The organism is Paraburkholderia sp. GW821-FHT02A12 (assembly GCF_059422005.1).
The window spans coordinates 4,361,376-4,476,718 of sequence record NZ_JBWKWA010000001.1; the positions used below are offsets into that span (position 1 = coordinate 4,361,376).

The window sequence follows — 115,343 nt, forward strand, 5'->3', positions numbered from 1 at the left end:
ATCCAGTTCGCTGCCGCGCAACCCTTCGTGCAGCTTCAGCACTTCCTTGATCTGATAGCCGACCGTGTAGCTCGGATTCAGACTGGTGAGCGCGTCCTGGAACACCATCGCGATGTCTTTGCCGATGATCTTGCGGCGTTCCTTCGCCGACGCCTTCAACAGGTTTTTGCCGTTGAAGGTGACTTCGTCGGCGGTGACTTTGCCCGGCGCATCGATCAGGCCCATCAGCGCCATCATCGTCACGCTCTTGCCCGAGCCCGATTCGCCGACCACGCCGACTACTTCGCCCGGCGCGACATCGAGGTTGATCCGGTCGACCGCGGGCAGTCCGTTGAAGTTCACCGCCAGATTGCGGATGGTCAATAAGTTGCTGTCAGTACGCGCACGGTCGCCCGAAGCGAGCTGACCCGCCCCCGCCCCGAAGGAAGTCCCCTTGGGGGACTCGGGGGGCAGCGAATGAAGTGAGCGTGGGGGTTGTTCCATTCAGGCCATCCGTTTCAGTTTGGGATCGAGTGCGTCGCGCAGCCCGTCGCCGAGCAGATTGATCGCGAGCACCGAGATCAGGATGGACAGACCCGGCATCGTGACGATCCACCAGGCGCTGTCGATGTAATCGCGCGCCGAAGCGAGCATCGCGCCCCACTCCGCCGACGGCGGTTGCACGCCGAGGCCGAGGAAGCCGAGCGCCGCGGCATCGAGAATCGCCGACGAGAAGCCCAGGGTGGCTTGCACGATCAGCGGTGCGGTGCAGTTCGGCAGCACTTGCGAGAACATCAATCGCAGCGTGCCGGCGCCCGCGACGCGCGAAGCCGTCACATATTCCTTCTGCAGTTCGCCTTGCGCCGACGCACGCGTCAGGCGCACATAACCCGGCAACGCGACGATCGCGATTGCCAGCATCGTGTTGACGAGGCCCGGACCGATGATCGCGACCACCGCGACGGCGAGCAGCAGCGACGGCAACGCGAGCAGCACGTCCATGATGCGCATGATCGGCGTATCGGCCCATTTCTCGAAGAACGCCGCGACCAGACCGAGCACGATGCCCGGAATCAGCGCGAGCACCACCGAGACGAAGCCGATCCAGAACGACAGCCGCGCGCCGTACATCAGACGCGAGAGGATGTCGCGGCCCGCTTCGTCGGTGCCGAGAATGAACTTCCAGTTGCCGCCTTCGAGCCACGCGGGCGGAATCTTGACGAAGTCGCGATACTGCTCGATCGGGCTGTGCGGCGCGATCAACGGCGCGAAGATCGCGATGAAGATCAGCACCACCACGACGATGCCGGCGCCGACCGCGCCACGGTTACGCGAGAAGTTCGCCCAGAATTCGCGGGCGGCGATGGCCCGGCCACTCGGGGGAGTGACGGCCTGGGGGACGGTATTTTGAATGTCTGCCATTTTCGTTCATGCCTCCCGCAGAGCCGCCTCAAGGGAGGCATGCGCCCCCTCGGGGGGCAGCGAACGCAAGTGAGCGTGGGGGTTCATATTGTTACCTCGTATGGCGGATGCGGGGATTCAGCACGCCGTACAACAGATCGACGACGAGGTTCACCACGATCACCAAGGTGGCGATCATCAGGATACCGCCCTGCACCACCGGATAATCGCGCCGGCCGATCGCATCGATCAGCCACTTGCCGATTCCCGGCCACGAAAACAGCGTCTCGGTCAGCACCGCGCCCGCAAGCAGCGTGCCGACCTGCAAACCGATCACGGTCACCACCGGAATCAGCGCATTGCGCAACGCATGCACGACGATCACACGCCCGGGCGACAGACCCTTCGCGCGTGCGGTGCGGATGTAGTCTTCGCGCAGCACTTCGAGCATCGACGAACGCGTCATCCGCGCGACCACCGCCAGCGGAATCGTGCCGAGCACGATGGCCGGCAGGATCAGATGGCTCAGCGCGGATTTGAACGCGCCTTCGTCGGTGGACATCATCGCGTCGATCAGCATGAAGCCGGTCACGTGCGGAATGTCGTATTCGACCGCGATGCGGCCCGACACCGGCGTCCAGCCGAGCTTCACCGAGAACATCATGATGAGGATCAAGCCCCACCAGAAGATCGGCATCGAGTAGCCGGTCAGGGCCGTGCCCATCACGCTGTGATCGACCACCGTGCCGCGCCTGAGCGCCGCGAACACGCCCGCCGGCAAGCCGATGATCAGCGCGAACAGCATCGCGCAGAACGACAGTTCGACGGTGGCGGGAAAGCGTGCGAGGAATTCGCCCATCACGCTGGTGTTGGTGATGATCGAGGTGCCGAGGTCGCCGTGCAGCGCGCGGCCGATGTAGTGGATGTATTGAATCGGCAGCGGCTCGTCGAGCCCCAACCGGTGCATCGCCGCGGCATGCATGGCCGGATCGACGCCGCGCTCGCCCATCATCACTTCGATGGGGTCGCCCGGGATCAGGTGAATCAGCGCAAACGCGAGGATGGTGATGCCGATGAAAGTCGGTATCACCATGCCGACGCGGCGCAAAACGAAGCGGAACATGGTTTGTCCCTATGGTCTTGATGAAGAGAAAACGCAACCGGCGACAAGGGCTTGTGACCCCGGTCGCCGGACCATTTCGACCAGTTTTCTAACCGTGCGAAAAGCGTGCTGCGTGAGCTTTACGAATTACTTGACGCTGACGCCGTCGAAGCGCGCGTAGCCAAGCGGCTCGATACGCATGTCGACGACCTTCTTGCTGACAGGCTGATACACCGTCGAGTGGGCGATCGCCGAGAACGGCAGTTGCTGCGCGAAGATCTGCTGAGCCTGCATATAAGCCGTCGTGCGCGCACCCTGATCGGACGTGACGCGGCCCTTCTGGATCAGATCGTCGAACGGCTTGTAGCACCACTTCGAGAAGTTGTTGCCGTTCACCGCTTCACAACCGAGCAGCGTGCCGAGCCAGTTGTCCGGATCGCCGTTGTCGCCGGTCCAGCCGATCAGCATCGTGTCGTCTTCGCCTGCATGCGCACGCTTGATGTACTCGCCCCATTCATACGTGACGATCTTCGCCTTCACGCCGATCCTGGCCCAGTCGGCCTGGATCATTTCCGCCATCAGGCGGGCGTTCGGGTTGTACGCGCGCTGCACCGGCATGGCCCACAGCGTGAGGTCGAAACCGTTCGGGTAGCCGGCCTTCGCCAGCAGCGCCTTGGCCTTGTCCGTGTCGAAGGACGCGCTCTTCAGATTCTTGTCATATGACCATTGAGTCGGCGGCATCGGATTCGTCGCAGCCTGGCCCGCGCCCTGATACACCGATTCGATGATCGCCTTCTTGTTGATCGCCATGTCGAGCGCCTGACGCACTTCGAGCTTGTCGACCGGCTTGTGCGACACGTTGTACGCGAGGTAGCCGAGGTTGAAGCCCGGCTGCGACGGCATCGCGATGTTCGCTTCAGCCTTGAGCGGCGCGATGTCGGCCGGACGCGGATAGCTCATCACCTGGCATTCGTCGCGCTTGATCTTCTGCACGCGCACGCCGGCGTCCGGCGTGATCGAGAAGATCAGCTTTGAGATCTTCACCGTGTTCGGCTTCCAGTAATCCGGATTGCCGTCGAAGCGGATCGTCGCGTCCTTCGTATAGCTGCGGAAGATGAACGGACCCGTGCCGACCGGGAACTGGTTGATGTCGGCCGCCTTGCCGGCCTTCAGCAGTTGATCGCTGTATTCGCCCGACAGGATCGACGCGTATTCCATCGCCATATTCTGGATGAACGGCGCGTTGACTTCCTTCAGCGTGAACTTGACGGTGTACGGATCGACCTTGTCGACGCTGGTGATCAGCTTGTCGAGGCCCATGTCGGTGAAGTACGGGAACTGCACCGGGTACGCCTTGCGGAACGGCTGGTTCGTATCCAGCATGCGCTGGAACGTGAACACGACGTCGTCCGCATTGAATTCGCGCGTCGGCTTGAAGAACGACGTGGTCTGGAACTTCACGCCATGACGCAGATGGAACGTATAAGTCTTGCCGTCCGGGGACACGTCCCACTTTTCGGCGAGGCCCGGCTCGACGTTGGTGCCGCCACGCTCGAATTCCACGAGGCGGTTGTAGACGGTGAACGTATTAGCTGTGAAATCGGTGCCCGTGGTGTATTGGGCAGGATCGAAACCCGCGGGACTGCCTTCTGAGCAGTAGACCAGGGTTTTATTCGGAATCTCGGCGCGCGCGACACTTGCGCCCACCATCGATGCCGCTGCAGCAGCGACGAGCGTCGTAACACGCGCGGCGCGCAACAGATTGTTTTGCTTCATGTTTCCTCCAGGTTCGGGGCCGGCTCCCGCCGGCGTAGCGCGATATTACTTGAGCTTGGCTCACACCAACAAGCGGAGGAAATTCCCTCTGTTGACGATCGGAAACCATTCGGGCAGACAAAAAGCCGCACGCCGGCGCTGGCCGGAGCGTGCGGCTTCAGGGGGCGGGCTCGGTAAAAAACGGCCCGCTTACAGTCATTTCAGGCCGACGTTCATGAATTGGGTCGGGCCGAACGGGTCGATCTTGAAGCCGGTGACGTCCTTGCTGATCGGCTGATAGACCGTGGAATGGGCGATCGGCGTGAACGGGACCTGTTGTTTGAAGAGTTCCTGAGCCTCCGTATACGCCTTGGTGCGCTCGGGCAGATCCGTGGTGCTGCGGCCTTTTTTGATCAAGTCGTCGTAGGGCTTGTAGCACCATTTGGAGAAGTTGCTGCCGTTCACCGCATCGCAGCCGAGCAACACCCCTAACCAGTTGTCCGGGTCGCCGTAATCGCCGGTCCAGCCGATCAGCATCGCTTCATGCTCGCCGGAATGGCCGCGGCGAATGTATTCGCCCCATTCGTAGGTGGCGATCTTCACCTTGACGCCGATCTTCGCCCAGTCGGCTTGCAGCATTTCAGCCATCAGCCGGGCGTTCGGGTTATAGGGGCGCTGAACCGGCATCGCCCATAAGGTGAGATCGAAGCCGTCCGGATAGCCCGCCTGCTTGAGCAGCGCTTTCGCTTTGCCGACGTCGTATGGAGCGTCCTTCAGGTTCTTGTCGTAGCCCCATTGCGTCGGCGGCATGGGATTGGTTGCCGCCTGGCCGGCGCCCTGATACACCGAGTCGATAATCGCCTTCTTATTGATCGACATATCGAGCGCGCGACGCACCATCACATTGTCGAGCGGCTTTTTCGTGGTGTTGTAGGCGATATAGCCAAGGTTGAAACCGACCTGGCTCGGCATCGCCAGCGACGCGTCGGCTTTGACCGCCGGAATATCAGCGGGACGCGGATAAGCCATCACCTGGCATTCGCCGCGTTTGAGCTTTTGCAGCCGTACCGCGGGATCGACGGTAATCGCGAATATCAGTTTGCTGACTTTAACCACGCCCGGTTTCCAGTAATCCGGATTGCCGTCGAAGCGAATCGTGTCGTCCTTGGTATAGCTGCGGAAGATGAACGGGCCGGTGCCGACCGGAAATTGATTGATATCCGGCGCTTTACCCGCTTTCAATAACTGATCGCCGTATTCGGCCGACAAAATCGACGCGAACGGCATCGCAATCTGCTGCAGGAACGGCGCATCGACCTCCTTCAGCGTGAAACGCACCGTGTAGGGATCGAGCTTCTCGATCTTCGAAATATTCTTCGCGAGGCCGAGATCGGTGAAATACGGAAACGGCACCGAGTACGCCTTGCGGAACGGCTGCTCCGGATCGAGCATTCGCTGATAGGTGAAGACGACGTCGTCGGCATTGAATTCGCGCGTCGGCTTGAAGAACGACGTGGTCTGAAACTTCACGCCGTGGCGCAGATAGAACGTGTATTGCAATCCATCTTGCGACACGTCCCATTTCTCGGCGAGGCCCGGTTCGATATCCGTGCTGCCATGCACGAATTCCACGAGCCGGTTATAGACCGTGTACGAGCCGGCGCTGAATTCGACGCTGGTGGTGTATTGCGCGGTGTCGAAGCCTGCCGGGCTGCCCTCGGAGCAGAACACGAGTGTTTTGTCAGGCAGCGTGGCCGCTTGAACCGCAGCGGGTGAAAGGCCGGCGGCCAGAACCGCACAGGCGCTCAAAGCGGGAAGACAGGCATGGCGAACCGCAAACAGCAACTTGGATACTGTCATAACGTTCTCCGCACAGCAGCCACGTCAGCTGCACTTTGATCATAGACAGCACAAAAATCGGGTTCAATGCGGGCTTACGCGCCGCGAGCAAGATACCCACGGGCACCCGCCGTTGCAATGCAGCAACGGTTTTCACCGGGCGAAAAAAAACCGCGCGGCCGGATGAGCCGTGCGGTTTCCGTGCAACATGTCGGCGGTGCCGGCGGTATCAGACGCCCAGCTCAGACGCCCAGCCGTTCGCAGATCGCCTTGGTCGCCGCAGCGCCGTTCAGCGTGTAGAAATGCAGTCCCGGCACGTTCGCTGCGACCAGACGCCCGCACAGATCGGTCACCACATCCAGCCCGAACGCGCGAATCGACTCGCGATCGTCGCCGAAGCTTTCCAGACGGCGCGCGATCCAGCGCGGCACTTCCGCGCCGCACATCTCCGAGAAACGCATCAGCTGCGAAAAGTTCGTGATCGGCATGATGCCCGGCACGATCGGTACGTCGACGCCGAGCTTCTTCGCATCCTCGACGAAACGGAAGTATGCGTCCGCGTTGAAGAAATACTGCGTGATCGCGGAGTTGGCGCCGGCCTTCACCTTGCGGGCGAAGTTTTCCAGATCCTGACGCGGCGAGCGGGATTGCGGGTGGTACTCCGGATAGCCAGCCACCTCGATCCAGAACCAGTCGCCGAACTCGGCGCGGATAAAGCTCACCAGTTCCGACGCGTAGCGCAATTCGCCGACTTCGCCCATGCCGGACGGCAGATCGCCGCGCAGCGCGACGATATGGCGGATGCCATGCGCGCGGTACTCGTTGAGAATCGCGCGCAGGCTCTCTTTCGACGAGCCGATGCACGACAGGTGGGGCGCGGCTTCGAGCCCCTCCTTCGCCATCTCGACGACGGTATCGAGCGTGCCCTGTTGCGTCGAGCCGCCCGCGCCGAACGTGACGGACACGAACTTGGGCTTGAGCGCCACGAGCTGCGCACGCGTGGCGCGCAGCTTGTCGACGCCTTCCTGCGTCTTCGGCGGGAAGAATTCGAATGAAAGTTCGATCGGGTTCATGATTCAGTAGATCAACCGATACTGCGGTTGCCGAAAATAAGCGCGGACAGCAGCCACGAAACGATGCTGTACAGAATCGAGCCGAAGAACGCCGACCAGAAACCCGACACTTCGAAGCCCTTCAGCAGCGACGCGCACAGCCAGAAACACAGCGCATTGACCACCAGAATGAAGAGTCCGAGCGTGAGAATCGTCACGGGCAGCGTCAACAGGATCAGCACCGGCCGCAAGATCGTATTGATCAACCCGAGCACCACCGCGACGATCAATGCGGTGCCGAAACTGCGGATATGAATCGACGGAACGAGGTAGGTGATGATCAGGAGCGCGAGCGCGTTGATCAGCCAGGTCAGCAGCACGGTCATGTAGAGCTCCTTGTAGGCTAGTGTCCGTTCAACGAAAAGAGACGGGCATGGCGAACAGAGCGGCGCCTGGTGCGCCGCCCTGTCGTCAAACCGTCATGCTTTAAAACCGCCCGCGCGCTTAATAGCGGTAGTGGTTCGGCTTGAACGGACCGTTCTTGTCGACGCCGATGTAACCCGCCTGCGCGTCCGACAACACCGTCAGGTTCGCGCCGATGCGCGCCAGATGCAGGCGTGCAACTTTTTCGTCGAGATGCTTCGGCAGCACGTACACCTTGTTCCCGTACTGGTTGCCTTGCGTGAACAGTTCGATCTGAGCCAGCGTCTGGTTCGTGAACGAGTTCGACATCACGAACGACGGGTGGCCCGTTGCGCAACCCAGGTTCACGAGACGCCCTTCAGCCAGCAGGATCACGCGCTTGCCGTCCGGGAAAATGATGTGGTCGACTTGCGGCTTGATGTTGTCCCACTGGTACTGGCGGGTCGACGCCACGTCGATTTCCGAGTCGAAGTGACCGATGTTGCAGACGATCGCGTTGTGACGCATCGCCTTCATGTGATCGTGGTTGATCACGTGGTAGTTGCCGGTGGCCGTCACGAAGATGTCGGCCTTGTCGGCGGCGTATTCCATCGTCACGACGCGGTAGCCTTCCATCGCCGCCTGCAGCGCGCAGATCGGATCGATTTCGGTGACCCATACCGTCGCACCCAGACCGCGCAGCGATTGCGCGCAGCCCTTGCCCACGTCGCCGTAGCCTGCAACGACCGCGATCTTGCCCGCGATCATCACGTCGGTCGCGCGCTTGATGCCGTCGACCAGCGACTCACGGCAGCCGTACAGGTTGTCGAACTTCGACTTGGTGACCGAGTCGTTGACGTTGATCGCCGGGAACGGCAGACGGCCTTCCTTTTCCATCTGATACAGACGGTGCACGCCGGTCGTGGTTTCTTCGGTCACGCCCTTGATGTGCGCGAGGCGCGTCGAGTACCAGACCGGATCTGCGTCCAGATGACGGGCGATCGACTTATACAGTGCGACCTCTTCTTCATTGGTCGGCTTCGAGATCACCGAGCGGTCTTTCTCGGCCTTCGAGCCGAGGATCAGCAGCAACGTGGCGTCGCCGCCGTCGTCGAGGATCATGTTGGCGAATTCGCCGTTCGGCCATTCGAAGATGCGGTGCGAGAACTCCCAGTATTCGTCGAGCGACTCGCCCTTGAATGCGAACACCGGCGTGCCGGCCTTGGCGATGGCCGCAGCGGCGTGGTCCTGCGTCGAGAAAATGTTGCACGAGGCCCAGCGAACATCCGCGCCGAGCGCGGTCAGCGTCTCGATCAGCACGCCGGTCTGGATCGTCATGTGCAGCGAACCGGCGATGCGCGCGCCCTTCAGCGGCTGCTGCGCCTTGTACTCTTCACGCGTTTGCACGAGGCCGGGCATTTCCGTCTCGGCGATGTCGAGTTCCTTGCGGCCCCAGCCGGCAAGCGACATATCGGCAACGATGAAATCCTGGGAAGCTTGGGAATCGATAACTGCGGCGTTCATCACGCCCTCCTTTCTAAGAAATTGACTAGAAATTTGACGTGAGCGCGGTTCGATGCGGTGGATCGGAGCGCGATGCGCATCCGAACCCTCCGATTGAAGCCTTCGAGCCTGGCGGGCGGCCGGCGAATATGCTGATTCGCGGTACCCGTCGCAACGCTCCTCGAAGACGAACGGCGATTGTAGCAAATTGAGATGGCTACGGGGTGCGGATCGGGTTTGTGGAATTCGAGCGTGGGGTACGCCTCGGTGTCAGATCGGCAGCAGACCGAGCATCGGCGCAAGCAGCACCATCACCACGCCGGCGATCATCATCGTCAAACTGGCGACCACGCCTTCCTCGCTGCCGAGCTCACGCGCCTTCGCGGTGCCCACGCCATGCGCCGCCGCGCCGAACAACGCGCCACGCGCGAGCCGCGTACGCAGCGGCACGAGCCCCAGCACCAGTTCACCGAACAGCATCCCGCACACGCCTGTTGCGATCACGAACAGCGCGGTCAGGTCCTTCGGCGCATGAATCTTGTCGGAGACGGCAAGCGCAAACGGCGTCGACACCGAACGGGTCATCAGACTGCGTTGCAGTTCCGGCGAAAGATGCAGCAGCTTCGCCAGCATCAGCGAGCCGCCGACCGCGACCACGATGCCCACCGTCACGCCGACCGTCAGCGAGATCCAGTGCCGTTTGAGCAGCTCGCGGTATTCATAGATAGGCACGGCGAATGCGACCGTGGCGGGACCGAGCAGCCACATCAGCCAGCGTGTGTCCTGGAAGTAGACCGGATACGGAATATGCAGCAGCACGACGATCGCCGCGAGCACCGCCGGCACGGCGAGCAAGGGCGTGAGCCACGGCGACCTGAAGCGCGCGTATAGCGCCTTCGACGCGAAATACAACGCCACCGTCAGCACGAAACAGCCGGCCGCGATCAGACGCGACGCATCGTCGGCGAACAGGGACGAATAAAGCGCGTTCATGGGCGGGCTTCAGCGTGGCAGAGAGGTGGAAGAATAATCAGGCGCGGGCCGCATGCCGCGCGACCATCACGCGGCGCAGCGCCAGCCGGCGTTCGAGCCGTGCGGCCTGTTCGACCGCAAAGGCGACCGCGACCATCACCATCAAGGTGCCGGCGACCACCACCAGCGCGAGACGCCAGCCGTCCTCGCGAAACAGCCCGCCGTACTGCACCGCCGCAACCGCGGCCGGAATGAAGAACAGCAGCATGTCCGACAGCAGCCAGTCGGCGCCGGCCTTGATCCAGCGCGGCGCGATACCGCCGCAGAACAGCAGCGCGAGCAACGCGACCAGACCGAGCACGCCGCCCGGCACCGGCAAATGAAGCTGACGCACGACGAAATCGGCGACCAGCCAGAGGCCGGCAAGCGCACCGCTCTGCACGGCGATCCGCGCCACGCGCATCGCGCCGCTGGCGCGGCCGGCGTTCGCGAATCGGGAGAGAAGCTGCGTCGTCATGGCAATCCCTAGGTGACTTTTGATGAAAGTCAGTATAGGTTGCAACGCAACATAAATATAATGACTTACTACCATTCAAACCATTCCAATTTGGAATTTCGGAGTCCCAGATCGTGGAACTACGTGCGCTGCGCTATTTCGTCGAAGTGGTGCGTCAACAGAGCTTCACCGTCGCCGCCGAGCAGATGTTCGTGACGCAGCCGACCATCAGCAAGATGGTCAAGTCGCTGGAAGACGAGATCGGCTCGCCGCTGCTGCTGCGCGACGGGCGCCAGATGGTGCTGACCGATGCCGGCCGGATCGTCTATCAGCGCGGCCAGGACGTGCTGGCCGCTCACGCGCAGTTGCAGGCCGAGCTGAACGATCTCGACACGCTCGGCCGCGGCGAACTGACGATCGGCATTCCGCCGATGGGCGGCTCGCTCTTCACGCCCGCGATCGCCGCGTTCCGTCAGCGCTACCCGAAAATCGAACTGAAGCTGTTCGAGCAGGGTTCACGCGCGATCGAAGCGGCGCTGATCAACGGCGAGCTGGAGTTGGGCGGCGTGCTGCAACCGGTCGACCCCGAAAATATCGACGTTCTCCCGATGACGCGGCAATTGTTGTGGCTGGTCGCGCGCACCGGTTCGCGCTGGGACGATGTGCATGAGGTGCCGCTTGGCCAGCTGGCCAGCGAACCGTTCGTGTTCTATGGCGAAAGCCTTGCGCTCAATGATGTCGTTCTGAACGCGTGCCGCACGGCGGGGTTTGCGCCGACCATCGTCGGACGTAGCGGGCATTGGGACTTCATGGCGGCGCTGGTGCTGGCCGGGGTCGGCATTGCGCTGTTGCCGGCGCCGTATTGCCGGCGGCTCGACGCCGCGCAGTTTACCTGCCGGCCGGTCGTCGAGCCGGAAATTCCCTGGGAGATGGCGATAGGCTGGCGCCGCAACGGCTATCTGTCGCATGCAGCGCGCGCGTGGCTCGAGGTTGCCCGCGAGACGCTGCCGGGCCAGGCCGGCGACGATTTCATGCTGGGGCCGGGTATCGGCATGAGCGGAATCGCGGCGCCGCTTTCCAGATAAAAACATGCGGCTCGCCAGCGAGCAGCCGCCCGAGCCTGCACCGACGATGATGTAGTCGTATTGCATCCGCTCCTCCTAATGGGCCGCGTTGCCCGCGGACCCTGTCTCGTGCACACTTGTCTACGTGTGTTTTATCGGCATTGCAGGGAGCGTTGCGGCACCACGGCGAGTTCATGTCAGGGCGATCCCGCTAAACGAAAGCGCAGTTGCGACCCTATGATGAAAGACGCGCGAGCGCCCGCCAGGCTGCCCGCGCAAAGCATTCGAACACGGCGCCGGGCGCGCCGTCCCGTCAGCGTGCGGCACGACACGCAGTGATCAGACAGCACGGCGCAACGCAATGCAGCGCCGATCAGCGCCGGCGCGCATCCGGTGAACGGAGACAGCAGATGGAACCGCAAGAGCGCGGGCACGCCCGCGGCCACACACTCGGTCACACGCACGACGTGACAAATCAGGCGCCGCCGCTGGCGGACTACAACCTGTTTGCGAGCGACGCCGCTTTATCCGCCGCCCTCGAACGCGAAGGCGCCGCGTGGCATCGCGAGGCGCTGCTGCGCGACGGCGCCGCGCTCACCACGCCGGAAACGCTCGCGCTCGCGGAACTGGCCAACCGCCACACACCCGAACTGTTCACGCACAGCCCGCGCGGCGAACGCATCGACGCGCTGGAGTTTCATCCGTCGTGGCATACGCTGCTGTCGCTGCTGCGCCGCGAAGGTCTGCACGCGCTGCCGTTTTCCGACCCGCAGCGCGGCGCGATGGTCGCCCGTTGCGCCGGCTACTTCCTGCACGCGCAACTCGAATCCGGTTCGCTCTGCCCGTTGACGATGACCTTCGCGAGCATTCCGGTGTTGCAGCGCGAACCGGCCTTGTTCGGCACGCTGCGCGACAAGCTCTATACCCGCGAACACGATCCGCGCGACGTCCCGCTCGCGCAGAAAACCTCGGCGATGATCGGCATGGGCATGACCGAGAAGCAAGGCGGCTCCGACGTGCGCAGCAACCGGACACGCGCGTACGCCACGCACGGCAGCGGTCGCGGCGCCGAATACCGCCTCGTCGGCCACAAATGGTTTTTCTCCGCGCCGCAATGCGACGCGCATCTGGTGCTCGCCCGCACCGGCGATCACGAAGGCCTGTCGTGCTTCTTCGTGCCGCGCTTCGCGCCGGACGGCAGCAAGAACGCGGTGCAGATCCAGCGTCTGAAAGACAAGCTCGGCAACCGCTCGAACGCGAGCAGCGAAGTCGAGTTCTTCGACGCATTCGGCATCCTGATCGGTGACGAAGGCCGCGGCGTGCCGACCATCATCGAAATGGCGAACTACACGCGGCTCGATTGCGTGATCGGCAGCGCGGCGTTGATGCGCGCGGCGCTGGTGCAGGCGATCCATCACGCGCGGCATCGCAGCGCGTTCGGACGGCATCTCGCCGATCAGCCGCTGATGCGCAACGTGCTGGCCGATCTTGCTTTGGAGTCGGAAGCGGCGACTGTGCTGTTCATGCGTCTCGCGCGGGCTTTCGAAGAATCGGCCGATGCGGCTAACGCATCGCCCGCCGGGCGCGCGTGGCGGCGCATCGTCACGCCGGCGGCGAAGTATTGGGTCTGCAAGCGCGCACTCGAATTCACCGGCGAGGCGATGGAAGTCTGGGGCGGCAACGGCTACGTCGAGACGGCGCCGATGGCGCGTTTTTATCGCGAAGCCCCCGTGAATTCGATCTGGGAAGGTTCGGGCAACGTGATGTGCCTCGACGTGCTGCGCGCCATCGAACGCGAACCCGAAGCGGCGCAAGCGTTGTTCGCCGCGTGGCAAGCGGACGCGCAGAGCCACCCGGCGCTGGGCGCCGCGCTCGCCAGGCTCGCCGCCACGCTCAACGGACCGGCCGAACATCGCGAGACGTCCGCCCGGCGTATCGCGCAGCAAATCGTGCTGATCGCGCAGGCCAGCTTGCTGATCCAGCATGCGCCCGCCGAAGTCGCCGATGCCTTCATCGCCACCCGGCTCGCCGACGGCTGCGGCGAAAGCGGCCGCGTGTACGGCACGCTGCCGGCTACGTTCGACCACGCGGCGATCATCGAGCGAGCGTTTGCGGCTTGATTGTGGCTTGATTGTCGCTTGATTGCCGCTTGATCGCCGTCACCCAGGCGCCGGACGAAAGCGCGCTGATGCAGGAGGAAATCTTCGGACCGCTGCTGCCGATCGTCCCCTACGACACGCTCGACGACGCAATCGCGTGGATCAACGCGCGACCCCGTCCGCGCGCATCTCGCCGGAAACCTCGCCGGAAACGTCGCCGGAAACCTCGCCGGAAACTTCGGTGGCGACCACGTCGGTGACGTCCGGCTCCCTGGCGGCCCCGTCTTCGGGCTCATCCTCCGCGCCGCTTTCCAGCCGATGCAGCCACGCCAGCAATTCCGCCACCGCCTGGTAAAGCTGCGGCGGAATCCGCGTATCGAGGTCTACCTGCATCAGCAGCGACACCATCTCCGGCGCTTCATGCACGTAGAGGCCGGCTTCCTTGGCGCGCTGCACGATCATCTCGGCGACGAGGCCGTAGCCCTTGGCGATCACACGCGGCGCGGGTTCGCCGCCGTGCGCGTCATAGACGAGCGCTGCCGCGCTGCGGCGGTGTTTGCGGCTCATCGCATATCCCAATCGAAATCGTCGAGCGGCGCGGCCTCCGGCCGGATCGCGCGTGCGGCGCGGCGCGTAGTCGGCGCCGGTGAGGCCGCCGAGGCGGAGCGCGCATACGCCGAAGCCGCTGCCGCACCTGCCGCGCCTGCTGCGTTGGACGCCGCGGCAGGCGCGCCGCCGCCGATCTCGCGGATCGTCAGCCCGTTCAGTTCGATGCCCGCCGCCGCCAACCGCTGACGAAAGCTCTCGCCCTGCATCGCCAGCCGCGCCGCACCGCCGGGACTCGCCTGCACGCGCGCCACCAGCCGCGTGCCCGTCAGCGTCAATTCCGCATCGACGGTGCCGAGCGTCGGCAGCGACAGCGTCAGACGCGTGCGCCATGGCTGCTCGTCCTCGCTCGCCGTGCCGCCGCCGCTGCGGTTCCATTCGTCGCCGTCCTGCTCGATTGTCCAGTCGAGCTTGGCGCCCGGCCACGCTTCGCCGGTCCAGCGAAACTGCCCGGTCGCGAGCAGATCGAGTTGCTGACGCACCAAAGGAATCGTCGCCGGATGGACCTGAGCTCCCATCGATTGCGAGTTTTGCGACGGCGCGTTTTGCGACGGCGCGCCATCAGCCAAAGGCGCCGCGGCGTTATGCAAGCTCGAGTGCGCGGGCTGGCCGTTCAGATCCGAAAGAGAGTTGGCCAGCACTTCGCCAGCCACGAAACGCGCGGCCTGTGCCGTCTGGATCGCCGGCGTCGCGCGCGCGGCGGCGTTGCCGTCGGGCCCGCCGCTGGCCGCACCGTTGGCCGAGGCGCCCAACCCCTGGCGCTGCGCGGTATTCGCGCTTGGAGCCGGCTCGGCATCGCTCGCCCAGTCGAGCGGCAATTGCGCGGCAGCGGCCACTAGCCTGTTTTGCGCCTCGCCGGCCAGGGCGGCGGGCGAGCGCTGGCCCGCCAGCCATTGCGCGAGATGAGCTTCGTAGAACAAACCGCTGTCGCCGACCGTCTGTTCGAGTGCCGCCGCCAGCGCGGCGACCGGCACCTGCGCGGCGGCCACGTTCGCGGTGGACGTGGTCGCGGCTGCATTCGCAGGGGTGTTCGCAGCGGAAAACGCGGTATTGGGGGAAGCCGGGGAAAAAGTGTCGAACAGCGGCAAGCCGCCGATTCCGACATCGAGCGCCGGCGCGGCCGGCCAGATCGGCGTCTGGCCAAGCACGGCAGGCGTCGCGTCGCCGCCCGAGTGCACGATCGCGTTGAGCGTCAGCGCGACGGCGGACAGCGCGGTTTGTGCCGAAGCCGGCGGCGTGGCGGGCGCCGCTACGGGCGTCGCCGCCGACGGCGCGGTATCGACGCCCGCCGCACCGGTCTGCGTGGTGGCCGCCGAGCCCGGCGCAATATTGAGCAGACTGTCGACCCGGCTCGCGAGCAGCGAAGCGATGGCCGTGTCGATTCCGTTCATGCCGATTCCTTGGTCACATGGGCAGCGCGCTCAGGTACGATCCGGCGCGCCTGGGCAAATCCAATCCGATCCAGGCAAACCCGGCGCGCCCGGTCAAACTCAGCGCGCCCCGTACAGTTCCTTGAGCACGCAGGCCGACCGTCCGGCAAACAGGGCCGACAGATTGGCCATGCCCGGATTCGCCAGATCGCGAACCGCGGCGTCGTCGGCGAGGATCTGCCGGATCAGCGCGTATTTGCGCAGGCGCTCCGATTCGTCCAGCTTGACGCCGGTTTCCGCATCCCGCAGCGCATCCACCAGAATCCGGTACTCCTCCTGCAAGCGCACCAGATCGTTCCACAGGGCTCGCCGCGCCGCCGTCAACATGCGGTGGGAAATCGCTGCAATCGCCTCGTAGCGGGCGAAATATTCTGCGTTCGATGTCATCTCATGCTTTCCGCGGCCGGCTGTGCCGCCATCCGCGCGATCTCCGGGGCAATCCCGATCCAGGCTTCTTCCAGCGTCGCCAGCAGGCCATCGACCTCGACCAGCATCGCCTCGCTTTGTTTTATGTTGGCTTCGAGCAGCCGACGCGCCATATAGCTGTATAGCGCGTCCAACCGCTCTGCAATCTCGCCGCCCGCCTCCCGGTTGAGCGACTGCTGCAGCCCGCTTTCGACGATCTGAATCGCCTTGCCGATCGCTTCTCCGCGAGCCGGCACATTGCCTTGCTGCACATGCATGCGCGCTTGCGCGATCGCTTGCCGGGCGCCCTGATACAACATCACGATCAGACGATGCGGACTCGCGCCCATCACCCCCGTCTCGACGCCCACGCGTGCATACGCATTGGCTCCAGAGTGTCCTGGGGAAAACATCGGCGCTCCTCCTCTCTTGCACTGCGGTTGGTCATGGCAACCCATCCGTGCACGTTGCCGCGCGCCGAACTCTGCCTGTACCTGGTTATCGGATAGGCAGCGGGAAAGCTTTAGTCTGTTGTAAGGAGGATTAAGGGCTGATTGGAGCGGGCCACGTTGGTCGGGCCACATTGGTCGGCCCACGTCGGGCGGCCCGGTTGGCCACACGGTGTTCAGCGTTCAGGCAGGCAAGCGGGACAGCCTTGCCGCCCGGGCCGCGCTCACACCGACATCTGCATGATGTCGTTATAGGCCGACACCAGTTTGTTGCGCACCTGCAAGCCGAACTGGAAACCGACGTTGGCCTTCTGCATATCGACCATCACGTCGTTCAGCGACACGTTCGACGCGCCGAGTTCGAACGCCTGCGATTCGCCGACCGCCTTGGTCTGATCGCCGCTGATCTTGTCGAGCGACGCCTTCAGCGCCGAGGCGAAGCCGCCGGGCGTCGCCGCGCCGGACTGGCCGGCCGCCGGGTTGCTGCTGCCGGCCGCTTGCGCCGCCATCGACTGCATCTGTTGCAGCGCCGACGAGAGCGCGTTCACGGGCAAAGTCATGTTCTCTCCAGGGAATGACGACCGGCATGCCGAACCGCACCGATCTGAGCGAAAGCATAGCAGCGGGCCTTTAGGGAAAGCCCCGAAACTAGGGGGAAAACCCGGCTCTATTCAAGCAATCGGGTTGAGCGGCCCTGCGGATAATTTCAATGGTGAAAGTATCTGTCCGTGCGCCCGCCGACCCTCGGCGCGGCGAGGCGGCAGAACGCAAAGGCATCCCGGAGATACCCGACGCATGGATTCGTCAGCCAACTCTTTGATCAACCCCGACGCCCGCATGGGCCTCGCCGGCGCGCAGCCGGGCGCGGGCGCGTCCGGCGCCGGCCAGCCGGGCGGCGCGGCCGACCTCGGCGGCTTGGGGGGCAACCTTGGCGGCATGGGCGGCAACTTCGGCCAACGCCTGTCGGGCCTCGCGCAAATGCGCGGCAATCCGCGTGCGCCGCTGATTTTTGCTGTCGCGCTGCTGGTTGCGATCGTGGCGGGTCTGTTCCTGTGGTCGCGCGCGCCGGACTTTAAGGTGCTCTACAGCAACCTGTCGGACCGCGACGGCGGCGCGATCATCACCGCGCTCCAGCAGGCCAATATTCCCTACAAGTTTTCCGACGCCGGCGGCGCGATCCTCGTGCCCGCCGAGCAGGTGCATGAAATGCGCCTGCGTCTGGCTTCGCAAGGCCTGCCGAAGAGCGGCTCGGTCGGCTTCGAATTGATGGACAACCAGAAGTTCGGCATCAGCCAGTTCGCCGAGCAGATCAACTATCAGCGCGCACTGGAAGGCGAGCTGCAACGCACGATCGAATCGATTTCCTCGGTGAAGTCGGCGCGCGTGCATCTGGCGATTCCGAAGCCTTCCGTGTTCGTGCGCGACAAGGAAGCGCCCTCCGCGTCGGTGCTGGTCGACCTGTATCCGGGCCGCGCGCTCGACGAAGGCCAGGTGCTGGCGATTACCCATATGGTGTCGTCGGCGGTGCCGGATATGCCGGTGCGCGGCGTGACGATCCTCGACCAGGACGGCAACCTGCTGACGAACCCGTCCTCCGGCAGCGGTCTGGACGCCTCGCAGCTGAAGTATCGCCAGCAGATCGAACGCAACACGCAACAGCGCATCGACGCGATCCTCGCGCCGCTGTTCGGCGCCGGCAATGCGCATTCGCAGGTCAGCGCCGATATCGACTTCGCGCGTATCGAGCAGACCTCGGAAAACTACGGCCCGAACGGCAGCCCGCAACAAGCCGCGATCCGCAGCCAGCAATCGAGCAGCGCCACCGAAATGTCGCAGGCGGCCGCCTCGGGCGTGCCCGGCGCGCTGTCGAACCAGCCGCCGCAACCGGCTTCGGCGCCGGTCAATGCGCCGAACGGCGCGAGCGGCGTGACCACCACGCCGGTCAGCGACCGCAAGGATTCGACCACCAACTACGAACTCGACAAGACCGTGCGCCATCTGGAGCAGCCGATGGGCGGCATCAAGCGTCTGTCGGTGGCGGTGGTGGTCAACTATATGCGGGTGGTCGACGCCAAGGGCCACGCCACGATGCAGCCGGTCACCGCCGACAAGCTCACGCAGGTCAATCAGCTGGTGAAGGACGCGATGGGCTTCGACGCGTCGCGCGGCGACTCGGTCAACGTGGTCAACAGCGCGTTCACCGCCGACGTCGACCCGAACGCCGACCTGCCGTGGTGGCGCTCGCCGGACATGATCGCGCTCGCCAGGCAGATCGCGACCTACCTCGGGATCGGCGCCGTCGCCCTGTTCCTCTACTTCGTGATGGTGAAGCCGGCGCTGCGCCGCGCGTTCCCGCCGCCGGAGCCGGTCGCCGCCGCGGCGCTGCCGTCGCCGGACGAGCCGATCCTGCTGGACGGCATCCCGGCCGCCGAGCGCATGGCCGCCGGCACCGCCGCCGAAGCGGAAGCCGACTCCGAGCTGCTGATGCTGGAGAACGCCAAGCACAAATACGAACGGAACCTGGAATTCGCGCGCAACATCGCGCGCCAGGATCCGAAGATCGTTGCAACCGTCGTGAAAAACTGGGTGTCCGATGAGCGCTGAAGGCGTAATGAAGAGCGCGCTCCTGCTGATGTCGATCGGTGAGGAAGAAGCCGCGCAGGTGTTCAAGTTCCTCGGGCCGCGTGAGGTCCAGAAGATCGGCGTCGCGATGGCCGCGCTGAAGAACATCACGCGTGAACAGATCGACGAGGTCCTGCAGGAGTTCGTGCGCGAGGCCGAAAAGCATACGGCGCTGTCGCTCGATTCGAGCGACTACATCCGCTCGGTGCTGACCAAGGCGCTCGGCGACGACAAGGCCGGCGCGATCATCGACCGGATTTTGCAGGGCAGCGATACCAGCGGTATCGAGGGCCTCAAGTGGATGGACTCCGCAGCGGTGGCCGAGCTCATCAAGAACGAGCACCCGCAGATCATCGCGACGATCCTCGTGCACCTGGACCGCGATCAGGCGTCGGAAATCGTCGCGTGTTTCACCGAACGTCTGCGTAACGACGTGCTGTTGCGGATCGCGACGCTCGACGGCATCCAGCCGGCCGCGCTGCGCGAACTCGACGACGTGCTGACGGGCCTGCTGTCCGGCAGCGACAACCTCAAGCGCAGCCCGATGGGCGGCATCCGCACGGCGGCCGAGATTCTCAACTTCATGTCGAGCAACCATGAAGAAGGCGTCATCGAAAACGTCCGCCAGTACGACGCGGAACTCGCGCAAAAGATCATCGACCAGATGTTCGTGTTCGAGAACCTGCTCGATCTGGAAGACCGCGCGATCCAGCTGCTGCTGAAGGAAGTCGAGTCCGAGGCGCTGATCATTTCGCTGAAGGGCGCGCCGCCCGCGCTGCGCCAGAAGTTCCTGTCGAACATGTCGCAGCGCGCCGCCGAACTGCTCGCCGAAGACCTCGACGCGCGCGGTCCGGTGCGCGTCTCCGAAGTCGAGACGCAGCAGCGCCGCATCCTGCAGATCGTGCGCAATCTAGCGGAAAGCGGCCAGATCGTTCTAGGCGGCAAGGCGGAAGATGCGTATGTCTGATACGACCTCCAGGCGCAAGGACAGCCTCTCGGCCTACCAGCGCTGGGAGATGGCCTCGTTCGATCCGGTGCCGCCGGCGCCGCCCGAACCCGAAGTCGACGACGGCGCGTTCGAAGCCGAACTCGAACGTCTGCGCGAGTCCGCGCATGCGCAGGGCATTGCGTCGGGTCACGTGGCCGGACAGGCGCTCGGTTATCAGGCCGGTTACGAGCAAGGTCACGCGCAGGGTTTCGAGCAGGGCCAAAGCGAAGCGCGCGAAGAAGCCGCACGTCTCGCCGCGTTGGCCGCGACCTTCAAGGCGGCGCTCGACGGCACCGAGGGCGCGATCTCGGAGACGCTGGTCGCGTTGGCGCTGGACATCGCGCAACAGGTGGTGCGCCAGCACGTGCAGCACGATCCGACCGCACTCATTGCCGCCGCGCGTGAGGTGCTGGCCGCCGAGCCGACGCTGGTCGGCGCGCCGGCGCTGATCGTCAGTCCGGCCGACTTGCCGGTCGTCGAAGCCTATCTGATGGAAGAACTGCAAACGCGCGGCTGGACCGTGCGCACCGATGCGTCGATCGAACGCGGCGGCTGCCGCGCGCAGGCCGGCAGCGGCGAGGTGGATGCCGGCATCGAGACGCGCTGGGAGCGCGTCGCCGCGGCGCTTGGCAAGGTGAGCACATGGTGAAGCCGACGCTCGAAGAGATTCGCGCCAGCGATCTGACGCCGCTCGAACGCGAGCTCGCGCTGGCGTCGTTCGGCGCCGAGGCGCTGGCTCCTTACGATCCCGCCCTCGACACCAATCCGCACATGCAAGCCTGGCGCGGCCGGCTCGACGCGCTGCGCGCGCGCAACGCGATCGCCAGGCCGATGCGCGCCTGCGGGCGCCTGACGCGCGCCGCCGGTCTGGTGCTCGAAGCGGTTGGCCTGCGTCTGTCGGTGGGCGCCGAGGTGATGATCGAACTGCCGCCCGGCAGTTCGCTGCCGATGGCCGAAGCCGAAGTGGTCGGCTTCTCCGGCGACAAACTGTTTCTGATGCCGACCACCGAGGTGATCGGCCTCTTGCCCGGCGCGCGCGTTTATCCGCTCGAAAGCGCGCCGATCGCCGATCCGATGGCGGGCGCCAAGCGCCTGCCGGTCGGCTGGGAATTGCTCGGCCGCGTGCTCGATGCGTCGGGCCGGCCGCTCGACGGCCTCGGCCCGCTCGGCACGCACGCCGACGCGCCGCTGTCGGCGCCGGTCATCAACCCGCTGAACCGCGAGCCGATTCACAAGGTGCTCGACGTCGGCGTGCGCGCGATCAACGCGCTTCTGACCGTGGGCCGTGGCCAGCGCATGGGTCTGTTCGCCGGTTCGGGCGTCGGTAAATCGGTGTTGCTCGGAACGATGGCGCGTTACACCAGCGCCGAAGTGATCGTGATCGGCCTGATCGGCGAACGCGGCCGCGAAGTGAAGGAATTCATCGAACAGATTCTCGGCGAGGAAGGTCTGGCGCGCTCCGTCGTGATCGCCGCGCCGGCCGACGTCTCGCCGCTCTTGCGGATGCAGGCCGCGTCGTACTCGACCTCGCTTGCCGAATATTTCCGCGATCAGGGCAAGCACGTGCTGCTGCTGATGGATTCGCTGACCCGCTACGCGATGGCCCAGCGCGAAATCGCGCTGGCCGTGGGCGAGCCGCCCGCCACCAAGGGTTATCCGCCTTCGGTGTTCGCCAAGCTGCCGGCGCTCGTCGAGCGGACCGGCAACGGCCCGGCGGGCGGCGGCTCGATCACCGCGTTCTACACCGTGCTGACCGAAGGCGACGACCAGCAGGACCCGATCGCCGACTCCGCGCGCGCGATTCTCGACGGCCATATCGTGCTGTCGCGTTCGCTCGCCGAGGCCGGTCACTATCCGGCGATCGACATCGAAGCGTCGATTAGCCGGGCAATGACCGCGCTGATCGACGATAACCATCTCGACAAAACGCGTATGTTCAAGCAGATGCTGTCGCGCTATCAGCGCAATCGCGATCTGATCAACGTCGGCGCCTATTCGAGCGGGCGCGACGCGCTGCTCGACCGTGCGATTGCGCTGTATCCGCGGATGGAAGCATTTTTGCAGCAAGGTTTTCGCGAGTGCGCAAACTTTGAGCCGAGTATCGCGATGCTGGACGCGCTGTTTGCCCAAGGAAGCTGACCATGGCGAAACACTTTCCGATCAAGACGCTCATCGGCCTCGCCAAGGACGATGTGGACGCCGCCGCGCAGCGCCTCGGCCGTGCGCAGCGCGAGCGCGGCGAGGTGCAATCGCAGCTCGATTCGCTGGTGCAGTACCGCGACGAATATCACGCTCGCTTCACGGCGACCGCCCAGACCGGCATGCCCGCCGGCAACATGCGCAATTTCCAGGCGTTCATCGACACGCTCGACTCCGCCATCGAACAGCAGCGCAATCTGCTGGTGACGGCCAATGCGCGTGTCGAGGCCGCCAAGCCCGACTGGCAGCGCCAGAAGCAGAAACTCGGCTCGTACGAAGTGTTGCAGGCGCGCGGCGAGGCCGTCGAAGCGAGGCAAACGGCGCGGCGCGACCAGCGCGACGCCGACGAACACGCCGCCCGAATTCTGAGGATGCGCGCCGAGGGCGTCTGACGCGCCGCGCGCCGCCTCGACAGACCGAACACCCCGTTTTGACGGATTGACAGGATCATCTATGTCGGCACTCTCACCGATCGGCTCACTGCTCGGCTCCGCCAGCAGCACCTCCACCAGCGCGGCCATGGCCGCCGCGGCGAATGCCAAGCCGTTCTCGCAAACGCTTCAGCAAAGCATCGCCGCGCAAAACAGCGCGGCCGCGCAGAGCGCGAGCATGCCGGCGGCGGCGTCTTCGTCGGCTTCGTCCTCCTCGCCGTCCTCCTCCGCATCGCCGTCCTCATCCGCATCGTCGTCCTCATCCGCATCGTCGTCCTCATCCGCACCGTCTTCGCAGGCATCGTCGTCGAGCGTGCATGACGCGCCGCCCGCACCCGACGCCGCCTCGAAGAGCACCGACGGCACGGATGCCGGGAACGGCAGCAAGAACGACAGCAACGCAGCGAGCGCATCGTCGTCCAGTTTGTCCTCGTCGGGGGCGACGCAGCAGGCCGCGAACGACAAGCCTGCCGCGAACCCGACGAAATCCGGCAACCCGGCCACGCAGACCGACACCAGCATCGCCGCAGCCACCGCGGCGGCTGCGGTACAGGCGCAGGCTCAAGCTCTGGCCAACGCAAACGGCGCGGCTGCCCCGGCCGCCACCGACCCCGCTGCGGCATTGGCTGACGCGGCGGCTTCGCTGCCTGACGCGACGACGGGCACCACGACGGGCGGCACCCCCGGCAAAAAGACGAGTGCGACCGATGCGAAGTCGGCACAGGACGCATTGCAGGCGGCGTTGGCCGCGCTGTCGAGCGCCCAGGGCGCGGTGCCGGTGCCGGCTCAGGCGCTGGCGAGCGGCGCGGCGGCGAGCGCGTCGAGCGCCGCGAGCGGTTTGGCTGGCGATGCGACTGCCGGACTGAATGCGTCGGCGGGCGGCAAGACGCTCGCGGCCGGTTTGTTCGGCGACGGCAAGGGATCGAATGCGGCCAAAGCCACGCTGACGGCAGCCGCCACCATGGTGGCGGATCCATCGGCGGCGGCGAAGACGGCTGTTGACGCGTTGGCGTCAACGGCGGGCGGCGGCGCTCAGGCCGACAATCTGGCGTCCTTCAAGAGTGAAGCCGATGCGGCGGCGGCAGCTTTGGCCGCCACGCAGGCGGTGGCCGGCGCCGCGAGCACGACCGCGGCCGTGCAAACGACCGGAAACGCCGGCGCGGCCGAAGTGGCGAATGCATTGGCGCCGCAGGTCGGCACGACTGACTGGGAAGACGCGTTGAGTCAGAAGGTGGTGTTCTTGTCGAATGCGCATTCGCAGAGCGCCGAGCTGACTTTGAATCCGAAGGATTTGGGGCCGCTGCAGGTTGTGTTGCAGGTTGCCGATAACCATGCCCATGCGCTTTTTGTTTCTCAGCACCAGCAGGTGAGGGAAGCCGTCGAGGCGGCTTTGCCGAAATTGCGGGAGGCGATGGAGTCCAATGGGATTGGGCTTGGCAGCGCGAGCGTTAGTGACGGGTTTGGCCGGTCGGGGAGTGGGCAGCAGCAGAGTGCTGATTCTGGCCGGTCCGGTGGGAGGGCTACAGCTACAGCTGCTTTTGCCGGCGGCGCTGGGGAGTCTGTTGGGGCTGTCGTGGGGAATGTTGCCGTGCGGCGCTCTGTTGGGTTAGTGGATACGTTTGCTTGATTTTTTTTGCCTGCGCGGCGCTTCTTGTGTTTGTTTGCCTACGGCGTTGGTCTTGGCTTTTTTGCCTGTGCGGCGCTTCTTATGTCTGTTTGCCTGCGGCGTTGGTCTTGGCTTTTTGCCTGTGCTGCGCTTTCTGGTTGTGTTTTCCTACGGCAGTGCCTTTCGCTGTTCTGACTTCTTTGACCTTTCCTTGATTTGTTATTGGTTTATTAGCTTTCCCCCTGTGCGGGGGAGCACCTACTTTTCTTTGTCCCCCAAGGGGACTTCCTTCGGGGCGCCGGCCGCAAAGAAAAGTAGGCAAAAGAAAGCGGCTTCACACCGCAAGTACTAAGCGGGCACCTCTATGATCGACGGGGAGTGGAGGCCACCTGATCTGTGCCAGTGCACCTTCACGCCCTGGTGACAAGGCAGTCATCCACCCCTTCTCGCGCTGCGCGCTCGCCGGAAAGGTACTTCATCCAACCACCCACTACGTTTGGCGCCTGCGCTTTGCGCAGGGCGTAGCTCGCCAGTTCACGCGTGCGCGTGCCATTACGCCCGAGTTCTGCTCGGTAGTCCAGATCTGCACCCCGCCGAGGCGAAGCCGATGGCTCCTGCTCGCGCAAACGAAGCGGGAGGTTTGGGATGGACCTTGCCGGCGAGCGCGCAGCGCGAGAAGGGGTGGATGACTGCCTGGTCACAGGCGCTCATGGACCACGGTGTGGTCCGGCAGGTTTCCACTACCGGTGGTTGACCGAGGTGCCCGCTTCAGAATTAGCGGTTTGAGCCGCTTTCTTTTGCCTACTTTTCTTTGCGGCGGCAAAGAAAAGTAGGTGCTCCCCCGCACAGGGGGAAAGCTAATAAACCACAAAGAAAACAAGGAAAGGCCAAAGAAGTCAGAACAAGGAAAGGCCAACGCCGTAGGCAAACAGCACAAGGTGCAACGCTAATAGACCAATAACAAAATAGAAAGGCAAAAAACTCAGAACAAGCAAAGACACACCGCCGTAGGCAAAAAGAAACCAGCAAGACCGCCCTCCGCCTGAAAGGCAAAAACAAGAGATAGCCCGCATTAACCCTTCTTTTCGACCCATCGCGCCGCAGGCAAATCAACAACAATCACCATCACCAGCACTAACGGCAAGCAAAGCAAACCTCATGGCATCCACGACCGCAAACCAGCAAGCCGCGCCCGCCTCGCCGGGCCCGTTGAAGCGAATCATTCTGATCGCCCTCATTGCGATCCTCGCCGCAGGCGCCGCCGGCGCGGGTGTGTGGTTCTATATGTCCAAACGCAGCCCAGCCCCCGCGTCAGCGGAAACCGCCAGCGCGCCGGCGCCACTGGCGGCGCCGCTCTTCTTCCCGCTCGAATCGATGACGGTCAACCTGCAGTCGGACGACGGTCAGCAACACTTCCTGCGTATCGGCCTCACCCTCAAGCTGAACGACCCGAAAACCCAGCAGGAACTCACCGACCACATGCCGGAAGTGCGCAGCCGCATCCTGCTCGCGCTGTCGAACAAGCATCCCGACGAACTGGCGCCGCTCGAAGGCAAACGCGCCCTCGCCACCGAACTCCGGACGCTGATCGAACAGCCCACCGATAAGGGCGCCACGCCGATCCGCGTTCAGGACGTCCTGTTCACCGAATTCGTCGTGCAGTGACGTCCGCAGTGACGTTATTTCGCGCTGCCATCATCAACCGCCACGGGACGCACGAGGAATAAGGAATGGGCCACGAAGAGTTCATGTCCCAGGAGGAGGTCGATGCCCTCCTCAAGGGCGTAACCGGCGAGTCCGACTCGATCGCCGACCAGAGCGATCGTGCGGGCGTTCGCCCGTACAACATCGCGACGCAGGAACGCATCGTCCGCGGCCGGATGCCGGGCCTCGAAATCATCAACGATCGCTTCGCGCGTCTGTTGCGCGTCGGCATCTTCAACTTCATGCGGCGCTCGGCGGAAATCTCCGTCGGCCCGGTGAAGGTACAGAAATACAGCGAGTTCACCCGCAACCTGCCGATCCCGACCAACCTGAACCTGGTCCACGTGAAGCCGCTGCGCGGCACCTCGCTGTTCGTGTACGACCCGAACCTGGTGTTCTTCGTGGTCGACAACCTGTTCGGCGGCGACGGGCGCTTCCATACCCGTGTCGAAGGCCGCGATTTCACGCAGACCGAGCAGCGCATCATCATGAAGCTGCTCAATCTCACGTTCGAGCACTACGCGACGTCGTGGAAAAGCGTGCGCCCGCTGCAGTTCGAATACGTGCGCTCGGAAATGCATACGCAGTTCGCCAACGTCGCGACGCCGAACGAAATCGTCATCGTCACCCAGTTCTCGATCGAGTTCGGCACCACGGGCGGCACGCTGCACATCTGCATGCCGTATTCGATGATCGAACCGATCCGCGACATCCTGTCGTCGCCGATCCAGGGCGAGGCGCTCGAAGTCGACCGCCGCTGGGTCCGCGTGCTGTCGCAACAGGTGCAGGCCGCGGAAGTGGAACTGACCGCCGACCTCGCGCAGGTGCCGGTCACGTTCGAGCAGATCCTGAACATGCGCAAAGGCGATGTTCTGCCGATCAACATCCCCGAACACATCACGGCGAAGGTCGACGGTGTGCCGGTGATGGAATGCGGCTACGGAATTTTCAATGGTCAGTACGCGTTGCGGGTCCAGAAGATGATCAGCGCAGCCGACACGATGAAGGAAGGTGGATATGAGTGACCTGAAAGCAAAGCCCGAGATGGAATTGCCGGAAGCCGAACAGTTGGCTGCCGCGGAATCCGCCGAGGACGAAGCGGCGATGGCCGACTGGGCCAGCGCGCTCGCCGAGCAGAACGACAACACGGAAGTCAGCGCCACGACAGCCGGCGTGTTCCAACCGCTGTCGAAGGTCGAGCCGACCTCGACGCGCAACGACATCGACATGATCCTGGACATCCCCGTCCAGATGACCGTCGAACTCGGCCGCACCAAGATCGCGATCCGCAACCTGCTGCAACTCGCGCAAGGTTCGGTCGTGGAACTGGACGGCATGGCCGGCGAACCAATGGACGTGCTGGTCAACGGCTGCCTGATCGCACAGGGTGAAGTCGTGGTCGTCAACGACAAGTTCGGTATTCGTCTGACCGACATCATCACGCCGTCCGAACGCATCCGGAAGCTGAATCGATGAAATGCATTGCCGGTCGCGCCGTGCTGGATGCGTCGCGCAATGTTCCCGCTCGCGCGGGGCTCGCGGTGAGGGCCGTGACCGCTTCGGCGGCGCTGTTCGCGCTGACGTTCGTATCATCCGCCGCGCACGCGGCCGACATGAACGCGGTCAACAACGCCGCGAAAATCGCCTCGGGTGTCGGTGCAGGCACGGCCGTTCCGGCGCTCGGCGTCGGCGCGGTGTTGCAAACGATCGTCGGCCTGCTGGTCGTGATCGCTCTGGTATTCGGTTGTGCGTGGCTCGCGCGCCGCTTCGGCTGGCAGCCGGCGAAGCGCGGCGGTCTCGTGAAGACCATCGGCGGCGCTTCGCTCGGCGGCAAGGAGCGCGTCGCGGTGGTCGAGATCGGCGATACGTGGCTCGTGCTCGGCACGGCGCCCGGCAATGTGCGTCTGTTGCATACGATGCCGGCCGGTTCGGCCGCAATCGATCCGGTCGCAGGCACGCCACCCGCCGCTGCGGGTGAACGCGCATCCTTGCCCGGCACCTTCGGCCAACGCTTTCGCGACGCTTTGAAAGGCGAAATGGGCAAACGTTTCAACGCACTCAGCGACGCCAACGGTATCAACGGGCAAGGCAGCGGGGATCGGTAATGCAGTTCAGTCTTCAACCAGCGCGTGATGCGCAAGCCACACGCGTGTCGTCCGCCGCTTCGAAAATCGTCCCCGTGCTGCGCCGTTTCGCCCCTGTTGCATTGCCGGCGCTGATGCTCGCGCTGCCGACGCTGTCGTTCGCGCAAACCGCCGGCCTGCCGGCCTTCAACACGAGCCCCGGCCCGAACGGCGGCACGACCTACTCGCTGAGCGTGCAGACGATGCTGCTGCTCACGATGCTGTCGTTCCTGCCGGCGATGGTGTTGATGATGACGAGCTTCACGCGCATCATCATCGTGTTGTCGTTGTTGCGTCAGGCGCTCGGCACGACCACCACGCCGCCGAATCAGGTGCTGGTCGGCCTCGCGCTGTTTCTCACGCTGTTCGTGATGTCGCCGGTGCTCGACAAGGCCTATACCGAAGGCTACAAGCCGTTCTCCGACGGCTCGATGCCGATGGAGCAGGCGGTTTCGCGCGGCCTTGCGCCGTTCAAGACCTTCATGCTGCGCCAGACCCGCGAAAGCGATCTCGCCCTCTTCGCCCGCATCTCGCATGCCGCGCCGATGCAAGGTCCGGAAGACGTGCCGCTGTCGCTGCTGGTGCCGTCGTTCGTCACCAGCGAATTGAAAACCGGCTTCCAGATCGGCTTTACGATTTTCATCCCGTTCCTCATCATCGACATGGTGGTGGCGAGCGTGCTGATGTCGATGGGGATGATGATGGTGTCGCCCGCCACCATCTCGCTGCCGTTCAAGCTGATGCTGTTCGTGCTGGTCGACGGCTGGCAGTTGCTGCTCGGCTCGCTCGCGCAGAGCTTTGTTTGAGCCTCGTGCTGATTGGCTTCGCCGGGCATCGCTTGTCGGTATCGCTTGTCTGTATCGCTGATCGGCCTCGCACATCGGCCCCGCGTATCGATTTCGTCCAACCTTTCACACTTCCGGTCGAACCATCATGAATTCCGAATCCGTCATGACGCTGGCGCACCAGGCCATGTATGTCGGCCTGCTGCTCGCCGCACCGCTCCTGCTGGTCGCGCTGATTGTCGGTCTGGTGGTGAGCCTGTTCCAGGCCGCCACGCAGATCAACGAGACGACGCTCTCGTTCATTCCGAAACTGCTCGCGATTGCCGTCACGATGGTGATCGCCGGGCCGTGGATGCTGACGACCATGCTCGACTATCTGCGCCAGACGCTCACCAACATTCCGACGCTCGTCAACTGAGCGCCGCGCCGGCCCCCTCACCCTTCATCGCCGCCCGTACGCTCGCGCCGCCGCCATGTTTTCCGTCACCTACGCGCAACTGAACACCTGGCTCACGGCGTTCCTGTGGCCGTTCGTGCGAATCCTCGCGCTGACCGCCACAGCACCGGTGCTCGGCAACCGCTCGCTGCCGATCCGCGTAAAAATCGGCCTCGCGGCCTTCATCACGATCATCGTCGCGCCGACGCTCGGCGCGCTGCCGCAGGTCACGGTGTTTTCCGCCGAGGGCGTGTGGATCATCGTCAACCAGTTCCTGATCGGCATCGCGCTCGGCGTGACGATGCAGATCGTGTTTCAGGCGATCAGCGCCGCCGGCGACTTCGTCGGTCTGGGCATGGGCCTCGGCTTCGCGACGTTCTTCGATGCGCAGGCGAGCAGTTCGAGCCAGGTGCTGTCGAGCTACATGAACATCATCGCGATGCTGGTGTTTCTGGTGATCGACGGCCATCTGCAGATGATCAGCGCGCTGCTGGCCACGTTCCAGTCCGTGCCGGTGTCGGCGAACATCCTCGGTGCGCCCGGCTGGCGCACGCTGGCCAACTTCGGCAGCACGGTATTTTCGGCGGGCCTGCTGCTGTCGCTGCCGGTGGTCGCCGCGCTGCTGATCACCAACCTCGCGCTCGGCATTCTCAACCGCGCCGCGCCGCAAATCGGCGTGTTCCAGATCGGCTTTCCGCTGACCATGCTGATCGGCTTGCTGCTCCTGCAACTGATGATCCCCAACATGATTCCGTTCTTCACGCGTCTGTTCGACATCGGTATCGATCAGATGGGGCGCGTCGCGGCGGGGTTGAAGTAGCGCCCGGCTAGTTCAGGTACTGGAACAGCGACAGGTTCTGCACCTTCGCGAACGCCTGTTCCGCCGCTTGCAGCGAAGTCTGCATCATCGTGTACTTGCTGACCGTCTTGGTCAAGTCAGTCTGGGTCAGATCCGCCAGGCCGTTCGCCGTCTGCAGCGTGTTGGTCTGCGTGACCGTCTGCAACGCCTGCACTTCCTGCTCACGGCCGCCTACCGCGGCCTGGGCCGTCACGACGTTGTTCATCGTGTTTTCGAGCTGGGTCAAGCTGGTGACCATCGCGCTCTGGAAACTGGCGGTCGCGGCCGCGCCTGAAACCGGCGTTTGCAGCGTCGTGATCAACTGGCTCAGGTTGGCGAATACGTCCGTGCTGCCTTGCGTGGCCGGCGTCACGGTGAAACTGTCGCCCGCGTTCGGCGCGCCGGTGATCGTCACCGACTGGCCGCCGAGCGTGATCGCCGAGCCCGACGTGAAAGCCTGCGGCGTGCCCGTCGTGACCGTGCCGGTTGCCGGATCGGTCGAAGTCACCGTGTAGGTGGTCGCCGCGCCGGCGCCCGCGAAGGCGATCGAGTAGGTGTAGGCGTTAGTCGGGTCGGTCGGATTCGTCAGGCTGACGCCGCTAATCACGCCGGTGCCGCTGTTGCCCGCGGTCGCGGCCGGGACCGCGCTGGTGCCGATCGACGCCACGCTGCCAAAGATCGCGATGCCGTTGTCGGCGGTCTGAACGGTGTGCGAGTCGGTGATCTGCACGGCGCGCGTACCGGTGTCGCCCGAATAGGTCACGACGCCGGCGGAGTTGGTGGTGTACGGCTGCGCGGTGCTCTGATAGCCGGCAAACAGGTAGTTGCCCTGCGAGTCGGTCGAGTTGGCGAGCGTCATCAACTGGCTGCGCAGGCTTTGCAACTGCGTGGCGATCGAGCCGCGGTCGCCGTCGTTCAGCGAGCCGTCGCCGGCGCGCAGCACCAGCGTGTGAATGCTCTGCAGCACGGTGGTGACGCTGCCGAGCGTGGAGTCTTCCTGTTGCAGCGACGAGAGCGCGGTGCCCTGGTTGCTCGTGTACTGCGACAGGCTCGTCGCCGTCGAGCTCAACTGCACGGCCTGCGCTGCGCCGAGCGGATTGTCCGAGGGTGTGGAGAGGCTCACGCCGCTCGAAATCTCTGCGTACAACTGCGACAGCTGAGCTTGCTGATCGCTCATCGTCGCCACGTTCATGTTGAAGTACTGCGTGCTGGAGATGCGCATGTTCAACGCCTCACTGAATAATGCCGATCAACGTCTGGAACAGGGTCTGCGCGGTCTGGATGACTTTGCTGTTGGCCTGATAGAGCTGCTGATACTGAAGCAGATTGGCTGCTTCCTCGTTGATGTTCACGCCCGAAACCGACTGCTGCGCGGTGGTGATCTGCGTCACCAGCGAGGCCTGGGCCGTGCTCGAAGTCTGAATCTGATTGGTCTGGTTGCCGATCTGGTTGACGTAGTTCGCATACGCGCCCGTCAGCGTGACCGTGCCGCCCGCCATCACCTTCGCGGTGGACAGGTTCGACAGCGCCAGCGCATTGCGGCCGTCGTTGGTCGCGCCGGTGTTCGGGCCGATGGTGAACTTGTCGCCGGCAGCCGGCGTGCCGCTGATCGTCACCGACACGTTGTTCATCTGGCCGGCGGTCGCGTTGTTGATCGTGAGCGTGGCGCCCGTGGCCGACGAATACGGCACCACGGTCGCCGCGCTGGCGATCGGGTAGGTGGTCGACGGCGAGCCCGCCACCGTCACCGTCGAACCCACCGGGAAGCCGGTCAGACCCGTGCCGTTGTACGACAGCGTGGTGGTCGAGTTAGGCATCGTGTAGCGCGCCGACACTGTGCCTTGCGAGATCGTGCCGGTACCGGTGTTGGTCGACGCGGCCGCGCCCAGCACCGGCGCCGCGGCGGCGATCGCCGAAGCGGCCGTGGTCGCGGTGGCGAAGCTGTTCAGCGCGCCGCGGGTCGGTTCGACCGTGAACGAATCGCCCGGGTTCATCGTGCCGGTGGTCGAGAACTGCAGGCCGTTGATCGGCAGGGCCAGGCTGGTGGCCGAACCCACCACGCTGCCGGTCGAATTGTCGGTCAGCGTGTAAGCGGTGCCGTTGTAGGCGAGCGTGTAGTCGCCGGTGGTCGGCTGCGCGCCATTCGCGAACGACACGTTCAGCGACGCATTGCCGGTGTTCTGCGTGTTGGCGTAGACCGTCGGGCCGCCCACCGAGAACAGCGCGGCGCCTTGGCCGCCGCTCAGCGTCACGCCGAGCGCGTTCTGCGCGTTCACTTGCGAGGCGAAGCTCACGGCAATCGCGCCGAGTTGCGCTTCGCCCGGATCGAGCGTCTGGCTGCGGAACGCAAGCAGGCCGCCGAGCGTGCCGTCCGTGATCTTGCTGTCGGGCAGATTCTGCGGCGCGGCTGCCGGATTGGCGCCGGCCTGGCCGAGATACTGCACCGACAGTTCGCTGGTGTCGCCCGTCGAAGGCGCCGTGCCGAGGTTGTAGCTGTTGCCGCCGGAAACCAGCGGCTGGCCGTTGCCCATGAACACGCTGTAGCTGCCGTTAGACTGCACCACCTGAACGCCGACCAGTTGCGACAGATTCGACACCGCGAGGTCGCGCTGATCCAGCAGCTGATTCGGCGGCTGGCCTTGCGTGCTGGCCGCGGAGATCTGGCCGTTCAAGTTCGCGATCTGTTGCGTGTAGCTGTTGATCTGCGAAACGGTATTCGTGAGCTGCGTGTTGACGCTCTGACGCAGCGCGTCGTATTGCTGGCCCGCGGCGTTGATCTGGTTCGCGAGCGTCTGCGCGCCGCTCATCGCGGTCTGACGGGTGGCCAGGCTCGAAGCGTCGTTCGCGACGTTCTGCAAGCCGGTGAAATAGCTCGTGATCGCGGTCGCAATGCCCGCTGTCGGACTGCCGATCACGTTGTTGAGCTGCGAAATCATCGAGTTGTAGGCGGACAGCGAGCTGCTCGACGACTGCGCGTTGTTCAGCTCAGTGGTCAGATACTGGCTGTACTGACGCGTCACGGTCACGGTCGAAACGCCTTGCGGCAGATAGCCGGAGCCCGTGTACTGGCCGCCGGTTTCCGCGTAGACGGGCCGTTCGATCGTGTAGCCCGCCGTCGACGCGTTGCTGATGTTCTGGCCGGTTGTCGTGAGTCCCCACTGGGCTGCGTTCAGTCCACTGAGGCCAAGATTGATGAGGGTGCTGGACATGCGTCATCCTGAAGGGCGACACCGGACACATGCCGCCGCGTTACTTGAACATCCTGTTTAACGGCCCGCGCGGGGAAAAATTGAGGGCCATTCCCGTTGCTCAGCGCACCAGCGAGCGGCGCTTCATTTCGAGTTGCGTGATCAACCGCTGCAGCGTGTTTTCCGCGCTGCCGGGCAGCGTCAGAAAACGGAAGCCGAGCTGATAGCGCTGCGTGCCGTTCGGCAATGCGGTCGAACGATGCGACACCAGTTGCAGATCGAGCGACAGACGGCCGAGCGCGCCGAGCGACAGTTCGCAATCCTGCAGCCGGGTGCCCATCGGCAATTCGGCCACGCGTTCATCCGCGGTGCGCATGCCGACCCCGCCGAGCGACAGGTCGTTCACTTCGAAGCGGAACGTATCGCCTTCAGGCAGGCGGCCGCTGCAAGTATACGGATCGAGAATCGGCGCCCCGACGCGGAAATACTCGCGGCGCTGCACGTAGAACAGCACTTCGGGGAAGTCCGCCTCGAATGCGGGCAGTCCTTCAAAGCGGGTTTCGCGCGGCGTGCCCGTGGCGAATTCGACACGCACGCCGTCCGGCGACGCGTGGAACTGGCAAAGCGGCGCCGCCAGCAAACCTTTGTTCTGGTCCGACAGCGCGCCCCAATCGAAAGTGAAAGTGCGTCCGCGCACGTCGACGTCGAGCAGGCGCGTGACGAGCTGGCCGCCCGCATGTTGCACGGTGAGGAAATCGCCGCGATTGACGAGATTGCGCAACTGAACGCCGATCTCCAGCGGATTGCGACGGCCAAAGTCGTGAGCGCTTTCGTCTGGCGCGGCGTGCGGCTGGCCGGGGGCTTCGATCTGGCCGTTCGACTGGTTAGTATCCATGGGCTTGCCGGTATGCATGTTCGCGGGCGCGTGCCCAGGGCTCCTGCCAGGGCTTTCGCGCGGTCTTCATCGAGGCCGCGGCACGCGCATTCAACCGGACGTTACAACACTTTCCGGTATCGGGTCTAACTTGATTAGCGGCAGCGTCCGGTCAAAATTTAGGGGCCGGTAATTAAAATATTTGCCGCAAACGTTAAAACGCCGATCCACATCCAACGCAAGCCGGGCGCATCAATACGGGCAACGATCATTTAGACAACGGATACACCGTGAATCAGCCGCGAAACAAGACACGCGATACCTGGTATGGCGGCTCGGCCGACCACCCGCGCGGGTGATCGGCCTGTTCCGTCCTTTTATGCAGCTGGCCCCGTCGCGTGGATGGATTTTATGCTCAGGCCATTTTCTGCATGATCGACATCAGTTTTTTCGCGTAATGCGGATCGGTCGCGTAGCCCGCGCGCTGCATGCCGTTGGCAAAGCCGTTCACATCGTGCGAAGAATTGATGACCTGCGCATAACGCGGATTGCCTTTGAGCAGGTTCGCGTAATCGGTCATCGCTTCCTCGTACGAGTCGTACGCGCGGAATTTCTCGACGGTGCGCTGCGGCTTGCCGTTCACATATTCGGTCGTGACGGTCGAAACGGTCTTGCCGGTCCAGTCCTTGGACGCCTTGATGCCGAACACGTTGTGACTGCTCGAGCCGTCGGCCTTTCTGATCTCGCTCTTGCCCCAGCCCGATTCGAGCGCGGCCTGGCCGATGATGAAGCGCGCCGGAATGCCGGTTGCGGCGCTGGCGGCCTGGGCGGGCGCGGCCAGCTTGTCGACGAACGCGTCGATTTTCGGCGAGCTGCCGTCGCCTTTGAGCGGCGGGGTCAGCGAGCTGTTGGCCGAGTAGCCCTTGCCCATCGCCAGCTGCCCGTTGGCCTGCGCATTGCCGTACGCCTTGGCGAGCGCGTTCAGCGCGGCGGTCTGGCCTTCGTCGCCGCCGCTGCCGCCGCCGAGCGCATTGGCCATGCCGGCGAGGCCGCCCGCACCGCCTGCTGCGCCGCTCACCTGCATGCCCTGGTTGCGCATCATCTGCTTGAGCATCGCGTCGGCCACGCCGATGCCCTTCTGCGACATCTGCTGCGACAACTGCTGATCCATCATCGACGTAAAGGTGGCGCTGTCGTGCGAATCGAACGGGCTGTCCTGCGGCGTCGCATCGCGCATGCTCTTCAACATCATCTGCGTGAACACTGCGTCGAACTGCTGCGCGGCCATCTTCATGCCGGCCTGCGGCGAAGCCTTGGCCTGCGCACTCAGCTTGGCGAACCCCTGCACGTCGAGGGCAAAGCGCTGGGTCAGGTCGTTCGCCGCATTGGCGGAGTTGGTCGTATCCGAATTCATCTGCTGTCTTCCTTAGATGATTTCCAGGTCGGCGCGCAGAGCGCCCGCCGCTTTCATGGCCTGCAGGATCGACATCAGATCCGCGGGCGTCGCACCCAATGCATTGAGCGCCTTCACCACTTCGGCGAGGTTCGCACCGGCGGTCACGAGCTTCAGGGCGCCGTTGTCCTGCTTCATCTGAATCTGCGACTGCTGGGCCACCACCGTCTGGCCGTTCGAGAACGCGCCCGGCTGGCTCACCACCGGCTGCGTATTGATCACCACCGACAGATTGCCGTGCGCCACCGCGCAGTTCTGCAGCGTAACCATCTGGTTCATCACGATCGAGCCGGTGCGCGCGTTCAGGATCACCTTCGCGGCGGCTGGCGCCGGCTTCACGTCGAGATTCTGCAAGCGCGCCATGAAGGCGACCTGCTGTTCCGGATCGGCCGGCGCGCGCAGTTGAATCGTGCGGCCGTCGAGCGCCATGGCGGTGCCGCCGCCGAACGCGTTGTTGACCGCCGACACCACACGCTGCGTGGTGTCGTAATCCATGTCGTTCAGTTCGAGCTGCATGGTGCCCGCTTGCGACACCGAGGTCGGCACCGCGCGTTCGACGATCGCGCCGCCGGCGATGCGGCCCGCCGCCAGCGTGTTCACCTGCACCTTGCTGCCGTTCGCGCTCGCGCCGGCGCCGCCGACCGCGAGGTTGCCCTGGCCGAGCGCGTACACCTGGCCGTCGGCGCCCTTGAGCGGCGTGAGCAGCAGCGTGCCGCCGCGCAGGCTCTTGGCGTTGCCGAGCGACGACACGGTGACGTCGATCGCTTCGCCGGGACGCGCGAACGGCGGCAGCACCGCCGTCACCATCACCGCGGCAACGTTCTTCAGCTGGATGTTCGACAGCGACGATTGCGAGTTACTCGACCCGGCGGCCTGGTTGTTGATCGAGATGCCGAGGTTCGCCAGCATGTTGGCGAGTGTTTGCGTGGTGAACGGCGTTTGCGTGGTCTGGTCGCCTGTGCCGTCGAGGCCGACCACGAGACCGTAGCCGATCAGCGGGTTGTCGCGCACGCCCTGAATCTGCACGAGGTCCTTCAGACGCTCGGCATGGGCGGGCGTCGCCGCCGGCAGCGCCACGCAGGCGAGCGCGAAGAGAGCCAGCGCCCGGCCAGCGTGAACGAATCGCGCGAAGCGGCGGGAGCGGCCGGAGCGGAAAAAGGCGGTACGCATGATTACCACGGCGACACGTTGAGAAAGAAGCGCTGCAGCCAGCCCATGTTCTCGGCTTCGTCGATATAACCCTTCGCGGAGTATTCGATTTTCGCGTCGGCCACCTGGGTCGAGTACACGGCGTTCAGGTTCGAAATCGTGTTCGGATTCACAACGCCGGAAAAGCGCACGAACTCATTGCCCTGGTTGATCAGCATCTGTTTCTCGCCGCTCACCATCAGGTTGCCGTTCGGCAGCACGCCTGTCACCGTCACGGTGATCGTGCCATTGAACGTATTCGACGCGTTCGCGCCGCCGGTCGCCTGAAACTTGTTGCCGCCGGTCGCGTTCAGGTTGACCTTGCCGAAGAAGCCGCCGAGAAAGCCGGCGGTCGGCACGTCGAAGTTGGTGCTGCCGTTGCGGTTGGTCCCGGCGCCCGAGGACTTCGTCGCGTTGACGTTTTCCTGAATCACGATTGTCAGAATGTCGCCGACATTGCGCGGCCGCTGGTCTTCGAACAACGGCCGGCCGGCGTAACCCGGGTTGAAGATCGAGCCTGGCGATTGCGCCGCAGGCGGAATCGGCGGCATGGCCGTCATCGGCTGCTGGGTGATCGGTTGCTTCGGCACGAGGCCGCAGCCGCCCAGCGCTGCGAGCAGCGTGAGCTGCACGAGCGCCTGAGCCGTGCGCGAATGAACCGGATTACGAGTGAAGTGCGACATCTTGATTACCGCCTGTTAATTCCCAGCCGCTCAAACCTGCATCTGGCTGAGGGTCTGCAGCATCTGGTCGGAGGTCGTCACGGCCTTGCTGTTGATTTCATACGCGCGCTGCGTCTGGATCATGTTCACCAGCTCCTGCACCACGTTCACGTTCGAGGCTTCCACGTAACCCTGATTCAGCGTGCCGGCGCCGTTGAGGCCCGGTTGCGCGATGTTCGGCGCGCCCGACGACGCGGTTTCCGCGAACAGGTTTTCGCCCTTCGCATCCAGACCGGTCGGGTTGATGAAGGTGGCGATCTGCATCGAGCCGAGCTGCTGGCTGTTGCTCGAGCCGGCGACGGTGACCGACACCACGCCGTCGCTGCCGATCGTCAGCGAAGTGGCATTGGTCGGGATCGTGATCGCCGGAATCACCTGGTAGCCGCTCGAGGTGACGAGCTGGCCCTGCGCGTTGGTCTGGAACGAACCGTCGCGGGTGTAAGCGGTCGTGCCGTCGGGCATCTGCACCTGAAAGAAGCCCTGGCCGTTGATGGCGACGTCTTTCGAGTTGCCGGTTTGCTGCAGGTTGCCCTGGGTGTACAGACGCTCGGTGGCGACCTGTTGCACGCCGGTGCCGAGCTGGATGCCGGACGGCAGTTCGGTTTGCTGGGTCGAGTTCGCGCCGGGCTGGCGGATGGTCTGATACAGCAGGTCCTCGAACACCGCGCGCGAGCCCTTGAAGCCGTTGGTGCTGACGTTCGCGAGGTTGTTCGAGATCACGTCCATCTGCGCCTGTTGCGCATTCATGCCGGTAGCGGCGATGTAGAGCGAGCGATTCACAATTTTTCTCCTATGTCGATCGGAGTTAGCGCTTTAGCGCTTACTCCGATCCCATGCAACGCTGTCGATCGGAGTTAGCGCTTCAGCTGTCGACCAGAGTTCGCGTGTCGGCTGGAGTTAGCGCTTTAGCGCTTACTCCAGCCCCATAGCGCGTTACTCTGGTCCCATGCAAAGCACTTACTCCGGTCCCATGCAAGATGGTTGCCGTGTGGGGCAACCCGTTAGCTGAAACTGAGCAGCTGATTGGCGGACTGGTCGTTCTTGTCGGCGCTTTCCAGCAGCTTGGTCTGCATCTGGAACTGGCGTGCGTTGGTGATCATCGAGACCATCGCGCTGACCGGATTCACGTTGCTGCCTTCGAGCGAAGCCGGCGCCAGCGTGACGGCCGGGTCGGCGTCGGCGGGGTTGCCGTCGGCGGTGCGAAACAGGCCGTCGTTGCCGCGCGTCATGGTTTGCGGAGCCGGATTCACCAGTTTCAGCTGATCGACCGTCACCACCGCCGTGGGCGGATCGCCCGGCGTGAGCGCGGTCACGGTGCCGTCCTTGCCGATCGTGATCTGCGCACCCGGCGGCACCGACACCGGACCGCCGTTGCCGAGCACCGTCTGATTCATGGCGTTCACCAGCTGGCCGTTCTGGTCGATGTGCAGATTGCCGGCGCGCGTGTAAGCCTCGGTGCCGTCGGCGGTCTGCACCGCCAGCCAGCCCGGCCCCTCGACCGCGACGTCGAGCGGGTTGCCCGTCTGCTGGATCGGCCCGGGCGTGTAGTCCGCGCCCGGCGTCGACGACAGCACGAAAGTGCGCGTGGTGTTGTCGTTGATCGAACTGCCGTCGCCGAACGCCATCGGCACGGCGCGGAAAGTCGCAAGCTGCGCGCGAAAGCCGGTGGTCGAGGCATTCGCGAGGTTGTTCGCAACGATGGCCTGCTGTTCGAGCGCTTGTGTGCTGCCCGACATCGCGGTGTAGATCAGCCGATCCATGATGGGTCAGTCCCGGTCGCTTACAGGTTGATCAGGGTCTGGTCGACGGCCTGCTGGGTCTTGATCGTCTGCGCGTTCGCCTGATAGTTGCGTTGCGCGGTGATCAGATTCACCAGTTGGCTCGTCAGGTCGACGTTCGAGTTTTCCACCGCGCCGCCTTGCAGCGTGCCGTGGTTGGTCGAGCCCGGCACCGAAATCTGCGCGACACCCGATTGGGAGGTCTGCTGGAACTCGTTGTTACCGAGGTTCACGAGACCGTTCTGATTCGAGAAGTTCGCGAGTGCGACCTGGCCGAGCGCGGCGGTTTGCTGGTTCGAATAGTTGCCGGTCAGCGTGCCGTCCGCACCGATTGTGAAGCTCGTCAGCGTGCCGGCCGCGAAGCCGTCGGGCTGCAGCGAGTTCACGCCGTTCTTGCCGCCGTACTGCGTCGTGCCGCCGATGTTCAGCGTCAGGTTCTGCGGCGTCGACGAACCGTCGGTGTTCGGCACCGAGAAGTTGAAGACGAACGGCGTGGTGGTCGCGACACCGGCCGCGTCGGTCGTGCCGAGCAGCGTGCCCGACGAATTGAAGTTCGCGTGGCCGATCAGCGACGCCGTGCCGGTCGAGCTGCCCGCGTACACGTTCCACGTGCCGGCCGAGGTCTTGGCGAAATACATGTTGACCTGCTGCGAGCCGCCGAGCGAGTCGTAGACCGTCGTGCTGGTCGAGTAGTTATACGTCGTCGAGCTGTTCTGGTTGAACGCCACCGCGGTCGGCGCGATCGTGTAGCTGTCAGTGCCGGCGGCGGCCGGCACGCCGTTGAACGTGATGGTCTCGCCGTTGCCGAGCTGGATCGCGGTGCCGGCCGTGTACGTCGCGGCGGTGGTCGTCGTGCCGAGCGTGTTGTCGGTTACCGTGTAGGTCGTCGAGGTCGGGAAATTGACGGTGTAGTTGTCGTTGTTCGTGCCCGAAGCCGTGTTCGTGATGGTCGCGCCGGTGGTGGAGAGCGTGCCCGTACTGCTGACGGCCGTCACGGTCGGCGTGCCGAGCATCAGCGGATCCTGGGCGTTCAGGTTCAGGCCGGCTGCGATCTTGGTGGTCGCCTGCGGCGCGATGTTCGCGGTCGGCACCGAGAGCGGCACGGTTTGCGCGGTGTTGACGACGCCCGAGCTATTCGCGCCGTAGCCCATCAGTTGCAGGCCTTGCGCGTTGGTGATGAAGCCGTTCTTGTCGAGCTGGAACACGCCGTTACGCGAGTACACCAGCGAACCGTTGTTCGACAGCTGGAAGAAGCCATTGCCGTTGATCGCGACGTCGAGCGCCTGATTGGTGCTGGTGATCGTGCCTTGCGCGAACTGCTGCTGCACTTCGGCGAGCTTCGTGCCGATGCCGACCTGGTTGTTCACCGCGGTGGCCACCGAATTGGCGTACATATCCGCGAATTGCGCTGCGCCGCTCTTGAAGCCAACCGTATTCGCGTTGGCGATGTTGTTGCCGATCACGTCGAGATCGCTCGACGATGCCGCCAACCCGCTCAAACCTGTTTGGTAACCCATGACGGTCTCCGTATCTGGAAGGTCGTAACTGACTGAATCTGAATCAGAGGATGGCGGCGACGCTGGTCAGCCCCACGGTCGAACCGTTCGACAGCACGAGGCCCGGCGTGCCGTTGCTCTGCATGACGACGCTTTGCACCGTCGCGCCCGCGAGCGTCGTGGCCGTAGCCTGCTGGCCGTTGATCGTGCCGACCGCGCTGATCGTGTAGGTGCCGTCGGCGAGCGTGTTGCCGGCCGAGTCGGTCGGCGTCCAGCTCACCGGAATCGTGCCGGCCGACTGCTTGCCGAGGTCGACCGTGTTGACGATCGTGCCCGCCGAGTTTTTCACGACCACCTGCAGGTCGCCCACCGAATTGGCGAGCTGCACCCCGAACGAGCTGGCCTTGCCGCTCGCGACCGTCACCGAACTGCCCGGCGCGAGCACCGTCGAGCCGATCAGCAGCGCGGCTTGCGACTGCTGGCCGGCCGACAGTTGCGTCGACAACGAGGTGAGCGTCGTATTCAGCTGGCTGATGCCCGACACCGTGTTGATCTGCGCCAGCTGCGAGGTCATCTGCGAGCTGTCCATCGGATTGGTCGGGTCCTGGTTCTTCATCTGCGCGACCAGCAACTGCAGAAAGGTATTCTGCAGATCGGTCGCCGACGTGCCGCTCGTCGAACTGGTGGAGCTGGTCGAGCTCGAGGCACTCTTCGTGCCGTTCATCGTATCGAGCAGCGATTGCGACACGGTCGTGCCGCTGCCGCCGATGGTGGTGCTGGTGGTCAAGGAGTTCTCCTCAGGTTCCGATCGTGAGCGTTTTCAGCATCAGTGTCTTGGCGGTGTTCAGGGTCTCGACGTTGGCCTGGTACGAGCGCGAGGCCGAGATCATGTTGACCATTTCCTGCACCGGGTCGACATTGGGCAGCGTGACGTAACCGTCCGCGTTGGCGGCCGGGTTGCCCGGGTCGTAGGCGGTCTTCATCGGCGTCGGGTCGTCGACCACGCCGGTGACCTGCACGCCGCCCACCTGCTGGCCGGAGCCCGAGCGCGCGCCGCCGATCGGGTTCACTGCGAACACGACCTGCTTGGCCTTGTACGGCTGGCCGTCCGGGCCCGTCGTACTGTCCGCGTTGGCGAGATTGGACGCCGTCACGTTGAGCCGTTGCGACTGCGCCGACATCGCAGAGCCCGCAACACCGAAAATATTCATCAAAGATGGCATGTTTCCTTCCTCTTGCAGCCGAATTACGAACCCGACGTGATCGCCGCCAGCATCGTTTTGATCTGGCTCGACAGCACCGTCATGCCCGATTCGAAATGCAGCGTGTTGTCGGCGAACTGCACACGCTCGGCATCGATATCGACCGTGTTGCCGTCGAGCGCGGGTTGCGTCGGAATGCGGTATTGCAGATTGCCGTAGTCGTCGGGCGCGCCGCCGGTCGGCGTGAGTGTCGTCTTGCCGGACATGTGGCCCGGCGCGGTCGAGACCATCGACATGCCGCCCGTCACGCTGGCAGGCGGCGTCATCGCCAGCGTCGAAGCGTTCGACGCGCCCTGGCCAGCCCCGCCGCCGCTCTTCTTCAGCGCGCCCGCGAGCGACGAAGCGAAATCGACGTCGCGCGACTTGTACCCGGGGGTATCGGCGTTGGCGATATTCGAAGACAACAGCTCCTGGCGGTAAGCGCGTACGTCGAGCGCCTGGCGGCCAAAGGCGAATTCGGCATCGAGTTTGTCCAGCATAGAAATCTCCGGAGAACGTTCCCGAGGTTCCCGTGAGCGCCTCGCGTGAGGACTGCCTCGGCCGGGAAGACCTTTTTGCATGAGGTCCATCTTATGGGCCGAACGCAAGCGGCAATCGGACGAATAACCGGGAAAGGGGGCTTCTATTCAACGTTTGCCCAATGGAGGCGCTCACTAGAATGCAAGACGTACTGATGCATTCGATGGAGAAACGCGATGGACCTGCCCACTTTCGATCTGACGCACCGCGCACGCCGCGCGGCGGCGGCGCATCGCGTGGGAGCGGTTCGGCTTGCTGTGCGGGTTCTGGTGATCTCGGCGCTGTGCGTCACGGCCGGCGCCGTCTTGTTGCCGGGCGCCGCGCAGGCCGAAGATGCCGGCGGCCCGATCGTGATTCCCGGCCCCGGTGAGAAGAATCCGGCTGCGCTCGCCGATCTGGCCGAACACATGCAGGCGGCGCCTTCGAAACGCGCGGGCTCTGCCGCCACGCTGGCCGCGGCCACCGCGCAGTCGCTGACGCCGGGTCCGGTCGCACGCGACGCCGATCAATTCACGCGCGCCGCCAATGCGAGCGGCTCGATCGTCATTGCGGGCACGGGCGAAGCGCCTGCCGCGCCGGCGATGATCCGCACCAGCTTCAAGCCCGACGCGAACGGCGTCGTGACGATTCCCGCGCCGGTGAATGCCAATGCGGCCTCGGTCAATCCGGCGGACGGCTCTGCACGCGTCAATGTCGTGCCAGGTTCGCATCAGGTCGTGCCGATCGTGGTGACGCCGCCGCCGCTGAATGCCGCACGGCAAGCTGCGGCGGTACAGCCGGTGGCGGCCAATGCACCCGCGGCACCCGCGAGTTCACCCACGAATGGCGCTGCCGGCACATCCGCTGCGGCCGGCTTCGATACGCTCGCGTCGCGTGGCGAGCCACCGCAGCTAGGCGCGAGCGGCAAGCCGGTTGCGATGCCGGCAGCGCCCGCACGGGCATCAGCCCCAACAGCTGCGGCGATGCCGGCGCCGCCCACCATCATTCCCCGCACACCGCCGATGCGCCAGGTGGCGCCGGCCGTCGCGCAACAGAATCTGCGCGCCGCCGGGGTGACACAGCCCGCGACACAGCTGGTGACACAGCCCGTGGCTCAAGCCGCTCCGCTGCCCGGCCAGCAAGACCCTGAAGCGATCCGCAGCGCCGCCCTCGCCTTCCTGCAACAGCAATCCGCCGGCCTGCCCGGCAAGGTCGAAATCACCGTCGCACCGGCGTTTCCGCGCGGTCTCGCGGCCTGCACGATGCTCGAACCGTTCATGCCGAGCGGCGCGCGCCTGTGGGGCCGCATGACCGTCGGCGTGCGCTGCGCGGGCGAACGGCCGTGGACCCTCTACCTGCAGGCGCGCATCTCGCTGCGCGCCACCTACTACCTAGCCGCCCGTGCGATGTCGCCGGGCGAAGTGCTCACCGCCGCCGACCTCATCGCCCGCGACGGCGACCTGACCGGTTTGCCGCAGGCGATCGTCACGGACCCGTCGCAGGCGGTCGGCTCGGTCACGCTCACGCGCGTCGCCGGCGGCATGCCGCTGCGCCGCGACATGCTGAAAAGCGCGTCGGCAGTGTCGATCGGACAGACCGTGCGGGTGGTCGCGGCAGGCGTTGGCTTTGCGATTTCGGCCGAAGGCAGCGCGATGAACAACGCGTCGCCGGGTCAGCAGGTGCGGGTGAAGACGGCCAACGGCCAGATCATCTCCGGTGTCGTCAAGGACGGTTCGACGGTGGAGATTCAGTTGTGAAGCGGCTCGGCGGGATGCCGGCCGCCGTGGATTCAGCGACGATGGCGGGCTTCGCGGGCGTGATGCCCGCGCGGCTCGTGGGGCCGGATCGCCCCGAACGACAAGGCAAGACCTCGAGCGATTGCGCTAAAGTTTTGATCAACGGTTGCCGTTATCAGAATCAAATCGTTCAGGAAGCCAATCGTGAAAGTCGATTCCAAAACTCATTCGAATCTGCCGACGTTGAAAGACGCGCTGTCCCGCTCGCAGCAAAGCGACGCGACGGCCGCGACCAGCAACGCGCAGAGTGCGGGCACGGCCTCGCAGAGCACCACCAGCAGCGGTTCGGGCGACGCCAGCGTCAGCCTGTCGGGTCTGTCGCAGCACCTGCGCAGCCTCGCGGCGTCCGGTTCCGCCGATATCGACACAGCGCATGTCGAATCGATCAAGCAGGCCATCAAGGATGGTTCGCTGACGATCGATTCCGGCAAGATCGCCGACGGCGTGCTCAATACGGCGCGCGAACTGTTGCAAAGCAAAACCTCGTCGACCGGCAACTGATCGACGCATCGAAGTACGGTGAATTGCCGGGCGGCATTCGACAAACCCGGCTCGTGAATCACACGCGGGCCGTCGTGTTCAGCGAGTTGTTGACATGAAAGACGCCCTGCTTGCCACCCTGATTGAAGAATATTCGGCCGTCGAGGCCTTCGCCTCGATTCTGGCGCTCGAAACCAAGGCCTTGACCGCCTTGTCGCCGCTGGAACTGTTGCCGCCGATCATCGAGAAGAAAACCGAACTGATCGGCGTGCTCGCCAGGCTCGAAAGCGAGCGGGACGCGCAACTGGCCGAACTCGGCTTTCCGGCCGGCTGGCCCGGCATGGAACTCGTGGCCAGCACCGACGCGCGGCTCGCGACACACTGGTCGCTGCTGCAAAAAGCCGCCGATCGCGCGCGGCGCTTCAATACGAGTAACGGCGAGCTGATCCGCGTGCGGATGGACTACAACCAGCGTGCGCTGAAGGCGCTGCAAGTGGCCGTGCCGCAGAAGACCGGCTTCTACGGACCGGACGGACGGATGCCGGCGCGTCCCGCGGCGTAACGATTTTCCTCGGACTGGCGTTTCGGGCGCCGATCCGGCTGAGTAGATTGTGTTGAACGCCTACGCACAGGCGCGCGGCATGTCGCGTTCGGCGTTTCTCGCGCTGGCCGCGGAACATGAGATGGCGGATGCTTGAGGCGGCGTAGGCGAGTGTGCCGCCGGTCGAACATCAACCCTTCAAAACTCAAGTCGCCTCGGCATTCGCCCAGGCCATCTCCCGCAGCCGCGTGCGCAGGCGCGCCACCGCCTGGCTGTGCAGCTGGCACACGCGCGATTCGCTGACCTCCATCACCGCGCCGATTTCGCGCAGGTTCATGCCGCGTTCGTAGTACAGCGACATCAGCAGCTTCTCGCGCTCCGGCAGGCGGTCGATCGCCTCCACCAGCGCCGAACGCAGGCTGTCATCGAGCAGCGCCGAAAGCGGGTCCGAATGATCGACGCAGTAGCGGTCGAGAAACGGCTCATCGTCCGCGGAACGGTCGAAGTCCTCGTAGTAGATCAGCTGGCTGCCGTGCAGGTCCTGCAACATCGACTGATACTCGTCGAGCGGCATTTTCAGATGCTCGGCGATCTCAGTCTCGCTCGCCGAGCGGCCCAGGTTCTGTTCGACCTTGTGCACCGCGGTTTCGACTTCGCGCGAGGTGCGCCGCAAGCTGCGCGGCAGCCAGTCATTGCTGCGCAATTCGTCGAGCATCGCGCCGCGAATCCGCTGGCTGGCGTAGGTCTCGAACTGCGCGCCCTGGTCTTCCTTATAGCGGCTCGCCGCGTCCAGCAGTCCGATCATGCCGGCCTGAATCAGATCGTCGAGATCGACGCTCGCCGGCATCTTGGCGACGAGCTGCAAGCCGAGGCGACGCACGAGAGGTGCGTACTTCGTCAGAACGTCGGCTTGGGAAATCCTTCCCTGAGCGTTATACATCGTGCTCCCCTTGTCCCCGTGCCGCCTCTCAGGCGTGCCGCACAGACGGTTGGTCGGCGTGTTGCGCCGCTGTAACTGTCGCAGGCGCCACCCAGGGCGCTTGCGACGACATCGCTGGCCGCATCGGCCAGTACTGCAATTCAGCGGCAAGGTGCCGGAAGTCCCGCGCAGCCGGTGTCGACGGGAACGCATCGACGACACAACGCGACAACGCCAGGGCTCGCGCCATCCGCGCATCGGCGGCAATGCAACCGGCGTCTTCCAGCGCCACCGTCAGATAGCGCCCGGCCACGCCGGCCAGGTTTGCGAAAGCGGTATGCGCGTCGTCCACGCTCTGCACGTGGTTCACCAGCACGCGAAACTGCGCGGTGGCGTGCGCGTAGTGCAGACGCTTCATGCACGCGTACGTGTCGGTGATCGCCTGCGCGGCCACGCGCGTGACGATCATCACTTCGTGCGCCTGCATCGCGAGCGGCGACAAATGGCCTTGCGGATCGAGTTCCGCGTCGATCAGCACGATGTCGGCAGAGCCGTGCAGCACCACGCCGAACTGCGCGGCCGTATGGCCTTCGCGGTTCTGACGCGGAGCGGCCAGCATCGAGAAGCCGAGCGCGTGCCGTGCGGCGGCGGCGTCCAGCGTCATCTCGCCGCGCATCACGGCCGCAAAATTGCCCGCGCCGCGCACGCCGCCGAGCATCGCGCTCACTGACTTCTCGCCGAGGCATTCGTCGATCACCAGCACGTCCTTGCCCTGCTGCGCGAGCGCCGCGGCAAGGTTCACCACCGTCGTGGTACGGCCCATGCCCGCCGAGCCGCCCGTCACCGCGATCACCCGCGATCCGTTCTTCGCCAGCAACCGCCGCAGTCCTTCTGCCTGATCCGAGATGAATTTATCCAAAGCGGACCTCGTGCAGTTCTGCCGTCGACCGCGCGGAAAGTGCGGACAGCAACGCCGGAATATCGTCGTCGTGCGGCACGAACGGCGAGTTGTCGCGGGGAATGCAGAACGTGCTCTTGATCAGGAATTTCTTTGTCGCGACGTACAGGTTCTCCGGCACCTTCTGCCCGGTCGACACGTAATGCACCGGCAGCTTGTAGCGGATCACCGTGTCGAGCACGCCGCCGAGATTGGTGGCCTCGTCGAGCTTGGTCAGGATGCAGCCGGCGAGCGGCTGCTGATCCGGCGCGCGTTGGTACGCCTGCACGACTTCGTTGAGCGTGTCGCCGTGGCTCGTCGCATTCAGCAGCAACAGGCGCTGCACCGGCTGGCCGGCGCGGCACAGCATCGCGATCTGGTCGGACACGAGGCGGTCGCGCTGGCTCATGCCGATCGTGTCGATCAGCACGATGTGCTTGTTGCGCAATTCGGAGAGCGCGAGTTGCAGATCGGCGCTGTCTTTCACCGCGTGGACCGACACGCCGAGAATCTTGCCGAAGATGCGCAGTTGTTCGTGGCCGCCGATCCGGTAGCTGTCGGTGGTGAGCAACGCCACCTTGCTGGCGCCGAAACGCATCACGCAACGCGCGGCGAGCTTGGCGGTGGTGGTCGTCTTGCCGACGCCCGTCGGGCCCATCAGCGCGAAGACGCCGCCGCGCTCCATCAGCGCGTCTTCGTCTTCCATCACCGGCAGGTTCGATTCGAGCACCGAGCGGATCCACTCCATGCCGCCTTCCATGTCTTCGACGTTTTCCGGCAGGTTGTCGACCATCATCTGCACGAGCTGCGCGGAGAAACCGGCGGCGAACAGATGCTTGGTCAACGCGGCGCGCGCCGGGCTGCGACGCTGGCGATCGCCCCACAGCAGGCCGGCGAAGTGTTCTTCCATCATCCCGCGCATCGACGCGAGTTCGTTCATCACGGTTTCGTTGACGACCTGCTCCATGCGCGTCTTGATCGCTTCGGCGACCGCGGCGGAAGTACGGGTCTCGTCGCCGGCGGGCAGCGACGGCGCGATCTTTTGCGCGGCGCGGCGCGCCGCGATTTGCGCGGCCTCGCGCGCCCATTCGGGCGTCCCGGCGGTGTCGGGCGCGTTGCCGGCTTGCGCTGCGCCAGCCTGCGCTGCGGCCTTGCCGGGCTCGACCGTGGCGCCGAGGCCCTTGGCCATCGCGGCGGCAGGCGTCATCGCTGCGGAGCGCACGCTGTAGGCGCCTTGTTGTTGCTGTTGCTGCTCGGCGGCGATGCGGCGGGCGTGATCGATCAGCCAGGGATTCGATTCGGCCATCGTGCGCGGCGCTTCAGCGGCGGCTGACAGGGCAGCGGGTGCGGCCGGCACACCGGCGGCCTCGAGCAGATCGGCGCGGATGTCTTCGGTGAGACGGGTCGCCGCGGCGCGGGCGCTGGGCTGGTCGATGGCGATCGGCTGTGCCGCAGCAGGCATGGCCGGCGCCATCGACTGGGGTTTGGCAGCGCCCGGCAGCACGGCTTTCGGCACAACGGCGTTCTTCGGCGCCGCAACCGGCGCATCGCCGGCGGCGGTGTTCAAGGCGGCGTTCGAAGCGGTATTCGCGGCCATATTCTCAGCGCCGGCTTCCGGGCTGGCGCCGAACACCGATGCGAACACATCGGGCATGCCGCTCGCATACGGATTGGCCGGCATGGCGCGCGGCGCCATCAACGCAGGCTGTCCAGCCGTTGCATTCATCGGCGCGGTCTGCGGTGCACCTGCTCCGGCGCGCGGAGCCTTAGGCGCGATGGCTGCCAGGTCGCTGTCGGCCAGCGCGACGATTTCGACGCTGCCGTCGTCCATCGTGCGATTGGACAACACGACTGCATCCGGGCCCAGGGCTTCGCGCACGAGACGCAGAGCATCACGACTGGTAGCACCGGTAAATTTACGAATGTTCAAGCTGGACCCCCGATGAGGTAAACGGACTGACGGACCGGCAACACACCGCTTCCCATTGAGATCAATTATTGCGAAAGCCGTCGAGTGACGATCGGTGGATAAAGACGGGTAAAGGTGGGCAATTCGGGCGATGGACATGCGGCCCGTGCCATGCGAAAGCCGGTTTTAAACGGGCTTTTCGGGCCCGGCCGGGGGGCCGTTTTGCGCTCGGAGCGCGTACGCCGCAACCCGCGCACGGCAAGAAGAAACGCGAGCCGGAATGAAAACCGGCGCTCGAAGGAGCGCCGGCAGAAAGTATCGACCCGGCGAGCGGGGAAGCTTAACCGCGCCGTTCAACCATGCGCGCCGATCAGATTCACGACCTTGACGTTGCGCGTGTCTGGCACTTCCGCATACGACAGCACCTTCAGCTGCGGCAGGCTGCGGCGCAGGAAACGCGCGAGCATCGGCCGCAACGCGTGCTGCACCAGCAGCACCGGCGCGAGCCCGAGGTTTTGCTGACGCGTCATCGCCTTCTGCGTTTCGGTCATCAGCGTATGCGCGAGCCCGGGCTCGAGACCCGGATTGGCGCCGGTCGACAGCGCCTGCGACAACACCCGTTCCAGATTCGAATCGAGGCCCATCACCTGCATATCGCCGGCGCCCGGGAACCACTGCTGCGTGATCGCGCGGCCCAGCGCGAGGCGCACGGCGGCGGTGAGATCGTGCGCGTCGGTGAGCTTCGGTGTGTGTTCGGACAAAGCTTCGAGGATCGTGCGCATGTCGCGGATCGGCACGCCCTCTTCCAGCAGGTTTTGCAACACCTTTTGCAACGTGGTGAGCGGCAGGGTCTTCGGCACCAGATCGTCGACCAGCGACGGCGTATCTTTCTGCATCCGCTCGATCAGCGCCTGCACTTCGCGGCGGCCGAGCAGTTCGGACGCGTGCGTGACCACCAGATGATTCAGGTGCGTCGCCACCACGGTGCTCGAATCGACCACCGTGTAGCCGTACACCTGCGCCTGTTCGCGCAGATTCGTGTCGATCCAGATCGCCGGCAAACCGAACGCCGGGTCTTGCGTCGGCGTGCCCGGCAGCGCGGCGGAAACCTGCCCCGGATTGATCGCCAGCCATTGCCCCGGATACGCTTCGCCGACGCCGACTTCGACACCCTTCAGCGCGATCCGGTAGCCGTTCGGCCGCAATTCGAGGTTGTCGCGGATATGGATCACCGGCGGCAGGAAGCCGATTTCCTGCGCGAACTTCTTGCGGATGCTCTTGATCCGCTTGAGCAGTTCGCCGTCCGAGTTCTTGTCGACGAGCGGGATCAGCCGGTAGCCCACTTCGAGGCCGAGCGTGTCGATCATCGTCACGTCGTCCCAGCTGGCTTCTGTGTTTTCCACCGGAGTCATCGCGGCCGGCGCGACGTCGATCAGTGCGGTGCTGCTCTTGCGTTCCTCGGCGCGCTTTTTCATCGTGCGGCCGAGCTGGATCAGGCCGCCGCCGAGAATCAGAAACGCGAAGTGCGGCATGCCCGGAATCAGACCCATCAGCACGAGAATGCAGCCGGTGATCATCAGCACGCGCGGATTCGTGAAGAGCTGGCCGGTCAACTGCGTGCCGATGTCTTCGTTGGTGGCGACGCGCGAGACGATCACACCGGCCGCCGTCGAAATCACCAGCGACGGGATCTGCGCGACGAGGCCGTCACCGATGGTCAGCAGCGTGTAGGTCTTGCCTGCCGACGCGAAGTCCATCCCATGCTGCACCATCCCGACGATCAGGCCGCCCAGGATGTTGATCACCATGATCAGCAAGCCGGCGATCGCGTCGCCGCGCACGAACTTGCTCGCGCCGTCCATCGAACCGTAGAACTCGGCTTCCTGGGAGACTTCCAGGCGGCGCTTGCGGGCCTGATCTTCGTTGACGAGGCCGGCGTTCAGGTCGGCGTCGATCGCCATCTGCTTGCCGGGCATTGCGTCGAGCGTGAAGCGCGCGGACACTTCCGCGATCCGCCCCGCACCCTTGGTGATCACCATGAAGTTGATCACCATCAGGATGATGAAGACGACGATACCGACCGCGAAGTTGCCGCCCACGAGGAAGTGGCCGAACGACTCGATCACCTGGCCGGCGGCGTCGGGGCCGGTGTGGCCTTCGAGCAGCACGACCCGTGTGGACGCCACGTTCAGCGACAGGCGCAACAGCGTCGAGAACAGCAGCACGCTCGGGAAAGCCGCGAAGTCGAGCGGCTTCATCGTGTACATGCTGACGAGCAGCACCATCACCGACAGCGCGATGTTGAAGGTGAACAGCATATCCAGCAAAAACGGCGGCAACGGCAAGATCATCATGCCGAGGATCATGCAGATCAGCACCGGCCCGGCGAGGGCGCGCAAATTGGTGCTGCTCAAGGCATCGGGCCGTCGGGACAGGAATCCGGCGCGAGCGTTCATGCGGAGGCTCCTGGAGCGTCTTCGTTAGCGTTGTTGAGCGTGTCGGCGGCTTCCTGACCGGCTTCCTGATCCGACACGCCGCCCTTGTCGAGTTCCGCCGGCACGTCGAGTTCGGTCGGTGCGACCGGCGCGACGCCGCCTTCGGTGTTAAAGCGCCGCAACTGATACACCCACGCGAGCACCTCGGCGACCGCGCCGTACAGCGGGCCGGGAATCTCGCGGTCCAGTTCGACGTTGTGATACAGCGCGCGCGCCAGCGGCGGCGCTTCGAGCAGCGGCACATTGTTTTCCGCGGCGATTTCGCGAATCCGCGCGGCCACCAGGTTCACGCCCTTGGCGACCACCTTCGGCGCGCGCATCTCGCCGTCGGCGTATTGCAGCGCGACCGCGAAGTGCGTCGGGTTGGTCACCACCACGTCGGCCTTCGGCACCTGCGTCATCATGCGGCGGCGGGCAATCGCCCGCTGCTGCTGGCGAATCCGGCCTTTGATATGCGGATCGCCTTCGCTTTCGCGATGTTCGCGCTTCACTTCTTCCTTCGTCATGCGCAGTTTCTTGTGGAACTGCCACAGTTGATACGGCACATCCAGCGCCGCCACGACGAACATGCCCGCCACCGTCATGCCGCAGCACACGGCGATCAGATGCATGGCGTTGGCCAGCGCAATCTGCACGGGCTGGGTGGCCAGCGCGAGAATCTCCTCGCGGCGATGCCAGATCGCCGTGCCGCCGATGATGCCCACCACCAGGGTTTTCGCGAGCGACATGCCGAGCTGGATCGGCCCGTTGATCGAGAACATCTTGCCGAGGCCGGCGATCGGGTTGAGCCGGTCGAACTTGGGCTCGAACCCTTTTGCGGACAACTGCCAGCCGCCCAGCGCCATCGGCGCGAGCAAGGCGGCGAGGCCGGTCAACGCGAGAATCGGCAGCAACGCGTACAGCCCTTCGCGGCTCGCGGCGCCCGCGCCGATCATCATGCGGCGCGTTTCGAACACGCTGGCGTGATCGAACGTGAAGGCCGCGCGCAACATGCTCTGCAAATGCTCGCCGATGCTGCCGGACATGCCCCACACGCCGAAAAAGCCTGCCGCCAGCAGCGCAAACGTCGACAGCTCCCGCGAACGCACGATCTGCCCTTCCTCGCGCGCCTTCTGCAGGCGCCGGGGAGTGGCTGATTCGGTTTTTTCGAGGTCGCTGTCCTCTGCCACAAAAGCTCTCCAAACGGTCGAGGCGCGATGCCTGGTTCCAGTGAGAGCGATTATTCCCGTTGGGCGCAACCGACGATCGGCGGATAAGGGCAGGGAAAGGGGGGTATTTCGGGGGATGGGACAGGCGGTAGCGCGCCCGGGATTGCTTGCTGGAGAGGCGCGCGGGCGGCTCAGATGGGGCGGCGGACCCGCAGCGACAGCGCGGCGCAGGAGAACCGGCTGCGGGTGCCCGCGAGTACCCGGCCGGTTGTCACTCTTGCGTCATGGGCGTCATGCGTGTCAAAACGCGACGTAAGGCGCCTGGCCGCCGCTCGCCGTCTGATCGAGGCCGAAGTACACATGACGGCCATAGAAGAACGGCAAGCCGAGGTCGAAGCTGCTGCTGCCGCTGAGCTGCCCCCCGGCCAAGTCGTTGAACGCGTAGTTGCTGCGGTTGCTGAACAGGGTGGCCGCGCTCAGGATGCCGATACTGGCGGTCGTTTTCGCGCTGTTCTGCCCGACCAGGCTGATCGAGCGCGTTTGCGCCGACGACGGGCAGTAAAAGGGCGCGTAGGGGCTGCCGCATGGCGCGAGGGTACTGTCGGAGAAGAAGTAGCCGTTCGAGCCCGAGTCGAGAAACGCCTGCACCGTCGTGCCGTTGAAGACACTGTTGATCAGATCGCCGGAGGGATTGGTGGTGAAGGTCTGCGCGGCGCCCAGCGCATTGTTCGACTGCGTGCCGATACCGAACACCAGCGTGCCGGTCGCCGACGACGCTCCGGTATCCGCCACCGGCGGCATCTGCACGATCACGCCGTTGTTGTCGGTGGCGAAGTGGGCGACCGGATTGGCGATCTGCTGCGCTGGCGCGACTGCGGTGGGCGTGCAGGACGTGCCGCCCGGGCAGGCGAAGTAGTTGCTGTAGGAATCGTTGGGCGCCGTGCCGATACCGAGGATGCCGTTGGCGCCGAGATCGCTGGCCGTGTTTTCCGCCACGCCGGTGCAGCCGGTCGCCGGCACCGTGCCCGCCGCCATGTCGCCGACGATCTGCACCGGAATGCTCGTCGTGGTCGTCTCGCCGCCGATCGTCACGCTTGCGGTACGCACCGAGCCCCACATAAAGCCGTCGGCGAAATTCGCGCACTCGGCGAGCTGCGCGCCGCCTGTCACCGTGCTGACCGGCAAGGCGCCAAGCATGGACGAGTTCAGCACCGAGCTCACCACGCGCAAGCCGAACGAACCGGTGTCGACCTGAATCTTGTCGATGGTCTGGCAGGTGGTCGAGCCGGGCGCGCACACGGTCACGCTGACCGTGGGAATGTTGATGACGCCTTTCACGCCGAAGCCAACCGTAATCGGCACCGTATTCGCGGCATTCGCGGCGATCGGCTGCTGAGTCGGGCTCGCTGGCAGCGAGCCGCCGTTCAGCGTGGTCGACGAGTTGGAGCTCGAACTGGAACTGCCGCCGCCACCGCCGCAAGCGGCCAGAACCGACACCAGCGCCACGGCCGCGACGGCCTGGGTCCACGCCTTGAGCTTTATCGCAATATGCATGCTTCGCATCGTTCGTCCCCGCCCTTACTGGATGTCGGAACCGCTGACGCCGGCGGGCAGCGCCTGCGGCAACCACGCCTGACCGTTGAACGCGCCCATGTGGCCGCCGGAATGGACCACGAGGCTGCTCTGATCGACCGTCACCGGGCCGCGTCCGCCGCGCGCCGCGCGCACGGCCTTCACGCCGGCGACATATTGCGGAAAAAAGCTGCCGAGCAGATCGCTCAGATCCGGCATTTGCGGGCCGCGCCACGCGAGGCCGAACACCGAGCCGTCCGCCGCCAGGTATTCGCGCACGACCGTGCCGTTGCCAAGCGTGGTTTCACGCACGGTATAGGACGCAGAGGCGGTCGTGGAAGAAGCGGCGCCGGATGCGGAATGCATCACGCTCTGCGCAGCCGTTGCCGCGCTGCTGGCGGGCTGCACGGTGCGGGAAGAAACCGACGCGTCCGCAGGCGGAGTCATCGGCGCGCCGCCCAGTCCCGCATGAGCGGACTGCACGGCTAACAGCGAACAGGGCAAAACAAGCGCGGTAACCCACCCAGCGCGGCGTATACGACTCGACATGACGAAGCTCCTCCCGAGCGGCTGTTGCTCGGTCCGCACGCCGTGCGAACCGGCCACAAGTCTGCAGATCAAACGGCACCGTTACGGCCGCACGATGGAAGGGTTCCTCACCGTGTCGCCGCCCGGCGCCGTTGCGCGCCGGAAAGCCGTGCCGCTGTTTGAGGTCGTAGTATGCCTGCGGTTGCGTCCCGGTAGGAAGCGGGCCACGCGGGCGCGCGGCTTGCTACGTATACAGTTTTGGCCTGCCGCCCTGGACGGCCGATCCTGCGTCAGAAGCCAAGGCTCGCCAGCAGATCGTCGACCTGCGACTGGTCCTGCACCACGTCCGTTTTGCCTTCCGGATTGATCTGCGGACCGTTCAGCAGATGTTCGGGGCTGCCGGTCGACGACGGCTCGGCCGCCAGCGCCGCCGCGGTCGCCGCGAACTGCTCGCGCCGCTCGAGCGCGATGTTCTCGACCAGCACGCCGAGCAATTGCTGCTCGATCAGGTACACGACGTCCGTGATCTTCTTGATGACCTGGCCGGTCAGATCCTGGAAGTCCTGCGCCAGCATGATTTCCATCAGCTGCGAATTGGTCGCGGTGGTGGCTTCCGGCACGCCGCGCAGAAACGCGCGCGTGTCGTTCATCAGCGCGCGCACTTCCTCGCGCTCGATCGGCGCCGCGTACCACTTCTCCCAGCGCGCATCGAGCTCGCCCGCATCCGTCTGCAACTGCTCCTGGATCGGCTTGGCGACGTCGATCGAGGAGAGGACGCGCTCGGCGGCCTGCTCGGTCATGTTCGCGATGTACTTCAGACGGTCGCGAGCATCGGGTACGGCTTCCGCCGCGCGCTCGACATGCTTGTCGAGCCCCAGCTCACGCATCGAGTCGCGCAGCGTGCGCGTCAACTGGCCGATGCGGGCGAGGATGCGGTCGGACGCAAAGTCGCCGCTCTCGCTGCCCGCTTCGGCGCCTTGCGCGTTGGTCGGCAGATTCACATCAGCTCCCGGTCTTGGCCATCTTCTCGAGAATCTTGTTGAGCTTCTCGTCGAGCGTCGCGGCCGTGAACGGCTTGACGACATAGCCGCTCGCGCCGGCCTGGGCTGCCGCGATGATGTTTTCCTTCTTCGACTCGGCCGTCACCATCAGCACCGGCAGATGCGCGAGGCTGGCGTCGGCGCGGATTTCCTTGAGCATGGCCAGACCGTCGAGGTTCGGCATGTTCCAGTCGGAGATCACGAACTCATAGGCGCCGCTGCGCAAGCGCGCGAGACCGGCTGCGCCGTCTTCCGCTTCGTCGACGTTGCTGTAGCCCAGCTCTTTGAGCAGGTTGCGGACGATCCGGCGCATCGTCGGAAAATCGTCAACCACCAGAAACTTCATTCCCTTATCCATTTCATTCCCTTTGCTTGATCCATGATGCGGCGCATGTCCGCCTGTTCAACCTACTTGGCGCGCATCATACCCGCTGAACGCGATCGCCCATTGACGACAGACGCGCCATCACGCGCCGGCTCATTTCCGGCAGCGAGGCGATCTCGTCGGCGGCGCCCAGCGCGATGGCTTCGCGCGGCATGCCGAAGACGATACAGCTCGCTTCGTCCTGCGCAAGGGTATACGCCCCCGCCTTTTTCATGTCCAGCAGGCCGGCGGCGCCGTCGCGCCCCATCCCGGTTAGGATCACCCCGACCGCATTCTTGCCCGCGTGCTGCGCGGCCGAACGGAACAGCACGTCGACCGACGGACGATGCCGGTTCACCGGCGGCTCGTCAGAAAGATGCGCAATATAGTTCGCGCCGCTGCGGGCAAGCAACAGATGAGCGTGGCCGGGCGCGATATACGCATGTCCGGGCAGCACGCGTTCGCCGTGCTCTGCCTCTTTAACGGTAATCCGGCACAAACCATTAAGGCGTTGCGCAAAAGATTTTGTGAAACCCGGCGGCATGTGCTGCGCGATCAGCACGGCGGGTGCATCCGGCGGCAACGGCACCAGCACCTCGCGGATCGCTTCGGTGCCGCCCGTCGACGCGCCGACGATGATCAGCTTCTCGGTACTGAGCAGCGGATTGTTGAAGAGCGGCGCGGCGGCAGGCGCATGTGCGGCATGGGCCGCCGCATGCTGCGCCGGCGCGGCCTGGCGCACCCGCGCGCGGGCCGCGGCGCGAATCTTGTCGGCGAGCTTTTCCGAGTAGTCGAGCATGCCGTCGCGAATGCCGACCTTCGGCTTGGTGACGAAATCGACCGCACCCAGTTCCAGCGCGCGCAGCGTGATTTCGTTGCCGCGCTCGGTCAGCGACGACACCATCACGACCGGCATCGGCCGCAGACGCATCAGCTTCTCGAGGAAGTCGAGGCCGTCCATGCGCGGCATTTCGACGTCGAGCGTCAATACGTCCGGATTGTGTTGCTTGATGAGATCGCGCGCGACCAGCGGGTCGGGTGCGGTCGCCACGACGGTCATGTCCGGCTGGCCATTGATGATTTCCGTCATCAGGCTGCGGATCAGCGCCGAATCGTCGACGCACAATACTTTGATCTTTTGCACAGCGCTCACGCCTCCTCTGCGGTTCTGGCGTTGTTTGAATTAAGGGGGCGCGGGCTCGCGCCAAAGAGTTCGATGCGCGGCTTCACTACGCCCGCGGTCGCACCGCTTCCCGCGAATGCTGCGGGCTTGCCGGCGGAGTTGCCAGCGAAGTTGCCAGCGGGGTTGCCAGCAGCGCCGCCGGCATTCGAACCGAACAGTTCGACCTTCGGCCTTGCAGCGGCCGGTGTCGAGAACAGCTCGACCCGCTTGCGCGCCGCGGCGAGCCGCTCGGCGCGCGCTTCGGCGCTTTGCCGCACCAGCGCCTGTTCGCGCTCGGCGACGCCCGCTTCCTGCTGCAGGCGGAGTTTCTTCACCATCACCTGGCCGGTACGCGGCATGAAGGCGACTTTGCGCGGGTGCGAGCCCTGCAAGTCCTCGGCGACGATGCGGATCTTTTCGAGCGCCAGGTAACGGCGCACGAATTCCGAATTACGGTCGCCGATGTTCATCGTCGTCATGCCGGCCAACACCGCGCCGCCGCCGAACACCTTGGCTTCGAAGCGCTCGCGCCGGCCGCCCGCCTTGATGAGCTCGTTGATCAGCACTTCCATCGCGTACGCGCCATAGCGCATCGAATCCGAAGCGGCTTGCGCGACGTCGGCGCCGTCGTCAGGCAGCATGAAGTGATTCATGCCGCCGATGCCCGCCGTGCGGTCCTGGATGCAGGCCGCGACACACGAACCCAGCACGGTGACCAGCACCATGTCTTCGCTGGTCGTATAAAACTCGTTCGGCAACAGCTTCACGCCGGGGCGTTGGAAGTGGTTGTCGAAGTACAGATTGGTGGCGATCGGCAGGGCGCTGCTCATACCGTCACCCCGTTAGCCGGCGTACTGCTGGAATGGCTCGCCTGGCGAGACGGCGTGCGGACGGCGTCGCGCGTGAGTTCATAAACTGTCTGGCCGCGCAGCTTGAACGCCTGCGTCACATACGTGAAGTTTTCCGAGTGGCCGGCAAACAGCAGACCGCCCGATTTCATCAACGGCTCGAAGCGCGCGAGTACTTGCGCCTGGGTCGGCTTGTCGAAATAGATCATCACGTTGCGGCAGAAGATCGCGTCGAACTGCGAGCGCAGCTGGTAATCGCGGTCGGTCAGGTTCAGCTGCTCGAAGCGCACCATCGCGCGCACTTCAGGGCGCACCTTCACCATGCCGGCGTGCGCGCCGGTGCCTTTCAGGAAGAAGCGCTTGAGCCGCTCCGGCGACAGATGCTTGACCTGGTCGAACTGGTACATGCCGGCTTCGGCTTTTGCCAGCACTTGCGTGTCGATGTCGGTGGCGAGCACGCTCGCCTGGCGCGCGCCGCTGTCGCCGAGGGCTTCGATCAGCGTCATTGCGATCGAATACGGCTCTTCACCGGTCGATGCCGCCGAGCACCACACCGAAACCGGCTGCGACCGGCGCGGCACGAAGTCGGCGAGGATCGGAAAGTGATGCGCTTCGCGAAAGAATGCGGTCAGGTTGGTGGTCAGCGCGTTGGTGAACGCTTCCCATTCGGCCGGATCGTTTTCCGCTTCGAGCAGATCGAGATACTGCTTGAAGGTCTCGATGCCGCGCGCGCGCAGCCGGCGCGCCAGACGGCTGTACGCCATGTCGCGCTTGTGATCCGACAGCGAGATGCCCGCGCCGCGATGAATCAGTTCGCGGATACGGGCGAAATCCGCCGACGTGAATTCGAAATCCCGTCCTTGTTCGCCGGATCTGGCCGGGTCCGCCCGCTCGGGACGTGCCGGTTGCGGAGGTGCCGGTTGCGGACGTGCCGGTTGCGGACGTGCCGGTTGCGGAGGTGCCGGTTGCGGAGGTGCCGGTTGCGGACGTTGCTGTGCGCGCGTTGCCATCATCAAAGTTCCTGCCTGCGATACGAGCCATTCCGCTTTCCGCCCAAGGCGTTGCCTTTGGCGAACGGGATTGTGTTCGCGGGGTCGCGCCCGCCCGCGAGTTCCGCCCACCTGCAGTCGGCCCGCGACACGCTGTCCGAGCGTGCTTCGATGATTCGCCCCTCAGGGAGCGAGATGCCGAATGGCTGCATGTCTGCCTGCTGTTTCCTAGAACGTTTCCCAGTCCGCATCCGAGCCCGCCTTGGCCGCGCTTGCAGCGGCCGGGCGTGCTGCGGATTCGGACGCGGCCCGCGCCGTCTTCGGCTTGAGCGCCGGCTCGACGCGTGCGGCGCCTGCATCATGGGCGGCCGAAGCCTGCGCCGCGCTGCTGGGTGCCGGGTGCGCCGCCTGGTGTGCTGCCGGGTGCGCTGCCTGGCGTGCCGCCGGTTGTGGCGAAGCCTTGGCTGTCGGCGCCGCCTTGACACCCGCGCTACGCGCCGTGTGCGGACGCGCTGCCGCCGCTACGCTGTGAGTTGCCACGCGCGCCGGCCCGCCGGCCACTTTCCAGCCGTTCACCACGGCTTGCAGCTGACGCGTCTGGTCTTCGAGCGATGCCGCCGCAGCCGCCGCCTGTTCGACCAGTGCGGCGTTCTGCTGCGTGACTTCGTCCATCTGCACGACCGCGCGATTCACCTGTTCGATACCGCCCGACTGCTCTTCGGAAGCCGCGCTGATTTCGCCCATGATGTCGGTCACGCGGCGCACGGCCTGCACGATCTCGTCCATCGTGGTGCCGGCGCGGCCGACCAGCGCCGAGCCGCTTTGCACCTTGTCGACCGAGTCGCCGATTAGTTCCTTGATTTCCTTCGCGGCGCTGGCGCTGCGCTGCGCGAGGCTGCGCACTTCGCCCGCGACCACCGCGAAACCGCGGCCCTGTTCGCCTGCCCGCGCGGCTTCGACCGCCGCGTTCAGCGCGAGAATATTGGTCTGGAACGCAATCCCTTCGATCACGCCGATGATGTCGACGACCTTGTTCGAACTGGTCGCGATGCCCTGCATCGTCGTGACGACCTGGCTCACCACGTCGCCGCCGCGGGTCGCGATATCGGACGCGTTGACCGCCAGCTGGCTCGCCTGGCGCGCGTTCTCGGCGTTCTGCCGCACGGTGCCGGTCAGCTGCTCCATGCTCGACGCGGTTTCCTGCAACGAAGCGGCTTGCTGTTCGGTGCGCTGCGACAGATCGGTGTTGCCCATCGCGATTTCGCGCGCGCCGGTGTCGATCGATTCGGTACTGCTGTGAACCGCCTTCACCATCGTCGCCATGCTTTCCTGCATCCGCTTGATGCTGCTGAACAGCCGGCCGATTTCATTGCGGCTGAACACTTCGATCGTCTCGGACAGGTCGCCCGAAGCGATCCGTTCGAAGCAGGCGGTGGCGTCGGCGAGCGGCTGCACGATCAGGCCGCGCAGCGCGAAGCGGATGCCCACCACCAGCAGCAAGGCCAGCGCGGTGGTGGCGATGATCAGCGTCGTCATCAGCGAGATGTTCGATTGCGCGCCCGCCTGCTGGTCCATCGCGTGCTGCTGCAGTCCCTTGATGACGGCGGACGCGGCGATGTCGTACGCAACGAACAACGGGCTGATCTTCGTATCGGCAATCGCGTGATAGGCCGCCAGATCGTTCGCGCGCAACGCGGCGAACTCCGGATCCATGCCGTCGCGCATCAGCGTCGTGCGGCGCGTCGCCAGTTCGTCGAGCTGTGCCTGCTCGGCGCCGCTCTTGGGCGCGTCGAGATACGTCTGCCAGCTCTGGTTGCCCAGGCCGTACAGTTCCTGCGCACGATTGAGGACCTTCTTCGCCTGCTCGGTGTCGCCGGCGGTGCTCAACGAATTGAAGCGATCGAGCGATACGCGCGTGCGCAACAGGTACGCCGACGCCTCATCAAGCGCGTGAATCGCCACCAGATCGCCGCGCGCAATGCGATCGAGCGACTGGCTGGCGCGATTCAGCGCCGTCAGCCCGAGCGCGCCGACCACCACGGTCAGCGCAACCAGAATGATCCCCACCAGCGTCAGCGACGTGCGAATCGACAACCTGCTCAGCATCTCAATGCTCCCTTATTCCAGTCCCTCGTTCGCGCAGCAACCGCTTAGCCGGCGAGCGTTTCGATCAGTGCCATTTCACGGCTGGTCATCAGCTTCTCGATGTCCATCAGGATCAGCATGCGGCCGTCGACAGTGCCCAGACCCGTGAGATATTCGGTCGTCAGGGTGGCGCCGAATTCCGGCGCCGGCATGATCTGGTCGGTGGCGAGGGTCAGCACGTCCGACACGCCGTCCACCACCATCCCGACCACGCGATGCGCGACGTTCAGGATGATCACCACCGTCTGATGGTCGTACTCGACGCGGCCCAGATGGAACTTGATGCGCATGTCGACGATCGGCACGATGATGCCGCGCAGATTGATCACGCCCTTGATGAACTCAGGCGCATTGGCGATGCGCGTGACGTTGTCGTAGCCGCGGATTTCCTGCACCTTGAGGATGTCGATGCCGTACTCTTCGGCGCCGAGCGTGAAGACGAGGAATTCCTGACCGCCGGCGTCGGCCTGCTGCGCGTCGCGGCGGCCATTCGTACCGTTCGCGACGCTCGAATTGATGGATTGGACTTCTGCCACGTTAGCCCCCAAGCGGTTGGGATGAAATGCGTTGAGTAAGTGTTACGGGTGTCATGAATGTCACGCGAGGCTCATCGCGCCGTGCGCGTGGCGCGTCTCGCGGTTCAGCGCCGCCACGTCCACGATCAGCGCGACACTGCCGTCGCCGAGAATGGTCGCGGCGGAAATGCCATGCACCTTGCGATAGTTCGTTTCCAGATTCTTCACGACCACCTGCTGCTGGCCCACCAGCTCGTCGATCAGCATCGCAAAGCGGCGCCCTTCGGTTTGCATGATGGTGACGATGCCCTGGGTCGGCTCCCGCTTCGCGTCTTCGACCGAGAACACTTCGTGCAGCGCGACGAGCGGCAGATATTCGCCGCGCACGCGCACCACGCGTTCGCCGTTGGCCACCGTGTAGATGTCCTCGGCTTGCGGCTGCAGCGACTCCATCACGAAGTTCAGCGGCAGAATGAAGATCTCGTTGCCGACCTTCACCGACATGCCGTCGAGAATCGCCAGCGTGAGCGGCAAGACGATCCGCGTGGTGCTGCCCTTGCCCGCATGCGAGGTGATCTCGACGTGACCGCCCATCGACTGGATGTTGCGCTTCACCACGTCCATGCCGACGCCGCGGCCGGAGACGTCCGTGACCTGCTCCGCCGTCGAGAAGCCCGGCAGGAAGATCAGGTTCCAGACTTCGTCGTCGGTCATGCTTTCGCTGACCTGCATGCCCTGCTTGGCCGCCTTCGCGAGAATCTTGTCGCGGCGCAGACCGGCGCCGTCGTCGCTCACTTCGATGACGATGTTGCCGCCGTGATGCGCGGCCGAGAGCACCAGCTGGCCGGTTGAATCCTTGCCCGCCGCGCGCCGCGCTTCCATGGTTTCGATGCCGTGGTCGAGACTGTTGCGCACGAGGTGAGTCAACGGATCGATGATCCGTTCGATGAGGCTCTTGTCGAGTTCGGTCGCCTGACCGAAGGTGACGAGTTCGACCTCCTTGCCGAGTTTCGCCGCCAGATCGCGCACCAGACGCGGGAAGCGGCTGAACACGTAATCCATCGGCATCATGCGGATCGACATCACTGCTTCCTGCAGATCGCGCGCGTTGCGCTCGAGCTGCGCCATGCCGTTGAAGAGGCGATCGTGCAGGGCCGGGTCGAACGTGCTGGTGGTCTCGGCCAACATCGCCTGGGTGATCACCAGTTCGCCGACCAGGTTGATCAGCTGATCGACCTTTTCGACGCCGACGCGAATCGAACTGCCTTCCGCGCCGCCCGCTGCCGCGGCCGGACGCGCCTTGCGGTCCGGTTCGGCCGGAGCGGCTGCGGCGGGTGCCGGTGCGCTGCCCGCTGCCGGCGGCGCTGCTGCCGTGCTAACTGCTGCAGCGCTGGACGCTGCTGCAGCGCTGGCTGCCGCGGCATCCGCGCGCGGCGCCGGCGCGTCGAACAGACCGTGCGTGGCGGTGTTGGCGGACGCAGCGACGCTGGCCGCCGGTGCTGCCTGCTCCGCATGGACTGCCGCTACTGCCTGTACTGCTTGCGCCGGCGTCGACTGCCCAGCGTCCGGCGTTCCAGGTTCGCCTTGCTGGGTGTCGCCGGCCGGCGCGCTACCGCGGCCGATCGAGATCTGACTTTCGTCGATCACGAAACAGCACACGGCAATGATGTCGTCGGAGGTCACGTCGGTCGCGAGCCACAGCGTCAGATCGCCGCCGCTCTTGACCTGCCCGACAATGTTCCCCAGGTTGCCGAGCTCTTCGGCCAGCAATTCCTGGTCCTTCTCACCTACGCCCCGTAGCGTAATTTTCAGATGGGGGCCGGCGCCTTCGCTTGCCTCGCCTGCCACGCCGGTTCCCGCGGCTTGCCCGGTCTGCGCCGGTTCGCCGTCACTCCATTCACCCGCCGCCTGCACCGCCTGTTCGACCACGTGCTCCGGCGGGGTGCCGCCTTGTACTGCCTGCGCCGCCTGCGCCGCCACTGCTGCCGGCGCGCTGACGGCCGCCGGCGCCGCTTCAGCCGGAGCGCCGCCGAGGCGGCTTTCCGCGTGCAGCTGTTCGAGCTTCGCGCAAATCGCCTTGGCGACCGCCGCATCCGGTTCGGCGCTCGCGCGGTAATCGGCGAGCTGGCCCGACAACACGTCCTTGGTTTCGAGGAACGTGTCGATCATGTCCTTGCGCAGCACGAGTTCGTTATTGCGCGCGCGGTCGAGCAGCGATTCGAGAATGTGAGTGGTTTCCGTCAGCGCGGTAAAGCCGAACGTCGCCGCGCCGCCCTTGATCGAGTGCGCCGCGCGGAAAATCGCCGCGAGGTCTTCGGGGTCCGGGTGTGCGATATCCAGATTGAGCAGCAACTGCTCCATCTGCGCGAGCAGTTCGTCCGCTTCGTCGAAGAACGTCTGATAGAACTGAGTGATGTCGAGTGTCATGCCTGGTTCACCGCGAGAGTTCCTGTCTTGGCTTGGGCTGCCGTGCCGCCGCGTCGAGAGCTTCTATAACTTGTGTAAAGGTGGCGCTCATTTGCCGTTCATGCCTGGTCCGGCTCGGCCAGCACCGCCACCAGTTCGGTCAACATGTCGGGGTCGAGCGGCTTTTCGATCCAGCCGGTCGCCCCCGCAGCCCGTGCCGCCGCCTTGAACGGCTCGCCCGATTCCGTCGTCAGGACGAGGATCGGCGTGGCCTGGTAGGCCGGGTTGCCGCGCAGTTCGGCGATCAGATCGAGGCCGGTCTTGCCCGGCATGTGCTGGTCGGTCAGCACGAGGTCGAACGGCATGGCGAGCGCGTTTTCGAGCCCTTCGTCGCCGTCCGCCGCGAGCGTCACTTCATAGCCCGCCGACGTCAGCGTGGCGGCGAGAATTTGCCGCATCGATGCCGAATCGTCGATTGCCAGAATGTGCCTGATCATGAAAACCTCGCTGCACTTACGCTATGGATCGCCGGGCCGTCCGCGCCGCTCGGGCGCGTGAACCGGCCAGGCGATCGCTGTCTGTTACGGGGCCGCCGTTGCCGGCGCCTTCGGTGCAACCGTCACCGGTTGCGCAAGCTTTTGCAGCAGCGGCCTGGAGCCGGCTGCGTCGTCCGACAAGGTGGTCGTGGTGGAGTCGTCATGGTCAAGCGCCTCCTCCGACTTCCTGTTCAGCACGATGATGCTGATGCGGCGGTTCTCCGGATCCATCGGGTCCGCCTTGTTCAGGTTCTGCGTCGACGCGAGGCCCAGCACGCGCATCACCTTCTGTTCGTCCATGCCGCCGGCGATCAGCTCGCGGCGCGACGCATTGGCGCGGTCCGCGGACAGTTCCCAGTTGCTGTATCCCTTCTCGCCGCCGGCGTACTGCGCGGCGTCCGTGTGGCCCTGCACGATGATGCGGTTCGGCACGTCGTTCAGCGTGTGGCCGATTTCGCGCAGGATGTCGCGCATGTACGGTTCCACCTGGTCTTTCGCGGTCGCGAACATCGGCCGCTTCTGCGAGTCGACGATTTCGATGCGCAAGCCGGTCAGCGTCGAATCGATGCGGATCTGCTGCTTGAACTGGCGCAGCACCGGATTCGCCTCGATCGCGGCCATCAGCTTGACCTGCAAGTCGTGCAAGCGGACCTGCTCGCGCCGCTCCAGCTCGCCCTTCAACTGCTTCATCGAGTCTTCGTTGTTATGCGAGACGGTGCGCTCGGCGCGGCTGCTGGTGCCGTCCGTCGAGCGCGTCACGCCTTGCGCGTCGGTCGAGATGTCGCGACCGCCGCCCTTCAGAATGCTCGAATCCTCGGCGCTGCGATCGCCGCCCCACAGCGTGATCTTCAGCGGCTGGTTGAAGTAATCGGCGATGCCCTTCAACTGCACGGTGGACGCCGAACTCAGCAGCCACATCAGCAGGAAGAACGCCATCATCGCGGTCATGAAGTCCGCATACGCGAGCTTCCACGCGCCGCCATGGTGGCCCTTCTTGGCCGGTGCGGAGCGCTTGACGATAATGGCGCGGTCTTTGTCCTTGCTCATCGAATCGGTTCCCGGCGCCCGTTACTTGGCTTTCACGCGGCGCACGTGCTCTTCCAGTTCGGCGAACGACGGGCGTTCGGTCGAGAAGAGCACCTTGCGGCCGAATTCGACGGCGATTGCCGGCGCGTAGCCGTTCAGGCTCGCGAGAATCGTCACCTTGATGCACTGGAACATCTTGGTCGACTCGGTCACGCGCTGTTCGGCGACGCTCGCGAGCGGCCCGATCAGCCCGTACGAAAGCAGAATCCCGAGGAAGGTGCCGACCAGCGCCTGGGCGATCATCTCGCCGAGAACCGCGGGCGGCTTGTCAGCCGAGGCCATGGTGTGCACCACGCCCATCACCGCGGCGACGATCCCGAACGCCGGCATCGCGTCGCCGACCTTGGTCAGGGCGTGCGCCGGCGCTTCGCCTTCCTGGTGATGCGTCTCGATCTCCTCGTCCATCAGGCTTTCGATCTCGAACGCGTTCATGTTGCCGCCCACCATCAAACGCAGGTAGTCGGTCAGAAACTCGATGATGTGCTTGTCGGCGAGGATCTTCGGATATTGGGTGAAGATCGGGCTCTTCGACGGATCGTCGATATCGGCTTCCAGCGTCAGCGTGCCTTCCTTGCGCGCCTTGGCCAGCAGGACGTAGAGGAGCGCCATCAGCTCCATGTAGACGTCCTTGTTGTACTTCGCGCCCTTGAACAGGGTCGGAATGACGCGCACCGTCGCCTTGATGGTCTTCATCCCGTTGCCGAGAATGAACGCACCGAGACCGGCGCCGACGATCATCAGCACTTCGACGGGCTGCAACAGCGCGCCGAGATGGCCGCCTTCCAGCGCATAACCGCCGAAGACAGACAACAGCGTCACGAGTGTTCCCACGAAAATCAGCACTGCCGAGCCCTCACAAAGAAGCGACGGTGACCGTCGTTAATCTGGTTTACGGCAACGGAGCAGAAAACTTTGACGGAAAAGCGGCGTGTCGCGGCGGTGTAAACCAGAGGCGCGTCAAACCGGAGCGGCGCCGCGCGAGCGGGCTGCGAAACGCGCCGGGCGGCGCTACGCTTGCTGGGCGCGGGTCGGCGCCGGGTTGGCGCCAGGTTGACGGCCGGCGCGCCGCTTAAATCGCGAGGGCGGCCAGGCTCTCGCGGGCCCGGGCGTCGGCGAATTTCTTTGTCTTACCGGCGCGCGAGGGCGGCTGGCACAGCCCACAGACGAACGCGTGCTGCGGATCGTGCGCATGCGCGACGAAATGGCCGCCGCAACGGCAGCAGGGGGTCATTTGCAGCATCCTGGAGTCGAAAAAGCGCACCAGCGTCCAGGCGCGCGTGAGACTGAGCACGGGCTCATCGTCGTGCAACTGGACATGTTCCAGGTAGAGCCGGTAGCTCTTCACGATCGACTGGATCGTCAGGCAGCCGCCGTGGCCGGCCATGAAACGGTAGATGTTGTAGAACAGCGAGGAGTGAAAGTTCGGCTGCCAGGTCATGAACCAGTCGGTCGAAAACGGCAGCATGCCCTTGGGCGGCGACACCCCTTTCAGTTCCTTGTACAGCTTGATGAGCCGGTCGCGCGACAGACTGGTTTCTGCTTCCAGCAGTTGCAGGCGCGCGCCGAGTTCGATCAGCTCGATCGCCAGGGTGATTTCCCTGACTTCGAGCACCACGCTTTTATATGCCATCCGTTTGCTTGTCCCATGTCCTGATTGTTTTATTTGAGCTACAACCTGCCATCAGCCGAGTTGCTCGACTGGCTGGCTGGCCATCAGGATCGCGGAATGCGCCTGAGCCACGGCGCTGGATTTGCCTTTGTCGGCGAGAGCGGACAGAACCGCATGGTCATCGAAACGGAAACGGCACAACACCTGATTGGACGCCGCCAGCTTGACGGTCTGCGCCAACGACAGACTGGCGAGCACATCGGCTAACTGGTCCGAAATCCCCATGCGGAACATGCCCATCGGCTTGTCTTCGCGCAAAAGGCGCTGCGCGAGCAGGAGATAAGACAGGTTTACTTCTCTGATCTCATTGAGCATTTCGCTTGTCGCGCTCATGATTCCCCCGGGGTGTATCTGGCTGGTCAGGCCGTTGCGGAAACGTTTGCTCGAACGCGCGCACTTAAACCGCACGAATCGGCTCGTTTCTGGTCTTGCGAGCATTGTGTCGAAAGGGGGAGCGGACGAAAATCGGACAGACACCCTGTCTGTTTGACGGATTAATCCGTGATTGATGTAGGAATTTTTCCTACAAGAGGCCGGTCCGACAGGAAAAGGAGATGACGAAGAAGCGCGTACCTGGCAAATTTTGATGCGCTTTGGATGCTTTTTCGCCCGGTGTGAACCGAATGGTGAGTCAGCAAGGATGCATGGCTCGCACCGTGCAACGGTGAGAAAGAATTATAAGACGTTTTCACTTCTGTGCAACGCGCCTCGTGCAGGCGCCGCTTTCCAGCCCGCCGGACCCACTTCCGCCGCTCCCTGAAGCGTTTGTGAAGCGTTTGCTTACCCGGCCCGTCTCGCTTCCCGGCTATCGGGACAGCCATCCCGCCGACCTGTAACGCATCATGTTTCGCGCTGTAACAACCGCGGTAACAACATTAAGCGTTTGAAAAATAACTCGAATTGACGCGGTCAATCCCGATAATGTGCCTCAGGGATTACCCGATGCAGGTTCGGAGTCCCCCGGGCGGCGGCTTACCGCGCCCAACCGTCCGCCAGGCATTCGCTCCTCGCTCCATTCGAGCGCCGTCGTGCGAAGCCGTTCTGAATAGGAGAAAACGCATGCGAATCGCACAAATTGCGCCGTTGTACGAAGCCGTCCCGCCGAAACTTTACGGCGGCACCGAACGTGTCGTGTCTTACCTGACCGAAGCGCTGGTCGACCTCGGCCACGACGTGACGCTGTTCGCGAGCGGCGATTCGGTCACGTCCGCCAACCTCGACGCCTGCTGGCCGCGAGCGCTGCGCCTCGACCCCACGATTCGCGACGCGCTGGCGCCGCATGTCCTGATGATGGAAAAAGTGCGCAAGGTCGCGCATGAGTTCGACGTGCTGCATTTCCATCTCGACTACATGCCGTTCCCGCTGTTCACGACGATGGACACGCCGTTCGTGACCACGCTGCACGGCCGCCTGGACCTGCCGGAGCTTCAGCCGGTGTTCGACGCCTTCTCCCACGTGCCGGTGGTGTCGATTTCCGACTCGCAGCGCGTGCCGCTGCCGCAGGCGAACTGGCTGAACACGATCTATCACGGCCTGCCGGACCCGTTGCTCACGCCGCAAACGCACAAGAAGCCGGAATATCTGGCGTTCCTCGGCCGGATCTGTCCTGAGAAACGCGTCGATACAGCTATCAGGATCGCTGCGCAAAGCGGTCTGCCGCTGAAGATCGCCGCCAAGGTGGACAAGGTCGACCAGGAATACTTCAAGACGGAAATCGAGCCGCTGCTGTCGCAGGCGCACGTGGAATTCGTCGGCGAAATCAACGAGGCGCAGAAACCCGAGTTTCTTTCGGGCGCCAAGGCGCTGTTGTTCCCGATCGACTGGTCGGAGCCGTTCGGCCTCGTGATGATCGAATCGATGGCCTGCGGCACGCCGGTGATCGCGTTCAACCGCGGCTCGGTGCCGGAAGTGATCGACCACGGCGTGACCGGCTATATCGTCGAAGACGTGCAAGGCGCGGTAGCCGCGCTCCAACGTCTGGACGAGCTGTCGCGCACCGAGATCCGGGCGCAGTTCGAGCGCCGCTTCAGCTCGAAAACGATGGCGCAGAATTATGTCGACGGCTATTCGGCACTGATCGAAGCCACTCGCCGGCCGGTGCTGCGCCAGGTCGCAGTGGGCTGATTGACGCGCGATAGACGCGCTAAGCGGCTGAGACTCTTTTTGCGCTCCGCCGCTTAGGCCCGCTTCCATCGCGTTCCGATTGCAAGACTCCCATGTCTTTGATGAGTAAGATTGCCATGTGAATCGTTTGCGCGAGCGGATACGTCAGAGTTAACCCGCTTCTTCTACGGAAAAAGCCGCCCTCGAAGGCGGCTTTTTTAATGGCTGCGTGGATGCGCTTCCACACAGGAATTACCGCGAAGCCAATAAACGGCCAAGTGAAGCGCCAATCGACCTTCAACTGGCTTTCGAGACCACCCGTTCCTCGTTCAAGCCGCGCCGATCAAAAAGCGTTCGCGATTCTTGCCGGCGATCCACTTCGGCGGCTTGCCGCGTCCGCTCCACGTATTGCCCGACTTCGGGTCCTGATACTTGGCCGGCAACGGCGCCTTCTTGGGCGGGCGTCCGCGTTTGGCGGCGACCGCGAAGCCGAGGTCTTGCGCCGTTAGACCATATTCGGCGATCTTTTGGCGGATGTCGGCGACCACGTTGTCGATTTCAGTACGCCGGGCTTCTTCTGCTTGTGCCTGCAATTTGGCGATCTGCGCCTTGAGGTCTGCATATTGAGACATTTCGGTTCTCCCTTTTTCTAGAACTCATTCGCTCGCAGACTAACTGCAATTATAAAAATTCGCAATGGCCAATAATACCGATTTAGGCAGATATCCTCTGATAATTATTAAGCGTCGATGAATTGTTAAATGACGTCTTTATCTTGAAATAAAAGGTAAAGCTGACACACATTGACAATCCCTGACATTCGATTTGCCAGCCTTTGTCTAGAATTGCGCGCTCGAAGGTATGCATCTGTGCGTAGTCATGCATGCTGCCCAGAGCGTCAATCTTATTAGGATTACCAATCATGAAGCTGTCAAAGCGCCTCGCTGCCGAGCTGTTCGGCACCTTCTGGCTCGTGCTCGGGGGTTGCGGCAGCGCCGTCCTCGCCGCCAATTTCGCCGGCCCGGTCCACGGACTCGGCATCGGCTTCGTGGGCGTCTCGCTCGCATTTGGCCTGACCGTCCTGACGATGGCTTACGCGATCGGCCACATCTCCGGCTGCCACCTGAATCCGGCGGTGAGCGTCGGCCTGACCGTTGCCGGCCGCTTTCCGGCGCGCGATCTGATGCCTTACATCGTCGCGCAGGTAATCGGCGCGGTGCTGGGAGCGCTGGTGCTCTCCTTGATCGCATCCGGCAAGCCGGGCTTCGACCTCGTCGCGAGCGGTTTCGCCAGCAACGGCTATGGCGAACGCTCGCCGGGTCATTACTCGCTCGCCGCCGCGTTCATTTGCGAAGCGGTGATGACCGGCTTCTTCCTGTTCGTCATCCTCGGTGCAACCGATAAGCGCGCGCCGGCCGGTTTCGCGCCGATCGCCATCGGCCTTTGCCTCACGCTGATTCACCTGATCTCGATTCCGGTCACGAACACGTCGGTCAACCCGGCGCGCTCGACCGGCCCGGCTCTGCTCGTCGGCGGCGCGGCGCTGGATCAGTTGTGGATGTTCTGGGTCGCGCCGATCATTGGCGCAGTGATCGCAGGCGTACTGTATCCGCTGCTCGCCGAAAGCCCTCGCGCCGATTCGAAGGAATTGGCTCTCGATTGACAGGCGCGTGCGCTGATCATTGCAATGACGCGGGCGCTACGGCGCCCGTTCTGTTCTGGTGCGAATGAAGCGAGCCGCTCAGTGGCCGCGAACCGCCGCTGCTAGAATCGTGCGACTTTCCCCCAGGCTCGCACAGGTGCTACCGATGAACCGTTTCCGCGGATTCCTGCATGGCGTCGTACTTTCCGTCGGCGGCATGTGTATCAGCGCATTGGCGCCGCCCGCCGCGCACGCAGCCGACGGCAATAGGGAAACACTCGTGTTCGTACGCCACGGCGAGAAACCCGCGCAGGGCTTCGGCCAACTCGATTGCCAGGGGCTCAATCGTGCGCTTGCGCTGCCGGCGGTGATCGCGGCCAAGTTCGGCAAGCCCGACGCGATCTACGCCCCCGATCCCAGCCAGCAAAAGGACGACGGCGGTCATCCTTATTATTATGTTCGCCCCCTGGCGACCATCGAGCCGACCGCCATCCAGTTCCAGATGCCGGTGCAAACGCCGTACGGCTTCGCTCAGATCGACCAGCTCGGCGCGGCGCTCGTCAATCCCGCCAATCGCGACAAGCTGATTGTCGTGGCGTGGGAACACAAGCTGATCGTGAAGTTGCTGCGCCAGATGCTGAGCGCGCACGGCGGGAATGCCGCCGACGTCCCCGATTGGCAAAGCAACGACTTCGACAGTATTTATGTCGTCCGCCTCGACTGGCAAAACGGCACGCCGCGCGCCAGCTTCAAACATGACCGCGAGGGACTGGACGGCCGCGCCGCCGATTGTCCTTGTGCGGCGCTGCCGGGCGCGCCGTCGGCTGCCGCCGCGGGCACGTCCGCCGGCCCGTCCGCCGGCCCGTCCGCCGGCCCGTCCGCCGGCACGGCAGATTAATCGGGCAATACAGATGTAAGGCGCGATTACGAGCGCCGGAGGCTGGTTTGCGCCACGCCTCGCGGCGGGTCGGGACCGCGACTATTACCGCGGCGACTATCGACATGACCGTGGCGGCGACCGCAACGACCGCCGCTGGGGGGCTACGGGAGCCACGACGACCATGGCGACCATGGCGATCGTCGCGGCGGATGGCACGGCTAATCCGGCTAGCCGCAATGCACGGCGCTGGGTAGCGCGCAGGTCGCGCTGATGTAGCGATTGACTAGCCTCGGGCAGCCCGCAACACGGTCTTCAACCAAAGGCTCAACCGAACTGGCCCGCGTCCGCGAACTCGGATTCGGGCCGGTCCCGTTTCAGGACATCAGTTCGTCGTCGAGCGAGAAGAGTTTGCGCAGATGACGCGCGACGCCTGCTTCGAAGTTATTGCCGATTCGCGGCACGTTCGGCAAGCGCGTGATGAGGTCGGGATTGGCGTTGTTCATCATGAACGGATGGCCGGCTGTTTCCAGCAGGTCGATATCGTTCATGTTGTCGCCAAACGCCACGCAGCGCGACGCGCTGACGCCCAGGCGTTCGAGCACGACCTGCAAGGCGCGTCCTTTCGAGACGTTCGACGTCATCACTTCCAGGCAATCCGGCAGCGAATAGGTGACATAGAGTGCGTCGCCGAATTCGCGCGCCAGGTTTGCCGCGACCTGCGCGAGATCGGCGGGCTCACCGATATACAGGGCTTTGGCAATGTCCGTGCCGTCGTGCCCGGGCAGATCGGTCACCTCGTAGGTGAAGCCGGAATCCTGATGAAACTTCAGCAGGTCCGGCGCATCGCGGTCGATCAGCCACGCCTGGTCGGCGAACAGGTTGACGATCACGCGGCCATGCTCGCCGGCGATGTCCGGCTGCACCAGACGCTGCACGATGGCCGGAGGCAGATCGTCCGCATGGATCACCGTGTTGTCCGGCGCGTGGATACGTGCGCCGTTCGACGTAATCAGATAGGGGCTGATGCCCAGCAAGTCGCGAATGCCCGCCACGTCGCGGTAATGGCGGCCAGTGGCGATCACGAAGTGCAACCCATCGCGTTCCAGTTTGCGCACGGTGGCGATCGTGAACGGGTCCACCTGGTGATCGGCGTTGAGCAGCGTGCCGTCGAGGTCCGTGGCGATGACTTTATACATGGTGTGAACAGCCGGGCAGCGTCAAAGAACGCATTTTACCGTTGCCCGCCGCATCCGCTGGGCGCATGCCGGCCGGCCCGCTATTCCGTGCCGGCGATGCGCGCGGCTTCGCGTTGCGCCAGCTGCAATCCGCCGTGCGCCGAATCGGCCAGCGGCTCACGCAAGCGGGCCTGATAGACCTGCGGCACATACTCGCGCAACGCCGCGCCGAGGCCGCCGCACAGCGCGACCGGCAGGCTCGCCGAGGGATCGAGCGCCGCAATCATCTTGCCCACTTCCACGCCGGCCTCACCGAGCAAACGCGCCGCAAACGGATGCGCGCGATGCGCGATGACAATCGGCGCGAGCCGCGCATAGGCGGTCTGGTTCGCCTCGCAAAGCCACACGACGAGAGCGTCGCGGTCGTGCGCGCCGGTGTGTGTTAGAAGCGCCTGCGCCAGATCGTCGTAGGGCGCCCGTCCATCGAGCGCCTGCTGCGCGTACACAATGACCCGCAGGCCGAGCCAGGCGCCGCTCGCCTCGTCGCCCGACGGATAACCGTAGCCGCTGGCGATGCGGCATACGCCGTCGCCGTCGAGCGCGGCGGCCACGCTGCCGGTGCCGAGCGCGACGATCACGCCGTGCGCACCACCGTGCGCGCCGAGCAGCGTAGTGTAGGCATCGCTTTCAACGGCGAGTCCGGCCACCCCAGGCGCCAACGCGCGAAATGCCGCCAACCAGTCGCGATTATTCACGCCTGCGAGCCCGCAACCGAGCACACAACGCGACCAGTCCAGCGTCAGCCCAGCGCGTGCAAACGCTTCGCCGCAGCCCGCCTGAATGGCCTGCCATGCGCGTTCGACGCCAAGGCCCAAGCCTGACGGCCCACTCCCCGCTTGTGCCAGTTCGCGGCCTTGCGCGTCGCCGAGCACGACGCGCGTGCCGCTGCCGCCGCCGTCAATGCCGAGCAGAAAGAAATCTGTAGTCATTGAATCAAGTGAGTTCAGGTGGGGAATAACGCATAGCGTGGCAGGTCGGTTTCAATTCGGCAATCGGCCGAATGGCCAGCTTGCGGCGCGCACGCGTTCCGCTATGCTGGCAGGCGACATGACAACGCAGGAGCGCGACCGTGACACCGCGATGCAACTGGGTATCGAGCGAAGCGCTCGCACACTACCACGACACCGAATGGGGCGTGCCCTCGCGCGACGACCAGCATCTGTTCGAGATGCTGGTGCTGGAAGGCGCCCAGGCCGGCCTGTCGTGGTCGACGATTCTCAACAAGCGGGCCGGCTACCGCCGCGCATTCGCCGACTTCGACATCGACAAAGTAGCGCGCTTCACGCCCACGCATGTCGATGCGCTTGTGCTGGACGAAAGTATCGTGCGTCACCGCGGCAAGATCGAAGCTGCGATCAATAACGCACGCGCCGTGCAGCGGATTCAGGCCGAGTACGGCTCGCTTGCCAACTTCGTGTGGTCGTTCGTCGATCAGACGCCAATCCAGAACGATTGGGCGTCGTACAAGCAGGCGCCGGCATCGACGGAGGTCTCGGACGCGCTCAGCAAGGCGCTGAAGCGCTACGGCTGCAAATTCGTCGGCACGACGATCTGCTACGCGTTCATGCAGGCGGTCGGCATGGTCAACGATCACGAAACGAGTTGCATGTGCCGCGCGCGATGCGCGGTGCTCGGCAAGAAGGGACGCAATCGCAAAGCCGGCTGAGGCGGCAACGCACCGAGCAAACCCGTCACACCATAACGGGCCGTGCGCCCCGCCGCGCATCCAATCCGCGCCCCAAAAGCCAAACGGCGATGTGGCTTCTTTCGAAGCTCACACCGCCGTTTGGCCGTGCGGAAAAGCGTGCTTAGTGCAGCTTTTTCGGCAGCATCTGGCTGCGCAGGCGCTTGTGCAGGCGCTTCACAGCAGCAGCCTTCTTGCGCTTACGTGCCGTGGTCGGCTTTTCGTACGATTGGCGCTCACGCAGTTCAGCGATCAGGCCGTTCTTTTCGATTGCGCGACGAAAGCGGCGAATCGCCACTTCGAACGGCTCGTTTTCCTTCAGAAGAATCGTCGTCATGTAATTCCTAACTCAATCACTTGATACGGGTTAATTGCGTGGCGGGAAACCGCTCACGCGCCGGCCCTCCGGTCGTTTCGATTCATGGCCAGTAACAGGCAAACGCGGGAAGAACCCGGCCAAACCACGAATGAAACGAGAGGCAAAGCGGCCACGGAGGCCGGAAAAGAGAGGTGGAGAGTTCACCGCGGAACGCGGACAGACGTAATGCAAATGCCGCGTCTGCTGCCGTTTCGCCAACCTTTCATCAATAAAAAACATTGACGAAACAGGCAAAGATCTCAATTCACTCCCGATGATATCAGGAAACTCTCCATCCTACCAGGGGTTTAGCGATTGCGCCAGGTCGGTTGCAGGATCAGGCGCTCGCCTCATTCAGTTCGCGGATATCGGCGCCGGTCAGCATCAGATGGACTGCCGCGGCGAGGCTGTCGAGCTGCTCGACCGAGGTGGCGCTGGCAATTGGGGCTGTAACGCTCGGCCGCGCGATCAGCCAGGCCAATGCGACCGTGGCCGGCGTGCTGCCGTGCCGCTCGGCGACCCGGTCGAGCGCGCCCAGAATCCGCAAGCCGCGTTCGTTCAGGTACTTCTCGACCCGGCTGCCGCGCGCCTTGCCAGCCAGATCCGCCGGCGAGCGGTACTTGCCCGACAGAAAGCCGCTCGCAAGACTGTAGTACACCACCACACCGAGCCGATTGGCGAGCGCTACCGGCTCGATTTCGCTTTCATATTCCGCGCGGTCGTACAGGTTGTATTCCGGCTGCAGCAGTTGATATTCGGGCAGGCCGTGCTGGCGGGACACGGCGAGCGCTTCCTCCACCCGTGCGCCGCTGTAGTTCGACGCACCGATCACCCGCACCTTGCCCGCCTCGATCAGCTTTTGATAAGCGCCGAGCGTCTCGGTCAGCGGCGTTTCAGTGTCGTCGTCGTGGGAGAAATAGACGTCGAGGTAATCGGTTTGCAGGCGCCGCAGCGAATCTTCGACAGCCGCCTGGATGTTGGCGGCCGACAAGCCCTTGCGCTGCGGATGTTTGGAGACCTTGGTGGCGAGCACGATCTTGTCGCGCTTGCCGCTTCGCCGAAACCATTTGCCGATGATGGTTTCCGACTCGCCGCCCTGGTTGCCCGGCACCCATGCGGAATAGACATCGGCGGTATCGATAAAGTCGAGACCGGCATCGACAAAGGCATCCAGAATCGAAAACGAGGTGGCTTCATCGGCGGTCCAGCCGAATACATTGCCGCCGAACATAAGCGGCGCGACCTCCAATTCGGAACGTCCAATCCTGCGCTTTTGCATGATTTCTCCTGGGTTTGTCGCGAGAGAAAAAGAGAATACGCCGTCTTTTCAATACCTGCAGCACATCTGCCGGACAAGGCTGCACACGGCTTCCAGAGGCGCTTTGCCCCAGCCGGCCTGGAAAACAATTGGGTTGCGATTGAACAAAGTCCCTCAAGTTTTTTTAAGCCGGGCCGTCAACCTTCACTGAGGCGGCCAGCAATGAACGAGTGCTTTCCGCCGATGCCAATGTGGCGTATGGGCTCAAGGCTTATTTAGGAGATTTTCCATGCTCGGAATCAATAGCAACATCAACTCGCTGGTTGCACAGCAAAATCTTAGTGGCTCGCAAAGCGCCCTTTCGCAAGCCATCACCCGCCTGTCGTCGGGCAAGCGCATCAACAGCGCGGCTGACGATGCAGCAGGTCTGGCCATCGCGACCGGCATGCAAACGCAGATCAACGGCCTGAACCAGGGCGTGTCGAACGCGAACGACGGCGTTTCGATGGTGCAAACGGCATCGAGCGGTCTTGCACAGATCACGTCGAGCCTGCAACGTATCCGCCAACTGGCTGTGCAGGCATCGAGCGGCTCGCTGACATCGAGCAACCAGGCTGCTCTGCAACAGGAAGTTTCGCAGCAAATCGCTGAAGTGAACCGTATCGCATCGCAGACGACGTACAACGGCAAGAACATCCTCGACGGCTCGGCCGGCGTGGTGAACTTCCAGGTCGGCGCGAACGTCGGCCAGTCGATGAGCCTGAATCTGTCGACAAGCCTGTCGGCAGCATCGCTTGGCGGCGGCTTCGCGCAATCGGGCAACGTGCTCGGCACGTTCACCGGCCTGAGCCTGACCTCGAGCGGTGCGGCAACTGCAGCCGGCGCCACGCCGGCGATCACGCAGATCAACGTCCTGGCCAACGGCACGGGCGGCTTCACGTACACCGATCAGAACAATCAGGTCATCTCGACGACTGCTGCAGCCGCGCTGTTCTCGACCGCCGCAGGCGCTGGTGGCGCATTGACGCTGTCCGCAGTCGCAGCCAGCGCGCTCGACCCGGCAACGCAAATCGCGGCAATTTCGACCGCCAACACCAATGCACCGGCGGCTTCGGGCGTCGTCCTCGGCACAATTCAGGGCATCAACGTCGCCGCCACGAACGGCGCCAGCGTCGCCCCGGGCACCGCCGGTTCGATCACGTCGATCACCGTCAAGTCGAACGGCAGCGGCGGTTACACGTTCTCCGACCAGAACGGCAACGCATTGGCCGCTGCAGCTCAAGCGGCGCTGTTCACGACCGGTGCAGGCGCGGGTACGAACGGCCAGACGCTCACGTGGGCGGCAGCGCCGACCAGCCAGTTCGCCAACGTCGACAACAACAACCAGCTCTCCACGGTTGCTAACGTCAATGTCAGCTCGGTCACCAGCGCGAACCAGGCGATCGAATCGATCGACAACGCGCTGAGCACTGTGAACAACATCCAGGCTCAACTGGGTGCTGTGCAGAACCGCTTCACGGCAATCGCCACGGGCCAGCAAGCTCAGTCGACCGACCTGTCGCAAGCACAATCGCAAATCCAGGACGCCAACTTCGCGCAAGAAACGGCTAACCTGAGCAAGGCGCAAGTGCTGCAACAAGCTGGCATTTCGGTTCTGGCGCAGGCAAACTCGCTGCCGCAGCAAGTCCTGAAGCTCCTGCAATAAGGGCTTCACGCTGTAATCGCGTACGCACTGCGCGCCATGCGCGGCGCGTACGCGGAAGTTTCGATTCAACGGGAGGCTTGCCTCCCGCAGTGCATTTGAAAACGACGCAAGCCCAACAGATTCACCGACGCACGGAGCAACCGCATGTCAACGATCTCGACCGCCACCTCGTCTACCGCGAGTACGACCGCGAGCGCTAACACCGCGCTTCAGCAAGCCGCACAGTCCATCATCAGCGGCTCGACCGGTAATTCGACGATGGATGTGTCGTCGCTCGTGACGGCGCTCGTCAATGCGAAGACGGCCGGCCAGTCTGCGGCCCTCACCACGCAGAAAGCCTCGGACAACACGCAACTGTCGGCAATCGGCACGCTGAAAGCGGCGCTGACCGCGTTGCAAGCCGGTCTGACGTCGTTGTCGGACGGCACGACGCTCTCCAAGTTCAGTGCGACGGCAAGCGGCACCGGAATCACCGCAACGGCCGGCACGGGCGCGGTGGCGGGCAGCTATTCGGTCAACGTGACACAAATCGCGACGGCGCAATCGCTGACGTCCGGCGCGTTTAGCGCAACGCAGACGCTCGGCACCGGCACGCTGACGGTGTCGGTCGGCGGCAAGTCGATGAGCGTCGCTGTCAACTCGACCAACAACACGCTGAGCGGCATCGCCGCAGCGATCAATTCCGCGAGCGGCAACCCGGGCGTGACTGCCACGATCGTCACCGGCACCGGCGGCGCGCACCTTGTATTGAACTCGGCGACGACGGGCGCCGCGAACACAATCAGCGTGGCGGTCAGCAACCTGAGCAACGACAACGGACTGTCCAGCCTCGGCGTGACGTCGACCGCCGGCACGGGCAGCGCCGCCTCGACCATCACGTCCTCCGGCAGCATCGCCTGGACGCAAAGCACGGCCGCCCAGGATGCGGCGTTCACGATCGGCAGCGTCGCCGCGACCAGCGCGAGCAATACGGTCACGAGCGCGATCGCCGGCGTGACGCTCAACCTGTCGTCCGCGGCAGTCGGCGCCTCGCAGACGGTGACCGTGGCGCAGGACACCAGCTCGCAAGCGACCGCGATCACGAACTTCGTCAGCCTCTACAACACGCTCGTGACGACGATGGGCACGCTGACTTCGTTTGACAGCACGCAGTCGTCGAGCGCGCAAGGGCCGCTGCTGGGCGACCCAACGTTGAACACGATCAGAAACACCCTCAGCACGATCGTCAGCGGCGGCGTCGGCACCGGAACGTCGAGCACCAACCTCGCCTCGATCGGCATCACGCTGCAAGCGGACGGCACGCTGCAAACGGACTCGACCACGCTGAACAGCGCCCTGCAGAACAATGCCTCGACGGTCGCCTCACTGTTCAATTCCACGAATGGCATCGCGGCGCAGCTGAACAACAGCATCACGTCGTTCGTCCAGACGGGCGGTGTCATCGATACGCGCACGACTGCGCTCAACGACGACCTGAAGAGCATCGCCACCCAGCAGACCACGCTGACCAACTACACCACGCAGTTGACGAACCAGTATCAGGCTCAGTTCACCGCCTTGAACACGCTGATGGCGACGATGAACAACAACTCCCAGTATCTGACGCAGTTGTTCGGCGGCACGAACAGCCAGGGCTCGCTGTCCGCCAACAAGGCCTGATCGACGAGGAATGACCAGACGTGAACCAGACCACACTGATTGAACGCCTGCTGTCGCTCACGCACGCCATCGAAGACGCGGCGGCGCTGGCCGACTGGCCCGAGGCCGCGCGCCTGACCGAGGAGCGCTCGCCGCTGCTCGCATTGTTGAGCGCGGATCAGGATCCGGCCGCGCTCGAAATGATCCGCCTGATTCAGGCGATCGACGCTGCCGTTCTCGCCGATGCGCAAACAACCCAGGTCGAACTGCAAGCCGAGTACCGCGCGGCGATGACACGCGCGGACGCGGCCGGGCAGTATCAGCAGGTCGCGCAATTCTGAATCCGGCAGGGGCCTGCACGATGCCCCTGTCAGAACGAATAACCAGAACAACGCGCTGAAGTCAGGGCGCACTCGTTCACCTCAGGCCCGCCTCGCGCGGGCTTTTTTTTTGGTGCACCGAACCGGCCCCCGCTACGGCCGATACACCTTCCGCGGCCTGCCGCAAAGACTGGCTGGCGTGCTCGCCCGCGCTAAGCCGCGGCGCCCTGCGGCGCGCCGATCTTGCAAACTGGCATGGCTTTACGGCTTATCTCGCCGGTTCAGGCGCGCTTGACGCCCCGCATAATTCGGCTCAGATCGCCAATCCTGATTCGACGCCCATGACGCCTCCGACAGTAATGCCCGTAGACACCGCTTCGCCCGATGAGCTCCAGTTCGAGCACGACCTGCAGACGGTCATGCAGGCCGCGATCGCGGAGCATCAATATGGCGCGCTCGAGAGTGCGGAAACGCTCTATCGAACCATTCTCGAGGCTCGCCCGCACCATGGCGACGCCAACTACAACCTCGGGTTGCTCTGGATGCAACGGGGGCAATTCGAGGCCGCGATACCGCATCTGGAAGCGGCCGTGGGCGTGAATCCGGATCAAGGGCAATACTGGGCAAGCTATATCGACGCGTTGCGGCGAGCAGGACAAACAAGTGCCGCATGGTTGATGCTGGAGATGGCCCAACAGCGCGGATTGAAGGGACCGGCAGTGGATGCGCTGATCTACCTCATGGCGCAGACTGCGGCAGAAGCGCCAGCTTCGCCGGCTTCCGCTTCTGTCACGGCCCACGCGCAAACGAAAAACGCCCATCGCGGGCTCCAGGCTGAAGCGGAATCGGGTTCGTCGAAACGATCGGCAAAACAGAAAGCCGCCATCAGGGCGGGACATGGCGCCCCCAGTCCAAAGCAGATGAAAGAGCTGGTGGACCTGTATAACAGCGGACGAGTTGCTGAGGCGGTCCCCATCGCGCAATCGCTCACGAAACGTTTCCCTGACCATCCGATGGGTTGGCGGTCGTTGGGTATCGCAATGCACTCGCAGGGGCGCTATGACGACGCCGTCGAGCCGCTGCGAAGAGCGGTGGAACTTGGCCCCGACGACATCATCGTCGGAGCAATGCTCGCCGACATCCTGAGAATGAAAGGGTTACTTCAGGAAGCCGAAGCAAAATGCAAGCGAGTGCTCGAAACCAATCCGAACTACGCTGAAGCGCATCGCGTGCTCGGCATGACCCTGCTCGTCAGCGCCCGCCTCGCGGAAGCCGAAGCCAGTTGCCGCCGTGCTGTGGAGCTGATGCCGAACATCGGCGAGATGCACAACACCTTGGGGGTCGTGTATCTCGAACGGGGACGGACGCTGGATGCGGAGGCCTGTTATCGGCGCGCGCTGGAAATCCAGCCGGACAATGCGTTCGCGCATCACAACATGTTGTTTTGCCTCACCCACAACCCCGAGATCGACGGGCAAACGCTGTTTGCACAGCATTGCCGCTTCGGGCAGCAGTGCGAAGCGCCGCTGCGCCCGCGCTGGCCTCGACACAGCAACTCGCGCGATCCGCAACGGCGTTTGCAGGTCGGTTTTGTCTCCGCCGACTTGTTCCATCACGCGGTGGCGACGCTTTTCGAACCCGTGCTGGCCCATCTCGCCCACGATGAAAATCTGTCGCTCCATGTGTATTACAACTTCACGACGGAAGATCTCGTCACGCAACGGCTACGCGGATATGTGCCGCATTGGCATACCGTATGGGGGATGAGCGACGATGCGCTGGCGGAAAAAATTCGTGCGGATGGCATCGATATTCTGATCGACCTGTCGGGACACACCGCACGCAACCGCCTCCTGACGTTTGCCCGCAAGCCCGCACCGGTGCAGGCGAGCTGGATCGGCTACCCGGGTACGACGGGATTGAGCGCTGTCGACTATTACATGACAGACCGGTGCATACTGCCGCCCGAATTCGACAGCCAGTTCGTCGAAAAAATCGTCCGTTTGCCCGCTTCGGCTCCGTTTTTGCCGACCCATGCGGCGCCGCCGGTCAACTCGCTGCCCGCCCTCCATAACGGATATGTGACCTTCGGCAGTTTTAACCGGCTGAACAAGATCGACCCCGGCGTTATCGGGCTGTGGTCAGAGCTGCTGCGAGCCTTGCCTGATGCGCGGATGCTGGTCGGGGCGATGCCCGACGACGACGAAAGCGCCCAAACGGTGATCGACTGGTTTGCCGCGGAGGGCATTGGCCGGGAGCGACTCGACCTCCGTCCGCGAGCCGGCGTCTCCGTGTATATGCAGCAGCATCATCATGTGGACATCTGTCTCGACACCTTCCCTTATGCCGGGGGGACCACCACCCGCCACGCGTTGTGGATGGGTGTACCGACGCTTACGCTGCCCGGCGACAAAATGCCGAGCCGAGCCGGCGCCTCAGCGCTCACCCACGTTGGAATCGACGGGTTCATCGCACAAAGCGAAGCGGATTTCGTCGAGAAAGGTTTGTCCTGGGCTCGCAACCTGCCCGCGCTCGCCGAACTCCGTGCCGGGATGCGCGAGCGCTGCAGGCAATCGCCGATGTTCCGCCCCGAGATCATTGCGGCAGCCGCGAGTCGTGCGCTGCGCATCATGTGGGAGCAGTGGTGCGCCGGGCAACCTGCGGCGTCCTTTGAGGTTGGCCGCGATGCCGTTCAAACCTGCGAAACAGAAGGCGCTCGATGACGCATGCGGCGCGTTCACGGTCACGCACGCTTTCAGTGGAATTGGCACGCATTCGCCCGCTTGTTTGACAGATCAGGGCTCCGTATCCAGTGACACACTTGGTACAAGCGCGTCACCGTCACTGCCGCCGAAAGCGAGCCGGCGCAGCACGTTAATGGCAGTTCATTCGACCTGATCGATTGCAGGCTCTCCCAATGATCGACTCCAAGCCAACCTTCACCCCAGTCACGCAGCCGTTCCTGCCGCCGCTGGACGAATTTCGCCCGTACCTCGAGGAAATCTGGAGACGCAAGTGGGTGACCAACAACGGCATATTCCATCGACAGCTCGAAGAGCAGCTCTGTGATTATCTCGGTGTGGAGCATCTGTCGCTATTCGCGAACGGCACCTTGGCGCTGATCACGGCGCTGCAGGCCATGAAGATCACCGGCGAAGTCATTACGACGCCGTTCAGCTTCGTCGCCACCACACATGCGCTGCACTGGAACGGCATCAAGCCGGTGTTTGCCGACATCGATCGGGTCAGCATGAATCTCGACCCGGAGAAGATCGAAGCGGCGATCACGCCGCAAACCACCGCGATCCTGCCGGTGCACGTCTACGCCAATCCGTGCGACGTCGACCGCATCGAGACGATTGCCGACACCTACGGACTGCGGGTGATCTACGACGCCGCCCACGCGTTCGGCGTGCGCATTCGCGACCGATCGATTCTCGAATACGGCGACATGTCGGTGCTGAGTTTTCACGGCACCAAGGTCTTCAATACCTTCGAAGGTGGCGCGATCATCTGCCGCGACGCCAAGACCAAGCGCCGCATCGACAACCTGAAGAACTTCGGTTTCGTCGATGAAACCACCGTCGTCGCGCCCGGCATCAACGGCAAGATGAACGAAGTGCAGGCGGCATTCGGACTGCTGCAGTTGAAGTACATGGATCACGTGAACACCGAGCGGGCCCGCATCGACGAGCGCTACCGCAAGGCCTTCCGCAACGTGCGCGGCCTCGCATTGCACGAGGTGCCGGAGCACTGCACGCGCAACTACGCGTACTTTCCGCTTCTCGTCACGCCGGAGTTTCCGGTGAGCCGCGACGATCTGTATGCGGAACTACGCGCGCAACAGATCGCGGCGCGCCGCTATTTCTATCCGCTGATCAGTGAATTTCCGATGTATCGCGGCTTGCCGTCTTCCGGCGAACACAATCTGCCGGTCGCAAGCGCGCTGTCACGACAAGTACTGTGTCTGCCGATTTTCCCTGACCTCGAAGAAAGCGCCCAGCAGCAGATCATCGAGATCGTCCTGTCGTGCGCCTGGCGCAACCGCTGCGCCAGTTGATCCGACGTGGGCTCAACGATGAACGATCGCATGGAATATCCTAAATCCGATTACAAAGAGTATCCGAAGACGCTGCCCCCGGACGACCTCTGGGGCCAGGTCCGGCGCACGATATACGGCAAACCCGTGCCGGACGAGCAAATCCAGATGATCGTCGACTCGATGCGCGACGGCCTGCTGCTAAGCGGCGGTGACCGGCTGCTGGAACTGGGTTGTGGCAACGGCGCGCTGTCCCGCTATCTGTTCGACGGCTGCGTCGAATTCGTCGGCGTGGATTTTTCCGATTATCTGATCTCGGTGGCGCAGCGCAATTTCGAGGCGCCTGGCCGCCGCTTTGTCGCCGACGACGCGATTCACTTCTTGCGCAGCGAAACCCATGCGGAGCGTTTCAGCAAGGCGCTGTGCTACGCGATGCTGTCCTATCTGAGCGATTCGCAGGCGGGCGCCGTGTTGAGCGAACTCGCCACGCGCTTCACCGGAATCGCAACCCTCTTTCTCGGCAATCTGCCCGACCGTGAGCGCGCGCACCGCTTCTTTCCGGAAGGCAAGGATTTCAGCGCCGAACTCGACGACCCCGCTTCGCAGATCGGCCTGTGGCGCTCGCCGGGACAACTCGAGGCGCTGGCTGCGCAAGCCGGTTGGCGCACCCGCATCGAACGCATGCCCGACAATTTCTATCAGGCGCACTACCGCTACAACGCCGTGCTCGAACGCGCACGTTAATCGATTCGGGAGCGAAGAATTCATGTTTAGCAAAACTCAGCCCACCGATCTCACCGTATTCGGCGGCGCACCGTTGTTCGACACGATACGGTCGATCTCGAATCTGGTTCAGCCGGATGTCGAACAGTTCCTGTCGTATTCCAGGACATTCTTCGACGCGCGCCAGTACACCGATTACGGTCCAGTCGAACAGCAACTCGAAAAACGGCTGGCCGAATTTCACCACGTCGAGCATTGCGTGTCGTTCGCGGGCGGCTTCTGGGGTCTGGTGCTTGCGATGAAATGCCTCGCGCTACCAGGCAAGACCGAAGTCGTGATGCCTTCGCTGACGTACCGGCGGCTGGCCGACATCGTCGCCTGGGCCGGTCTCGTGCCGCATTTCTGCGAAGTCGATCCGCTCACGTTGGCGATCACCGCCGAAACCGCCGCACCGTGCATCAACGAAAACACCGCGCTGATCCTCGGCGTGCATCCGATCGTCAATTGCTGCGACGTGGAAGGGCTCGAAGCGCTGTCTGCGCAGACCGGCATTCCGCTGTTGTTCGACGCAGTCGAATCGGTCTATGAAACGTATCGTGGGCGCAAGGTCGGATCGGCCGGCAAAGCCGAATGTTTCTCGATGCAATCGAGCAAGCTGTTCAATGCATTTGAAGGCGGCTACGTCACCACCCACGACGCCGCGCTTGCCGCTCGCCTGCGTGACATGCGCAACTTCGGTCTGCGCGACGACGGCACGCTGGACCCGATCGGTATCGACGCGAAGCAGAACGAGATGCACGCGGCGATGGCGCTCGCCGCGATCGCCGACGTCGAAGACCAGGTGCTGCGCAATCGCGACCGTTACCGCGCCTACCAGCGTCTGGTCCCGACCGTGCCCGACATGCGCCTCTTGACGTTCGACGAAACTGAACGCTGCGGCTACAAGAATATCGTCGTCGAATTGCTCGACGGCTGGCCGGTGAAGCGTGCGCATGTGCTGTCGATTCTGCATGCCGAGCATATGCTATCGCGCCCGTATTATTCGCCGGCGCTGCACCAGAAACGCGTCGACTATCCGACCGTCGCCGGCGATCTGAGCGCCACCGAGGTGTTGGCCGAACGCTTCCTGATGCTGCCGTGCGGCCACTTCGTCGACGAATCCGACATCGAGACGATCATCGCGCTGCTCGGCTTCATCCACGCGCACGCCGCCGAAATCAACCAACGGTTCTCGTCATGAACACGCGCACACTGAACTCCGCCGACCTCGCGATCTTTGGCGCGCCCCCCCTATCAGCGCGCCGCCTGCCGCTCGGCCAGCACAACTTTCCGAGCTGGGAGCGCTACGAAGCGCGTTTTCGCGATATCTTCGCGCGCCAGTACTACACCAATCATGGCCCGCTCGCGCAGGCGCTCGAAGCGCGTCTCGCGGAAAAGCTGCAAGTCAGGCACGCGATGTGCGTCACGACCGCGAGTATCGCGCTCGCGTTGTCGGCGCAGGCGTTGGGGCTGAAAGGCAAAGTGCTCGTGCCGGGTTTCAGCTTTGTCGGTACCGCTCAATCGCTCGCCTGGGCTGATGCCGAGGTCGAGTTTTGCGACGTGTCCCCCGTAACCGGGCACCTGACGGCCGAAGCCGTTGAGCCACACCTGCGCGATGGCGTAAGCGGCATTCTGGGTGTCAATCTCTGGGGCGGCGCGGCGGATCTCGATGGGCTGTCACGATTGGCGGCGCAACGTCAGGTCGCGCTGTATTTCGACTCCGCCCATGCGTTCGGCTGCGAAGTCAGCAGCGAAGTAAGCCTCGAAGTAAGCCGTGAAGCGGGCCACGAAGCACGCAACCGGCCAATCGGCGGTTTCGGCCGTCTCGAAGTCATTTCGTTTCATAGCGCCAACATTCTCAGCGCGACCGAAGGTGCCGTCATCTGCACCAACGACGACGATCTGGCCGCGCACGTGCGCAACATCCGCAGCAACTACGGGATGGGCCGCCCGGTTCCCGTGGGCAAGACAGGCAATGGCCGGCTGTCGGAGGCGCAGGCAGCCATTGCGCTCATGAATCTGGACGACTTTCCGGCGCTCGTCGAACGCAACCGGCGTCTGTACGACACCTATTCGAACCTGCTGGACGACGTGCCAGGGCTGCGTCTGTGCGCGCCGCAGGGTGTGAGCGTCAGCAATTATCAGAATGTCGTCTGCCAGATCGATGCGCGCGGCTTCGGCCTCTCGCGCGATGCGCTGCTCGCCGTACTCGATGCTGAAAACATCGCGGCCGAAGGCGCCCGCGGATTTGGCTTGCAATGCCGCCGTGCCGACTTGCCGAACACCGCGTACTGGTGCGAATCCATTCTGCAATTGCCCATCGGTGCGCAGGTAGACACCGCGCTCATCGAGCGCATCGCAGCGGTGATCTGCGCTGCACAACGGCACGCCTCGCAAATCGCCGGGAAGCTTGGAGTGTGACGTGAAGCTGGGAATCATGCAGCCGTATTTTTTTCCGTACCTCGGCCACTTTGCGCTGATCGCCCACACGGATGCGTGGGTGGTGTTCGACGTCACGCAATACACGCCGAAGACGTGGATGAACCGCAATCGGATTCTGCACCCCAAAGAGGGTTGGAACTACCTGAGCGTGCCGCTCGCCAACTCCTCCATTTCTATCAAGACGTGCGAAGCCCAGGTATTGAATTGCGCCGACACTCGCCGTAGCGTGCTCGGCAAGCTGAGCCACTACAGGAATAAAGCGCCGTATTACCGTGCTGTTGAAGCCCTGGTGCAAGACGCCATGGCCGACAGTGCCGACGCATCGCTCGTGCAGCTGAACGTGCGCGGCTTGCAAGCCGTATGTCGCTACCTGGGCCTCGCCTTCAACTATCGAATCTGCTCCGAACTCGAACTCGATCTGCCGGACAAACTGCCACCGGGCGGTTGGGCGCCCACCATCTGTTCGCAACTGGGCGCGAGCAGCTATGTGAATCCGGTCGGCGGCCGCGACCTGTTCGACCCGGCGGATTTTGCTGCGCGCAATATCGAACTTGCATTTCTGTCATTCGACGGCTTCAGCTATGACACCGGCCCTTACCGGTTCGAACCCGGCTTGTCGATTCTCGACGTATTGATGTGGAACGCACCGGAGCGGACTGTGCAGGCTTTGCGCTCGGGATCGACGCTACAGTCGCCGGCACAACTGCCGTCGGGTTCGACACTGTAGCGTCAACGGCCGGCGATCGCATCGCGCAACGCGGACACGACGAAGTCGATTTCCTCGTCGCCGTAGCGTTGATCACAGGGCAGCGCGAGACACTCGGTCGACAGACGATATTCGAGGTCATCCGATGTACCGGTGGCGCCGCGCACATGGGGCCAGTACTTCGGCGCGTAGACGCGGCGCACGCTCAGCGGCGCCTGCAAATCGGCCCGGTGGTTCCAGAACGGATAGCACAACGGCGCATGAGGCGACGTGGCGGGCAAGGGAAATGCGTTCTCGCTGGCGAGCCGCTCGTGATACCGCGCGTAATTGCGATTGCGCTGTTCGATTGCCGCCGGATAGTCGATGTGCGCGAGCAGGTGCTGAGTCAGCGCGGACATTCGTTTGGGCCGTTGCTCGCGCAGCGTCGCTCGCGCCGCACGGATTCCCTCGTAGCCCGCTTCAGGACCTTGGTCGATCCGAACCAGCAGCGGCGCGCATCGTTCGATCGACCCGTCGTCCTGTTCAGCCGGCGTTGCGACCGGCAGTTCGGTCATCAGGTAGCCGCCATCAGGTATGCCGAAGAACTTGCGCGGCGAGTAAATGGTCGCGAGGCAATCGGATGGCGGCGCGAACAGCGCCTGCGAATTGTCGATCACGATCTGCCGGCGCGGAAAACGCTCGAGCAACCGGCTCACCTGCGCGTCACACACACCAAAATAATTGACGGCGAGGAGCCAATCGTCGGCGGCGAGCGCGATGTCGTCGTCAACGATTTCCAGATTGTCGTCGAGCCGGTAGCGCTCGATCGGAATGCCCGCCATGGAAGGCGGCTCAAGCATCGTTTCGCAGGTGTACCACGGCATCCAGATGCGTCGTGGCCGGCCTGTTTCCAAAAGCGCCAGAAACGCAGCGCGGCCCGACTGGAAACGCAATGCGCCCGGATAAAGCTCTCCGCCGCCGCGCGGCAGTTCAAGCTCGAGATATCCGCCAATTGCCTCTCGATTCAACATCCCGCCGTCCACTTCGAAATCGTCACCCGGCAAAGTATGCCTGATCTTAAGACCGCCGGTGCGCACGGCGCGGGGCATGCCAATCAGCCGTAACGGCATGAATCGGCGCACTCACCGCCTGAACCGCCCGCCCCCGCCGCCGAAGTGCCGCAGCCCCGGAAACTGCCCGCTCGCCCGGGCGTTCCCCAGCTCATGCCCCTGCCGTTACAGAGATAAATTTGCAACACGATCGAAAGCCACGACTGATCACAAGCTGGCTGTCTTCTTTACAGAAATTCAATTGGCATTTTTCTGCTCACGTTCTGAAGAAATTTATATAGCTCAATAAAAGCATCAGACGATCTGCATGCAATTGCCGCAGGTAGACTTCAAACACGCCGTCGAAAAAAATAAATCAAGGGGCTGCAAACAACGGCTCTACCCGATTAGACTGGCGCTCGTTTTCAGTCCGATCTACCGCTATTGATGAGGCTTTCATGATTCGCACGATGCACCGGTACTGCGTTGCTTTGACCATTGTGGTTCTTTCAGCTTGCACCAGTCTGCCGCGCCAGGACGCGGGCGAATCGTCGGCAAATGCGACGACGGCCGCCGCGCTCGCTTCATGGAACGACACCGCAACCAGGCGCTCGATCGTCGATTTCGTCACGCTGGTAACGACGCCCGAATCGAAAGACTTCATCGCGCGCACCGACCGGATCGCCGTATTCGATAACGACGGCACGTTGTGGCCCGAGCAGCCCGCGTCGATACAAATGGTGTTCGCGCTGCAACGCGTGAAGACCGTCGCCGGGCGGCATCCGGAGTGGAAACGGCAGGAGCCGTTCCGCTCGATTCTGAAAGGCAATCTGAAAAGCATCGCGGCGAGCGGCGACACGGGCTCGATGAAATTGCTGGCAGCCGCGCACGCCGGCATGACCAGCGATCAATTCGCCGCGCTCGTGCACGAATGGTTCGACACCGCGAGCGATCCGCGCTTTAACCGCCCGTACACCGGCCTTGCGTATCAGCCGATGCTCGAGTTGCTCGGCTATCTGCGCGCCAACGGCTTCAAGACCTATCTGGTCACCAGCGACGACGTCGAGTTCGCCCGCGACATGGCGAAGCGTGCGTATGACATTCCGCCCGAGCAGGTGATCGGCAGCACCGTCAAGTACAAGTACAGCCAGACCAACGGCGCGGCGTCGCTGACTCGCCTCGCGCAGGTCGACAACCTGGTCGACGGCGCGGCCAAGCCGCTCGCTATCGACCGCGTGATCGGACGGCGTCCGGTGATCGCGTTCGGCAACGCGGACGGCGACGTGCCGATGCTCGAATGGACCGCGGCGGGCGACGGCCCACGCCTGGCCGCGCTGCTGCATCACACGGACGGGGAACGGGAATATGCGTACGACCGCGCGTCGAAAAGCGGCAAGCTCGACAAGGGTCTGGACGAAGCCAATGCGAAAGGCTGGCTCGTGATCGATATGAAGGACGACTGGCGTGCGGTGTTCAAACCGGATGCTGCAACGGCGGCGGCTGCGCCGGTGAACTAGACGAGTTCACGGTTCACCAGATCAAGCTTCATCGGCGCATCGGCCGAAAGCGATGCCATTTTCGACTTCATGCTTGCCATGAGGCGTGCGGAAATGGCGGCGACTCTTGCACCGGAGGCCTGACGACATCCGTTGTCGTCGCGACGGTCTGCTTCAGGCCGTCCCGCACGATCGCGTGGTCGTCTGCAATCAGAATCCTGAGCATCTTTGTGGTTCGTTGCAAAGCGGGACGTGAATCGAAATCACCGTGCCCGTGTCGGGCGCGCTTTCGATCTGCAGCGTTGCCCCGATCAGCCGGGCGCGCTCCCTCATCCCGAGCAATCCATAGGAGTATCCCTTCGCCGCAGCGGCCGCGTCAAAGCCGCAACCGTCGTCGCTGACGTGGAGGTCAAGCGCCGTGTGGCCGCCCGTCAACGTCACGTCTGCCCGCGACGCCCTGGCGTGACGCGCGACATTCGTCAGCGACGCCTGCACGATACGGAATACGGCCGTCGCGTGCGCATCCGGCAAAACGGGTTCATCACCATTAATCCGCAACTGACAGGGAATGCCGTTGCGTCGACCGAAGTCTTCGACTAGCCACTCGAGCGCCGACACGATCCCGAAGTTCAGCGCTGCGGGCCGCAGATGGTTCGCCACATTGCGCACCATCCAGATCGTCTTTTCAACGAGCTCACGCATGTCGTCGGTCTTTTTCAAAGCGTCCGGATCGCCGGAAAGCCGCATCTTGAGCAACGATACATCCATCTTCAGCGCAGTCAGTAACTGGCCCAGCTCATCATGAATTTCCATGGCGATGCGCTTTCTTTCGTCTTCCCGAATCGCCTCCATGTAGGCGGACACCTCGCGCAACTGTTCGCGCGACTCGAATAGCTCCTGCTCGATGAGCTTGCGTCCTGTGATGTCGTTCAGGCCGACGTAGATTGCCGGTGCATCGTCATACGTGGCGACTCGCGCCATCGCCATGGCCCAGAACGTAGTGCCGTCCGGTCTGCGGAAATGGACCTCAGTGTTGCGAAAACTCCCTTCGTGGCGCAAATGCTCTACCAGCCTGTCGCGCTCCGTGGCATCCACATAGAGGTCAACGATGTTGCTGATTCCGTGGTTACGAGGATCGAGTCCGAACAGCGCGCGCAACGGCTCATTCGCGTAAAAAATTTTGCCGTATGGCATCGAGACAATGCACAGCGGCACCGGGCTCGTCTCGACAATGGCGCGAAAGCGCGCCTCGCTCGACTGCAGTCGCGCTTCGATCCGCCTACGCTCCTCGACCTCGGACCGTAGGCTCGCATTCGCTCGCGCGAGTTCCTCTTCCACCTTCTTACGTTCGGTGACGTCGCGGGCAATGCCGGCGGTGCCCGCCAGTTGTCCATGTCCGTCGGCGAAAGGTGTCTTGATCGTCTCCACCCACCTCCGGCGACCGTCCGCCTCGACATGGTTTTCTTCGATCCGTTTGCGGCACCCCGAGGCCATCACCTCGACATCGGCGGTGCGGTATGCCATTGCGTTTTCAAGCGAGTGCAAGTCGAAGTCGGTCTTGCCGACCATGTCAGCCGGTTCAGCGTAGCCTAAGGCGCGCACCAACGCCCGGTTGACCGCCACATATCGGCCGTGAGTGTCTTTTACCCAGGCGAGGTCCGGAATGTTGTCGAGGATCGCCGCCATCTGCGCGTTCGCACTGCGGAGTTCGGCAGCATGCTGATCGAGTCCCTCGAACATTACGTTGAGGGCATCGACCAACTGATCCAGTTCGTCGGGTTTCCGCCGTGTCCGGCGCAACCGCAATGGCGCCATGGCGATGCCCGGTGTGAGTCCTCGCAGCGTCGCAGCAATATCGACGAGATGGCGCGTCGCGAGCCTGTGAACCATAAACAGGATGAACAGCGCGACCAGAAACGTTTTCGCCGCGTTGCTCACGAGGATCACCAACGCCTGGCGCAGCAGATCGCGATAGATGTCAGTCAAACTCCCCTCAAGATGCAGGATCCCGATCTGGCGCCGGTCGTTGTCACAGCAATAAACGGGAAACTCCCTGACGACCACGTTTTCGACCTGTACAGAACCTCGGGAAACCGTCAGTGGGTGCGCGACCTGCGTTTCGCGGACTTCGGCATAACGGATCAGGGGCAGATGCAGCATTCCGTCGAGCTGATCCTCCAGCCGTTTGCTATCGAGAGCCCACAGCGCGTTGCCCAGACCACGCGCATAGCCTTCCTCAATTTCGTTAAAGCGGTTCTGCAAACCTGAGACCTCCGCCTGGTAACTTAGCAAGAGCTGAACGACGGTCACCACCAGCGTCACCATCGTACTGAACAGCAATACACGGCCGAGCAGGGCGACAGCGATTCCCCCTCGTGGCGCGCTGAAAGGGTTAGGCAACGAGCCGGTACGGGCAGCTAGCAAGGTCAACTCCAGGTGAGACTGTCATCGTGACTTTAACTTCGATTCGGAAGGTACGGGTCACCGGCGTGATCGGTATCCGGAAGCAGATAGCGCGTATGCGATGTCGAATGACACGGGTAGGAGATGCGGCATATGAGAGCCGTGCGAGTGTCTGACGAGATGCTGTCTGCCGTGGTGCTGGTCGCTGCGGGTACCGCATCGGTATCGATAGACGGAATCGGTGGCAGCGCGCTCCTGCCTGTACCCGCCCATCCTTCCCGGCCGCTCGTTCCGGTGCCGGACGTGCGGGTCGATCACGAACGTGCTGGCGAAAATCCAAGTTCGTTATTGCTACCGGCAACGTCGTTCCTGACCGCGCCGTTGGAATCGGCGAGGCGTAACAGGCCGGGCGATCCGGAGCGGTCGTGCGAGAAACTGCTCTGGAGCGTCTACTGGATGTAGTTTGCCAACACCGCACGGATAGCCGGATCATTCATGTTGTTCGGCGTCACCGTCACCACGTCGACCAATACTTTCGAGCGGGGCGGATGGCCCTGCAAGGCCCCAACCAATGTTTCAATCGCCAGATAACCCATGCGGTAAGGGTCCTGCACCACATCGGCATAAACGACGCCATGCTTGAGCCCATCCAGGAATTCCGGGCGCCAGTCGAACACGACCAGGCGCGGGCGATCGCCGACGGCCTTGGCTTCAATAACTCGCAGGGCGGCATAGGCAATCGGCTCAGCCGGTGCGAAAACAGCATCGAGGTGCCCCTCATAGGCGTTCAAGGCCTTGGCGATCAATCCCTCCGCCTCACGGGGGCGGTATCCTACATAGGTATCGACAACCACATCCCATCCCGCCTCCCGCGCCACGCTCAGAAATCCGTTTTCGCGCTCTGTTGTGGAACTGATGTTCGGTGCGAGTCGCAGCACTGCTACCTTTGCCCCCCTCCGCAGGACCGGCACAAGACTGAGCGCCGCCTTTTTTCCCGCGCTCAAATTGTCGGTGCTGACGGTAGATATAGCGTTGTAATCGCTGCTGCTCCGGTCTACCAGCACTGTGGGAACCGCGATCGAAACCGGCGTTGTCACATGCTCCAACGGCTCGGGCGCCAACAGGATACCGGCCACCCCACTGCGCACCTCGTAGTCGATTATCCGTAGCTGGATATTGGGTTGCGTGCCAAGCGAGGCACCGTCTGAAGGGTTGCGCATCACCAGTTCGACATGCTCGTCTTCGGCGGCCTGTTTGATCCCCTTTGTCATCGCCTGCCAGAAAACAAGCGACGATCCGCCCAGTACGACGCCGAGCCTGACGGCATACGCGCTCGGCAACGCTCCGGCCAAGGCGGCAAACAGCATAACGCGTGCAAGGACCCTACGCATCGTGGACTCCGACGACGCCCGGGACGCGGCCCTCGCCAGTCTGGGGACACACACGAGAGCCTGCGACGCCGCCGCCATTTTGCCTTGATAATCTCACGTCACCCTCCTCACGCCAGTTTGGCACAACTTTCCACACGCGATATTGCGTCAATCGGAAGCGGCTGTCGCCCCTGCAGCCCGAGCACGTCGAAAGCGTGTTCGTGTACCGTGGCAGACCGGTCTACCAGACCGTTACTGCGGCGTGGAAAAAGCGCTTAAGCGGGCCGGTATCCGTGATTTCCGCTGGCACGATCTGCGCAACACGTGGGCGCGCTGGCACGTACAGCGTGGCACGCCGCTACAGGTGTTAAAGGAGTTAGGCGGATGGGAAACGCTGGAAATGGTGCAACGCTACGCGCACCTGTCGGCCGATCACCTGGCGCACTCGGTACAGCCGCACACCACCGCCGACAGCCCAAAGCTGGCGATGAGCTAACTGTATTTTCACTGTACTGGGAGTAAACGATGAAGCAGCAGAGAAACCGCTGAAAGCCTTACGGCTATTGGTGCGCCCGGCTGGGATCGAACCAGCAACCCCTGCCTTCGGAGGGCAGTACTCTATCCATTGAGCTACGGGCGCTTCAACACGAAAGCGCGGCAACCTGAGCGGGAGCGACGCCAAAGCGAGACCGCAAGGATACCCGGTTTCGTCCGAACCGTCCACCGGACGGCCTGCATGGCGATATTTGGCGCTTCAGAACCGCCGCCCGAGCGACGCAAGGAGCGCCCGACGATGCGGGTAAACGCCTGCTGAACACCTCGCCGCGCTGCTCGCCGCCGCCGAAACGTTGCGTCTATAATCGTCCGTGGCTGATTCAAGAACAAGAAGTTGCCGTCACGCTGTACCGCTCACATACCCACGGAGACGAGACAAGCATGAGCGAAGCACCACACGGAGCCCCGATCAAAACCCCCAAGCAGCTCGTCGCTGCGATCATTGCGGGGTTTGCTGTACCGATCGTTATCATCGTTCTGCTGGCGGTCTACGTCGATAACTCGACTCGCACCGGCGCCGGCACAGACAGTCTCTCCGAAGCCGAGGTCAGCGCCCGCATCAAGCCGTTGGCGCAGGTCGACATTCGTGACGCCAACGCGCCACGCGTCTACAAATCCGGCGAAGAAGTCTACAAGGCCGTTTGCTCCGCGTGTCACGCGTCGGGCACGGCAGGCGCGCCGAAATTCACCAATACCGCCGACTGGGCGCCGCGCATCACGCAAGGCTTCGACACGCTCCTGCATACGGCGCTGACCGGCAAGGGCGCGATGCCCGCGCGCGGCGGCACCAGCCCTGACGACTACAGCGACTTCGAAGTCGCCCGCGCGGTGGCGTACATGGCGAACAACTCCGGCGCGAGCTTCCCTGAACCGGCTCAACCCGCAGCGGCGGCTTCGGGTGCGGCAGCAGCGTCGGGCGCAGCCGCCGCGGCGCCGGCCGGCGCCTCGGACGCAGCGGCCGCCCAAGCCACAGCTGCCCTGGCGGCGATGGCAAGCGTGCCGCAAGCAGTCGCGCCAGCAGCAGGCGCCACGCAAAGCGCGGACGCATCGCAAGCCGGCAAGGCGCTGTATCAGCAGGTTTGCCAGGCATGTCACGCGGCAGGCGTGTTGAACGCACCGAAATTCGGCGACAAGGACGCTTGGGCGGCGCGTCTGAAAGAACCGATGGACACCGTCTACAACTACGCGCTGCACGGCAAGGGCGCGATGCCGCCGAAGGGCGGCTCCACTGCCTCCGATACGGACGTGAAAGCCGCTGTCGATTACATGGTCAGCGCGGCGAAATAAATCGCCTTTGTGGCGTGTCCGGCAACACGAAAAATCCCTGCGCCGTGGCTACACGAGCAGGGATTTTTTACGCGTGATTCGTTTTATGCGCCGGTATGGTTATCGTCTGGTGCAACAACAATCGCCGGCCGGCTAAACGCCTCGACGAACGCCAGCGCCGGCGTACTTCGCGCGAGCGACGTGAAATGCTCGCGCAGGTCGGCCGGCGCGAGCCACGGATAGCTCAAGCCCTTTTGCAACGCTGCGAGCAAGGCACCGTCCGCATCGGGCACGACATCCATGCGCGCGATGTGGATATGAAAACCCGTGACGTTCGCCGCGTCATCGAATCTCCAGCGATACACGCCATGGCCGACGCGCAAGGCCCCGGTCGCGAGTTCGCGCATCACCACCAGCCACGGTAAAGCGTCGATCGTGCGGTCATTGACCGTCAGCGAGTCGCACACGTAATAGGTCCGGCACTGCGCATACTGAGCGCCGAAATCGCTCACGAGCGTTTTCGCGATCGCATCGGTTCCGACGGTGCGCGCCGGAAACGCGATATTCGACGTCGCCAACGAAATGGTCAGCACCGCGTCCGGCGCAAAGGCCTCGGCGATGCGTTCGGCACGCGTGTTGTCCTTCGCGTCGATGTAGGTTTCGAGCGCGCGGCGATAGTGCGCGAGGGGCGGCGTGGTCATGCAACGGTCTCCGTGTAACGTCCAGTTATCGAGCCGTGCCACTGTAGCGCCCGCGCCCTTCAAAACCGCCGATGCACCTGCCGCGCGCGGGGTTTTGCCAACGCGCGCTCGCGTTCACATTCAGGGTTTCTGCAACAGCGCCTTCAAACTTGCGAGCCGGTCTTTCGGCGACATCGGCGCTTCCTCGGGCGTCGGCGGCGGCGCATCGTCGAGCAGCATTTCGGGGATGAAGCGCGACGGCTCGCACACCACCGTTTCGCGCGCCCGCTTACGCTTCTTGCACCAGTTCAGATGCAGGCTGCGCTGCGCCCGCGTGATCGCGACGTACATCAGGCGGCGCTCTTCCTCGATGCGCGCGTCGTCGACCGGTTCGTCGTCGGCGCCGCCGCGGTGCGGCATGATGCCTTCCTCCACGCCCACCAGAAACACGTGCGGATACTCCAGCCCCTTCGATGCGTGCACCGTCGAGAGCCGCACCGCGTCCGGATCTTCTTCCTTGCCTTCGAGCATCGACATCAGCGCGACCGTCTGGATCAGGCCGAGCAGATTCTTGCCGGTGTCGGCGAGGCCGTCGGCATTGTCGTAGCCGGTTGCTTCGCCGCCGTTGCCGAGATCGGGCTCAGCCTTGGTGCCCTTACGCTTGAGCCATTCCATGAACTCCAGCACATTTTGCCACTTGGCCTGCGCCTGACGTTCGTCGAACGCATCGTACAGATAGGCTTCATAGTGGATCGCGTCCATCAGTTCGTCGAGCAAGGTGCCTGCGGCATCCTTCTCGGCGCGGTCGGTGAGACGCTGCATGAAATCGCAGAACACGCGCATCGGCTCGATCTGACGCGGCGAGAGCCGCGCCTCGATGCCGCCCATGTACACCGCCTCGAACAGCGACACCTTGGCCTGGCCGGCGAACGAGCCGAGCGCCTCGAGCGTCGTATTGCCGACGCCGCGGCGCGGCGTGGTGATCGCGCGGATGAACGCGGGGTCGTCGTTCGCGTTGGCGATCAGGCGCAGATAGGCGCAGATATCCTTGATCTCGGCTTTGTCGAAGAACGACTGCCCGCCGGACAGCACATACGGAATCCGTTCGCGCCGCAGCACCTGCTCGAAGATGCGCGCCTGGAAATTGCCGCGATACAGGATCGCGTAGTCGCGGAAATTCGCGCGCCGTTCGAACTTGTGCGCGGACAGGCGGAACACCACGGATTCCGCTTCGTGCTCTTCGTCGTTGCACGGCGTGACAGTGATCGTGTCGCCCATGCCGTGCTCGGACCACAACTTCTTCTCGAACAACTTCGGGTTGTTCGCGATCACATTGTTGGCGGCGGTCAGAATGCGCACCGTCGAACGGTAGTTCTGCTCCAGCTTCACCAGATGCAGCTTCGGGAAATCCTTGCCGAGCTGCGCAAGGTTTTCGAGCGTCGCGCCGCGCCAGCCGTAGATCGCCTGGTCGTCGTCGCCCACTGCCGTGAACGCCGCGCGCGGGCCGGCCAGCTGCTTCAGCAACTCGTACTGGCAGGCGTTGGTGTCCTGATATTCGTCGATCAGCAGATAGCGCAGCTTGTTCTGCCAGCGGTCGCGCACCTGCTCGTTCTTCGCGAAGAGTTCGGCGGGCAGGCGGATCAGGTCGTCGAAATCGACCGCCTGATACGCGTGCAGCGTCGCCACGTAGTTGCGATAGACGATCGCGGCCTGGTGCTCGTCCTCGTTCGCGGCGATCGCGATCGCCTCTTCGGGCATGATCAGGCCGTTTTTCCACAGCGAGATGATCGACTGGATCTTGCGGATGAAGCCCTTGTCCGTCGAACCGACCTGTTCCTGAATCATGCCGAAGCAGTCGTCCGAATCCATGATCGAGAACTGCGGCTTCAGGCCGACGTGTTCGGCTTCCTGACGCAGGATCTGCACGCCGAGCGAGTGGAAGGTGCAGACCGTCAACTGATTGACGGGCACTTTGCGGCCTTCCTTGCCGGGCGTGGTGAGCGTCTTGCCTTCGAGCAGCTTGCCGACGCGCTCGCGCATTTCCGCCGCGGCCTTGTTCGTGAACGTGACGGCGGCGATGTGGCGCGGCTCGAAGCCTTTGGCTTCGATCAGGTGCGCGATTTTCTGCGTGATCACGCGCGTCTTGCCGCTGCCTGCGCCGGCGAGCACGAGACACGGACCGTCGAGATAACGGACCGCTTCATTTTGAGCGGGGTTCAGGCCTGCGGACATCGTCTGTGGATGGGTAATGCGGTTGAGGGCGCTTGGGTGCGGGTCGCCAGACCGAAGGCCCCGGGGGCATGCTGCGCAGAGCGGACGGCTGGAACGGGCGCCTCTCGTGGTGCGAAGGGCGTTCCGGCTCGCCGCGATCCGCGCGAGAGGAGCGATGTTAACACGGAAGCACACGGAGGCCCGCCGTGGCTGCCTTAACAGCCGCGACGACAGATAGCTCCGACAGACACCCGCGACGACGCTGACAGTCCGTCTTCGGGACATGCCACAATTACGTTGTTGCGCGCCGTCGCCGCGGTGGCAAAGCGGCGCGCCGTTTTTGCAGGAAGACACGCATGTCCGCATCGTTGAAGATTGGATTGATGGGTTACGGTTTTGCCGGCGCGACCTTCCACGCGCCGGTGATCGAGCACTGCGGGCGGGCGAGCGTCGCCGCGATCGCGACCAGCCAACCCGAGCACGCACTGGCCGACTATCCGCACGCGAAGGTGGTCGCCGATCTGGACGCGCTGCTCGCGCTCGACGAAATCGACTGCGTCGTGATCGCGACGCCCAACGACACGCACTTCGACCTCGCTCGCCGAACGCTCGAAGCGGGCAAGCACGTGGTGGTCGACAAGCCGGTCACGCTCACCGCCGCCGACGCGCACACGCTCGCCAACATCGCGCTCGTCCGCAGCCGGCTATTCGTGCCTTTTCACAACCGTCGCTGGGATGGCGATTTTCTGACCGTTCGCGATCTGCTCGCCAGCGGCGAGTTGGGGCGCATCACGCAATATGAATCGCATTTCGACCGGTTCCGGCCGGAGATTCGGCAGCGCTGGCGCGAGGAGGCTTCGCGAGGCGGCGGTTTGCTGTTCGATCTCGGACCGCATCTGATCGACCAGGCGCTGGCGTTGTTCGGCACGCCGGCGACGGTTTCGGCGACGGTCCGGGCGCATCGCGATCAGGCTAGCGCGCCGGATTATGTGCATATCCAGCTGGGCTATGGCGCGTTCGAGGTCGTGTTGCATGCAAGCGCGCTGACGGCGCTGGTCGCGCCCAGGTTTGCGATTCACGGCACGCGCGGCAGCTATGTGAAATACGGGCTCGATACGCAGGAAGATCAGTTGAAGGCCGGCTTGCGGCCGGGGGATGAGGGGTTTGGCGCCGGCAATACGGCGGGCGTATTGCGTGTGCTTGAAGGCTCGCAAGAGGTTGAACGCGAGGTTCCCACTCGCAACGGGAACTATGCCGGGTTTTATATTGCGCTCGCTGATGCCATTCAGAACGGCGTGAAGTTTCCTGTCAGCGCGCAGGATGCTGTCGATGTCATGACGGTTGTCGAGCTTGCAGCCCGGAGCTCGGATGAAGGGGTTCGGCTGGGATTTGAGCGTATTCGATAAGAAAGAAAAAACCAGCGGCGCGGGGGCAAACAGACAAATGCCGCCGCCCAAAAAACCAAAACTGACAATCCGGAAAGGAATATCCCGTTACAAAAAACCCACCCGAGCAGTCAGCGCCCGGCAAGGTGAAACCGTTCCTATTCCAGGCAACAAAACAAACTCGGGAGAATCCATGCATCGTTCCATCCGCGCACTCACCGCATGCGCATTGCTCACCTCGCTGGCCGCCTGCGTGGTGGCCCCCCAACCCGCGCCCGCGCCGCGCCCCAATCCGCAGCAAATCGCGGACCAACGTCTCCATCAGGTCGACGGCCGCATCGATAATCTCGGCCGCCGTATCGACGCCCGCGTGAACGAGGGCTACTACCCGCCCCCGCAAGGCGCCGCGCTGCATCATCGGCTGGACGTGATCCGTCAGGAAGCCCACGACATGGCCGCACAGCACGGCGGCGGCATCTCCGGCGACGAACAACGCGTGCTGAATCAGGAACTGGACAACGCAGCCCACGCCATCGGCGAATAATCGCGCACCAAGTCGGGCATCGAAACAACGGCAGCAATCGCGCGGGCATCACGTCCCGCGCTTTTTTTTTGAGGTACGCGATCCCGCCGCGCCAATCGGCATGCCGCTTGCAGGCCTTTATTTGACAAGCCCCCGGCCCTCGCGTACATTCGCCGCACGCGTCGGGAGAGCGCGCTGGCCGCATTTTTCAGCAGGCCGCGCCGCCGAAGGGGCACACCCGCAAACTCTCAGGCAAAAGGACCGACCGCGTCGAAGAACCCGCCTCACGGCCAAGGTTTTTCGCACTCTGGAGAGCGGCAGTAGCCGTCTGCGTCGTGCATATGACTCAGACTTAGGCAGGCTGCCCACCGAAGGGGCGCGCGTTTCACCGTAGCGATTCGAATCACGTCGCCCGGCAGCGCAATCTCTCAGGTATCGAGGACAGAGGGGTCATGCAACGCATCGCTCGCAGGCATCAGGCCGCGAGGCGTCGCGCCGCATGGCCTTTTTTGTTTCGCGAGATGCCCGAGGCCCCATGACCGAACTCAAACACACTCCGCTCAACGCCACCCATCGTGCGCTCAACGCCCGCATGGTCGATTTCGGCGGTTGGGACATGCCCGTCAACTACGGCTCGCAGATCGACGAACACCGCGCCGTGCGCACCGACGCCGGCATGTTCGACGTCTCGCACATGTGCGTCGTCGATTTCACCGGCGAGCGCGTGCGCGCCTTCTTCGAATACGCACTGGCGAACAACGTCGCCAAGCTGCAAACGCCGGGCCGCGCGCTCTACTCCTGCCTGCTGAACCCGAACGGCGGCGTGATCGATGATCTGATCGTCTATTACTTCGGCGAAGATCACTTCCGCGTGGTCGTCAACGCCGGCACCGCCGATAAAGACATCGCCTGGTTCGGCCAGCTCAACGCCGAAAGCGGCTTCGGCCTGACCATCACGCCGCGCCGCGATTACGCGATCGTCGCCGTGCAAGGCCCGAATGCGCGCGAAAAAGTCTGGCAAACCGTACCGGCCGTACGCAACGCCACCGAAGCTCTGAAGCCCTTCAACGCCGCGCGCGTCGAAGGCACGCCGTTCGGCGAATTGACCGTCGCGCGCACCGGCTATACCGGTGAAGACGGCTTCGAAATCATCGTCCCGGCAGATCACGTCGTCGCGCTGTGGAACGCGCTGCGAGCACAAGGCGTGCGTCCGGCGGGCCTCGGCGCGCGCGACACGCTGCGCCTCGAAGCCGGCATGAACCTGTACGGCCAGGATATGGACGACAACGTCTCGCCGCTCGACGCCGGCCTCGCATGGACCGTCGATCTGACGTCGCCGCGCGACTTCGTCGGCAAGGGCAAGCTCGAAGCAGAAGGCTCGAAGGCTGCGTTCGTCGGCCTGATTCTGCTGAAGGAAAACGGCAAGGCGGCAGGCGTGCTGCGTGCGCATCAGAAAGTCGTCACGCCGCACGGCGACGGCGAAATCACCAGCGGCACCTTTTCGCCGACCATGCAGGAATCGATCGCCTTCGCACGCGTGCCGAAAGGCGTGCAGCCGGGCGACACCGTTCACGTTCAGATTCGTGACAAAGCCCTTCCCGCAGGCGTGGTAAAACTGCCGTTCGTGCGCAACGGCAAAGTGCTTGCGGTTTAAGCGGCCGCGCGTGCGTCTCCCTCAAGAAAACCCCGGGCCGCCCCAAGTTTTCCGCTCCGCAGGAAGTCCCCCGCCCCGAAGGAAGTCCCCTTGGGGGATTGGGGGATTGCCCCCTCGGGGCCTGGCGTGAAGCGACAGGTTTGGGAGCCCTTTTATTAAATACCTACCGAATTACACCGCATAGGAGCATCCGATGAGCATCCCGGCCGATCTGAAATACACCGAATCGCACGAATGGGTCCGCACCGAGGCGGACGGCACGCTGACGGTCGGCATTACCGACCACGCGCAGGAAGCGCTCGGCGACATCGTCTTCTTCGAAGTCCAGGAATTGGGCAAGACCGTTACGGCAGGCGACACCGTCGCCGTGATCGAATCGGTGAAAGCCGCTTCCGATATCTACGCCCCGGTCTCGGGCGAAATCATCGAAGCGAACACGACCGTGGCCGACACGCCTGATTCGGTCAACAGTGCGCCGTACGAAAGCTGGCTCTTCAAGATCAAGCCGGCCGACGGCGCCACGCAAGATGGTTTGCTCGACGCCGACGCGTACTCGAAGTCGATCGGCGCCTGATCCACCTACTCGTTTAAACCGTCAGGTGCGGCCTCCGTCAGCATGGCGCGCCGCACCGCCAGGGACACCCATGAAGCTCGAACACCCGGATCGTCTGATGAACCGCACTCCTCTCTCGCTCGCCGCGCTCGAAGTGCATGACGCCTTCGCCGAACGGCACATCGGCCCGGATTCGGCCGACCAGCATGCGATGCTCGAAGCCTTGGGCTTCGCATCGCGCGCCGCGCTGATCGACGCCGTGATCCCGAAGACGATCCGCCGCAGCGAAACGCTGCCGCTCGGCCCCTTCGCGCAGCCGAAGAGCGAGGCCGAAGCACTCGCCGCGTTGCGTGAACTGGCGGACAAGAACCAGGTGTTCCGCTCGTACATCGGGCAGGGCTATTACAACGCGCACACGCCGACGGTGATCTTGCGTAACGTGCTGGAAAATCCGGCGTGGTACACCGCGTACACGCCGTACCAGCCGGAAATCTCGCAGGGCCGTCTGGAAGCGCTGCTGAACTTCCAGCAGATGATCGTCGACCTGACGGGTCTGGCGATCTCGAACGCATCGCTGCTCGACGAAGCCACCGCCGCCGCCGAAGCGATGACGCTGCTGCAACGCATCGGCAAGCCGAAGTCGAACGTGTTCTTTGTGGCCGACGACGTGCTGCCGCAAACCATCGAAGTGGTGAAGACCCGCGCGACGCCGGCCGGCATCGAAGTGAAAGTGGGCCCGGCCGCGGACGCCGCGAACGCCAACGCGTTCGGCGTGCTGCTGCAATACCCGGGCGTGAACGGCGACGTGCGCGACTACCGCGCGCTGACCGAAGCGATCCACGCCGCGGGCGGCCATGTGGTGGTCGCCGCCGATCTGCTCGCGCTCACCGTGCTTACGCCGCCGGGCGAATGGGGCGCGGACGTGGCCGTCGGCAATACGCAGCGTTTCGGCGTGCCGGTCGGTTTCGGCGGCCCGCATGCGGCGTACCTCGCCGTGCGCGACGAATTCAAGCGTCAGATGCCGGGGCGTCTCGTCGGCGTGACCGTCGACGCGCAAGGCAATCCGGCGCTGCGTCTCGCGCTGCAAACGCGCGAACAGCATATCCGCCGCGAGAAAGCGACCTCGAACGTCTGCACCGCGCAGGCGCTGCTCGCGATCATGGCGAGCATGTACGCGGTCTATCACGGCCCGCAAGGCCTCAAGACGATCGCGCTGCGCGTGAATCGCATCGCGGCGCTGCTCGCAGCCGGCGCGAAAAAGCTCGGCTACACGCTCGTCAATGAGACGTTCTTCGACACGCTCACGTTCGAAACCGGCGCGCGCACCCAGGCGCTGCATGACGCGGCGACGGCCAGGCGCATCAATCTGCGCCGCGTGAGCGACACGCGCGTGGGTATCTCGATCGACGAAACCACCAAGCGCAGCGATCTAGCCGACCTGCTCGCCGCGTTCGCGCAAGCAGCCTTTGTCGACGAAGTCCCGCAAATCGATGCCCTCGACGCAGAACTCCCCGCACAGAGCACGGTGCCGGCAGCGCTCGAGCGCACCAGCGCCTATCTCACGCACCACGTGTTCAACCGCCACCATTCGGAAACGGAAATGCTGCGTTATCTGCGCAGCCTGTCGGACAAGGACCTCGCGCTCGATCGCTCGATGATCCCGCTCGGCTCGTGCACGATGAAGCTGAACGCGACCTCGGAAATGCTGCCGGTCACGTGGCCCGAATTCGGTCAGATTCACCCGTTTGCTCCGGCTGAGCAAACGGTCGGCTACCGCGAAATGATCGATCAGCTCGAACAGATGCTGGTCGCGGCTACCGGCTACGCGGCCGTGTCGCTGCAACCGAACGCCGGCTCGCAAGGCGAATATGCGGGCCTTCTGATCATTCACGCGTACCACGCGTCGCGCGGCGAAAGGCACCGCAACGTCTGCCTGATCCCCGCTTCGGCGCACGGCACGAACCCGGCGTCGGCGCAAATGGCCGGCATGCAGGTGGTCGTGGTCGCGTGCGACGCGCAAGGCAACGTCGATATCGAAGACCTGCGGAAGAAAGCCGCGCAACACGCCGGGAAGCTCGCGGCGATCATGATCACGTATCCGTCGACGCACGGCGTGTTCGAGCAGAACGTCCGCGAAATCTGCGAGATCGTGCATGCGCACGGCGGGCAGGTCTATGTGGACGGCGCGAACATGAACGCAATGGTCGGCCTGTGCGCGCCGGGCCAGTTCGGCGGCGACGTGTCGCATCTGAACCTGCACAAGACGTTCTGCATTCCGCACGGCGGCGGCGGACCGGGTGTCGGTCCGGTCGCAGTCGGCGCGCATCTCGCACAATTCCTGCCGAACCAGATTTCGTCGGGCTACGAACGCACGCCGAACGGCATTGGCGCGGTATCGGGCGCACCGTACGGCTCCGCTTCGATCCTGCCGATTTCGTGGATGTACATCGCGATGATGGGCGCGAAGAACCTCACCGCTGCCACCGAAACCGCGATCCTCAACGCGAACTATGTCGCGAACAAACTCGCGCCGCATTATCCGGTGCTGTATTCGGGCCCGGGCGGACTAGTCGCGCACGAGTGCATTCTCGATCTGCGCCCGCTCAAGGAGACGAGCGGCATTACCGTCGACGACGTCGCCAAGCGCCTCGCCGACTACGGCTTCCACGCGCCGACCATGAGCTTTCCGGTGCCGGGCACGCTGATGGTCGAGCCGACCGAATCGGAATCGAAGGAAGAACTCGACCGTTTCATCGAAGCGATGATCGCGATCCGCGAGGAAATCCGCGCGGTCGAAGAAGGCCGCTCGGACCGCGAAGACAATCCGCTCAAGCATGCGCCGCATACGGCAGCGGTAGTCATCGCGAATGAATGGAAGCATGCGTATGCGCGCGAAACCGCAGCCTATCCGCTGCCCACTCTGATCGCGAAGAAGTACTGGCCGCCCGTCGGCCGTGCGGACAACGTGTACGGCGACCGCAATCTGTTCTGTTCCTGCGTGCCGGTCGCCGACTACGAGTAATCGCCGCCATGACCGCGCATTGCCCGCAGGTTGTAAGCGGGCGCTGCGCGGTTCTGTCGTTCGTGCCCGCAAACGGCTAACATCACACACCGAATCAGCCCAACGAGGAGTTTCGCATGGCGCGAAAGGTGCGATTGATGCAAAGCCGGACCGAAATAAGGCGAGCCCAGACGTGGCAGCAGACGTGCGCGCTATTGTTGGCTGGCGCGGCCGTGCTGCTGCCGCTGCGGCAGGCGCAAGCCGCGATGAATTTTTGTGCGGCGCCCGCGCTGCAAACCAGCGAGCGGACCAACGCCGATCCCGGCGTCAAAGCCCTGGTGAGCAATGTGCAGGCGCATCTGAACGACCCGTCGCGAGCGCTCGCGACACTGCATACCGAAGGCACGCTGCCGCACGAGGGCATCTACGATCAGAGTGTCGAGGCGGAGAAAGATCTCCCCCTGCTGCGCGACGCCGCGTTGGCATGGCGCGCGACCAGCGACGATCGTTATCTGAAGCTGGTCGACCGTTTGCTGTTTGCGTGGGTCACGACTTACCAGCCGAACTTCAATCCCATCGACGAAACCCATTTTGAGGGCCTGATCCTCGCGTACGACATGACCGCGAGCGCGTTGCCAGTGAAAACCCGCAACGCGTCGATGGCGTTTCTGACGAAGCTCGCCAGCGGCTACATCGCGCAGATCGACGCGCAGCCGCGCCCGCTCAAGGGCACGTATCGCAACAACTGGCAGAGTCATCGAATCAAGCTGGTTGCGATGGCCGCGTTCACGCTCGATAACCGCAAGATGATCAATGCGGCACAGCGCCTGTTTGACGAGCATATCGGCGACAACATCGCGCCGGACGGCTCGACCGTGGATTTCGGCGAACGCGACGCACTGCATTACGTCACCTATGACCTGCAACCGCTCGTGACCGCCGCGCTCGCCGCGCGCCGCCACAACCGCAACTGGTTGCCGGAGAAGGGCACGAACGGCGCATCGCTGGAGGGCGCGCTCAACTGGCTTGCGCCGTATGCGGATGGCAGCAAGACGCATGAAGAATTCGTGCATTCGAACGTCGCGTTCGATGCCAAACGTCGCGAGGCCGGCTTGCCCGGCTATTCGGGTCAATGGGACCCGAAGAACGCGACGGAACTGTTTCACCTGGCGGCGCGTCTCGATGGACGCTATACGCCGATCGCGCTGCAGCTCGCGCCGACGCCGCCCGCGTGGCTCGCCGTGTGCTTACCGCTGCCGGCGCGCTAAACTCACTTTTATCAGCAGGGAGCAGTCATGGCGGTCAGCGTATTCGACCTCTTCAAAATCGGCATTGGTCCGTCCAGTTCGCATACGGTGGGGCCGATGCGCGCGGCGCTGATGTTCGCTCAAGGGCTCGAACGCGACGGGCTGCTGGACGCGACGGCATCGGTGAAGGTGGATCTGTATGGTTCGCTCGGCGCAACGGGCAAGGGCCACGGCACGGATCGCGGCGTGATGCTCGGGCTGATGGGCGATGCGCCTGACACCGTCGACCCCGACACGATCGTGCAGCGGCTCGAAGCGGTACGGGTATCGCGCAAGCTGGCTTTGCTCGGCACGCACGACGTGCCGTTCGTGCAAAAAGATCACATTTCGTTTTATCGGCAGGCACTGCCCGAGCACCCGAACGGCCTGAAGCTGCGCGCGTTCGACGCGCAAGGGGAGACGTTGCGCGAGTCCACCTATCTGTCGGTGGGCGGCGGCTTTGTGGTGACGGCCGGCGCGCCGAACACGAAGGTGCTGAGCGCCGTCGATCAATTGCCGCACTCGTTCCGCAGCGGCAACGAGTTGCTCGCGCTGTGCCAATCGACCGGCAAGAGCATCGCGCAGCTGATGTGGGAAAACGAGCGCGTGTGGCACACCGAAGAAGAGACGCGCGCAGGCTTGCTGAAGATCTGGGACGTGATGCAGTCGTGCGTGGCGCGCGGTTGCGGCATCAACAATCCCGATGCTGACGGCAATTTGCCCGGCCCGTTCCAGGTGAAACGCCGCGCGCCGCAGCTGTATCGCGCGCTGTCGGGCAATCCGGAACTGGCGCTGCGCGATCCGCTGTCGATGGTCGACTGGATCAACCTGTACGCAATCGCCGTCAACGAAGAAAACGCTGCGGGCGGGCGCGTGGTCACCGCGCCGACCAACGGCGCGGCCGGCATCATTCCGGCCGTGCTGCATTACTACACGCGCTTCATGCCGGGCTCGAACGAGCAAGGCGTGATCGACTTTCTCATGACGGCGGCGGCGATCGGCATTCTGTACAAGCTGAACGCGTCGATTTCGGGCGCGGAAGTGGGCTGCCAGGGCGAAGTGGGCGTCGCCTGTTCGATGGCTGCCGGCGCGCTCGCCGCGGTAATGGGCGGCACGCCGCAGCAGGTCGAGAACGCGGCTGAAATCGGTATGGAACACAACCTCGGGCTGACGTGCGATCCGGTCGGCGGGATGGTGCAGATTCCGTGCATCGAGCGCAATGCGATGGCGTCGGTGAAGGCAGTCAATGCGGCGCGGATGGCGTTGCGCGGCGACGGCAGCCACTACGTGTCGCTCGATTCGGTGATCAAGACGATGCGCGAGACCGGCGCGGATATGAAGACGAAGTACAAGGAAACGTCGCGCGGCGGCTTGGCGGTGAATATCGTCGAGTGTTGAGAGCGGTTGTGCGTGGTTGTGCGTGATCGCAAGTGACAGACGACGCGGGCTTCAGCCCGCGTTTTTGTTGGTGCATCTCATGTGATGCATACGGATGACAGTTGCGCTGCGCCGTGACACCCGACGCGCTGTCGGCGTAAGCTGTGCGAGCGCTCATCGGCTGGGTTCCGGCCGATGCGGCACCATCCGACCGCACTCACGCAATGTCTGGAGGCTTCATCGCAATGTCGCTGCCGAATACGCCCGTTTCCGGTTCTCCCACCGCCCAAACCACCGGTGCGCGTCTCGTCGTCGACGCCTTGCTGACGCACGGTGTCGAACGTGTCTTTTGTGTGCCCGGCGAAAGCTTTCTCGCCGTCCTCGATTCGCTGCACGACGAAACCGATCGTATCCAGACCATCGTCTGCCGGCACGAAGCAGCGGCTGCAAACATGGCTGAAGCAGTCGGAAAACTGACCGGCCGTCCGGGCGTTGCGCTCGTCACGCGCGGACCGGGCGCGACGCATGCGTCGATCGGCGTGCACACCGCATTCCAGGATTCGACGCCGATGATTCTGCTGATCGGTCAATGCGCGCGCGAGCATCTGGATCGCGAAGCCTTTCAGGAAATCGACTACCGGCGCATGTTCGGTCAAATGGCCAAGTGGGTCGCGCAAATCGACGACCCCAGACGCATTCCCGAATATCTGAGTCATGCGTTTCACACGGCGACCTCGGGACGTCCGGGACCGGTCGTATTGTCGTTGCCGGAAGACGTGTTGAGCGATGCATGCGCTGTCGTTGCCGGCGCACCAGCCTACAAGCGTGTCGCGGCATCGCCGTCCGCGGCGCAGATCGAACAGTTGCGGCAACTGCTGGAAGGTGCGCAAAGGCCAATGGTGATCGCCGGTGGCAGCGGTTGGACGCCGGCAGCGTGCGCGGACCTGCAACGCTTCGTCGAGAACTGGCAACTGCCGATCGGCCTCGCGTTCCGCTTCCAGGACACGCTCGACAACGAACATCCGAACTACGCCGGCGACGTCGGCCTCGGCATCAATCCGGCGCTTGCGCAACGCATCCGCGATGCGGATCTGTTGCTCACACTGGGTCCTCGCTTGGGCGAAGCAACCACGAACGGCTACACGCTGCTCGATATCCCGAAGACCAGACAAACGCTGGTTCACGTGCATCAGGGCGCGGAGGAACTCGGGCGTGTGTACGCGGCGGATCTGCCGATCGTCTCCGGCATGCCGGAGCTGACCGCGCTGCTTGCCGGGTTAAAGCCGTCTTCCGGCACGCCCGCATGGTCCGGCACGGCGCAAGAGGCCCATAGCGCGTATCTCGACTGGCGCAAGCCGCGTCAGATTCCAGGCGACGTGCAAATGGGCGAAGTCATCCAGCAATTGCGCGCGCATCTGCCCGAAGACGCGATCGTCACCAACGGTGCCGGCAATTACGCGACATGGCTGCATCGGCACTTCTCGTATCGGCGTTTCCGCTCGCAACTCGCGCCGACCAGCGGCGCGATGGGCTACGGCGTGCCGGCGGCGATTGCGGCGAAGTCGCTCTATCCGCAACGCGCAGTGGTCGCGTTAGCCGGCGACGGCTGCTTCATGATGTCCGCGCAGGAACTGGCGACAGCGATGCAATACGACCTGCATGTGATTTTTATCGTCGTGAACAACAGCCACTTCGGCACGATCCGGATGCATCAGGAACGGCACTATCCGAATCGCGTGCACGGTACCGGCCTCACGAATCCGGACTTCGCGGCGTTCGCGCGGTCGTTCGGCGCGCACGGCGAAACGGTGGAGCGCACCGAAGATTTTCTGCCGGCGTTGCAGCGCGCGATTGAGGCGAAGCGTGCGGCGGTGATCGAGATTCGCATGCTGCAAGAGGCGAGCACGCCAGGCGCGACGCTGGAGCAGATTCGGGAGCAGGGGCGCAAGCTGCGGGGAGAGTCGGCGTAACCGCCCGCGCCGTGCATCAAAGAAAATGCCCCGCAACCGAAAGCGCGGGGCTTTTTTTGCGTGACGAACGCGCGGTAGTTAGGCGTAAACGACGGACAACGCCCCGAGTTCTCTCATCAGTTCAGGTTTGCGGGACTCAACGACGTCGGCATGGATTTGATAGATCACCGACTTGATGACTTCCGTCTGGCTCAATGTCGTGTCATGCATCAATGTCTTCAGATCTTCAGCGATGCGTGGCGTCACTTTCATGGAAAGCCGCCGGCGCGCCGTACCGCGGCGCTCCTTGAAGCGCTCCGACGCCGAGCGATGTGCCTTGATCAGCCTGGCCCGTGGAAATTCGCCGGAAGCAAACCGATGCAGGTAAAGGATCATCAGAACCTTGCGGAATTCAGTCGAACTTGCGCTATCGACGATATAAGCGGCCAGGTCGAGAATATCCAGATAAATGGCCGGCAGTTGCGCCTCGATCGGTCTGACTTCCTTCCGCCGTGCTTCCCTGATGGCTGGCGTGGATTGCGCCGGAACCGCGGCCACTTCGCCGCACACATCGCACACTGCCGCGAGGACGTTCTTGACCTCACCTTTACCGTCGCTGAAAGGCACATCGCGCCGCGCAAAGCTTGTGCTCACAAGCTGCTTGCAGCGGTGACAGATCGCCTTGCTTTTCTCACCGTCCTCATACAGTTTCATCTTCATGGCTTCGCTCACTGGTGCACGCTGATAAACATGGTGTCGGGATCGCCCACGAAGTAAAACTTCACGTACCAACCGCCTGACTCGATGATATGAACATCGATCGACGCGACACTATGGTGAGGCGACGCGCTGTATTGCGTGCCATCGCTTCTGGCAATGAGAACCTCCACGAATTCGGCGGTAACTTGCCCCGTCGACAGAAGGTTTTTGACGTTAATGCCGGAGCGCGCCTCATGCTGGAACCTCCCAGATCTGAGCGCGGCAATAACCGCCCGCTTCACTTGCCTGTACTTGCTCGGTATCGACAACCGCACCCCCTATTATACGATAGGTCTCGTATAAAACACGCGATCGTGATCTCGCGCCGCCCGAAGGAATTGTCGATGAATTTTTTTTCGGGAGAAGGCTAACTACATGGGTGTCCACAGGCGAACCCCAAACACGAGCCCATAAAAAACCCCGCCGAAGCGGGGTTTTCTACGTTCAGGCAAACAGCTAAAAACAGCTTACTTCCCGCCCACGCTTTGCAGCGTCGTCCACTTGCCGTCGACAACCTTGTACAGCGTGATGCCGCCGTTCTTCAGGTCGCCCTTCGCGTCATATGCGAGGTTGGCCGACGTCACTGCCGGCATCGAAGTCTTCGCGAGCATCGGCAGGTACTTGGCCGGATCGGTCGAGTTCGCCTTCTTCATCGCGGCGAACATCGCCATTGCGCCGTCGTACGCGTACGGCGAGTACGTTTGCACGTCCTCGTTGAAACGCGTCTTGTACTTCGCGACGTAGTCCTTGCCGCCCGGCATTTCTTCCAGCGGCAGGCCGGCGAGCGACGCCACCGTGCCGTTCGCGGCGTCGCCGGCGATCTTCAGGAAGGTCGGCGTGTGGACCATTTCGCCACCCATCAGCGGCGCCTTGATACCGAGCGTCTTCATTTGCTTGACCATCGGTGCCGCTTGCGAATCCGCGCCGCCGTAGTACACCAGATCCGGGTTGACCGACTTCAGCTTGGTCAGGATCGACTTGAAGTCGACGGCCTTGTCGTTCGTGTATTCGCGATCGATGATCGTGCCGCCTGCTGCCTTCGCCGCCTTCTCGAACTGATCAGCCAGACCCTGGCCGTAAGCCGTGCGGTCGTCGACGATCACGATCTTCTTCATGCCCAGGGTCTTCACCGCGAACGTGCCGGCGACCGAACCTTGCTGCGTGTCGGACGTCATCATGCGGAACGTGGTCTTGAAGCCTTGTTGCGTGTATTCCGGCGCCGTCGCCATCGCGATTTCGGGAATGCCCGCGTTTGCGTAGATGCGCGAAGCCGGAATCGTGGTGCCCGAGTTGAAGTGGCCGAGCATGCCCTTGATGCCGTCATCCACCAGCTTTTGTGCAACGGTCGTGCCGGTGCGCGGGTCAGCCTGGTCGTCGGCCGAATCCAGCACGAAGCGAACCTGCTTGCCGCCGATCACCGGCTTGGTGGCGTTCATGTCTTCCACCGCCAGCGTGATGCCGTTCTGGAAGTCCTTGCCGTAATGCGCCTGCGCGCCCGTCATCGGACCGGCAAAACCGATCTTCACGTCTTCCGTCGATTGAGCGTTGGCCGTCCCCGCCAGCGACATCGCTGCAACCAGCGCTGCGCCTGCCAGCTGTTTCATCTTGTGTTGCATAGCTTCTCCTTGGTACCAGGTGTGGATGGAGCGGTTTCGGGGTCGCCGTACCGCTTCCGTTTTAATACTGAGCGCCCCCAAACCTGTCGCTTCGCGCCAGGCCCCCCGAGGGGGCAATCCCCCAATCCCCCAAGGGGACTTCCTTCGGGGCGGGGGACTTCCTGCGGAGCGGAAAATTTGGGAGCGGCCCTGCATTTTCTTGAAGGGACCGGTGAGGTTCGCTCAACCGATCGTCATCAAATTCGCATTACCGCCTGCTGCTGCCGTATTCACGCTGACCGAGCGTTCCGTCAACAGACGCTCGAGCGCGTAATCCTCGTCGCCGCTTTCCAGCGCGCGCGCCGCGACGCCTTGCACCGAGACGATCGGCCCCGGACGCTTCGCGACCTCCTTCACCAGCGCCAGCAGTTCGTCGCTATCGCCTTCGAACAGCACCGCATCGAAAGGCGTATCGGCGCTCTTCTTCACGCTTGCGTGAGACTTCAGCGCGGCGGGCAGTTGAGACACCAATTGTTCCCCGGCCGCGCCTTCGAACAACGCTCGATTTCCCGTAGCCAGCGCTGCCGCGAGCTGCGCGCGCGCGCCGCTCGCGGTCGACGCGATACAGAGCACCGTGCCGCGCGCACCCAGCGTGTAAGTGTTGCGCTCGCCAGTGGGCCCCGACAATACCGCAGTTGCGCCTGCCGGCACATGCGACAGATAACCGTCGCAGCGTGCGGCCAGCACGGGCTGCTGTTCGGCGATCAGCCAGTCGCGCAACGCGGTCAGCGCGGCGGACGGATTGTCGCTGTTTTCAGCAGCTTGCGGTACATCCACGACCAGCGCCTGCGCCAACGATTTCGGCAAACCCGCCGGGCGCGTAGCCAGCAGACGTTGCAGATACAGCGCGCCGCCCGCCTTCGGACCCGTGCCCGACAGCCCCTCGCCGCCGAACGGCTGAACACCCACCACCGCGCCGATCACGTTGCGGTTCACGTAGATGTTGCCGACATGCGCGCGGCTGATCACGTGAGCGATCGTTTCATCGATCCGCGTGTGGATGCCGAGCGTGAGGCCGTAGCCGGTCGCACGGATCTGTTCGAGCAGCTTGTCCAGCTGGCTGCGGCGGTAACGCACCACGTGCAGCACCGGGCCGAACACTTCGCGCTTCAACTCGTCGATGCTGTCGAGTTCGATCAGCGTCGGCGGCACGAAGGTGCCTGGTGTGCAGCCTTCCGGCACCGGCAGTTGCTCGACCTTGCGGCCCTTCTCGCGCATCGCCGCGATATGCGCGTCGATGCCGCGCTTCGCGTCGAGATCGATCACCGGACCGACGTCGATCGACAAACGATCCGGATTGCCCACTGCCAGCTCGCGCATCGCGCCGGTCAGCATTTCCAGCGTGCGGTCCGCGACATCGTCTTGCAGACAGAGAACGCGCAGCGCGGAACACCGCTGACCGGCCGAATCGAACGACGATTGCAGCACGTCCGCGACCACCTGTTCAGCTAGCGCCGACGAGTCGACGATCATCGCGTTCTGGCCACCGGTTTCGGCGATCAGCGGAATCGGCTTGCCGTCCGGATCGAGGCGGCCCGACAAGGTCTTGTTGATCAGACGCGCGACTTCGGTCGAACCGGTGAACATCAC

At 63.8% G+C, this 115,343-nt stretch carries 103 protein-coding genes, 1 tRNA gene, 5 pseudogenes and 3 riboswitches (2 of these 112 cut by a window edge); of the genes and pseudogenes, 45 read left to right on the forward strand and 64 right to left on the reverse strand.

All coding sequences use genetic code 11. The features are described from left to right. From AC07WT_RS20170 to AC07WT_RS20215, 10 genes are all read right to left on the reverse strand, one after another. On the reverse strand, positions 1-363 hold the 5' end (the start) of the coding sequence (locus tag AC07WT_RS20170) for an ABC transporter ATP-binding protein (protein ID WP_494948452.1). 630 nt of this gene lie to the left of the window's left edge; the window shows 363 of its 993 coding nt (coding positions 1-363); it begins with the start codon at positions 361-363; its stop codon lies off the left edge, out of view. A gap of 120 nt (positions 364-483) precedes the next feature. Continuing rightward, positions 484-1,401 (reverse strand): ABC transporter permease subunit, encoded by a 918-nt coding sequence (locus tag AC07WT_RS20175; RefSeq protein WP_492592665.1) that lies wholly within the window; start codon positions 1,399-1,401, stop codon positions 484-486. A 91-nt stretch (positions 1,402-1,492) separates the two neighbouring features. Further along, a complete protein-coding gene (locus AC07WT_RS20180) occupies positions 1,493-2,503 on the reverse strand; it encodes an ABC transporter permease subunit (RefSeq protein WP_494948218.1) in 1,011 nt (336 codons plus the stop codon). 126 nt (positions 2,504-2,629) lie between these two features. After that, positions 2,630-4,258, reverse strand: coding sequence for an ABC transporter substrate-binding protein (locus AC07WT_RS20185; RefSeq protein ID WP_494948219.1), 1,629 nt, complete (start codon positions 4,256-4,258; stop codon positions 2,630-2,632). Between the two features lie 195 nt (positions 4,259-4,453). Continuing rightward, positions 4,454-6,097: an ABC transporter substrate-binding protein gene (locus AC07WT_RS20190; RefSeq protein ID WP_494948220.1), complete on the reverse strand. Its 1,644-nt coding sequence runs from the start codon at positions 6,095-6,097 to the stop codon at positions 4,454-4,456. A gap of 221 nt (positions 6,098-6,318) precedes the next feature. Next, entirely contained in the window at positions 6,319-7,149 is an 831-nt protein-coding gene (gene metF / locus AC07WT_RS20195; protein WP_494948221.1) for a methylenetetrahydrofolate reductase [NAD(P)H], read from the reverse strand. A gap of 11 nt (positions 7,150-7,160) precedes the next feature. Then, entirely contained in the window at positions 7,161-7,514 is a 354-nt protein-coding gene (locus AC07WT_RS20200) for a phage holin family protein (protein ID WP_494948222.1), read from the reverse strand. Positions 7,515-7,632: 118 nt separating this feature from the next. After that, positions 7,633-9,054, reverse strand: coding sequence for an adenosylhomocysteinase (gene ahcY, locus AC07WT_RS20205; RefSeq protein WP_494948223.1), 1,422 nt, complete (start codon positions 9,052-9,054; stop codon positions 7,633-7,635). A gap of 33 nt (positions 9,055-9,087) precedes the next feature. Then, positions 9,088-9,222: riboswitch (S-adenosyl-L-homocysteine riboswitch) on the reverse strand. Positions 9,223-9,303: 81 nt separating this feature from the next. Next, positions 9,304-10,026 carry an LrgB family protein gene (locus AC07WT_RS20210; protein ID WP_492592658.1) on the reverse strand — a complete coding sequence of 241 codons (723 nt, stop codon included), beginning with the start codon at positions 10,024-10,026 and terminating at the stop codon, positions 9,304-9,306. 37 nt (positions 10,027-10,063) lie between these two features. Then, complete coding sequence (locus AC07WT_RS20215) at positions 10,064-10,522, reverse strand: CidA/LrgA family protein (protein ID WP_494948224.1); 459 nt, start codon at positions 10,520-10,522, stop codon at positions 10,064-10,066. 113 nt (positions 10,523-10,635) lie between these two features. On the opposite strand from AC07WT_RS20215, the gene AC07WT_RS20220 reads away from it, so the two are divergent. From AC07WT_RS20220 to AC07WT_RS20230, 3 genes and pseudogenes are all read left to right on the forward strand, one after another. Further along, complete coding sequence (locus AC07WT_RS20220) at positions 10,636-11,586, forward strand: LysR family transcriptional regulator (RefSeq protein ID WP_494948225.1); 951 nt, start codon at positions 10,636-10,638, stop codon at positions 11,584-11,586. A 389-nt stretch (positions 11,587-11,975) separates the two neighbouring features. Then, entirely contained in the window at positions 11,976-13,685 is a 1,710-nt protein-coding gene (locus AC07WT_RS20225) for an isovaleryl-CoA dehydrogenase (RefSeq protein ID WP_494948226.1), read from the forward strand. Between the two features lie 32 nt (positions 13,686-13,717). After that, a pseudogene (locus tag AC07WT_RS20230) lies at positions 13,718-13,852 on the forward strand (aldehyde dehydrogenase family protein); the annotation flags it as partial. Here AC07WT_RS20230 and AC07WT_RS20235 read toward each other — a convergent pair. From AC07WT_RS20235 to fliE, 5 genes are all read right to left on the reverse strand, one after another. Next, entirely contained in the window at positions 13,827-14,231 is a 405-nt protein-coding gene (locus tag AC07WT_RS20235; protein ID WP_494948227.1) for an EscU/YscU/HrcU family type III secretion system export apparatus switch protein, read from the reverse strand. The pseudogene AC07WT_RS20230 and the gene AC07WT_RS20235 overlap by 26 nt on opposite strands. Continuing rightward, positions 14,228-15,661, reverse strand: coding sequence for a flagellar hook-length control protein FliK (gene fliK / locus AC07WT_RS20240; RefSeq protein WP_494948228.1), 1,434 nt, complete (start codon positions 15,659-15,661; stop codon positions 14,228-14,230). Before fliK ends, AC07WT_RS20235 begins: the two co-directional genes overlap by 4 nt. A 99-nt stretch (positions 15,662-15,760) precedes the next feature. Then, positions 15,761-16,087 carry a flagellar protein FliT gene (locus tag AC07WT_RS20245; protein WP_494948229.1) on the reverse strand — a complete coding sequence of 109 codons (327 nt, stop codon included), beginning with the start codon at positions 16,085-16,087 and terminating at the stop codon, positions 15,761-15,763. Then, the gene (gene fliS / locus AC07WT_RS20250) at positions 16,084-16,518 is read right to left on the reverse strand and encodes a flagellar export chaperone FliS (protein WP_492592652.1); all 435 of its coding nucleotides are present in this window, start codon (positions 16,516-16,518) and stop codon (positions 16,084-16,086) included. Before fliS ends, AC07WT_RS20245 begins: the two co-directional genes overlap by 4 nt. Positions 16,519-16,778: 260 nt before the next feature. Continuing rightward, positions 16,779-17,114, reverse strand: a complete 336-nt coding sequence (gene fliE / locus AC07WT_RS20255) for a flagellar hook-basal body complex protein FliE (RefSeq protein WP_494948230.1) — start codon at positions 17,112-17,114, stop codon at positions 16,779-16,781. Positions 17,115-17,349: 235 nt separating this feature from the next. Between fliE and fliF the strand changes: the two genes are divergently transcribed. The 13 genes from fliF to fliR all read left to right on the forward strand — a co-directional run bounded on the left by fliF (position 17,350) and on the right by fliR (position 30,268). Beyond that, positions 17,350-19,158, forward strand: coding sequence for a flagellar basal-body MS-ring/collar protein FliF (fliF, locus tag AC07WT_RS20260; protein ID WP_494948231.1), 1,809 nt, complete (start codon positions 17,350-17,352; stop codon positions 19,156-19,158). Continuing rightward, a complete protein-coding gene (gene fliG, locus AC07WT_RS20265; protein ID WP_054040817.1) occupies positions 19,148-20,143 on the forward strand; it encodes a flagellar motor switch protein FliG in 996 nt (331 codons plus the stop codon). Before fliF ends, fliG begins: the two co-directional genes overlap by 11 nt. Further along, positions 20,130-20,813 (forward strand): flagellar assembly protein FliH, encoded by a 684-nt coding sequence (gene fliH / locus AC07WT_RS20270; protein ID WP_494948232.1) that lies wholly within the window; start codon positions 20,130-20,132, stop codon positions 20,811-20,813. Before fliG ends, fliH begins: the two co-directional genes overlap by 14 nt. Then, a complete protein-coding gene (fliI, locus tag AC07WT_RS20275; RefSeq protein ID WP_492592648.1) occupies positions 20,807-22,303 on the forward strand; it encodes a flagellar protein export ATPase FliI in 1,497 nt (498 codons plus the stop codon). The genes fliH and fliI overlap by 7 nt, the downstream gene beginning before the upstream one ends. A 2-nt stretch (positions 22,304-22,305) precedes the next feature. After that, positions 22,306-22,755: a flagellar export protein FliJ gene (gene fliJ, locus AC07WT_RS20280; protein WP_492592647.1), complete on the forward strand. Its 450-nt coding sequence runs from the start codon at positions 22,306-22,308 to the stop codon at positions 22,753-22,755. A 61-nt stretch (positions 22,756-22,816) separates the two neighbouring features. Further along, positions 22,817-24,421, forward strand: a complete 1,605-nt coding sequence (locus tag AC07WT_RS20285; RefSeq protein WP_494948233.1) for a flagellar hook-length control protein FliK — start codon at positions 22,817-22,819, stop codon at positions 24,419-24,421. A gap of 1,137 nt (positions 24,422-25,558) precedes the next feature. Next, on the forward strand, positions 25,559-26,065 hold the full coding sequence (gene fliL / locus AC07WT_RS20290; protein WP_494948234.1) for a flagellar basal body-associated protein FliL: 507 nt from the start codon (positions 25,559-25,561) through the stop codon (positions 26,063-26,065). Between the two features lie 65 nt (positions 26,066-26,130). Continuing rightward, complete coding sequence (gene fliM / locus AC07WT_RS20295) at positions 26,131-27,129, forward strand: flagellar motor switch protein FliM (protein WP_492592643.1); 999 nt, start codon at positions 26,131-26,133, stop codon at positions 27,127-27,129. After that, on the forward strand, positions 27,122-27,580 hold the full coding sequence (gene fliN, locus AC07WT_RS20300; RefSeq protein ID WP_492592642.1) for a flagellar motor switch protein FliN: 459 nt from the start codon (positions 27,122-27,124) through the stop codon (positions 27,578-27,580). The genes fliM and fliN overlap by 8 nt, the downstream gene beginning before the upstream one ends. After that, a complete protein-coding gene (gene fliO, locus AC07WT_RS20305) occupies positions 27,577-28,209 on the forward strand; it encodes a flagellar biosynthetic protein FliO (protein ID WP_494948235.1) in 633 nt (210 codons plus the stop codon). The genes fliN and fliO overlap by 4 nt, the downstream gene beginning before the upstream one ends. Next, the gene (gene fliP, locus AC07WT_RS20310; protein WP_492592640.1) at positions 28,209-29,033 is read left to right on the forward strand and encodes a flagellar type III secretion system pore protein FliP; all 825 of its coding nucleotides are present in this window, start codon (positions 28,209-28,211) and stop codon (positions 29,031-29,033) included. The genes fliO and fliP overlap by 1 nt, the downstream gene beginning before the upstream one ends. A gap of 127 nt (positions 29,034-29,160) precedes the next feature. Continuing rightward, the gene (fliQ, locus tag AC07WT_RS20315; protein ID WP_492592639.1) at positions 29,161-29,430 is read left to right on the forward strand and encodes a flagellar biosynthesis protein FliQ; all 270 of its coding nucleotides are present in this window, start codon (positions 29,161-29,163) and stop codon (positions 29,428-29,430) included. A 55-nt stretch (positions 29,431-29,485) separates the two neighbouring features. Beyond that, positions 29,486-30,268: a flagellar biosynthetic protein FliR gene (gene fliR, locus AC07WT_RS20320; protein WP_494948236.1), complete on the forward strand. Its 783-nt coding sequence runs from the start codon at positions 29,486-29,488 to the stop codon at positions 30,266-30,268. Between the two features lie 7 nt (positions 30,269-30,275). Here the strand turns inward: fliR and flgL are convergent, their stop codons facing one another. The 12 genes from flgL to flgB all read right to left on the reverse strand — a co-directional run bounded on the left by flgL (position 30,276) and on the right by flgB (position 42,726). Then, positions 30,276-31,508, reverse strand: coding sequence for a flagellar hook-associated protein FlgL (flgL, locus tag AC07WT_RS20325; protein WP_494948237.1), 1,233 nt, complete (start codon positions 31,506-31,508; stop codon positions 30,276-30,278). Between the two features lie 10 nt (positions 31,509-31,518). Continuing rightward, complete coding sequence (gene flgK / locus AC07WT_RS20330; RefSeq protein WP_494948238.1) at positions 31,519-33,495, reverse strand: flagellar hook-associated protein FlgK; 1,977 nt, start codon at positions 33,493-33,495, stop codon at positions 31,519-31,521. 100 nt (positions 33,496-33,595) lie between these two features. Beyond that, the gene (locus tag AC07WT_RS20335; RefSeq protein WP_494948239.1) at positions 33,596-34,369 is read right to left on the reverse strand and encodes a flagellar brake protein; all 774 of its coding nucleotides are present in this window, start codon (positions 34,367-34,369) and stop codon (positions 33,596-33,598) included. Between the two features lie 394 nt (positions 34,370-34,763). Next, complete coding sequence (gene flgJ / locus AC07WT_RS20340; RefSeq protein WP_494948240.1) at positions 34,764-35,762, reverse strand: flagellar assembly peptidoglycan hydrolase FlgJ; 999 nt, start codon at positions 35,760-35,762, stop codon at positions 34,764-34,766. 12 nt (positions 35,763-35,774) lie between these two features. Next, the gene (locus AC07WT_RS20345) at positions 35,775-36,971 is read right to left on the reverse strand and encodes a flagellar basal body P-ring protein FlgI (protein WP_494948241.1); all 1,197 of its coding nucleotides are present in this window, start codon (positions 36,969-36,971) and stop codon (positions 35,775-35,777) included. A 2-nt stretch (positions 36,972-36,973) separates the two neighbouring features. Then, complete coding sequence (flgH, locus tag AC07WT_RS20350; RefSeq protein WP_492592632.1) at positions 36,974-37,672, reverse strand: flagellar basal body L-ring protein FlgH; 699 nt, start codon at positions 37,670-37,672, stop codon at positions 36,974-36,976. Positions 37,673-37,702: 30 nt separating this feature from the next. Continuing rightward, positions 37,703-38,491, reverse strand: coding sequence for a flagellar basal-body rod protein FlgG (flgG, locus tag AC07WT_RS20355; RefSeq protein WP_494948242.1), 789 nt, complete (start codon positions 38,489-38,491; stop codon positions 37,703-37,705). A gap of 221 nt (positions 38,492-38,712) precedes the next feature. After that, on the reverse strand, positions 38,713-39,471 hold the full coding sequence (gene flgF / locus AC07WT_RS20360) for a flagellar basal-body rod protein FlgF (protein WP_492592630.1): 759 nt from the start codon (positions 39,469-39,471) through the stop codon (positions 38,713-38,715). A gap of 20 nt (positions 39,472-39,491) precedes the next feature. Next, complete coding sequence (locus tag AC07WT_RS20365) at positions 39,492-41,006, reverse strand: flagellar hook protein FlgE (RefSeq protein ID WP_494948243.1); 1,515 nt, start codon at positions 41,004-41,006, stop codon at positions 39,492-39,494. A 43-nt stretch (positions 41,007-41,049) separates the two neighbouring features. Continuing rightward, a complete protein-coding gene (locus tag AC07WT_RS20370; protein WP_494948244.1) occupies positions 41,050-41,772 on the reverse strand; it encodes a flagellar hook assembly protein FlgD in 723 nt (240 codons plus the stop codon). A 10-nt stretch (positions 41,773-41,782) separates the two neighbouring features. After that, positions 41,783-42,208, reverse strand: a complete 426-nt coding sequence (gene flgC, locus AC07WT_RS20375) for a flagellar basal body rod protein FlgC (RefSeq protein ID WP_115101661.1) — start codon at positions 42,206-42,208, stop codon at positions 41,783-41,785. 23 nt (positions 42,209-42,231) lie between these two features. Beyond that, positions 42,232-42,726, reverse strand: coding sequence for a flagellar basal body rod protein FlgB (flgB, locus tag AC07WT_RS20380; RefSeq protein WP_494948245.1), 495 nt, complete (start codon positions 42,724-42,726; stop codon positions 42,232-42,234). Positions 42,727-42,942: 216 nt separating this feature from the next. On the opposite strand from flgB, the gene flgA reads away from it, so the two are divergent. From flgA to AC07WT_RS20400, 4 genes and pseudogenes are all read left to right on the forward strand, one after another. Next, on the forward strand, positions 42,943-44,502 hold the full coding sequence (flgA, locus tag AC07WT_RS20385) for a flagellar basal body P-ring formation chaperone FlgA (protein WP_494948246.1): 1,560 nt from the start codon (positions 42,943-42,945) through the stop codon (positions 44,500-44,502). Positions 44,503-44,685: 183 nt separating this feature from the next. Then, the gene (gene flgM, locus AC07WT_RS20390) at positions 44,686-45,042 is read left to right on the forward strand and encodes a flagellar biosynthesis anti-sigma factor FlgM (RefSeq protein ID WP_492592624.1); all 357 of its coding nucleotides are present in this window, start codon (positions 44,686-44,688) and stop codon (positions 45,040-45,042) included. Between the two features lie 94 nt (positions 45,043-45,136). After that, positions 45,137-45,583: a flagellar protein FlgN gene (locus tag AC07WT_RS20395; protein ID WP_494948247.1), complete on the forward strand. Its 447-nt coding sequence runs from the start codon at positions 45,137-45,139 to the stop codon at positions 45,581-45,583. Between the two features lie 52 nt (positions 45,584-45,635). Next, positions 45,636-45,719: pseudogene (locus AC07WT_RS20400) on the forward strand (type II toxin-antitoxin system HicB family antitoxin); the annotation flags it as partial. Positions 45,720-45,767: 48 nt separating this feature from the next. On the opposite strand, the gene AC07WT_RS20405 reads toward AC07WT_RS20400, so the two are convergent. The 20 genes from AC07WT_RS20405 to flhD all read right to left on the reverse strand — a co-directional run bounded on the left by AC07WT_RS20405 (position 45,768) and on the right by flhD (position 68,163). Further along, positions 45,768-46,502 carry an RNA polymerase sigma factor FliA gene (locus AC07WT_RS20405; protein WP_492592621.1) on the reverse strand — a complete coding sequence of 245 codons (735 nt, stop codon included), beginning with the start codon at positions 46,500-46,502 and terminating at the stop codon, positions 45,768-45,770. Between the two features lie 28 nt (positions 46,503-46,530). Continuing rightward, on the reverse strand, positions 46,531-47,400 hold the full coding sequence (locus AC07WT_RS20410; protein ID WP_494948248.1) for a MinD/ParA family ATP-binding protein: 870 nt from the start codon (positions 47,398-47,400) through the stop codon (positions 46,531-46,533). Continuing rightward, on the reverse strand, positions 47,393-49,348 hold the full coding sequence (gene flhF / locus AC07WT_RS20415; RefSeq protein WP_494948249.1) for a flagellar biosynthesis GTPase FlhF: 1,956 nt from the start codon (positions 49,346-49,348) through the stop codon (positions 47,393-47,395). Before flhF ends, AC07WT_RS20410 begins: the two co-directional genes overlap by 8 nt. Before the next feature lie 332 nt (positions 49,349-49,680). Further along, complete coding sequence (flhA, locus tag AC07WT_RS20420; RefSeq protein ID WP_492592618.1) at positions 49,681-51,783, reverse strand: flagellar biosynthesis protein FlhA; 2,103 nt, start codon at positions 51,781-51,783, stop codon at positions 49,681-49,683. Then, positions 51,780-52,991: a flagellar biosynthesis protein FlhB gene (flhB, locus tag AC07WT_RS20425; RefSeq protein WP_494948250.1), complete on the reverse strand. Its 1,212-nt coding sequence runs from the start codon at positions 52,989-52,991 to the stop codon at positions 51,780-51,782. Before flhB ends, flhA begins: the two co-directional genes overlap by 4 nt. A gap of 279 nt (positions 52,992-53,270) precedes the next feature. Further along, positions 53,271-54,533: a DUF3443 domain-containing protein gene (locus AC07WT_RS20430; protein WP_494948251.1), complete on the reverse strand. Its 1,263-nt coding sequence runs from the start codon at positions 54,531-54,533 to the stop codon at positions 53,271-53,273. Positions 54,534-54,548: 15 nt separating this feature from the next. After that, positions 54,549-55,091, reverse strand: coding sequence for a DUF2844 domain-containing protein (locus AC07WT_RS20435; protein WP_494948252.1), 543 nt, complete (start codon positions 55,089-55,091; stop codon positions 54,549-54,551). 269 nt (positions 55,092-55,360) lie between these two features. Next, positions 55,361-56,071: a protein phosphatase CheZ gene (gene cheZ, locus AC07WT_RS20440; RefSeq protein WP_494948253.1), complete on the reverse strand. Its 711-nt coding sequence runs from the start codon at positions 56,069-56,071 to the stop codon at positions 55,361-55,363. Position 56,072: 1 nt separating this feature from the next. After that, the gene (cheY, locus tag AC07WT_RS20445; protein ID WP_115101674.1) at positions 56,073-56,468 is read right to left on the reverse strand and encodes a chemotaxis response regulator CheY; all 396 of its coding nucleotides are present in this window, start codon (positions 56,466-56,468) and stop codon (positions 56,073-56,075) included. Positions 56,469-56,532: 64 nt separating this feature from the next. Then, on the reverse strand, positions 56,533-57,618 hold the full coding sequence (locus tag AC07WT_RS20450) for a protein-glutamate methylesterase/protein-glutamine glutaminase (protein ID WP_494948254.1): 1,086 nt from the start codon (positions 57,616-57,618) through the stop codon (positions 56,533-56,535). Between the two features lie 5 nt (positions 57,619-57,623). Beyond that, positions 57,624-58,466, reverse strand: a complete 843-nt coding sequence (cheD, locus tag AC07WT_RS20455) for a chemoreceptor glutamine deamidase CheD (RefSeq protein ID WP_494948255.1) — start codon at positions 58,464-58,466, stop codon at positions 57,624-57,626. Beyond that, positions 58,463-59,497 carry a CheR family methyltransferase gene (locus AC07WT_RS20460; RefSeq protein ID WP_494948256.1) on the reverse strand — a complete coding sequence of 345 codons (1,035 nt, stop codon included), beginning with the start codon at positions 59,495-59,497 and terminating at the stop codon, positions 58,463-58,465. Before AC07WT_RS20460 ends, cheD begins: the two co-directional genes overlap by 4 nt. A 204-nt stretch (positions 59,498-59,701) precedes the next feature. Beyond that, positions 59,702-61,579 (reverse strand): methyl-accepting chemotaxis protein, encoded by a 1,878-nt coding sequence (locus AC07WT_RS20465; RefSeq protein WP_494948257.1) that lies wholly within the window; start codon positions 61,577-61,579, stop codon positions 59,702-59,704. Positions 61,580-61,623: 44 nt separating this feature from the next. Then, positions 61,624-62,154, reverse strand: a complete 531-nt coding sequence (cheW, locus tag AC07WT_RS20470) for a chemotaxis protein CheW (RefSeq protein WP_494948258.1) — start codon at positions 62,152-62,154, stop codon at positions 61,624-61,626. 60 nt (positions 62,155-62,214) lie between these two features. Continuing rightward, positions 62,215-64,560, reverse strand: a complete 2,346-nt coding sequence (gene cheA, locus AC07WT_RS20475) for a chemotaxis protein CheA (RefSeq protein WP_494948259.1) — start codon at positions 64,558-64,560, stop codon at positions 62,215-62,217. A gap of 98 nt (positions 64,561-64,658) precedes the next feature. Continuing rightward, positions 64,659-65,036, reverse strand: coding sequence for a response regulator (locus AC07WT_RS20480; protein ID WP_492595773.1), 378 nt, complete (start codon positions 65,034-65,036; stop codon positions 64,659-64,661). An 84-nt stretch (positions 65,037-65,120) separates the two neighbouring features. Then, complete coding sequence (gene motB / locus AC07WT_RS20485) at positions 65,121-66,122, reverse strand: flagellar motor protein MotB (protein WP_494948260.1); 1,002 nt, start codon at positions 66,120-66,122, stop codon at positions 65,121-65,123. A 21-nt stretch (positions 66,123-66,143) separates the two neighbouring features. Next, positions 66,144-67,004 carry a flagellar motor stator protein MotA gene (motA, locus tag AC07WT_RS20490; RefSeq protein WP_494948261.1) on the reverse strand — a complete coding sequence of 287 codons (861 nt, stop codon included), beginning with the start codon at positions 67,002-67,004 and terminating at the stop codon, positions 66,144-66,146. A gap of 226 nt (positions 67,005-67,230) precedes the next feature. Beyond that, positions 67,231-67,791: a flagellar transcriptional regulator FlhC gene (gene flhC, locus AC07WT_RS20495; protein ID WP_494948262.1), complete on the reverse strand. Its 561-nt coding sequence runs from the start codon at positions 67,789-67,791 to the stop codon at positions 67,231-67,233. 51 nt (positions 67,792-67,842) lie between these two features. Further along, positions 67,843-68,163 (reverse strand): flagellar transcriptional regulator FlhD, encoded by a 321-nt coding sequence (flhD, locus tag AC07WT_RS20500; RefSeq protein WP_492595770.1) that lies wholly within the window; start codon positions 68,161-68,163, stop codon positions 67,843-67,845. Positions 68,164-68,889: 726 nt separating this feature from the next. Here flhD and AC07WT_RS20505 point away from each other — a divergent pair. Then, positions 68,890-69,954, forward strand: a complete 1,065-nt coding sequence (locus tag AC07WT_RS20505) for a glycosyltransferase family 4 protein (protein ID WP_494948263.1) — start codon at positions 68,890-68,892, stop codon at positions 69,952-69,954. Between the two features lie 308 nt (positions 69,955-70,262). Here AC07WT_RS20505 and AC07WT_RS20510 read toward each other — a convergent pair whose 3' ends face one another. Continuing rightward, positions 70,263-70,565, reverse strand: a complete 303-nt coding sequence (locus AC07WT_RS20510; protein ID WP_201643481.1) for an H-NS histone family protein — start codon at positions 70,563-70,565, stop codon at positions 70,263-70,265. A 290-nt stretch (positions 70,566-70,855) separates the two neighbouring features. On the opposite strand from AC07WT_RS20510, the gene aqpZ reads away from it, so the two are divergent. Both aqpZ and AC07WT_RS20520 read left to right on the forward strand, forming a co-directional pair. Further along, entirely contained in the window at positions 70,856-71,596 is a 741-nt protein-coding gene (gene aqpZ / locus AC07WT_RS20515; protein WP_494948264.1) for an aquaporin Z, read from the forward strand. A 145-nt stretch (positions 71,597-71,741) separates the two neighbouring features. Continuing rightward, positions 71,742-72,473 (forward strand): histidine phosphatase family protein, encoded by a 732-nt coding sequence (locus AC07WT_RS20520; RefSeq protein ID WP_494948265.1) that lies wholly within the window; start codon positions 71,742-71,744, stop codon positions 72,471-72,473. A gap of 356 nt (positions 72,474-72,829) precedes the next feature. Here the strand turns inward: AC07WT_RS20520 and AC07WT_RS20525 are convergent, their stop codons facing one another. Continuing rightward, positions 72,830-73,651, reverse strand: a complete 822-nt coding sequence (locus tag AC07WT_RS20525; protein WP_494948266.1) for a Cof-type HAD-IIB family hydrolase — start codon at positions 73,649-73,651, stop codon at positions 72,830-72,832. A gap of 80 nt (positions 73,652-73,731) precedes the next feature. Then, on the reverse strand, positions 73,732-74,619 hold the full coding sequence (locus tag AC07WT_RS20530) for a glucosamine kinase nucleotide-binding domain-containing protein (protein WP_494948267.1): 888 nt from the start codon (positions 74,617-74,619) through the stop codon (positions 73,732-73,734). 140 nt (positions 74,620-74,759) lie between these two features. On the opposite strand from AC07WT_RS20530, the gene AC07WT_RS20535 reads away from it, so the two are divergent. Next, on the forward strand, positions 74,760-75,356 hold the full coding sequence (locus AC07WT_RS20535; protein ID WP_494948268.1) for a DNA-3-methyladenine glycosylase I: 597 nt from the start codon (positions 74,760-74,762) through the stop codon (positions 75,354-75,356). Between the two features lie 142 nt (positions 75,357-75,498). Here the strand turns inward: AC07WT_RS20535 and rpsU are convergent, their stop codons facing one another. Together rpsU and AC07WT_RS20545 are read right to left on the reverse strand one after the other, a co-directional pair. Next, positions 75,499-75,711 (reverse strand): 30S ribosomal protein S21, encoded by a 213-nt coding sequence (gene rpsU, locus AC07WT_RS20540; RefSeq protein ID WP_006050883.1) that lies wholly within the window; start codon positions 75,709-75,711, stop codon positions 75,499-75,501. Positions 75,712-76,069: 358 nt separating this feature from the next. Further along, entirely contained in the window at positions 76,070-77,011 is a 942-nt protein-coding gene (locus AC07WT_RS20545; protein ID WP_494948269.1) for an aldo/keto reductase, read from the reverse strand. A gap of 268 nt (positions 77,012-77,279) precedes the next feature. On the opposite strand from AC07WT_RS20545, the gene AC07WT_RS20550 reads away from it, so the two are divergent. The 9 genes from AC07WT_RS20550 (at position 77,280) to AC07WT_RS20590 (ending at position 88,623) form a co-directional block, all read left to right on the forward strand. Next, a complete protein-coding gene (locus AC07WT_RS20550) occupies positions 77,280-78,695 on the forward strand; it encodes a flagellin N-terminal helical domain-containing protein (protein WP_494948270.1) in 1,416 nt (471 codons plus the stop codon). 144 nt (positions 78,696-78,839) lie between these two features. Next, positions 78,840-80,354: a flagellar filament capping protein FliD gene (gene fliD / locus AC07WT_RS20555; protein WP_494948271.1), complete on the forward strand. Its 1,515-nt coding sequence runs from the start codon at positions 78,840-78,842 to the stop codon at positions 80,352-80,354. Positions 80,355-80,374: 20 nt separating this feature from the next. Further along, positions 80,375-80,674, forward strand: a complete 300-nt coding sequence (locus AC07WT_RS20560; RefSeq protein ID WP_494948272.1) for a flagellar protein FliT — start codon at positions 80,375-80,377, stop codon at positions 80,672-80,674. A 320-nt stretch (positions 80,675-80,994) separates the two neighbouring features. Beyond that, entirely contained in the window at positions 80,995-83,376 is a 2,382-nt protein-coding gene (locus AC07WT_RS20565) for a tetratricopeptide repeat protein (RefSeq protein ID WP_494948273.1), read from the forward strand. Between the two features lie 194 nt (positions 83,377-83,570). Beyond that, positions 83,571-84,713 (forward strand): DegT/DnrJ/EryC1/StrS family aminotransferase, encoded by a 1,143-nt coding sequence (locus AC07WT_RS20570; protein WP_494948274.1) that lies wholly within the window; start codon positions 83,571-83,573, stop codon positions 84,711-84,713. Between the two features lie 30 nt (positions 84,714-84,743). Next, positions 84,744-85,436 carry a class I SAM-dependent methyltransferase gene (locus AC07WT_RS20575; protein ID WP_494948275.1) on the forward strand — a complete coding sequence of 231 codons (693 nt, stop codon included), beginning with the start codon at positions 84,744-84,746 and terminating at the stop codon, positions 85,434-85,436. Between the two features lie 22 nt (positions 85,437-85,458). After that, entirely contained in the window at positions 85,459-86,655 is a 1,197-nt protein-coding gene (locus AC07WT_RS20580) for an aminotransferase class I/II-fold pyridoxal phosphate-dependent enzyme (RefSeq protein WP_494948276.1), read from the forward strand. Then, a complete protein-coding gene (locus AC07WT_RS20585; RefSeq protein ID WP_494948277.1) occupies positions 86,652-87,875 on the forward strand; it encodes a DegT/DnrJ/EryC1/StrS family aminotransferase in 1,224 nt (407 codons plus the stop codon). Before AC07WT_RS20580 ends, AC07WT_RS20585 begins: the two co-directional genes overlap by 4 nt. 1 nt (position 87,876) lies before the next feature. Beyond that, positions 87,877-88,623, forward strand: coding sequence for a WbqC family protein (locus tag AC07WT_RS20590; protein WP_494948278.1), 747 nt, complete (start codon positions 87,877-87,879; stop codon positions 88,621-88,623). Positions 88,624-88,625: 2 nt separating this feature from the next. Here AC07WT_RS20590 and AC07WT_RS20595 read toward each other — a convergent pair whose 3' ends face one another. Next, positions 88,626-89,690, reverse strand: coding sequence for a hypothetical protein (locus tag AC07WT_RS20595; protein WP_494948279.1), 1,065 nt, complete (start codon positions 89,688-89,690; stop codon positions 88,626-88,628). Positions 89,691-90,088: 398 nt separating this feature from the next. On the opposite strand from AC07WT_RS20595, the gene AC07WT_RS20600 reads away from it, so the two are divergent. Continuing rightward, positions 90,089-91,147 carry an HAD family hydrolase gene (locus AC07WT_RS20600; RefSeq protein WP_494948280.1) on the forward strand — a complete coding sequence of 353 codons (1,059 nt, stop codon included), beginning with the start codon at positions 90,089-90,091 and terminating at the stop codon, positions 91,145-91,147. A 121-nt stretch (positions 91,148-91,268) separates the two neighbouring features. Here AC07WT_RS20600 and AC07WT_RS20605 read toward each other — a convergent pair. From AC07WT_RS20605 to AC07WT_RS20615, 3 genes and pseudogenes are all read right to left on the reverse strand, one after another. Continuing rightward, positions 91,269-91,352: pseudogene (locus AC07WT_RS20605) on the reverse strand (DNA-binding response regulator); the annotation flags it as partial. Then, positions 91,337-93,016 carry a PAS domain-containing sensor histidine kinase gene (locus tag AC07WT_RS20610; RefSeq protein ID WP_494948453.1) on the reverse strand — a complete coding sequence of 560 codons (1,680 nt, stop codon included), beginning with the start codon at positions 93,014-93,016 and terminating at the stop codon, positions 91,337-91,339. The gene AC07WT_RS20610 and the pseudogene AC07WT_RS20605, both read right to left, overlap by 16 nt. Before the next feature lie 84 nt (positions 93,017-93,100). Beyond that, a pseudogene (locus tag AC07WT_RS20615) lies at positions 93,101-93,451 on the reverse strand (hybrid sensor histidine kinase/response regulator); the annotation flags it as partial. A 246-nt stretch (positions 93,452-93,697) separates the two neighbouring features. Between AC07WT_RS20615 and AC07WT_RS20620 the strand changes: the two are divergent. Then, positions 93,698-93,991 carry a hypothetical protein gene (locus AC07WT_RS20620; protein ID WP_494948281.1) on the forward strand — a complete coding sequence of 98 codons (294 nt, stop codon included), beginning with the start codon at positions 93,698-93,700 and terminating at the stop codon, positions 93,989-93,991. On the opposite strand, the gene AC07WT_RS20625 is transcribed toward AC07WT_RS20620, so the two are convergent. Continuing rightward, the gene (locus AC07WT_RS20625) at positions 93,979-94,896 is read right to left on the reverse strand and encodes a substrate-binding domain-containing protein (RefSeq protein WP_494948282.1); all 918 of its coding nucleotides are present in this window, start codon (positions 94,894-94,896) and stop codon (positions 93,979-93,981) included. The genes AC07WT_RS20620 and AC07WT_RS20625 overlap by 13 nt on opposite strands. 200 nt (positions 94,897-95,096) lie before the next feature. On the opposite strand from AC07WT_RS20625, the pseudogene AC07WT_RS20630 reads away from it, so the two are divergent. Further along, positions 95,097-95,395, forward strand: a pseudogene (locus AC07WT_RS20630) (tyrosine-type recombinase/integrase); the annotation flags it as partial. A 68-nt stretch (positions 95,396-95,463) separates the two neighbouring features. Here the strand turns inward: AC07WT_RS20630 and AC07WT_RS20635 are convergent. Further along, a tRNA-Arg gene (locus AC07WT_RS20635) sits at positions 95,464-95,539 on the reverse strand. A 296-nt stretch (positions 95,540-95,835) separates the two neighbouring features. Here AC07WT_RS20635 and AC07WT_RS20640 point away from each other — a divergent pair. Further along, positions 95,836-96,741, forward strand: a complete 906-nt coding sequence (locus tag AC07WT_RS20640) for a c-type cytochrome (RefSeq protein WP_494948283.1) — start codon at positions 95,836-95,838, stop codon at positions 96,739-96,741. An 83-nt stretch (positions 96,742-96,824) separates the two neighbouring features. Here AC07WT_RS20640 and AC07WT_RS20645 read toward each other — a convergent pair whose 3' ends face one another. Both AC07WT_RS20645 and AC07WT_RS20650 read right to left on the reverse strand, forming a co-directional pair. Further along, positions 96,825-97,421: a hypothetical protein gene (locus AC07WT_RS20645; RefSeq protein ID WP_494948284.1), complete on the reverse strand. Its 597-nt coding sequence runs from the start codon at positions 97,419-97,421 to the stop codon at positions 96,825-96,827. Between the two features lie 120 nt (positions 97,422-97,541). Beyond that, on the reverse strand, positions 97,542-99,632 hold the full coding sequence (locus AC07WT_RS20650) for a UvrD-helicase domain-containing protein (protein ID WP_492590815.1): 2,091 nt from the start codon (positions 99,630-99,632) through the stop codon (positions 97,542-97,544). A gap of 335 nt (positions 99,633-99,967) precedes the next feature. On the opposite strand from AC07WT_RS20650, the gene AC07WT_RS20655 reads away from it, so the two are divergent. From AC07WT_RS20655 to AC07WT_RS20690, 8 genes are all read left to right on the forward strand, one after another. Beyond that, entirely contained in the window at positions 99,968-101,017 is a 1,050-nt protein-coding gene (locus tag AC07WT_RS20655; protein ID WP_494948285.1) for an oxidoreductase, read from the forward strand. A 172-nt stretch (positions 101,018-101,189) separates the two neighbouring features. Next, entirely contained in the window at positions 101,190-101,540 is a 351-nt protein-coding gene (locus AC07WT_RS20660) for a hypothetical protein (RefSeq protein ID WP_492590813.1), read from the forward strand. A 152-nt stretch (positions 101,541-101,692) separates the two neighbouring features. Beyond that, positions 101,693-101,793, forward strand: a riboswitch (glycine riboswitch). Between the two features lie 23 nt (positions 101,794-101,816). Further along, positions 101,817-101,974: riboswitch (glycine riboswitch) on the forward strand. Between the two features lie 80 nt (positions 101,975-102,054). Further along, entirely contained in the window at positions 102,055-103,173 is a 1,119-nt protein-coding gene (gene gcvT / locus AC07WT_RS20665) for a glycine cleavage system aminomethyltransferase GcvT (RefSeq protein WP_494948286.1), read from the forward strand. Positions 103,174-103,366: 193 nt separating this feature from the next. After that, a complete protein-coding gene (gene gcvH / locus AC07WT_RS20670) occupies positions 103,367-103,747 on the forward strand; it encodes a glycine cleavage system protein GcvH (RefSeq protein WP_492590811.1) in 381 nt (126 codons plus the stop codon). Positions 103,748-103,817: 70 nt separating this feature from the next. Further along, positions 103,818-106,748 (forward strand): aminomethyl-transferring glycine dehydrogenase, encoded by a 2,931-nt coding sequence (gcvP, locus tag AC07WT_RS20675; RefSeq protein ID WP_494948287.1) that lies wholly within the window; start codon positions 103,818-103,820, stop codon positions 106,746-106,748. A gap of 116 nt (positions 106,749-106,864) precedes the next feature. Next, positions 106,865-107,995, forward strand: coding sequence for an alginate lyase family protein (locus AC07WT_RS20680; protein WP_494948288.1), 1,131 nt, complete (start codon positions 106,865-106,867; stop codon positions 107,993-107,995). 27 nt (positions 107,996-108,022) lie between these two features. Beyond that, positions 108,023-109,411 (forward strand): L-serine ammonia-lyase, encoded by a 1,389-nt coding sequence (locus tag AC07WT_RS20685; protein ID WP_494948289.1) that lies wholly within the window; start codon positions 108,023-108,025, stop codon positions 109,409-109,411. A gap of 224 nt (positions 109,412-109,635) precedes the next feature. Further along, the gene (locus AC07WT_RS20690) at positions 109,636-111,360 is read left to right on the forward strand and encodes a thiamine pyrophosphate-binding protein (RefSeq protein ID WP_494948290.1); all 1,725 of its coding nucleotides are present in this window, start codon (positions 109,636-109,638) and stop codon (positions 111,358-111,360) included. 78 nt (positions 111,361-111,438) lie between these two features. Here the strand turns inward: AC07WT_RS20690 and AC07WT_RS20695 are convergent, their stop codons facing one another. From AC07WT_RS20695 to putA, 4 genes are all read right to left on the reverse strand, one after another. Further along, entirely contained in the window at positions 111,439-112,059 is a 621-nt protein-coding gene (locus AC07WT_RS20695) for a hypothetical protein (RefSeq protein ID WP_494948291.1), read from the reverse strand. Positions 112,060-112,067: 8 nt separating this feature from the next. Then, on the reverse strand, positions 112,068-112,340 hold the full coding sequence (locus AC07WT_RS20700; RefSeq protein WP_494948292.1) for a hypothetical protein: 273 nt from the start codon (positions 112,338-112,340) through the stop codon (positions 112,068-112,070). 225 nt (positions 112,341-112,565) lie between these two features. Beyond that, a complete protein-coding gene (locus AC07WT_RS20705; protein ID WP_492590806.1) occupies positions 112,566-113,714 on the reverse strand; it encodes a branched-chain amino acid ABC transporter substrate-binding protein in 1,149 nt (382 codons plus the stop codon). Between the two features lie 222 nt (positions 113,715-113,936). Next, positions 113,937-115,343, reverse strand: partial view of a trifunctional transcriptional regulator/proline dehydrogenase/L-glutamate gamma-semialdehyde dehydrogenase gene (putA, locus tag AC07WT_RS20710; RefSeq protein WP_492590805.1) — the 3' portion only. The gene runs 2,523 nt beyond the window's last position; only the last 1,407 of its 3,930 coding nucleotides appear in the window; its start codon lies off the right edge, out of view; its stop codon occupies positions 113,937-113,939.

Excerpts from the sequence above, each read along its gene's own strand:
- fliE (WP_494948230.1), bottom strand. The coding sequence starts at position 17,114 with ATGACTTTGCCCGTGAACGCGCTCTCGTCGGCGCTGCAACAGATGCAG.
- rpsU (WP_006050883.1), bottom strand. The coding sequence starts at position 75,711 with ATGACGACGATTCTTCTGAAGGAAAACGAGCCGTTCGAAGTGGCGATT.
- AC07WT_RS20285 (WP_494948233.1), top strand. The coding sequence starts at position 22,817 with ATGTCGGCACTCTCACCGATCGGCTCACTGCTCGGCTCCGCCAGCAGC.
- AC07WT_RS20480 (WP_492595773.1), bottom strand. The coding sequence starts at position 65,036 with ATGATCAGGCACATTCTGGCAATCGACGATTCGGCATCGATGCGGCAA.
- fliJ (WP_492592647.1), top strand. The coding sequence starts at position 22,306 with ATGGCGAAACACTTTCCGATCAAGACGCTCATCGGCCTCGCCAAGGAC.
- AC07WT_RS20525 (WP_494948266.1), bottom strand. The coding sequence starts at position 73,651 with ATGTATAAAGTCATCGCCACGGACCTCGACGGCACGCTGCTCAACGCC.
- flhD (WP_492595770.1), bottom strand. The coding sequence starts at position 68,163 with ATGAGCGCGACAAGCGAAATGCTCAATGAGATCAGAGAAGTAAACCTG.
- AC07WT_RS20575 (WP_494948275.1), top strand. The coding sequence starts at position 84,744 with ATGGAATATCCTAAATCCGATTACAAAGAGTATCCGAAGACGCTGCCC.
- AC07WT_RS20430 (WP_494948251.1), bottom strand. The coding sequence starts at position 54,533 with ATGCGAAGCATGCATATTGCGATAAAGCTCAAGGCGTGGACCCAGGCC.
- AC07WT_RS20365 (WP_494948243.1), bottom strand. The coding sequence starts at position 41,006 with ATGGGTTACCAAACAGGTTTGAGCGGGTTGGCGGCATCGTCGAGCGAT.
- AC07WT_RS20175 (WP_492592665.1), bottom strand. The coding sequence starts at position 1,401 with ATGGCAGACATTCAAAATACCGTCCCCCAGGCCGTCACTCCCCCGAGT.
- AC07WT_RS20570 (WP_494948274.1), top strand. The coding sequence starts at position 83,571 with ATGATCGACTCCAAGCCAACCTTCACCCCAGTCACGCAGCCGTTCCTG.
- fliO (WP_494948235.1), top strand. The coding sequence starts at position 27,577 with ATGAAATGCATTGCCGGTCGCGCCGTGCTGGATGCGTCGCGCAATGTT.
- AC07WT_RS20550 (WP_494948270.1), top strand. The coding sequence starts at position 77,280 with ATGCTCGGAATCAATAGCAACATCAACTCGCTGGTTGCACAGCAAAAT.
- AC07WT_RS20585 (WP_494948277.1), top strand. The coding sequence starts at position 86,652 with ATGAACACGCGCACACTGAACTCCGCCGACCTCGCGATCTTTGGCGCG.
- fliS (WP_492592652.1), bottom strand. The coding sequence starts at position 16,518 with ATGTTTTCCCCAGGACACTCTGGAGCCAATGCGTATGCACGCGTGGGC.
- AC07WT_RS20685 (WP_494948289.1), top strand. The coding sequence starts at position 108,023 with ATGGCGGTCAGCGTATTCGACCTCTTCAAAATCGGCATTGGTCCGTCC.
- cheY (WP_115101674.1), bottom strand. The coding sequence starts at position 56,468 with ATGGATAAGGGAATGAAGTTTCTGGTGGTTGACGATTTTCCGACGATG.
- flgA (WP_494948246.1), top strand. The coding sequence starts at position 42,943 with ATGGACCTGCCCACTTTCGATCTGACGCACCGCGCACGCCGCGCGGCG.
- fliL (WP_494948234.1), top strand. The coding sequence starts at position 25,559 with ATGGCATCCACGACCGCAAACCAGCAAGCCGCGCCCGCCTCGCCGGGC.
- fliF (WP_494948231.1), top strand. The coding sequence starts at position 17,350 with ATGGATTCGTCAGCCAACTCTTTGATCAACCCCGACGCCCGCATGGGC.
- AC07WT_RS20600 (WP_494948280.1), top strand. The coding sequence starts at position 90,089 with ATGATTCGCACGATGCACCGGTACTGCGTTGCTTTGACCATTGTGGTT.
- AC07WT_RS20335 (WP_494948239.1), bottom strand. The coding sequence starts at position 34,369 with ATGGATACTAACCAGTCGAACGGCCAGATCGAAGCCCCCGGCCAGCCG.
- fliP (WP_492592640.1), top strand. The coding sequence starts at position 28,209 with ATGCAGTTCAGTCTTCAACCAGCGCGTGATGCGCAAGCCACACGCGTG.
- AC07WT_RS20610 (WP_494948453.1), bottom strand. The coding sequence starts at position 93,016 with ATGGTTCACAGGCTCGCGACGCGCCATCTCGTCGATATTGCTGCGACG.
- AC07WT_RS20190 (WP_494948220.1), bottom strand. The coding sequence starts at position 6,097 with ATGACAGTATCCAAGTTGCTGTTTGCGGTTCGCCATGCCTGTCTTCCC.
- AC07WT_RS20640 (WP_494948283.1), top strand. The coding sequence starts at position 95,836 with ATGAGCGAAGCACCACACGGAGCCCCGATCAAAACCCCCAAGCAGCTC.
- AC07WT_RS20245 (WP_494948229.1), bottom strand. The coding sequence starts at position 16,087 with ATGACATCGAACGCAGAATATTTCGCCCGCTACGAGGCGATTGCAGCG.
- gcvT (WP_494948286.1), top strand. The coding sequence starts at position 102,055 with ATGACCGAACTCAAACACACTCCGCTCAACGCCACCCATCGTGCGCTC.
- flgB (WP_494948245.1), bottom strand. The coding sequence starts at position 42,726 with ATGCTGGACAAACTCGATGCCGAATTCGCCTTTGGCCGCCAGGCGCTC.
- fliH (WP_494948232.1), top strand. The coding sequence starts at position 20,130 with ATGCGTATGTCTGATACGACCTCCAGGCGCAAGGACAGCCTCTCGGCC.
- AC07WT_RS20510 (WP_201643481.1), bottom strand. The coding sequence starts at position 70,565 with ATGTCTCAATATGCAGACCTCAAGGCGCAGATCGCCAAATTGCAGGCA.
- fliM (WP_492592643.1), top strand. The coding sequence starts at position 26,131 with ATGGGCCACGAAGAGTTCATGTCCCAGGAGGAGGTCGATGCCCTCCTC.
- AC07WT_RS20545 (WP_494948269.1), bottom strand. The coding sequence starts at position 77,011 with ATGCAAAAGCGCAGGATTGGACGTTCCGAATTGGAGGTCGCGCCGCTT.
- AC07WT_RS20650 (WP_492590815.1), bottom strand. The coding sequence starts at position 99,632 with ATGTCCGCAGGCCTGAACCCCGCTCAAAATGAAGCGGTCCGTTATCTC.
- AC07WT_RS20460 (WP_494948256.1), bottom strand. The coding sequence starts at position 59,497 with ATGATGGCAACGCGCGCACAGCAACGTCCGCAACCGGCACCTCCGCAA.
- flhC (WP_494948262.1), bottom strand. The coding sequence starts at position 67,791 with ATGGCATATAAAAGCGTGGTGCTCGAAGTCAGGGAAATCACCCTGGCG.
- flgH (WP_492592632.1), bottom strand. The coding sequence starts at position 37,672 with ATGTCGCACTTCACTCGTAATCCGGTTCATTCGCGCACGGCTCAGGCG.
- fliR (WP_494948236.1), top strand. The coding sequence starts at position 29,486 with ATGTTTTCCGTCACCTACGCGCAACTGAACACCTGGCTCACGGCGTTC.
- flgJ (WP_494948240.1), bottom strand. The coding sequence starts at position 35,762 with ATGAATTCGGATACGACCAACTCCGCCAATGCGGCGAACGACCTGACC.
- AC07WT_RS20645 (WP_494948284.1), bottom strand. The coding sequence starts at position 97,421 with ATGACCACGCCGCCCCTCGCGCACTATCGCCGCGCGCTCGAAACCTAC.
- gcvP (WP_494948287.1), top strand. The coding sequence starts at position 103,818 with ATGAAGCTCGAACACCCGGATCGTCTGATGAACCGCACTCCTCTCTCG.
- AC07WT_RS20235 (WP_494948227.1), bottom strand. The coding sequence starts at position 14,231 with ATGAGCCGCAAACACCGCCGCAGCGCGGCAGCGCTCGTCTATGACGCG.
- fliK (WP_494948228.1), bottom strand. The coding sequence starts at position 15,661 with ATGAACGGAATCGACACGGCCATCGCTTCGCTGCTCGCGAGCCGGGTC.
- AC07WT_RS20505 (WP_494948263.1), top strand. The coding sequence starts at position 68,890 with ATGCGAATCGCACAAATTGCGCCGTTGTACGAAGCCGTCCCGCCGAAA.
- AC07WT_RS20395 (WP_494948247.1), top strand. The coding sequence starts at position 45,137 with ATGAAAGACGCCCTGCTTGCCACCCTGATTGAAGAATATTCGGCCGTC.
- AC07WT_RS20215 (WP_494948224.1), bottom strand. The coding sequence starts at position 10,522 with ATGACGACGCAGCTTCTCTCCCGATTCGCGAACGCCGGCCGCGCCAGC.
- flgL (WP_494948237.1), bottom strand. The coding sequence starts at position 31,508 with ATGCGCATCTCCAGCACGCAGTACTTCAACATGAACGTGGCGACGATG.
- cheD (WP_494948255.1), bottom strand. The coding sequence starts at position 58,466 with ATGAGCAGCGCCCTGCCGATCGCCACCAATCTGTACTTCGACAACCAC.
- fliN (WP_492592642.1), top strand. The coding sequence starts at position 27,122 with ATGAGTGACCTGAAAGCAAAGCCCGAGATGGAATTGCCGGAAGCCGAA.
- AC07WT_RS20680 (WP_494948288.1), top strand. The coding sequence starts at position 106,865 with ATGGCGCGAAAGGTGCGATTGATGCAAAGCCGGACCGAAATAAGGCGA.
- AC07WT_RS20520 (WP_494948265.1), top strand. The coding sequence starts at position 71,742 with ATGAACCGTTTCCGCGGATTCCTGCATGGCGTCGTACTTTCCGTCGGC.
- AC07WT_RS20705 (WP_492590806.1), bottom strand. The coding sequence starts at position 113,714 with ATGCAACACAAGATGAAACAGCTGGCAGGCGCAGCGCTGGTTGCAGCG.
- ahcY (WP_494948223.1), bottom strand. The coding sequence starts at position 9,054 with ATGAACGCCGCAGTTATCGATTCCCAAGCTTCCCAGGATTTCATCGTT.
- AC07WT_RS20565 (WP_494948273.1), top strand. The coding sequence starts at position 80,995 with ATGACGCCTCCGACAGTAATGCCCGTAGACACCGCTTCGCCCGATGAG.
- AC07WT_RS20180 (WP_494948218.1), bottom strand. The coding sequence starts at position 2,503 with ATGTTCCGCTTCGTTTTGCGCCGCGTCGGCATGGTGATACCGACTTTC.
- AC07WT_RS20530 (WP_494948267.1), bottom strand. The coding sequence starts at position 74,619 with ATGACTACAGATTTCTTTCTGCTCGGCATTGACGGCGGCGGCAGCGGC.
- AC07WT_RS20660 (WP_492590813.1), top strand. The coding sequence starts at position 101,190 with ATGCATCGTTCCATCCGCGCACTCACCGCATGCGCATTGCTCACCTCG.
- cheA (WP_494948259.1), bottom strand. The coding sequence starts at position 64,560 with ATGACACTCGACATCACTCAGTTCTATCAGACGTTCTTCGACGAAGCG.
- motB (WP_494948260.1), bottom strand. The coding sequence starts at position 66,122 with ATGAGCAAGGACAAAGACCGCGCCATTATCGTCAAGCGCTCCGCACCG.
- flgK (WP_494948238.1), bottom strand. The coding sequence starts at position 33,495 with ATGTCCAGCACCCTCATCAATCTTGGCCTCAGTGGACTGAACGCAGCC.
- AC07WT_RS20655 (WP_494948285.1), top strand. The coding sequence starts at position 99,968 with ATGTCCGCATCGTTGAAGATTGGATTGATGGGTTACGGTTTTGCCGGC.
- gcvH (WP_492590811.1), top strand. The coding sequence starts at position 103,367 with ATGAGCATCCCGGCCGATCTGAAATACACCGAATCGCACGAATGGGTC.
- AC07WT_RS20185 (WP_494948219.1), bottom strand. The coding sequence starts at position 4,258 with ATGAAGCAAAACAATCTGTTGCGCGCCGCGCGTGTTACGACGCTCGTC.
- fliD (WP_494948271.1), top strand. The coding sequence starts at position 78,840 with ATGTCAACGATCTCGACCGCCACCTCGTCTACCGCGAGTACGACCGCG.
- fliQ (WP_492592639.1), top strand. The coding sequence starts at position 29,161 with ATGAATTCCGAATCCGTCATGACGCTGGCGCACCAGGCCATGTATGTC.
- AC07WT_RS20345 (WP_494948241.1), bottom strand. The coding sequence starts at position 36,971 with ATGCGTACCGCCTTTTTCCGCTCCGGCCGCTCCCGCCGCTTCGCGCGA.
- AC07WT_RS20435 (WP_494948252.1), bottom strand. The coding sequence starts at position 55,091 with ATGTCGAGTCGTATACGCCGCGCTGGGTGGGTTACCGCGCTTGTTTTG.
- AC07WT_RS20625 (WP_494948282.1), bottom strand. The coding sequence starts at position 94,896 with ATGCTGTTTGCCGCCTTGGCCGGAGCGTTGCCGAGCGCGTATGCCGTC.
- AC07WT_RS20690 (WP_494948290.1), top strand. The coding sequence starts at position 109,636 with ATGTCGCTGCCGAATACGCCCGTTTCCGGTTCTCCCACCGCCCAAACC.
- flhA (WP_492592618.1), bottom strand. The coding sequence starts at position 51,783 with ATGAACGCTCGCGCCGGATTCCTGTCCCGACGGCCCGATGCCTTGAGC.
- fliG (WP_054040817.1), top strand. The coding sequence starts at position 19,148 with ATGAGCGCTGAAGGCGTAATGAAGAGCGCGCTCCTGCTGATGTCGATC.
- AC07WT_RS20580 (WP_494948276.1), top strand. The coding sequence starts at position 85,459 with ATGTTTAGCAAAACTCAGCCCACCGATCTCACCGTATTCGGCGGCGCA.
- AC07WT_RS20465 (WP_494948257.1), bottom strand. The coding sequence starts at position 61,579 with ATGCTGAGCAGGTTGTCGATTCGCACGTCGCTGACGCTGGTGGGGATC.
- AC07WT_RS20695 (WP_494948291.1), bottom strand. The coding sequence starts at position 112,059 with ATGAAGATGAAACTGTATGAGGACGGTGAGAAAAGCAAGGCGATCTGT.
- flgC (WP_115101661.1), bottom strand. The coding sequence starts at position 42,208 with ATGCCATCTTTGATGAATATTTTCGGTGTTGCGGGCTCTGCGATGTCG.
- AC07WT_RS20225 (WP_494948226.1), top strand. The coding sequence starts at position 11,976 with ATGGAACCGCAAGAGCGCGGGCACGCCCGCGGCCACACACTCGGTCAC.
- flgF (WP_492592630.1), bottom strand. The coding sequence starts at position 39,471 with ATGGATCGGCTGATCTACACCGCGATGTCGGGCAGCACACAAGCGCTC.
- fliI (WP_492592648.1), top strand. The coding sequence starts at position 20,807 with ATGGTGAAGCCGACGCTCGAAGAGATTCGCGCCAGCGATCTGACGCCG.
- AC07WT_RS20595 (WP_494948279.1), bottom strand. The coding sequence starts at position 89,690 with ATGCCCCGCGCCGTGCGCACCGGCGGTCTTAAGATCAGGCATACTTTG.
- metF (WP_494948221.1), bottom strand. The coding sequence starts at position 7,149 with ATGAACCCGATCGAACTTTCATTCGAATTCTTCCCGCCGAAGACGCAG.
- AC07WT_RS20210 (WP_492592658.1), bottom strand. The coding sequence starts at position 10,026 with ATGAACGCGCTTTATTCGTCCCTGTTCGCCGACGATGCGTCGCGTCTG.
- AC07WT_RS20200 (WP_494948222.1), bottom strand. The coding sequence starts at position 7,514 with ATGACCGTGCTGCTGACCTGGCTGATCAACGCGCTCGCGCTCCTGATC.
- AC07WT_RS20405 (WP_492592621.1), bottom strand. The coding sequence starts at position 46,502 with ATGTATAACGCTCAGGGAAGGATTTCCCAAGCCGACGTTCTGACGAAG.
- aqpZ (WP_494948264.1), top strand. The coding sequence starts at position 70,856 with ATGAAGCTGTCAAAGCGCCTCGCTGCCGAGCTGTTCGGCACCTTCTGG.